This window comes from Geothrix sp. (genome assembly GCF_049292215.1).
Classification (GTDB): domain Bacteria; phylum Acidobacteriota; class Holophagae; order Holophagales; family Holophagaceae; genus Geothrix.
Window position 1 is genome coordinate 57,672 of sequence record NZ_JBATQW010000071.1, and the last position, 114,539, is coordinate 172,210.

Here is a 114,539-nt window from a genome sequence, read left to right on the forward strand (position 1 = left end):
GCACTTTCAGCTGTTCGATCTGCTTCTGGAGGTCTGCATTGGACTGGGCGCTCAGCGCCACGGGGGCCATGAGGGCAACCAGGGCGAGCATGACTCGGGAGTTCATGGGGTGTTCTCCGGGGGTGGGATTCAGGGAAGGGGGAGGTGTCTCTAGAACGATCAGCCGCCGCAGGTTTCGGGCTGCGGGGAATCGGAGGCGTGATTCACCAGGAAGGTCTGCACGTCCTTGACCTGCTCGGGCTTCAGGACGGTGTCGAGCTTCTCGGTACCCTTCTTGTGCTTGCCGGCAGCGAAGTAGGCCTTCCACTGGGCCTGGGTCTTGGAGAGGGGGGTGACCTCCTTGGCTGTGCCATTGGGGGCGTGGCAGGACTTGCAGGTCTTCTTGAAGAAGAACTTGCCTTTGGTGTCGCTGCCGCCTTCGGCGGCCAGGGGCGCCACGAGGGCGGCGAGGAGGGCGAGGAGGGCGAGGAGCCTGAGGGTGTTCCGCATGGAGCACATCCTTTCTGGGGAAAATGGGAGGCAGGGCAACGCCATCCCGGGCCGGGGAGGCGCTGGGTTCGTTCAATCCGCGGAGGGCTTGCGAGAAGTCCACGCGGGTGGGGCTCGACATTGATGATGAAGAGGTGGATAGCATGGTCAAGTCGTTCGTGACTATGATCACTATTAATTAAATAACCACAAAGTAATTTGATTCCGCAACCGCTGGTTGGCACGGAACTGGAGGCCTTTCCGCGGGGTGAGCAGGCGGCTGTTATGGTGGGGTCCCAAGGATGCCGCCATGACCCCCGATGCCTCCCTCCCCACGCCTGAGCAGGATGCCGCCGTCACACCGGTGATGGGCCCCTCGCTGCGGCGACAGGTCCTGGTGTGCACGTCCAAGAGCTGTTCGGCGAATGGCTCCGAGGCTGTGCTGGAGGCCTTCAAGGCCCAGCTCATCGAGGAACAGCTGCTCTTCTACAAGCACAACCGGGAGGGCGAGATCCAGTGCATCCAGTGCGGATCCGTGGGCTTCTGCGCCATCGGACCCGCCGTGCTGGTCTACCCTGACGGCATCTGGTACGCCCATGTGACTCCGGCGGACGTGCCCGAGATCATCGAGAGCCACCTGAAGGGCGGCGTGCCTGTGGAGCGGCTGGTGCGGAAGCGGCTGGGTTAAGACAGCTCGCGTTCCCAGACCTGCCGCTCCCCCGGCGTATCCACGTCCAGCCACTCGGCGCCGTCACTCTGTATGGCTAGGTGGGGCAGGCGAGAGGCCAGGGCGTGCAGGGATCGTTCGGTGCTGGCGGCAAGTTGGGGGCGGAAACCGTCCGGCAGCCAGCCACCCAGCGGCTGGAGGTGGCCGCCGTGCAGGGCCATGACCCAGAAGGAGCTCCTGGGGTCTGAGGCTTCGCCGACCCTCGCCCAGGCCCTGAGCCGCTGCGGGGTCCAGCGCACCTGATCGCAGGCGACGATCCACCAGTGGTCCACCTGGGCGGGGCTCTCAAGCCCCGCCCAGGTGCGAAGGGCCACGGCGGGGCCTTCGCGGGGATCTTCGAGACACGGCAGGTCCGGATGGTCCGGCAGGGGGTCGCCGAGCACCTGCACCGGCCCATTGGGAAACACTGTGGCGAAGACCCGCACCAGGTGCCCCCCCCAGGAGCCACCCCCGGGATGGGCCAGGGCGTGCTTCGGGGCACCCATGCGGGTCCCGCTGCCGCCGCTCAGGAGCAGCAGCCCGGCTTTCATCCGCCGACCTGCCACATGCCCTGGGCGAACCTGGGTTGATCGCCCCGGCGCATGGGGTGGCAGTCCAGCTTCTCGGTCAGGGCCTGCCGGATGAGGCGGACGAGGTCGTCGTGCGTGGCGTGGTGGCGGAGCGGTTCGAGCAGATCCACGGGCTGGTTGCCGAACAGGCAGGCCTTCAGGGCGCCCTGGCTGGTCAGGCGGACCCGGTTGCAGCGATCGCAGAAATCCGCGCTGAGGGTGGAGATGACGCCGACCTTCCCGGTGCTGCCGGGGATCCGGAACAGTCGGGCGGGGCCCTCCTCAAGGCCGAGCACGGGCTCTTCCTCCAGCTCGGCGCCAAGGCCCTCCTGGATGGTGCGGAGGATCTCCGCCGCGGGCATGAACTGCTCCTGTCCCCAGCCGTTACCCTGGTAGGGCATGAACTCGATGAAGCGCACCTGGAAGCCCCCCGCCTGGGCGAGGCGGGTGAGCGGCAGGATCTGATCCTCGTTCCATCCGCGGAGCACCACGGCATTCAGCTTGGTCTTCAGCCCCACGGACCGCGCGGCTTCCAGTCCCGCGAGGACCCTGCCCAACGCGTTCTTCCCGGTGAGCCGGGCGAAGGAGGCCGGGTCCGCCGCATCGAGGCTGACATTGACCCCGGCGAGGCCCGCGTCGCGCAGGGCCCGGGCCTTCCGGGCTAGGTGGAGGCCGTTGGTGGTGAGGTGCACGCGCCCTTCCACCTCGGGACTGATGCCCGCGATGATCGTCTCCAGGTCGCGCCGCAGGAGGGGCTCCCCGCCGGTGAGGCGGACCTTCCGGATACCCAGGCTGGTGAACACCTTCACCAGCTGGACCACCTCGTTGCGGCTCATGGCCGGAGGCTGCCGGCGCTCGGCCACTCCGGTCCGCGGCTTGCAATAGACGCAGGCGAGGTTGCACTGCTCGGTGACGGACACCCGCAGGTAGGTGATGTCACGGCCCAGGCCGTCCTTCAGGCCATCCTTCACGCGGAGCATGCGCGGCAGGTGGTTCTCGGGCGGGGTGGCAAAGAGGGGGGACACATCGGCTCCTGGCACCCATCAGGATGCAGGCATCGCCGCGCTCCGGCCCGTGATCGTGCCCAAGGTCACAGCCAGCAGGGTGCTGGGAACCTGGCCCCGCTCTGCGCCCACCCGCGTTCGTGGGACCATGGGGCCATGCTCGTGGACGCGCACTGCCATCTGACTGGTTCCTACCTGGCCGAAGACCAGGTGGAGGCCACCCTGTCGCGGGCCAGATCCCATGGGGTGACCGGCTTCATCGCCGTGGGCACGGACCTTGAGGATTCCAGGGTGGTGCTGGCGCTCGCCACCCGCACTCCCGGCGTCCAGGCCAGCCTCGGCGTCCACCCGCACGAAGCGAAGAGCTGGTGTCCGGAGGTGGAGACAGGTCTGGGCGAGCTGCTGCAGGACTCCGCCGTGCGCTTTGTCGGAGAGACCGGGCTCGACTGGCACTACGACCTGAGCCCGAGGGATGAGCAGGAAGCCGCCTTCCGCGCCCAGATCCGCCTGGCGAAGGCCCTTCGCAAGCCGCTGATGATCCACACCCGCTCGGCCCCCGAGGCCACCCTGCGCATCCTCGAGGAGGAGGGTGCCGACGCCGTGCGGGGCATCATCCACTGCTTCAGCGAGGACCGGGCCTTTGCCCAGCGGGCCCTGGACCTGGGTTTCTACCTGAGCTTCTCAGGGATCACCACCTTCAAGAAGGCCGAGGCGGTGCGCGATGTGGCCACCTGGGCCCCAGCCGATCGCATCCTGGTGGAGACCGACGCGCCCTTCCTGGCCCCCGTGCCCTACCGCGGGAAGCCCAACGAGCCGGGCTTCGTCCGGTACACGGCCGAGGCCGTGGCCGAGCTGCGGGGCATCTCCACCGTGAAACTCGCCGAGCTGACCACCCGGAATCTGGAGGCCCTGTGCGGCTGGGCGCCCGCCTCCTGACCCTCGCGGCCCTGGCCGCACCGACCCTGGGGGCCCAGGGTCGGCAGCCCCTTCCATGGGAAGGGCTCCAGCCCGTGGACTGGCAGTCGAGTGGTGGCACTGCGTCCAGGGTGCCCTACGATTCGACGCCCTCGTCCGGCCCCGTGGAAGCCCGGCTCACGGTGGACGGGACCCTCAGCATCAAGAACGCCCGGGGCATCATCCTGTTGCAGACCGGCCTTCCGGGGCGCCCACTCAAGGCCTGGCGAGATGGGGGCATTCCCCTGCCGGCACCCACCGGCGCCTGGCCCTTCCCCACGGACTCGCCCCTGAGCCAGGGACTGGGCGGGCTGCTCTGGGGAGCGGCGGACTTCCGCCCCTTCCTGCGGGGTCTGCTGTGGGTCATCGAGGACGGGGAGGCCTTCCTCACGGTGGTGAACCCGGCCACGGCCCAGGTCATCCACCTACCCCTGCCGCCTGGGCGGGACCTCCACCTGGGCTTTCTTCCGGATCGGCTGGAGGTGAGCGCCGGGGAGGTGGACAAGGGGGCCCCGCGGCGCTGGTCCATCCCTTGGATGGGACTCCTTCCCCGCCTGGCGGGCTTGGGCCCGCGGCCGGGTCCCGCCAAGACCGGTTCGGCCTTGGCCCCCTTCCCGAAGGACTGATCCCAGGGCCGTTTGCCAGTTGGCACGACCCTGGCAGTCTCCATCCTGGGAACCGATCCTTTGGGAGCCGGCATCCAACCCGCGGAGGGACCATGCACTCGACCTTCTCCTACTCCCGACTTGCCGCCCTGCTTCTGCCCGCCGCGATTCTCGTGGCCGGGCCGCAGGCACCCATGCCCGACGAAGATGAGACCTACCAAGGCGAAGCCCCTGAGCGCTACGCCATGGTGCGGGCCCTGGAAGGCGAGGTCCGCATCCGCAAGGGTGACCTGGACGAGACTCTGACCCGGGGCACCCCCGTTGCTGAGGGCGATGTAGTGGAAAGCCGCGGTCGTGGCGTTCTGCAACTGGGCGACGGCACCCGCGTGGCCTTCGGTGGCGCGACCCGGTTCACCGTGGCCGCCCTCTTCACCGACCGCAAGGGCGAGAAGCAGGTGCTGCTCCGCCTGGACTACGGCCGGGTCCGCATCCTCCTGGGCGGCCAGTCCGACCTGCGCTTCCGGGTGGACACGCCCTCGGGTACGGCCACCTGCTTCGACAAGGGCGGCTTCACGCTCGAGGCTGAGCGCGACAAGGTGGTGCGCCTGAAGGTCCACAGTGGCCGCGTCACCTTCACCAACGAGAGGGATGAGACCCGCGTCACCGCCGGGGAGCGGCTGACCGTATACAGCCCTCAGGATGGCTTGGACCGCGTCCGTGGTTTCAACACCTACGACGGCGACGAGTTCGACCGCTGGAGCGACCGGGCGGTCATCGTCCAGCGCGGCGAGAGCTGGGACCGGGTCCCCTCGGAGATCCGCTACTACGCCGATGAGCTCGACAACCATGGCCGCTGGGTGCAGTCCGAGGAGTTCGGCTGGGTCTGGCAGCCCAATGGCGTCGCCGAGGACTGGCGGCCCTATTACCAGGGCCGCTGGGCCCCCTATGCCGGCGGCATGACCTGGGTGTCCGATGAACCCTGGGCCTACGTGGCCTACCACCACGGGCGCTGGCACTGGGGCGCGGGCCTTGGCTGGTGCTGGATCCCCGGCATCCACTACAGCCCCGCCTGGGTGGCCTGGAACCACACCCCCGGCTACTACGGATGGGCCCCCCTCGGCTACTACAACACGCCTTGCCACTGGGGCTACGGCGCCTGGCGCGGGGGATACGCCTGGAACGTGGTGGCCGTGGTCAACATCAACGTGGGCCATGTCCACCGTCACCTCCACAACGATGTCACCGTGCTTCGCAACTTCAACGGCGGCAGCGGAGGAACCGCTTGGACGGGCGGCGGCCGCGACCTGCGCCCCCCCTGGCGGCGCGCGCCCCTCATCGTTTCGCATGCCGAGTTCCGGAATCCCGGCCAGATCCAGGTCGCCTTCCAGCGGGAGGTGCACCGGGAACGGATGGTGACCTACGAACGGCAGGCGCGGGAAACCACGGGGCGCGTGGTCATCCGCCGCGACCTCCGGCCCGCAGGCCCGGTCGATGCCCGCCCCGGCACCCCGTCCACCCCTCCAGCCCGCACACCCTTCGAGGATCGCAGCCGGGCCGGTTCAGGCGAACGCACGCTGCCCCGGGAACGCCCGGTGGAGCCGAGGCCCCGCACCGAGGAGAAGCGCCCCGGCCAGGTGCCCCGCGAGCGGCCCATGGAACCTCGCCCCCAGGCCGAAGGGCCCCGGGAGCGTCCCGTGGAACCCAGGCCGCGGGTGGACGAGCGGCGCCCCGAGTCCGCGCCGAAGGAGCGTTCGTTCGAGCCGCGGCCCCGCCCCGAGGAACGCCGTCCGGAGCCCAGGCCCCTCCCCGAAAAATCGGTGGAACCCGCACCGCGGGAGCGCCCATCCGAACAGCGCCCCCGGTTTGATCGTGAGGACCGGCCTCGCATCATAGAAGAACGGCGATCGGAGCCGGCCCCACGTGAACGCAGCCCGGAGCCCCGCCCCCGTGAGGAGCGTCGCCCGGACCCCCCCAAGGCCGCCGAGCGCGAAAGCCGACCCGCCCCCAAGCCGGAAAAGCCCCGCGAGGAGCGCAAGAGCGAGGGACCGCGCGAGTTCCGTCGCTGAATGAACCTAGAGCAAGAAGAAGGGCCCCGAACGGGGCCCTTCTTCTTGCGTCGGCGCGAGGCGCCTACGATCAGGCCACCTCGATCGGGTAGATCCCTTTCTGGATAAGCTCGCTGGCGATGCGTCCTCGCAGGCGGGCGCTGCTGGTGGGGTGGAACTCGGTGAAGGCCTTCACTCCGGCCAGGGCATGACGGAGGGCTTCGCCTTCGACCACGTCCGCGCAGAGCATGCGGGCGTCGCCATGCACCTTGTGCCAGCTCTCGTTCACGTAGAGCTCGGTCATGTCGCGGGCGATCTGGGCCCAGCGATGGCCGCCCTCAAGCATCCGCTCGGCCCGCACCACAGCGCTCTCCATGGCGTAGATCTCCATGAGCATGTTGCTCATGCGGGCCATGACCTCCTGGTTGTCCACCAGCTTCTGACCCAGGACCTGCACGGCGAGGCCGGCAGCCAGCATGCACTGGCGCTTGCTCAGTTCGACTCCGTGCTTGAGACGGGCCAAGGGGCCCGTGAAGGCATCAGCCTTGATCGGGTTGGCGATCTCCTTGGCCACCTGCTGGCCGAACTGCATGAGGGGGAGCTCGCCCTTCATGGCGCGCTTGAGGAGGGTGCCCGCGATGAGCAGGCGGTTGATCTCGTTGGTGCCTTCGAAGATGCGGTTGATGCGGCAGTCGCGGAGGGCCTTCTCGGGCGGGTACTCGGCGCTGAATCCATATCCGCCGTAGGCCTGAACGGCCTCGTCCGCCACGAAGAAGAGGGCCTCGCTGCCCCAGACCTTGGAGATGCTGCACTCGATGGCGTATTCGTCGATGGCGGCCATCTTGTCGGCGCCGGCGGTGGGGCTGTCCCAGCTGGTGGCGTGCAGGGCCTCATCGATGTAGCCGATGGTGCGGAAGTTCAGGGCCTCGAGGACGAAGATCTTGGTGGCCATGTCCGCCAGCTTCTGCTGGATCATGCCGAACGAGTTGATGGACTTGCCGAACTGCTGGCGCTCCGTGGTGTACCGGATGGCGTACTCGAGGATCCGCTTCATGCCGCCCTGGCTGCCCAGGCCCAGCTTGAAGCGGCCGATGTTGAGGATCCCGAAGGCGATCTTGTGGCCCTTGCCGATCTCGCCCAGGAGCCGGTCCTTGGGGATGCGGCAGTTCTCGAGAATCACGGTGCGGGTGGAGCTGCCCTTGATGCCGAGCTTCTTCTCCTCGGCGCCGGTGCTGATGCCGGGATCGCTCTTCTCGACGATGAAGGCGCTGAAGTGCTGGCCGTCCACCTTGGCGAAGATGATGAAGACATCGGCGAACCCGGCGTTGGTGATCCACATCTTGGTGCCGTTCAGCACCCAGTGGTCGCCGTCGAGCACCGCGGTGGCCTTGGCGCTCAGGGCGTCGGAGCCGCTGCCGGCCTCGGTGAGGGCATAGGCTGCGAGCCACTCGCCGGTGCCCAGCTTGGGCAGGTAGGCCCGCTTCTGGGCCTCGGTGCCGAAGTACACGATGGGCAGGGTGCCGATGCCGGTGTTGGCGCTGTAGGTTACGGCAAAGCTACCCTGCTTGCTCATCTCCTCCAGCACGAGCATGGCGGTGCGCTTGTCCACGTCCATGCCGTCATAGGCCTCGGGGATCTCCAGGCCGAGCAGACCCAGCTCACCCGCCTTCTTCATGAGGGCGACGGTCAGCGGCAGGTCCAGCTTGTCGATGGCCTCGTCCTGGGGCAGGACTTCGCCCTGCATGAAGTCCCGGGCGGCCCGGGCGAATTCCTTGGCGTCTTCGCCGAATTCCTCGGGCGTGAACTGGGGCATCGCCCCGATGGGGGTCAGCAGGAAGCTGCCTCCCTTGACCTGCTCTGCAGCAGCGTGGCTCATCTCGGTCCTCCGGATTGGGTTGGGTTCAAGATGGAAGGCCGGAGGCCGCTTGCCTAGCCTCTACCTTCGGTCAACGGCGTGGATACTTCGGGTAGGAGCGGTCTCTGCTTCAATGGAGAGACCATGGAGGTTGGATGCCGGAAGGCAGGCAAGTGCAGCAGATGTTCTCGGCCATCGCCGGGAGGTACGACCTCCTGAATCACGTCCTGTCAGGCGGGGCGGATTTCTGGTGGTGGTGGCGCATGGCCCGGGCCAGCGGCGCTGCCCCTGGGAAACGGTTCCTGGACGTGGCGGCGGGCACAGGGGACTCGAGCCTGGCGCTCGCCCGGCGCGGGGCGGAAGTGGTCAGCACGGACTTCACCCATGCCATGCTGCGCCTGGGGCCGGCCAAGTTTGCGCAGAAGGGTTTCGCCAAGCTGATCTGGGCCTCCAGCGATGCCGATGCCCAGCGCCTTCCCTTCCGGGAGGCCACCTTCGATGGCGTGACCATCTGCTATGGCATCCGGAATGTAGAGAACCGCAGCTTGGCCTACGCCGAGTTCCTGCGGGTGCTGCGCCCCGGCGGGCAGCTGACGATCCTGGAGTTCAGCGCCCCGGTCCTGCCCGGCCTCAAGGCCCTCTATGACTGGTACAGCCTGCGCATCCTGCCGCGCATCGGGGGGTGGATCAGCGGGGACGCCTCGGCCTACAGCTACCTGCCGGAGAGCATCCGGACCTTTCCCGATCAGCTGGCCTTGGCTGCGGAGCTGGAGGTCGCGGGCTTCCGCGAGGTCCGTTGGACGAACCTCACGGGGGGCATCGTGGCCCTGCATACCGGGGTGAAATAGTCAGATGGCGCGGTGCCGCTCGTCGACCATGCGGTCGAGGACCTGGACCACTTCCTCGCTGGCCCGCTCGGCCGCCTCGTAGTGCCCGTAGATGCGGTTCTGGACCTCGGGATCGGTCTCCCACCCGGTGGCCAGCAGGCCGACGGCCTCCTGGACATGCTGGTGGACGCGGGCGTGGGGGGCTTCGAGCCGGTTGTAGGAGGGGACATGGGAGAACATCTCGGCGCCCTGGCCCTCGTAGTACCAGGTTCCCAGGCGGCATCCCCGGTGATCGGTCTGGATGGCACGGGATTCGGCGGAGTGGGCGCCCTGATGGATCACCCGGTAGCCGTTCTGCTTGAAGAGGAAGTGGTCCACCTTGACCAGGGACGCGAAGCTGAAGTCCTGCGCCTTGTTGATCTGCACGAGGGAGGTCTTTGCGGAGTCGGCGAACTTGAGCACCTGGGACCGGAACTCCGTGACCGCGTTCCGACTGCCCTCGGCGATGTCCTTCACCTGTTCGGAATCCTTGATCATCCGGCTGGTGGCTTCGCTGAAGGATTCGATCGTGGCAGCGATGGAAGCGGCGGCATCCTTGGTGTTCTCCGAGAGGGTGCGCACCTCCTCGGCGACGACGGCGAAGCCCTTGCCGATCTCGCCGGCGTGGGCGGCCTCGATGGCCGCATTCAAGGCCAGCAGGTTGGTGCGATCGGCTACATCGGTGATCACCTGGACGATCTGGTTGATCTCCTCGCCCTTCTCGTGGAGCAGGGTGGTCTGGGCGTTGGTGCGGGAGATCATCTCGGCCACCTGGTTGAGGTTCGCCACCAGGTCCTCGATGGTGGCGCGGCTGCCTTCGGCGTCCCGGGCCGTCTCGTTCGAGATCTGGCCCACGATGCTGAGCTCCTGCGTCATGTCCATCAGGTATTCCTGGATGGACTTCAGGTTCGAGATGAGGTTCCCGGAGTTCAGATCGGTGATCCGTGCGATCAGCTTCTCCTTGATGGCCATCTGCTGCACCTGGCCAAGGCTTTCCACGGACACGTTCACGCGGACCATGGCGTCCTTGAAGGACCCGTGCAACCCCTGGTCCATGGCCAGCCGGTAGGTCTGCCCGCGGGTGGCGTGATCGAAGGCCGAGAGGACTTCCCGGAAGTAGGCCTCCTGCTGGTCCAGCAGATCATTCACGGCCCAGGCCAACTCGCCAGTGGCCGCGCCCCGCTTGATGCCGGTGACCCGCGGGTCGAGGTTGCCCCGGGCGGCCTCTCTGACGAGTGTGGTCAGGCCGGCGATGGCCTTCTGGATGCGGTGGATCGAATAGAGGGCAAGGGCGAGCAGGAGGGCCGTGGCGACGAAGTCGGCCCATGCCCAAGGCGTCAGCCGACTGGCCCCGGTGGCCAGGTGTCCGAAGAGCAGGAACAGCCCCAGGGAGAGGGCGATGATGTAGTGGAGCCTAGAGCCCAAAGACAAATTCTTCATAGCTCACGCCCTTCTGTTCGAGAAGCTGATGGAGGATGGCCGTGGAGGCCTTCATGCCGGCCTGGCCGTCTCCGGCCCTGCGCTCGGCCTCGAGCATGGTGCGGTAGAGGCCATCGACGGCCTGGATGGCCTCGGACCTCGGCTTCCGACGCACCGAGTAGTAGCCGATGAGGTTGCCATGGGTGTCGAAGGAGGGCGTCACGTTGGCGAAGACCCAGTAAAAGCTGCCGTCCTTGGCGAGGTTCTTCACGTAGGCTGAGATCTCCTGCTTCGACTGGATGGTGTCCCAGAGGAGCTTGAACACGGCCCGGGGCATGTCGGGATGCCGCAGGATGCTGTGCGGGGCGCCCAGGAGTTCCCGCTCGGAATAGCCCGAGATCTCGATGAAGATGCGGTTCCCGTAGGTGATGACGCCCTTCAGGTCGGTTTTGGACACGATGAAGTCGTCCTCGCCCAGGACCTTCTCGTGCTGAGTGGGTTGGGGCCTAGCGCTCATTTGGGGGATCTCCACCCTCCCGTTATCGGGCGGTGAACCCCCTGACCCTGAGTTTTGGGGATCCCGGCGGACTAGACCGCGGAGATCGGATACCTGCCCTGGTCCACCATGGCCTGGGCGATGCGCTGACGCACCGCAGACAGGGCCACGGGGGCGGGGGCCTGCATGGCGAGGAGATCCGCCACCAGCGTGTCGAGCACTGTGTCCGAGGCCAGCTCCGCGGCCAGCATGCGCGCTTCGGCCTGGACGCGGTTCCAGGCCTCCTGGGCGTAGGCCATGGCCAGATCCAGAGCCAGGTTGGACCAGCGGTGGCCGATGGCGGCCATCTTCTGGGCGCGGACCACGGCGGCTTCCATGGCGTAGATCTCCAGCAGCATGTTGGCGATGCGGGCCGCAGCCTCCTGGTTGTCGAGGATCTTCGGTCCATGCAGGCCCTGGGCCAGGGCGATGACCTTCAGGGCCCGGGCCTTGGACAGGGCCACGGTGCGGAGCAGAGCATCCTTGGGCAGGTCGAGGTGGCCCGAGGCGGCTGTGGCCAGGGGCAGGCCATCAAGGCCGCTGCAGCGCTTGAGGAAGGTCTGGGCGATGAGCAGACGGTTGATCTCGTTGGTGCCCTCGAAGATGCGGTTGATCCGGCAGTCCCGGTAGATCTTCTCAGGGGGGTACTCGGCGCTGAAGCCCGCGCCGCCGAAGGACTGCACGGCGTCGTCCGCCGTGGCGAAGAGGGCCTCGCTGCCCCAGACCTTGGACATGGAGGCTTCCATGGCGTACTCGTCGATGGCCTTCATCTTGTCGGCGCCGCCGGTCTCGCTCTCCCAGCTCGTGAGGGCCAGGGCCTCGTCCAGGTAGCCGATGGTACGGAAGCTCATGCTCTCGCCCACGAAGATCCGCATGGCCATGTTGGCCAGCTTCTGCTGGATGAGGCCGAAGGCGTTGAGGGGTTTGCCGAACTGGGTGCGTTCGCCGGCGTACTTGAGGGTGTATTCCAGCACCCGCTTGCCGGCGCCCACGGAGCTGGCGCCCAGCTTGAAGCGGCCCACGTTCAGGATGCCCAGGGCGATGCGGGCGCCCTTGCCCTTGCCGCCCAGCAGCCGGTCCTCGGGGATGCGGCAGTTCTCCAGGATGACGGTACGGGTGGAGCTGCCCTTGATGCCCATCTTCTTTTCCTCGGCCCCGGTGCTGATGCCGGGGTCGGTCTTCTCGACGATGAAGGCGCTGAGGTGGCTGCCGTTGATCTTGGCAAAAATGACGAAGATATCGGCGAAACCGGCGTTGGTGATCCAGGCCTTGGTGCCGTTCAGCACCCAGTGACCGTCCTGCAGCACGGCGGTGGCCTTGGCCCCCAGGGCGTCGGAGCCGCTGCCGGCCTCGGTCAGCGCGTAGGCCGCGCACCACTCGCCTGTGGCCAGCTTGGGGAGGTACTTGGCTTTCTGCTCGGGGCTTCCGAAGTAGACGATGGGCATGGTGCCGATGCTGGTGTGCGCGGTGTAGCTGGTGGAGAAGCTGGCTTGCTTGGCCATCTGCTCCAGCACCAGGAGGGCGGTCTTCTTGTCCAGGTCCAGGCCACCGTAATCCTCGGGGATCTCCATCCCCAGAAAGCCCAGGTCCCCAGCCTTGGCCAGCAGGTCGCGCGTGAGCTCCAGGTCCAGGTGGTCGATCTCCTCGTCCCGGGGTAGGATCTCGCCGTTCACGAAATCGCGGGCGGCCTCGGCGATGGCCAGGGCCTCCTCGCTGTTCTCCTCCGGCGTGGCCTGGGGCAGGGTGCCGGCGGGGTGGAACATGAAACTGCCGCCGCGTACCAGCTGGGTCTCTTCCTGAGCCATGGGAGCCTCCAATCCAACCATGATCTACCCGGAGTCAGGACCCCTCCAGCCCTATTGCCGAGAACTGCATCACAAACGAAGGACCAACACGTCAGATAAGCCGCTTCTGGCCCTTGGGATGGTTCAGAACGACCTGCTTGACCCGCTCAATCCAGGTGGAGCGGGCGCCCGGTTCCAGGCGCTCGTGGGGCAGGGACCGCTCCTCCAGCAGCCTGTCCACCAACTGGTCCACAGCCTGGGCGAAGAACGCATCCGTGTCCCGCACGCCATCCGCGGCGAGTTGCCCGCTGAAGGGCACCTTGAAGAGCAGGTCGTAGCTCTTCATCCAGTGGTGCATGAACCGCTCGATGGGCAGCTGGCGGCCGGAGGCCAGCATCATGTAGGCGTAGTTGTCCAAGACGCTGCGGTCGCAGACCAGGACATCATGCTGGCTGCCCGAGCGGATCTCCTCGGCCATCTGGGTGAGGAAGATCCAGGTCTGCGCCTCCAGGGAGGTCTTCTGGTTGATGGGCAGGGGCGACAGCCGTGCCACCTCCTTCACGATGTCCACGTGGACGCCCTCCCGCTTGAGGGCTGCTGCCAGCTCGTAGCAGAGGGTGGTCTTGCCGACCCCGTGGGTGCCAATGAATGCGACTTTCATCCACCCAGTATCCAGGGGATGACCCTGAGGACGGGTGTGCCCTTGGTCACCCTTGCAAGCCAATCAGCTCTGGTCCGGCGCGGCGCGTCGGGCCAGCATCTCCCTTCGAAGGTCCTGGGCGCAATCCGGGCATACACCGTGGGTAAACGTGGCTTCGGTATGTTCGGAGATGTAGGTCTCCATCTGGTTCCAGTAGCCCTGGTCATCTCGGATCTTCTTGCAGTGGCCACAAATGGGCAGCAGGCCCTTGAGGTTCTTTACCTCAGTCAGGGCCTGGGTCAGATCCTGGATCAGATGATCGCGCTCAGCTTGAGAGTCCATCTGCTTCCGCCAGGTGGAGCGGGCCATCCAGGCCAGGACCAGGGAGAGGGACACCAGCCCCAGCGCCGCCGAACCCGAGAGTAGCGCCTCCCGATACCAGGTCTGGAGATACTCCGACTCGGCGAGCCCGACCAGGATGTAGAAAGGCGGATTCGACATCCTTCGGAAGGTGTAGGTTCGGATCTGCCGATCCAACACCGAGCTGGTGCTGAAATGGCTGACCTGCCTCGCCGACTTGACCGCTTCCAGATAGTCACCGGAAATCCGGGTATCTCCAATGAGCTTGTCCTGGTCGTTGGTGGTGGGATACCTAGCCAATAGCTCCAGGTCCTTGCCCCTAAGGGAGATGGACCCATGCTTCCCAATGTTCACCTGGGCCAGCTCCCGAGTCAGCTGTTCAAGGGTGACCGTGGCGAAGATGACCCCCCGGAAGACACCGGCCGGGCGCTCCATCCGACGGGCCAGGGTGATAACCCAGGCGCCGCCAGCTCCGTCTCTGGAGGGATGGGAGATGTACAGGCTCGCCTGAGGTGTCTGCTCCAGATGTTTGAAGAAGGACCTCTGGGAGAGGTCCACCTGGGCGTGGTTGTCGCTGCCGTCGAGTGGCACCAGCCGGCCCCTGGCGTCCGTGGTGCGCAGGGAATCCAGCAAGGCCATCCTGGAGAATTGGGATTTCAGGTGGGCTTCGATTCCGGCTGCGTTCGGAGGCAGGTCGGTCCGCTCCGCTTCATCCTTGACGGACATCAGCACGAGGTCGATCTGGCGGATGGAGGCCAGCAGATACTGTTCCAGAACCTGGGCCAGGTTGTCCGTGGTCTCTCCCGCGTGGACTACGTATTGACGCCGGCTGTTGGCCAGGGTCCAGCCGGCCAGACCCATGACCAGCAAGTCGAAGACCAGCAGCGCGAGGAGCAGTGGTCGCAGTTGGAAGCGCGAGGCTCCTGTGGGGGGGTGGTCAGTCATCAGGCTTCCATCGGTTGGGGTGGGTCCTGGGTTCCCATCGACTGAGGTCGGCCACGAGGTGAGTCCCGAGGCTCAGAGCAGGCTGGTGCCGTCCATGGCGTTGGGCTGATCCAGCCCGAACAGCTTCAGGAGCGTGGGAGCCACATCGCTGAGGGCTCCACCGCTGCGGAGCTGACCGGCCTCGAACCCTTTGGCGACCAGCACCGCGGGAACGGGGTTCAGGGTGTGGGCCGTATGGGGGTTGCCGTCCTCGGCCCGCATGCACTCGCAGTTGCCGTGGTCCGCCGTGATGAACAGGGCGCCCCCCATGGCCAGGGTGGCCGCCGCGATTCGTCCCACGGCGGTGTCCACGGCCTCGCAGGCGGTGATGGCGGCCGCCAGATCGCCCGTATGGCCGATCATGTCGGGATTGGCCAGGTTGCAGACCAATAGGCGGTAGTCGCCGGATCGGATGGCCGCTTCCAGGCCCTGACTGACCTCGGCGAGGCTCATCTCGGGCTGCAGGTCATAGGTGGCCACCTTGGGGGAGGGAACCAGGCGCCGCTCCTCTCCCTCGAAGGGCTCCTCCCGTCCGCCGTTAAAGAAATAAGTGACGTGGGCGTATTTCTCGGTCTCGGCCGTGCGGAACTGCTTCCAGCCCCGGGCGCTGACCAGTTCCCCGAGGATGAGGTCGAGGCTCTGGGGCGGGTAGGCCACCGAGACGAATGGATCCAGCTCCACGTCGTAGGCCGTGAAGGTGACCAGCTTCACGGCGGGGCGGCGCTTCGGGGCGAACCCGGAGAAGGCCGGATGCACCAGGGCGTGGCACAGCTGCCGGGCCCGGTCCGCCCGGAAGTTGAAGAAGAGGACGCCATCGCCATCGGCGAAGGGATGGAAGGCGTCCAGGCGGGTGGGGGCGATGAACTCGTCGGTCTCGCCCCGGCCGTAGGCGGCGGTGATGGCCGCCAGGGCGTCCTGGGCGGAGTGGGCCGCCTCGCCGTCCACGTAGAGCTTCCAGGCCTGCTCGGTGCGCTCCCAGCGCTTGTCGCGGTCCATGGCGGTGTAGCGACCACAGACCGAGCCGATGGTCACGAGCGGCGTATCCCGGAGCTGGAAGCCGAGCCACTGGAGGAAGCCGTCAGCACTCTTCTGGCCCGTGTCGCGGCCGTCCGTGATGGCGTGGATGGTGGTGGGAATACCTTCCGCCTGGGCCCATTGGGCCAGGGCCACCAGGTGGTTCTGGTGGCTGTGGACGCCGCCATCGCTCACCAGCCCCAGCAGGTGCAGACGCTTGCCGGTGGCCTTGAGCTCCGCCAGGAGGCTGCCGATGGGGGCATTCTCGCGGAAGCCGCCCCGCCGGATGGCGGCATCGATGCGGGTGAGCTCCTGCCAGACCACGCGGCCGGCCCCAAGGTTCATGTGGCCCACCTCGGAGTTGCCGAACTGGCCCTCGGGCAGGCCCACGGCTTCGCCACTGGTCTGCAACTGGGTGGTGGCGTAGGTCTTTCGCAGGGCGTTGAATCGGGGCATGGCGGCCATGAAGGTCGCATCGAAGGCGTTGCGGGGGCCGTCGCCGAAGCCGTCGAGGATGAGCAGGGTGACGGGGCCTTGGATCATGGGCTGGCTCATCGCTTTCTCGCGGTCCGCTGTTTGGCTTTCAGCCCCTTGGGAAGATCCTCCGGCACGAACCCGATGGGGCGCTCGGCCTGGGCCTCCTCCCCCTCGCCTTGGATGGACTTGAGGACGAGGTCGAGTTTCTGCTCCAGGGCGGAGACCCGGGCGGACAGCTCGGCCTGGGAGGTGAGTACGTGCCGGGCTTCCGCGAAAGCGGGCAGTAGGGCCAAGAGGGCGGGCTCCTTCTCCGGCAGCAGACCCGTCAGGAGGGCGGCGCCCGCTTCGGTGAAAGCCAGGACCGGGGCATCCGGGATCCTCTCTCGCTCCTTGGCTGTGAGGGGGAAGACCAGGGACTCGTGGAATCGCTGTGGATGAGACTGGACCAGGGCCGTGAGGGACTTGGCGTCCAGGCCGATCTGTTCGGCCAGAACCCGGTCCGGCAGGGCGGCGGTGTCGCGGATCCAGAGCAGACGGGACAGAACCTCGACGGGAGCGCTCACGGCACCTGTTCCCCGTGAGGGTGGGACAGCAGGTAGAGCACGGCCATGCGGACCGGCACGCCATTGGTGACCTGGTCGAGGATGAGGTTGTTCGGCCCGTCGGCCACGTCGCTGGTGATCTCCAGGCCCCGGTTGATGGGGCCGGGGTGCAGCACCGCCACGTCCTTCTTGGCCCGCTTCATCCGGGCGGGGTTCAGCTGGAAGAAGCGGCTGTACTCCCCCTGACCTGGGATGTAGGCGCCGGTGCCCCGCTCGAACTGTGCTCGCAGCATCATGATGGCGTCCTGACCCGGGATGACCGCATCGAAGTCGTGGCAGATCTCGATGGAGGGCCAGGTGGCCTTCATCTCCTGGGGCACCAGGGTGGGCGGGCCCACCAGGGTGACCCTGGCGCCCATGCGGGTCAGCAGCCAGAGGTTGGAGCGGACCACACGGCTGTTGCGGATGTCGCCCACGATGGCCACCTTAAGGCCTTCCAGCCTCCCGAAGCGCTTTCGCAGGGTGTAGGCGTCCAGCAGCGCCTGGGTGGGGTGTTCGTGGGCCCCGTCCCCGGCGTTCACGATGCTGGCCTTCATGTGCCTGGAGAGCAGCGTGTGCGCCCCGGGCGCGCTGTGGCGCATGACGATGAGGTCCGGGTGCATGGCCTCCAGGTTCATGGCTGTGTCGATGAGGGTCTCACCCTTGTTCAGGCTGCTGGTGTCCGCATCAAAATTGATGATCTCGGCGGACAGCCGCTTCTCGGCGATCTCGAAACTGTTCCGGGTGCGGGTACTGTTCTCGAAGAAGAGGTTCACCACCAGCTTCTTGCGCAAGGCCGGGACGATCTTGATGCTGGGGCGCTCGCAGACCTCCTCGAAGGCCTGGGCCTGGTCAAGCAGGGCGGTGATGTCCCGGGGGCTGAGGGGCTCGATCCCGAGCAGGTGCTTGTGGGGGAAGACGTAGCGCTCGGAGGTCATCAGCAGGCCTCCACGGTCACGCCATCTTCGCCGTCGATCTCCTTGACCCGGACCGCCACCCGGTGGCCCGGGGGCACTTCGACCCGCAGGCAGGCCAGGTCGGCCTGGATGGGGAATTCCCGGCCACCCCGATCGGCGAGGACCAGCAGCATGACCCGGCGGGGGCGACCGTGATCCAGGAGGGCATCCAGGGCGGCCCGGACGGTCCGCCCGGTGTAGAGGACGTCGTCCACCAGGACGACGGTGCGCTCCTTGAGCGTGAAGGGGATCTCCGTGGGGCGGACGATGGGGCTGCCCACCATCTCGGTCAGGTCATCGCGGTAGAGGGTAATGTCCAGGGAGCCCACGGGGACGGCCGACCCCGTATGGGCTCGCAGGAGGCTGGCGAGCCGTTCGGCCAGGGGGAGCCCCCGGGATCGGATCCCCAGGAGGACGAGCTCCTCCTCTGGACCCACCTGGGCCATCAAATCGGCCGCCAGCTGCTGGAGCGCGACCTCCATCTGGCCGGGGTCCATGGGACAGGGGGCAGCGGGCATGGAACCTCCGGGGTGCGCCCCCTCGGGGCGCGCGCACGGTTTCAAGTCTATCCCAGCCCTGACGGACACCGCACCCTCGGGGCAGGTTTTGCAGGATTCAAGTCGGAATCCCCCCCCTCCGATGCCCCATGTGAGGACGCCCATGAGCAAGGAACGCCGACAGTACCAACGGATTCCCCTGGAAGCCAGCCTGAGCTTCCAGGAACTGAGCTTCCACAAAGGGGATATCCCGGCCACGAGCAGCTATAAGGATGTGTCGGGTGGCGGGTTGCTGGTGGATTCCCCCCGGGCCTACCCCCTGGGCACCCTGCTCAAGCTGGAGCTTCGCGTTCCGGGCTGGGGCCGATACCAGAATCACTTCGGCCCGGTCCAGGACGCCGATGTCCGCCCCCTGGTCGCCCTCGGCATGGTCGTGCGCGTCGAGCAGATGGACGCCGGCGGCTTTGAACTGGGCGTCAAGTTTCAGAACGTCTACCCCGATGACCTTGAAGCCCTCGTGAAGTTCCTGGAGGCCACCGTGCCTCCCCCCTCCCTCTGACCCCAGTCTCACCACCCATTCCAGGAGGCCCCCGTGAAGATCCTCATCGTGGACGATTCCTCGACGATGCGGCGCATCATCATCAACACCCTGTCCCGCATCGGATACACCGATGTGGTCGAGGGTGAGAACGGCAAGAGCGGGCTCGAGAAGCTCGGCCAGGGCGGGGTGGAAATGATCATCACCGACTGGAACATGCCGGAGATGGATGGCCTCGAGTTCGTGAAGACCGTGCGTGGCCAGAATTCGGCCATTCCGATCCTCATGGTGACGACCAATGCTGCCAAGGAGGACATTGTGGAAGCCCTCCAGGCCGGCGTGAACAACTACGTGGTGAAGCCATTCACCCCGGAGACCCTCAAGGAAAAGATCGAGTCCCTCCTCGGGTAGGGAGCAGGCCATGGACCAGTCCGAAATCGACGCCCTCCTCGCCGGAGGCGGAAAAGCCCCCAAGAAGCCGAAGGTGGCCGCGAAAGCGACCCCCCTCGCAGAGCCTGTCCCGGCGCCAGCCTCCTCTGCCTCTGCCGAACCCCACAAGGACGGCGCAGGCCATGTGATCTCCGAGCTGGATACGGTCACCTCGGTCACTGAGCGCGAGTCCAACAAGGTCATGGACCAGCTGGACCAGATCAGCCGGCTCGTGGCCCGCCAGCAGCAGCTCGTCACGGACATGATGCGCCACGAGGGAGCCCAGTCCCCGGGTGTCCAGAAGGCCATCCACGAGGTCATGAGCGCCAGCAAGGAAATCCAGGACAAGGTCTTCGAGGCCATGGACCTGATGCAGTTCCAGGACATCACCCGGCAGAAGCTTGAGCGGATCGTCCACCACCTGCGCCAGATCCACGACTACATCGTGGACCTGCTCGGCACCGGCCTTAAGAGCGACTCGGAGCGGCCCTCGATCAGCCACACCATCGCCCAGACCGGCACCACGCCCGATGAAAACAAGGCCCACGCAGACGCGGTGATCGAGGCCTTCAAGTCTCAGAAGAAGGGGTAAGCCATGGCCGCCCAGTCCACCCAGGCCCACCTCGCCACGGAGCTGGTGCCGTCGGGCCAGCTGGTGACCTTCACCCTGGATGGCGTGGAGTTCGGACTGGACATCGACCGGGTCCAGGAGATCACCCATCGCAGCGACGTGACACCGGTACCCGGAAGCCCCAGCTTCATCCTGGGCGTCATCAACCTCCGCGGCCTCATCATCCCCGTCATCGACAGCCGCATCCGGTTCCACCTGGCCCCCCAGGAACCCACCTCGAAGACCCGCATCATCGTGCTGCGCCTGGCCAGTGGACCGACCGGTCTCCAGGTTGATTCCGTGGCCGAGGTGGTGCGCCTGGAGGATCACACGATCCGCGAGACCCCCCCCCTGGTGGCGGGCATCCGCGCCGAGTACCTGGCCGGCATGGTCACCGTGGGCACACGCCTGATCACCCTGATCCACCTCGAAAAGCTCCTGGAGAGCTCGGAGCTCACCCGACGGGCGGACTTCGATGATCTCGGCATGGCCGGGACCTTCTCGGGGGCCGGGGACGAAGCCGGCGAGACCATCGAGGAGGATGGCCGTCCCTTCGTCACCTTCCGCCTGGGTTCGGAGTCCTTTGGCATCGCCCTCCACGAGGTCGAGGAGATCGTCGAACTGCCGCCCGTCACCAAGGTGCCCGACGCGCCTGACTACGTGCTGGGGGTGATCTGCCTCCGGGACCAAGTGATGCCCCTCGTGGACCTGTCCGAGATCCTCTCCATCCAGCAGGGCGCCCTGGAGCGCAAGCGGGACATGGTGGTGCTGCTCTCCTTCGGGACCGCGAAGATCGGTGTCGTGGTCGATGAGATCCTGGAGATCCTCCGGGTGCAGGATGAACAGGTCCTGCCACCGCCGCAGACCCTTTCCGAGGCCGAGCGGGAGCACCTGGAAGGCATCCTCCTGTTGCCCGGCCGCATGGTGAGCCTCATCAACGTGCTGAAAATCATCACGGGCGACGACCAGGAGAAGATTGCCGCCATGGGCCAAGGCCTCGGCCTGGCCGACACCCGAGTGCAGGAGACCGAACCCAACCTGGAGCTGGTGGTCTTCCGCCTTGGACCGGAAAGCTATGGCCTCCGCCTCCACGAGGTCCGCGAGATCATCATGGTGGGCCAGATCACCCCGGTCCCGCGTGCCCCCCACTTTGTGGATGGTGTGTTGAACCTCCGCGGCGAGGTGATGCCCGTGGTGGACCTGCGCACCCGCTTCGGCCTGGACCGGGTCGAGGCGACCTCCATCTCCAGGATTCTCATCACCAGCATCGGCGGCGTCTTCACCGGCTTGGTGGTGGACGCGGTGGACGAAGTCCGCCCCGTGGACCTGCACCGGTTCGGGCCTCCGCCCTCCGTCACGGCCGTGGGCGCCAACCGGTACATCGAGAAGGTGGCCCGCCTGGACAACGGCATGATCTTCCTGCTTGAGCTCCAGCAGCTGCTGACCGATGCCGAAACCGAGCAGCTCCAGGGCCTGCAGGGCCGGCGGGGTGCGACCAACAGGACGGGTGAGCCATGAGTGATTTCGCCCTTGACGATCCCAGCTTCTACGAGGACTTCCTTGTCGAGGCGCAGGAGCACTTCGAACAGATCGAGACCAACTTCCTGGCCCTTGAGGAGGCGCCGGGCGACCTGGACCTGCTGAACGCCATCTTCCGCAGCGTCCACACGATCAAGGGTGCCGCCGGTTTCCTGGGGCTCCAGAAGGTCCTGGCCCTCGCCCACATTGGCGAGAACGTGCTGGACGACCTGCGCAAATCCAGGATGGAACTCAGCGACCTGGTCATGGAGCTGCTGTTCGAGACCGTGGACATGCTCAAGGTGCTGGTCGATGACGTGCGGGTCCAGGTCAGGAAGCAGGGTGAGGCCGAAGACCCGGATCCCAGCGACCTGATCCGTCGGCTCGAATCCCTGAAGACCGGTGCCGCCCCTCAGGTGGCCGCCAAGTCCGCCGCCCCCAAGGGCGATCTACACCTTCCCAAAAGCCTGGCCGGCGTGAATGCCGCAGGCCGCACGGCGGCCACCGAAGCCCTTGCCGAAGGGAAGGTGGTTCTGGGCATCCACGTTGAGCTGGCCGGGGCGATCTTTGGCACCGCCTTCAATCCCTTCTCCATGTTCCAGATGGTGGAACTGGTGGGCCGTCTGCTCCATCGGCAGATGATTCCCCGGGAGCCCCAGGTGGACCTGGAGTCCTTCGATCCCAAGGTTTTCCACCTGGATCTCGTGATGCTCATCGAGGCCACGGAGCCCATCGAGGAGGTCCGCAAGGTGTTCGGGGCCGTGACAAACGCGGCGATCACCTTCCATCCCCTGAGTCTCAGTGGCGGGCCGGAAGTCGAGTCCGCTGCTGCCGAGGGCGTACCCGCGGCCGAGGACCGGCGCAAGTCGGGTCGACGGAACTCCGACGACAAGGGCACCTCCGACACCATCCGGGTGAGCCAGGCCAAGCTCGAGCAGTTCATGAACATCGTGGCCGAGCTGATCATCAGCAAGACCATGATCAGCCACCTGGTCGAAAGACTGGTGCCCATGGTCAACGGACATCCCGCCTCGGCCGTGGCCAAGGAACTCGCCCACGCCTCTGTGTACCTCGACCACGTCAGCAAGGAGATCCAGGCTTCGGTGCTGGGCATCCGCATGGTCCCCGTGAAGACCATCTTCTCGAAGTTCCCCCGGATGCTCCGCGACCTGGCCAAGAACAGCGGCAAGAAGATCGAGCTCCAGGTGGTGGGCGAGGATACGGAAATCGACAAGAGCATCATCGAGGAACTCGGCGATCCGATGATCCACCTCATCCGCAACAGCGCCGACCACGGCATCGAAACCCCCGAAGCCCGTGTGAAGTCCGGCAAGTCCGAGGTGGGCACCGTGATCCTACGGGCCCGGCACGAGGGCGACAGTGTGGTGGTGGAGATCGAGGATGACGGCAAGGGCATCGACCCGAAGGTCATCCGGGCCAAGGCCGTGGAGAAGGGCCTCATGTCCCAGGAGCGCGCAGATGCGATGCCCGACGATGAGGTGATCGAGCTCATCTTCGCCCCGGGGTTCAGCACCGCGGCCACGGTGACTGACATCTCTGGCCGGGGCGTGGGCATGGACGTGGTCCGTTCCAACGTCCGGAAGCTCAACGGCCGCGTCGGGGTGCGCTCCACCGTGGGCAAAGGCTCCATCTTCACCATCAAGCTGCCCCTCACCCTGGCCATCATCGACGCTCTGCTGGTGAAGAGCGGCAACCAGGTCTTCGCCCTCCCCGGCACTGCCGTGGAGGAGACCCTCATCGTCCCACCGGAAAGCGTGTCCCACCTCACGAGCCGCCAGGCCATCAACCTCCGCGGTGAAGTGCTCGGCGTCTGCCGGCTGAAGCACCTGCTCAAGTCGGCCTCACCCGACAGCGCGGATGAGGCGGACGGCCTCTCCGTGGTGGTGGTGTCGGCCGCCGGCCGGCGCATGGGCATCATCGTGGATACCTTCGTGCGCCGTCAGGAAGTGGTCATCAAGCCCTTGGCCCCCTACCTCGCCAGCCTGCCGGGCATCAGCGGCGCCTCCATCATGGGTGACGGCGGCGTGGTGCTGATCCTGGATCCTGCCGAGTTGCTGCAACTCGCCGTCCAGGAGGCGGTGTGAACCTCGGCTCTGCCCCCGCGCCCCAGGCCCGCGCCCAGGGCCGGGAGGTTGTCCAGCACCGGTTCATGACCTTCTTCCTCAATGACCGGGCCTACGGGCTTCCCCTGGAACACGTGGCTGAGATCACGCCCTTCCGGGAACTGAACAAGCTGCCGCACATGCCACGGTCCGTTGAGGGCATTCTGGACCTCCGGGGCCGGGTGGTGCCCGTGGTGAACCTGCGGGTGCGGATGTCCCTGCCGCCGCTCGATCCATCGAGGACGGGGACCATCCTGGTCTTGGACCTAGCCGGCACGGCCACGGGTCTGCTGGTGGATGCGGTGGACGCGGTGGTGAGCATTCCGGACTCGGATCTGGTCCCGGCCAGCCCACTGCTGGCGGGGCTGGATGGCGCCTGGGTCGAGGGCTTCATCGTCCAGGGAGAGCGGGTGGTGACCCTGCTTGACGCCGCGCTGATCGCCAACCATGGTGCAGGCCGGACCCAGGGCAAGGAGGTGCTGGCCACCCTCAGTCTTGAAGAGCGGCTCGACGATGGCCTGCGGCGCCTCATTGAGATGGCGCCCCCCAAGGAACAGGGCGAGCACCGCGTCATGCCCCAGATCGAATCCTCCATCTCCTATACGGAGCAGGAGATGGCCAAGGTCCTGGAGCGGGTGGAAGCCATGCTGGCTAGCACCGACCGGGTCTTCCAGGGGCTCGGCTACCTCAAGCAGGAGGCCGGGCTGGGGAAGCTCAAGGGTCATGAGCGGGATGTCGCCGAACTGGAACGGTTGAATCAGGAGATGCAGGACATGGTCTTCGCGCTGATTCAGCAGATGCAGTTCCAGGACATCGCCAGGCAGAAGCTGGAACGGGTAATGTCCCACCTCAAGGGTATGCAGGTGGCCATCTCAGGGAAGTTCCGGGCAGCCAAGTAGGGTGGGGGGGCACGTCCCCGAGACTGGAGCCTGTCCCCTTCCCCGGGCACAATGGAGGATTAGCCATTGGAGTCCCCGTGAGCAGCCAGCCCTTCACCGAAGTCCGATTCCTCGCCGGCCTGGTCGGCGAGACCGTCCGGCTGCGGGGCTGGGTGCGCAATGCCCGCACCAGCAAGACCCGGTTCATCGAACTGCGCGATGGCTCGGGCTTTGTCCAGTGCGTGGTGGGTGCCGCTGAGGCCGACCCGGAGAGCTACGAACTGGCGGGAAAGCTCACCCAGGAGGCGGCCATCACGGTGACCGGACTGGTGCAGCAGCACCCCAAGACCGGGCAGCCCGAGTTGCTGGTGAAGGCCCTGGAGCTCATCGGTGGCAGCACGGATTTCCCCATCACTCCCAAGGAGCACGGCACCGAGTTCCTCATGGAGAACCGCCACTTGTGGCTGCGCAGCAAACGCCAATGGGCCATCCTGCGCATCCGCCACACCCTGGTGAAGGGCATCCGCGACTTCTTCGACAGCGATGGCTTCACCCTGCTGGACGCCCCCATCCTCACGCCCAGCGCCTGCGAAGGCACCAGCACGCTCTTCGGGACCGAGTACTTCCACGAGGGCATGGCCTTCCTGAGCCAGTCGGGACAGCTCTACCAGGAGCCCGGCATCGCGGCGTTTGGCAAGACCTACTGCTTCGGCCCCACGTTCCGCGCCGAGAAGAGCAAGACCCGGCGCCACCTCACGGAGTTCTGGATGGTGGAGCCCGAAGTGGCCTTCGCCCACCTCGACGACGTGATGATCCTGGGCGAGCGCATGACCAAGTTCCTCATCCAGCGCGTGCTGGAGGGCCGCCAGGAGGAGCTGAAGATCCTTGAGCGTGACCAGGCGCCGCTGGAGATCGCCCTGAACAACACCTTTGACCGCATGACCTACACCGAGGCGGTGGACAAGCTGAAAACACTTGGCAGCGACATCAACTGGGGCGAGGACTTCGGGAACGACGACGAGACCATCCTCATGAACGCCACCGACAAGCCGCTGTGGGTGCACCGCTTCCCCAAGGCCTTCAAAGCCTTCTACATGGAACCCGATCCCCTGGATGCCCGTCTGGCCCTGGGCGCCGACCTGCTGGCCCCGGAAGGCTATGGCGAGGTCATCGGCGGCGGTGAGCGCGCCTCCAGCCTGCAGTACCTCCTGGAGCAGATCGTCGTACATGAACTGAATCGGGCGGATTACGAGTGGTATCTGGATGTCCGCAAGTACGGCAGTGTCCCCCACGCCGGCTTCGGCATGGGCCTGGAGCGCGCCGTGGCCTGGATCTGCCGGCTGCCGCATGTCCGGGAAACCATTCCCTACCCGCGAATGATGGGCACCCTCAGGCCCTAGTTCCTCAGAGCTGCATCACCACGCCCGGCAGCTTCTGGATGGCCTCCCGCAGCGGCGTCTCGGCCTGGTCGTCGGGCAGGGTCACCCAGAAGGTGTAGCTGATGAAAGCGCCCTTGCAATTGGCTGAGTGCTGCTCGTCGCCATCGGCCTGGGGTCCCAGGTGGGCGATGATGAGGTCCATGACCATGTCGGGGCGCAGCTCCTCCTGCCGCCCGATGATCTTCATGGGGACGCGGCAGGGGTAGGTGATCTCAGGACGACGACAGGCTTCTTCCATCCCGTCATTGTCCACGTCTTTCCTCAATCGCTCAACGCATCGCGTTGAGCGCAGGCATCAGCCGACCTCGATCTCCCGGAGATCCTTCCCCGGCTTGAAGCGGATGCTCTTGCCCTTGGGGATCTGGACGCTGGCGCCGGTCTTGATGTTCCGGCCCATGCCCCGCTTGCGGGGGCGGGGCTCGAAGACGCCGAAGCCACGGATTTCGATGCGATGCCCGTTGAGGAGGGCATCCTTCAGCCGCTCGGTCAGCAGATCCACCACCTGGAGGGCGGTGGCGCGGGAGCAGGGGTGAACCTTCATCAACGAATTGGCGATGTCGATCTTGATCATCAGCAACCTCGGGCCATGGGGTGGGAGAGCCAGAATAGGGGAAGGACGATCAGCGTGCCAGGGTGATTTTCACGTCCGTGGTCGGGGGCATGGCCATGGGCATACCCGGAACCTGGGATTGGACAGTTGGCGCAGAGGGGCCGCCGGACTCCCGGCCCCCGCCCTGGGCGATGGACATGCCGCGCTCCATGTTGGCCTTGGCCAGGTCGGAAGTGGCCATGACGCCTTCCAGGCGGAGCTTGAACTCGCCCACGTTGGTGGCGCGCAGGAGGGCCTCCTCTTCGGTGATGAGTCCCTGCTTGAGCAGGAAGTAGAGGCTCTGGTCGAAGGTCTGCATGCCGTACTGGGCGGTGCCGGAGGAGATGACGTCCTTCAGCATCTTGGTCTTGTCCTTGTCCTCGATGCATGTGCGGACGGACTCGGTGGCCACCATGACCTCCACGGCCGGGACGCGGCCCTGGCCATCGGACCGGGGCACCAGGCGCTGGGAGATGACGCCCTTGAGCACGGCGGCCAGCTGGAGGCGGATCTGCTTCTGATGGTGGGGCGGGAAGACCGAGATGATGCGGTTGATGGTCTCAGTGGCGTCGAGGGTATGGAGGGTGCTGAAGACCAGATGCCCGGTCTCGGCGGCGTGGAGGGCCGTCTCGATGGTCTCCAGGTCGCGCATTTCGCCCACCAGAATGACGTCAGGATCCTGGCGGAGCGCGGCGCGCAGGGCCGAGGAGAAGGTCTTGCAGTCGGCCTCCACCTCGCGCTGGTTCACGATGCTGAGGTTGTCCCGATGCAGGTACTCGATGGGATCCTCGATGGTGAGGATGTGCTCGGTCCGGGTGGCGTTGATGAGGTCGATCATGGCCGCCAGGGTGGTGGACTTGCCGGAGCCCGTGGTGCCGGTCACCAGCACCAGGCCGCGCTGCTCCTGGCAGATGGTCTTCAGTACCTTGGGGAGCATCAGGTCATCGATGGTGTAGATCTTCCGGGGGATGACGCGGAGCACCAGGCCCACGGTCCCCCGCTGGTTGAAGATGTTGCAGCGGAAGCGCCCCAGGCTCGGCACCGAATAGGCGATGTCGATGTCGAAGTTCTCCTTGAACTTCCCCTTCTGCTTGTCGCTGGCCATGATCGCGTAGGCCATGGCGATGGTGTCTTCCTGCACCATCCGCTTGAACTGGGTCATGGGCGTCAGCTTGCCCCGGATGCGGGCGATGGGATGATTGCCGACCTTGAGGTGAAGGTCGCTGGCGCCCTGCTCGCAGACCACGGTGAGCAGTTCGTTGATGTGCATGGTCAACTCCCGGGGGGGTCCGCTTATCTTAGACCCCTCCTGTGACAATGGAAGAGGGTGCGAATAGATCTCGGATATCGTCGCCCGCTCTGGTAAAATCGAGGGTTCTGCCCGGCCTTTGCTTGGCCCCCGTCGCTGTTCCCAAACCCCCCGTCCCCTGAACCTGGAGGACGACATGAGGGGCCGTAACGAAATCACCAGGCAAGCACTGGTGATTTCAAAACGCCCCCTAACCAGGAAGTCTGATGACCCCTCTCGAAAAGATCCGCAACCTTGCCATCATCGCGCACGTCGATCATGGCAAGACCACCCTCGTGGACGCCCTCTTCAAGGGGGCCCACATGTTCCGGGACAACCAGCGGGTCCAGGAGCGGGCCATGGACAGCAATGACCAGGAGCGGGAACGCGGCATCACCATCCTGGCCAAGACGACGTCCCTGCACTGGGGCGGGTACCGGTTCAACATCGTGGATACCCCTGGTCACGCCGACTTCGGCGGCGAGGTGGAGCGCGTCCTGAGCATGGTGGACTCGGTGCTGCTGGTGGTGGATGCCTTCGACGGCCCCATGCCCCAGACCAAGTTCGTCACCCGCAAGGCGCTGGCCCTGGGGCTGCGGCCCATCGTGGTCATCAACAAGGTGGACCGTCCCGGGGCCCGCCCTGTCTGGTCCCAGGATCAGGTGTTCGATCTGCTGATCGAGCTTGGCGCCACCGAGGAGCAGCTGGACTTCCCCTGTGTCTTCGCCAGCGCCAAGATGGGCTACGCCATGCTGGACATGAATGACGCCAGCGAGACCCTGGACCCCCTCTTCGACACCATCGTCAAGCACTGTCCCCACCCCACGGGCAGCCCCGATGCGCCCCTCCAGATGCTCGTGACCCTCATGGACTGGAGTGATTTCGTCGGCCAGATCGGCATCGGCCGCATCGTGAACGGCCGCATCCATGTGGGCGACAGCGTGGCCCTCATCAAGCGTGACGGCACCGTGCAGCAGCAGAAGATCACCCAGCTCTACGGCTTCGAAGGACTCACCCGCATCCAGCTCCAGGAAGGCAGCGCCGGGGAGATCGTGGCCATCGCCGGCATCGAGGACATCCGCGTGGGCGAGACCATCGCCGATGCCACTGATCCAAGGGCGCTGGAATACGTGGACATCGACGAACCCACGATCTCCATGATGTTCATGGTGAACGCGGGGCCCTTCGCTGGCCAGGACGGCAAGTACATCCAGAGCCGCCGCATCCGCGAGCGCCTCCAGAAGGAGCTGCAGCACAACGTGGCCCTGCGGGTGGAGGACACGGACAGCCCCGATTCCTTCAAGGTCAGCGGCCGCGGCGAGCTGCACCTCTCCGTGCTCATCGAGACCATGCGCCGCGAGGGTTTCGAGCTCTGCGTGAGCCGTCCCGAGGTCATCCTCCACACTGACCCGGTGACCGGCGAGAAGCTCGAACCCTACGAGGATGTCACCATCGACATCCCCGAGGCCTACATGGGCGTGACCATGGAGCACATGGGCAACCGCAAGGCCGAGATGCAGGACATGGGCAACGAGGGCGGACGGCTCCGCCTCCACTTCAAGATCCCCAGCCGCGGCCTCATCGGCTTCCGCAACGAGTTCATGACCGACACCCGGGGCGAGGGCATCATCCACAGCCTCTTCAGCCACTACGGCCCCCACAAGGGCGAGCTCACCAGCCGCAAGAACGGTGTGCTGATCAGCATGGACACCTGCGAGGCCGTGGGCTTCGCCCTGATGAATTTGGAAGAGCGCGGCGTCATCTTCATCCAGCCGGGCACCCGGTGCTATGAGGGCATGGTCGTGGGCGAGCACGCCCGGGAGAACGATCTCGTGGTGAACGTGGCCAAGGCCAAGAAGCTCTCGAACATGCGCTCCAGCGGCAGCGACGAGGCTACCCGCATCACCCCGCCCCGGGAGCACACCCTGGAGCAGGCCCTGGAATACATCGAGCCCGACGAGCTGGTGGAGGTCACCCCGAACTTCATCCGCATGCGCAAGCGGGTGCTGGACACCAACGAGCGGAAGAAATCGGAAAAGCGCGCGGACGCTTGACCTCCAGGCTCATGACCCAGCCCTACCACGCCCCGCCCCGCGCCAGCTTCCTCCAGAAGCTTGGCCCGGGTGGGGTGGCTTCGCTGGGGCTCGCGATCCTGACGACCCTGGGGCTGGCGGGCCTGCCCTGGCTGTTCCGGCTCCGGCAGGTCCTCCTGGCCGTTCCCGGTGACGAGCCCAGAGAAACCGACGCCATCCTGGTGCTCGGGCGGCAGCTGGAGCAGGATCGCCTGACCCCCGTCTTCGAGGCCCGCCTGTCCCAGGCCGAGTCCCTGTGGCGGGAAGGGCTCGCCCCCCGGGTGCTTGTGGCCGGTGGGACCACGGGCAATGCCTCCCGCAGCGAGGCCGCAGCGGCCCGAGAGTGGTTGCTGGCCAGAGGGCTTCCAGACGCGGCCGTCCATCTGGAGGAGCGGAGCCAGCACACCCTGGAGAACCTGTTCAATGTCCGCTGCCACATGCAGGCAGAGGGTTGGCAGACCCTGGTGGTGGTCTCCGACCCACTCCACCTCGCCCGGGCCAAGGCCACGGCCCACGGGCTCCAGCTGAAGGTGTGGTGTTGCCCGGCGGCGGAAGCCCCGCCGACGCGCGGCTCCCTCGGCTGGTGGGGGAGGGCAGCCCTGGAGGGCTTCCTCCTGCACTGGTATCACACCGGGATGCTCTACAGCCGGCTGATTGGAAGCCGAAGCCAACTTGAACGAGTGACTTAGCCAGAGGCCTCCGGAGTTCATCCCGGGGTCCAACCAGGCCGAAAGAGCATTGTCAGGGCCCCGGGGGACCGCTTGCCGGATCATCGACTGCTGAAGCGCTACGCGAGACGGTTCATGCCGCAGGTGACCGCCCTCAACGGCCTTGCGGAGGCCATCCATGCCCTCCTGCACGGAGGGGGAGGCGGAGATCCCTTCTTCCTCTCCAAGAGCCTGGAGATGCTCTCGGGCCACCTCGGGGCCACTCAGACCACCCTGGTGATGGTGTCGGGGGGCACCGCCGAGACCCGCTGGTGGCACCCGGAGGCGGAAGACGAAGAGCCGCCGGAGGCGATCCCCTCCTTCTGTGAATGGCTGCTGGAACATCCGGAACGCACCCTCGTCGTGCGGGATATGGCGGAAGGTCCCCACGCCCGGAACCTCCCCGAACCTGGGGCTGTCCCCTACCGGGCCGCCCTCGGCTGTGCCTTGCGGCAGAAGGAGGCGGTCAGGGGGCTGCTGTTCGCCTTCTTCGACCAGCCCCGGGGCTTCTCCAGGGCCGACTTCGCCCTGCTGGAGGCGGTGGCGGGATTCATCGGCCGGGTGCTCGAGATCGAGGATCTCAAGCAGTCGCTGAACCGCCTGGAGGACGCCCTGGCCATCACTAGGGCCGTAATGGAGGACAGCTCCATCCGGGATGCCGAAACGGACCTGCCCAACCTGCGCTACCTCGAGATCTGGCAGAAGGCCCTGCTGGACTCTGAGCACCGCCCGGAGAGCCTCGTGGTGGCCGAGTGCCACGTCACCCTGAAGAACAAGAAGGACGTGGCCCGGATTCTCAAGGCCGCCGAGGGGGTCAGGGCCGGGGACCTGGTGGTGCGGGCGGCCCCTGGGCGCTTCATGATCATCTTCCGGCATACGCCCCGGAGCGTGGCGCACATCATGCTCCTCCGCCTGCGGACCCAGCTCAATGGCGCGCCCATGGGGGCCACGCTCTGGGTCCCCGGTACCGAGGGCCTGGGCCTTGACTCCTGTCAGCCAAGGCTGGAGTCGGCTGTGGCAGAGAGCAGCGCCATGGCCCAGCCCTCCCTGGTCTGGCATCTCCCGGAGGGATTCAAGGACAAGCCGCTCCCCAGGAAGGCGACCGCGCCCAAGTCCTCCGTCCCCCAGCGGTGGGAGCCTCCCACCCTCCGGAAGGTGTGACGGGGCCGGTCCTGCCAGACTGGATGGATCATGACTGGACATCTCATCCTCGTTCCCACCCCCATTGGCAACCTAGGCGACCTCACGGATCGCGCGAAGGAGGCCTTGGCCGGGGCCGACCTGGTGGCTTGCGAAGATACCCGGCGTACCGGCGGCCTGCTGAAGCACCTGGAGATCGAGAAGCCCCTGCTGCGCTTCGATGACCATGCGAGCGCAGCCGCTTTCGAGCGCCTAGGCCTGGAACTGGGCTCAGGCCGCACCGTGGCCTATTGCAGCGACGCGGGCATGCCCGGCATCAACGATCCCGGCTTCGAGATCGCCCGGGTGGCGCGCGCCGCGGGCGCCAAGGTCACGGTCTTGCCCGGCGCCTCGGCCGTGCTGCTGGCCGTGGTGGCCTCGGGTCTGCCCTGCCATGCGTTCAGCTTCTGGGGCTACCTGCCCAACCGCAGCGAACCCAGGCGCACCATGCTGAAGAAGCTGGGTGCCGAGGAGGAGACGGTGGTGGTCTTCGAGACGCCCCACCGCATCCACGAGACGTTGTCGGACCTGGAGGAGCTGTTGCCGGGCCGGGAGATGGCCCTGGGCCGGGAGCTCACCAAGCTGCATGAGACCTGGTACCGGGGCACCCCTACCCAGGTGAAAACACAGCTGGGCAGGGAAGATCGGGGTGAGATGGTGTTGGTACTGGCGGGCGCCAGCGCCAAGCGGCTGGTGACGGAAGGGGTGCCAGCCTTTGACGGGGCCGCCCTGCCGGATTGGGTTCAGACCTACCTTGGCGCCGCCCGTGAAGGGGGCATGACCCTGCGCGAGGCCGTGAAGCCGCTGGCCAAGCACCTGGGCGTGTCCGCATCCGAGCTGTACCGGCTGGCCGCGGACCTCTGACGAGGCCCATCCCGCCTCGCCCGGGCCACCTCCTGGATGCACCCGGCCACCATGGCCGCGGGGTTTGTCCCGGTGGCGGCCTTCTGCGGTGTCCTCCTGGCCATGTCCTGCCGAGTGCTCAGGGCGCGGGTGGAGAACTCGTGCTGAAGGGCTGCTTGGCGCCGCGCCAAGGCGGGACAGTGATGAGCAAGATGAGTGCACGGCTGACGCGCCGGATCCTTGGCCCGGGCTTCCAGATCCGTCCTAGGCTCGGCTACTTGCCTGCCGGGCCGGCCTGACCGACCAGATCCTCGGAGGCACGGGCGAGGTAACTGTCCAGCAGGGTTGGGATCTGCCCGGGTGTGAGCGGACCGTGGACCTCGTCGCCGATCATCACCACTGGCGCGAGGCCGCAGGTCCCCACGCAACGGGTGCTCTCGAGGCTGAATATCCCGTCCTTGCTGGTCTCCCCGATGCGGATGCCCAGTTCATCCTGGAGTTTCTGGACAACCTTCTCCGCGCCTTTCACGTAGCAGGCCGTCCCCATGCAGACGTTGATGAGGTACCGGCCCCGCGGCTGGAGGCGGAAGTAGTGGTAGAAGGTCGCGACGCCAGTGACCTTGGCCAGGGGGATCTGCATGAGCTGGGCCACGGCCTCCAGGTGGCCGGGACCGAGATGTCCATAGTGGGCCTGCACCATGTGGAGGGTGGCGATGAGCATGCTCTCGCTGTGCTCCCTGTGCCGGTTCTCCTCGATGAAGGCGAGGATATCCGCCGGGAGCATGGCCCGGTAGCCTCGCTCGAGTTCGGCCCAGTTGTCGGTGCAGGAACAGCAGGCGCTCATCGGATCCCCCTCGGCGTGCGGGCGGTGTAGTGCGTGTGCAGGAGTTCGTGGGCCTTGTGGCTGAGCGGCTCGCGCAGAAATTCGGCGTAGAGCCGTTGGACGTCGGGGTTGTCGTGGCTGCAGCGGATGGTCTTGGCTGCGTCGATGTTGTAGAGGGCCTTGGAGCGGGCCTTGGACAAGTCGCGATTAAGGGTGTAGGTGCCCATGGGCGGATAGGGTTGGCCACCGCCGGCGATGCACCCGCCGGGGCAGGCCATGATCTCGATGAGGTGGTAGATCTTCTCGCCCCGCTTGACCGCGTCCAGGAGGATCTTGGCGTTCTGCAATCCGTCGGCCACGGCCACATTGATGGTTTTTCCGGCGAGGTTGATGGAGGCTTCCCGGATGGAGCCGTCGGCACTGCGGACCATGGTGAGATCCAGGTTCCCGAGATTCTGCCCCGTGAGCTTGAAGGCGGCCGTGCGGAGCGCCGCTTCCATCACACCGCCGGTGGCGCCGAAGATGTCCCCCGCGCCGGAAGATGAGCCCAGAGGATGGTCGAAATCAGAGTCCGGAAGCCGGTGGAAGTCGATGCCGTAGGACTTGATCATGACGGCCAACTCCCGGGTGGTGATGACGGCGTCAGTCGTGGGGTGGCCGTCCATGACATGCTCAGGCCGCCCCGCTTCGAATTTCTTGGCCACACAAGGCATGACGGAGACGACGTAGATGTCCTTGGGGTCGATGCCCTTCTGCTGGGCATAGTAGGTCTTGATGAGGGTCGACTGCATCTGCATGGGGCTCTTGCAGCTCGACATGTGCGGAATCATCTCCGGATAGAACTTCTCCAGGAAGCTGACCCAGCCGGGGCTGCAGGAGGTGAGCAGGGGCAGGGGGCCGCCGTCCTCCATGCGCCGCAGCAGCTCGTGGGCCTCCTCCATGATGGTGAGGTCCGCGCTGAAGTTTACGTCGAAGACGGCATCGAAGCCCATGCGGCGCAGGGCCGTGACCATCTTGCCCGTGACCGGCGTGCCGATGGGCAGGCCAAAGGCCTCGCCCAGGGCGGCGCGGATGGCGGGGGCGGTGGTGACCACCACGTGCTTCTCTGAACGCCGGTGGCCCAGGGCCTTCCAGACGCGTTCGGTGTGATCCTGCTCGATGAAGGCGGCCGTGGGGCAGACACTCACGCATTGGCCGCACTGGATGCAGGCGCTCTCGTCCATGGGGGCCAGGTTGGCTGGCCCCACCACGGTGTGGAACCCGCGGCCGTGCTGGCTGAGGTTGAACACGCCCTGGACCTCGCCGCAGACGCGGATGCAGCGGCCGCAGAGGATGCACTTCTCGGCGTTGCGCACCACGGAGGCCCCGGCGTCATCGATGGGGAACTGCTTGCGCTTCCCCTCGAAGAGCCGTTCCCGCACGCCCATGCGGTAGGAGAGGTTCTGCAGCTCGCAGTGGCCGTCGCGGTCGCAGGTCTGGCAGTCCTTGGGGTGGTTGTCCAGCAGCAGCTCGACAATGTCGCGCCTGGCCTGCCGGATCATGGGGCTGTTGGTCTGGACCTCCATGCCTTCCCAGGCCTTGGTGGCGCAGGAGGCGAGCCCGTGGTCGAAGCCTTCCACGGCCACCACGCAGACGCGGCAGTTGCCCTCCAGGCTGAGGTTGGGGTGGTAGCAGAGGCGGGGGATGTGGATGCCGATCTGCTCCGCGGCATCCATCACCGTCGTGCCTTCGGTTACCAGGATGGACTCCCCGTCGATCTTGAGATTGATCATCTGGGACATGACGAACTCCTAAACCCGGTCGATGGCGGCGAACTTGCACACATCGAAGCAGTTGCCGCACTTGATGCAGGCGGCCTGATCGATCAGGTGGGCCTCCTTGCGGGTGCCCGAGATGCACTCCACGGGGCAGTTCCGGAAACAGATGGTGCAGCCGATGCACTTATCGGGGTTGATCTCATAGCGGATCAGGGCGACACACTTCTTCGCGGGGCAGTGCTTGTCCTGGATGTGGACGAGGTACTCCTCGCGGAAGTGCTTGATGCTTGACAGAACCGGGTTCGGGGCGGCGCGACCCAGGCCGCACAGGCTGGTGCGCTGGCACAGGCGCGACAACCGGTGGAGCTTGTCCATGTCGGAGAGTTCGCCCTTGCCCTGGGTGATGCGCTCGAGGATTTCCAGGATGCGGGTCGTACCTTCCCGGCAGGGGGTGCACTTCCCGCAGCTCTCCTCTTGGCTGAAGGTCATGTAGAACTTGGCGATGTCGACCATACAGTCGTCTTCGCTGAGGACGATCATGCCACCCGAACCCATGATGGATCCGGCCTTCTGCAGGGGCTCGAAATCCACTTCCATGTCCTGCATGGAGGCAGGGATGAAGCCACCCGCAGGACCGCCGGTCTGGATGGCCTTCAGCTGCCTGCCGCCCGAAACCCCACCACCGATGTCATTCACCACCCTGGAGAGGGTCGTGCCAAGCGGAACCTCGACCAGGCCCGTGTGCTTGACCTTGCCCGCCAGGGCGAACACCTTGGTGCCCCCGCTCTTCTCGGTGCCGATGCGGGCATACCAGTCCCCACTGAACCGAAGGATGGCCGGGATGTTGGCGAAGGTTTCCACGTTGTTGATGCAGGTGGGGTGGCCCCAGAGCCCGCGGTCCGTGGGGTAGGGGGGGCGCACCTTCGGCTGGCCCCGTTCACCTTCGATGGAACGGATGAGGGCGGTTTCCTCTCCGCAGACGAAGGCCCCGGCGCCCAGGCGAATCTCCAGGTCGAAGTGGAAGCCGGAGCCCATGATGTCCTGCCCCAGAAGGCCCTGGGTCCGGCAGATGTCGATGGCATTCTGGATGCGCTTGATGGCGAGGGGGTACTCGGCACGGATGTAGAAGAAGCCCTTCTGCGCGCCGATGGAATGGCCGCCGATGATCATGCCCTCGACGATGTTGAAGGGATCGCTTTCCAGCATGGAGCGGTCCATGAACGCGCCCGGATCGCCTTCGTCTCCGTTGCAGATGATGAAGCGGGTGGTGTCCGCCTGTTGGCGGGCCAGCCCCCACTTGACGCCGGTCGCGAACCCACCACCGCCACGGCCGCGGAGCCGGGCCTTGGTCAGCTCGGAGATGACCCAGTCTGGATCCTGGCGCTGCAGCACGTCGGCCAGGGCCTTGAAGCCGCCGAAGCCGACGTATTCCTCAAGGCTCTCGGGGTCCACCACGCCGGCGTTCCGCAAGGCGATGCGATTCTGGCGATTGAAGAAGGAGACATCACCGTACCGCTCAAGGAATTCAAGGGCGATGGGTTCTTCCTTGGCCTTCAGCCGCTCCACCACGCGGCCGGCGAGGATGTGTCCTTCGATGAGTTCTGCCAGATCCTCGTCGCTGTTCACGCTGTAGAGAACCTTCTCAGGGCGGGCCAGGACGAAATTGGCAGGACTGCAGCCGGAGATGCCACAGGCGCCGAAGCAGCTGGCAGCTGCCACGTGCACTTTGCCGGAGTCGATATCGCGCTCCTGCAGCATGGTGCGGAATCGCTCCTTCAGGCTGGGGTTGCTCTGATGGCACCGCCCGCCCTCGCAGAACAGGAACTCGCGGTCGGCCAGCGGCTCGCCATTGTGGTCGAGGATGTGCTTCAGAACGGGGGAAGCGCTCTGGATGTGCTCGGTGAAGATTCGGTGCACCAGATCCCGGTTCACCCGCTCGTATTTCACGGGGAGGAGGCCGGGCAACTGGATCCCCACGATGGGTTCCCGGGAGCAGCGACCCGTGCAGCCGGTCCGGTGGATGACGATGTCCTTGCGACCGGAAGCGCGGATGTGCCGGGTGAACTCCTCGGCCACCGCCTGCGACCCGGCGGCGTGTTCACAGGTGGCAGAGCCAACCTGGATGATGACCTTGGACCCAAGGTCACGCCCGGCGAGGTCTGCCCCGATGCGGTCCGCCATGGACCGGTAGAATTCGCTCACGGATTGGGACATGGGAACTCCTTCCAGCCGGCGGTGTCCGGGTGGAGTCATGGGTACCGGCAGGGCGGACTCGGTGGGTTCGAGTCGCCGCACACCGGCAATGGATCGCACAAGGATTGTGCTTATTGATGACCATAAGGTCAGTGATCGAAATCACACACATTCAAATCTTTACACTCTGTTCGAACTCGTCCTCCAGGTCCCTTCCCGACCTTTCTTCCCAACCTCTGGATTCGACCCTCAAGACATTCCTGGCAGGCGACGGCGGTCTCATTCACGCAGGCCTTGCCTGGGTAGATTTCGTATCGCGCCCGGTAATGCGGAGGCGTCACATTGGGCATGACCACGTTGGCGCCCCTCATGAGCGCCAGTTCCCGCCCCTGGGCTCGATCCAGGGTGGCAAGGGCCGTGGTGCTGGGGATGTTCGCGTCGGGGCAGAGGAGGCGGGCCAATGCCAGGGCCTTCAAGGTGGTGAGTTCGTCGTTGGGCACCTGTTCCTGGGGAGGTGCAGTCCAGGTCGCCGCCTGGGGACCACCCAGGGGTGTGCGCGGGCTGGGAAGGAAGGGGCCAATACCGATCATGTCCATGTCGAGATCCCGGAAGCGCAGGAGGTCCTTCGCGAGGGTGTCCCAGGTCTGACCTGGGATGCCCACCATGACTCCCGTGCCGATCTCATAGCCCATGCTCCGCATCCTGGCGAGTTGGGCAAGGCGGTCGCTGACCAGGCCCGGTAGGTTGGGGTGGATGCGCCGGTAGAGTAGCGGGTCGCTGGTCTCGAAGCGCAGGAGGTAGCGATCAGCGCCGGCATCGCGCCAAGCCAGCAGGTCCTCGTCACTGCGCTCCCCCAGGGAGAGGGTGACGGCCAGCGGGGTATGTCGCTTGATGGCACGGACTGCCTCGGCAATGAACGCCCGGGTTAGCCCTGGATCCTCACCCGCCTGGATCACCACGCTGCCGTAGCCGAGCCGCGCGGCTTCCTGGGCACATGTCAGGATCTCCGCACCGTCCATGCGATACCGCTCAAGGCCTTCGCTGGGGGCCCGCAGGCCGCAGTAGAGGCAGTGCCGGATGCAGTGGCTGGAGGCCTCGATGAGGCCGCGGAGATGGACTTCGTCGCCCATGTGCAGGCTTCGAGTCTGGTCGGCCTCGGCCCACAACGTCTCCAAGACCGTCGGATCCGTCTCCCGCAGCCAGGCCCTCACACAGGCATGGTCGAGGCAGAGGGCAGGCCGAGCCTCAGGCACGGACGGCATGGAGGCACTCCTGGATTTCCGGGAAGGGGCGCAGGGCCCGATCGAAGATGCCGAACGAGTAGGCGATGGCCAATCCGTAGTTCGTGATGGGCACACCCGCCGCCGTGCAGCGGTGGATGCGAGACAGCATCTCGCGGCGGTTGCCCATGCAGTTGCCGCAGTGGACCACCAGCTTGTAGGGGGAGACGTCCATGGGAAAGCTCCGACCCTGAATGGTGTCGAAGACGAGGGCTCCGTCCACCTTTTGGTTCAGCCACTTGGGCAGTTTCACTCGGCCGATGTCTTCCTCGGTGGGATGGTGGGTGCACCCTTCGGCCACCAGCACGCGGTCCCCGGGGCGGAGGTTCTCGATGGCGTAGGTGCCTCGCACCTGCATGGCCAGATCCCCCTGGAAGCGGCTCATGAGAATGCTGAAGGAGGTCATGGGTACGGCATCCGGAACGTCCCGGGCCACGGACTGGAAGGCCTGGGAATCGGTCACCACCAGGGCGGGGTTTCCCTTCAGCGAGGACAGGGCCCGGGGCAACTCCCGAGCTTGAACCACCAGGGCCAGTCCGGCGCCATCCAGCACATCCCGCACGGCCATGACCTGGGGAAGGATGAGGCGTCCCTTCGGAGCGGAGGCATCGATGGGCATTACCAGGACGGCGACCTCGCCCGGGGGCACCAGGTCGGACAGCAGGTGGTGGGATTCGAAGTGGTGCGCGGGCGCGGCAGCGAACAGCGCCTCGCGGAGGGCTTCGAGACCGTGACCATCGAGGGCCGACAGGGCCACCACGGCGGTGCCATCCAGCTGCGGCAGGTCACGCTCAGGAGCAAGGTCATGTTTGTTGAAGGCCACCACCGTGGGGATATTCCTACCCTTCAACTCTGCGAGCAGCGCCGCTTCGAAAGGCTCCCAGGCGCCTCGTTCTGCCACGAGGATGGCGAGGTCCACGCGGTCGATGACGGCTCGGGAACGACCTGTGCGGGCCTCGCCCAGGGCGCCTACATCATCGAGACCCGCTGTGTCCACGAAGAGCACTGGCCCCAGGGGCAGCAGCTCCATGGGCTTTTCCACGGGATCCGTGGTGGTGCCTGCCTGGGCCGACACGATGGAGACCTGCTGCCGTGTCAGGGCGTTCAACAGGGAGGACTTCCCCACGTTGCGCCGACCGAACAGGCCGATGTGCAGGCGCATGTTCCTCGGTGCAGGCTGCATCTCAGCAGAACACATCGCGCTCTCCTTCCTTCACGCGGGCCACCATGTGCTCCGCCCGGGCGCGGGCGCCGGGCTCCATCTCCTCCAGGCTCCCGGCCAGGAGGCGCTCCGCCGCCAGCCGGGTTGCCGGGCTGGCGTGATCCTCCACGAATTCCTGCAAGGTGGAGAGGGCATTGGGATGGCAGTGGGCCTTGATCTCGCCGGGCTTGGCCATGTCCATGAAATCGGAGCCCGTGCGCCCCATGCGGTAGCAGCTGGTGCAGAAACTCGGGATGAAACCGGTCTGGGCCAGGTCGCAGACCACCTCGTCCAGGGTGCGGTGGTCACCCAGGGAGAACTGGGCACCCCCTTCGAAGGCGTCGTCTTCATAGCCACCAGGGTTCGTCCGGCTGCCCGCGCTGATCTGGCTGATGCCCAGCCGGAGGGCTTCCTTGCGGATCTCGGGACGTTCCCGGGTGCTGAGGATGAGGCCCGTGTAGGGGACGGCCAGCCGCAGGATGGCGATGAGTTTGCGGAAATCCTGGTCGGTGACGGCATGGGGTGGGTGCTCGCTGGTGGCCGAGCCCTCGGCAGGTTCGATGCGCGGCACGCTGATGGTGTGGGGCCCGCAACCGAATCGGTCCTCCAGGTGGCGGGCGTGCTGCATGATGGCCAGCAACTCGAAGCGCCAGTCATAGAGACCGAAGAGGGCGCCGATGCCCACATCGTCGATGCCCGCCAGCATGGCGCGGTCCATGCAGCCGAGGCGCCAGTCGTAGTCGGCCTTGAGGCCCCGGGGGTGCATCCGAGCGTAGGTCGCCCGGTGGTAGGTCTCCTGGAAGAGCTGGTAGGTGCCGATCTCCACTTCCTTCAGGCGGCGGAAGTCTGGCACGTCCAGCGGTGCAATGTTCACATTCACTCGGCGCATGCATTCCTCGCCCCGGCGCACCCCATACACCGTTCGGATCGCGTCAAGGATGTAGTCCAGGCCTTCCTTCGGATAGGCCTCGCCTGCCACCAACACCACGCGCTTATGACCCTGGCCCAGGAGATGTCCCACCTCGGCGGCAATCTCATCCCGGCCAAGCGCCCGCCGGGGCAGGTCACGGTTCGAGGCGCGGAAGGCGCAGTAGAGGCATTCGTTGGCGCAGAGGTTCGACACGTAGAGCGGGGCGAACAGCACGATGCGGTTGCCGTAGAGCTGGTCCTTAACCCAGCGGGCTGTGTCGAACAGCTCGTGCAGCAGATCCGGGTCCTGGATCGCCATGAGCTGGGGCAGGTCCTCGTCCTCCAGGCCCTTCATGTCATGGGCCTTGGCAAGGATGTCGGCGACGCGGGCGGGGTCGTCTGCCACGGGCCGGCCCAGGACCGACTGAATGGAAGCTTCATCCAAGGGGAAGGCTTCGGACAGGCCGCGCATGAAAAGATCCTCCGCGGGAACACCGCAGGGGAAAGATAACCCTAAGGTAATTTAAACTCCACCCCAGGAACGTGGACCTTGGTCACAACCGGCCGACCCTCCGGTCCGGACCGAGGGTGTACCAGCCGATGGTGCCGAGGATCACCAGCCCGCCAACCAGGGCCCAGGGGGAGGGCCGCTCGCCGATGCCGAGGAACACCCACACCGGATTGAGCACTGCCTCCAGCGTGCCCGTCACGACGGCCACGGTGGCCGAGAGACGCTTCATGCCGGCGCTGAAGAGGAGGTAGGCAAGGCCGATCTGGAAGACGCCCAGGTAGAGCAGGATGCCCAGCTGTGGCGGCGAAGGATGGAAGTCCCGCAGCGCCAGGGGCGCGCAGACCAGCGCCACCAGGAGGTTGCCGAGGATGATGGCTGTTACGGGGTCAGCCTTTGGATGGCTGCTCTTCTGCAGCTTCAGGGTGAGGGAGAAGAGGGCCAGGCAGACGCCGGAAGCGACGCCAAGGAGGTTGCCGGCCAGCGTTCCCGCGCCGAGCCGCCCCACGAAGAAGAGCCCCATGGCGGAAAAGCAGACCAGCACCGCCACCAAGTCCCGCCTCTGCAGGGGCCTTCTGGTCACCCAAGGCTCCAGGAACACCAGGTAGATGGGCGCAGAGAACTGCAGGAAGATCGCGTTGGCCGCCGTGGTGAGCTTGGTGGCGGCCACGAAGAGGATCAAGAGGCCGGCGTAGGCCAGGGCACAGCCGAAGGCCAGCGCGTCCGGCCGGGGGAAGGGCTGGCCTCCCCTGAAGCGCACCACGGCGGCGATGGTGAGGGCCGCCACGAGGCTGCGGGCAAAGGCGATCTGCAGGGCGCCCAGGGGCAGCACCTTGATGAAGAGGCCGCTGGAACTCCATAGCAGGGCGGCCAGGGCCACCAAGGCCACGCCTCGGGTCGTCTCGGCGGTTCGGTTCATGGTTCCATTGGAGCATGGCGCGATGGCGCCTTAAGTGCCGCCGGATCCTGATCTAGACCCCCAGCCGCGAGAGGCATCAGCGCGGGGTGGGCACCGATGAACGGCTCGCGAACCACTCCGCCACGCCTCGCCAGCCCTTGAACTGCACGGGCCGCTCGAGGGCGATCAGGGCCCAGCACTCGCAGCCGGGGTCTGCTGTCGGGCCATGCAGATGGCCTGAACCGTGGGTGATCCAGTCCCCCGCCCGCAGGTGGGCAGGTCCATCCTGCAGGGCGCCACAGAGCACCAGGGCGCGTTCGGTGCCGGTATGGGAATGGAAGGGTGTGGTGCGGCCACCGGGAAGGCAGGCCAGGTTCAGGCTCGCGCCGGTCGCCGGGTCCTCCTGCAGGATCGCCACCCGGGCACCGCCCAGGCCGTGGCGGACCCACCGCCACTGGGTGTCCGGGGGCAGGTGGGGACGCAGGGCCTCCACCGGATCCTGGGCAAGCGGAATGGCCAGTCCTTCACCGGGATGGTCGGCAAGGCAGGCGGCACAGTGGCCGAGGTGGACCCGCAGCAGGATCGCCAACAGCGGATCACCCCCCGGCTCCAGGGCGGACCAGGCTTCCGGTTCGGGATGATGCTGAGGGCCCTGGGGAGCACGTCCTTCCCGGAGGGCGGCAAGCGCCCCGGACAGGGCCAGTTCCGCGGCGGTTCCCGCGTCGCCACTCCAGGCCCGGCTGAGCAGGAGTGGGGTCCGCTCGAAGGAATCGAGGAAGGTCTGGCAGGGGGGACAAAGGGCTAGGTGGAGCTTCAAACCGAGCCAATCCAGAGGGCCCAGGGCGCCTTCCTCGTAGGCGGTGAGCAGGCTAGTGACCCGCTCGCAGGAGGGGAGGAGGAAGGTCATCGGCCCTCCCGGGAGGGCGAGAACTCGGGCAGCATGGCCCGCAGGGCCAGGCGGGCCCGGTGGACGCGCTGCCGGACCAACTCGCGGGTGATGCCCAGATGCCGGGCAATCTCGTCGGTGTTCCAACCCTCGAGGTCGCGGAGGACGAAGACCGCGCGCTGATCGTCGGATAGGCGGTCCAGGCCCGACCGGACCCTGGCCTTCAACTCGTCTTGCTCCACCTTCATCAGCGCCTCCGCGTCCTCGCTCCAGTCCAGGATGGTGTCGATGTTCATGTGATGCCCCTCGTCCCCGAAACGTGGCATCAGATCCTCGATGGCATCCTCGCGGCGGCGGACGCGCTTCCGGCGGGCCATGAGCGCCTGGTTGACGCAGATCCGGTAGGCCCAGGTGCTGAACTTGCTGGCTCCCTGGAAGCCCGGCAGCTCGCGGTGGATGGTAAGCAGGGCGTCCTGAAGGGCGTCCTGGCTCTCGGCCTCGTTCCCCAGGATTCGGTCGATCACCCGGAAGAGCATGCCGAGGTGGGGACGCACCAGGGGCTCGAAAGCCAGGGGATCCCCCTGGGCGGCGGCCTGGACCAGGCCCGCCTCGGGGCGGACCTCTCGGGCTGGATCGGGCTCAGACATCCGGGGACCTCGGAATGCGGGGCAGGCGGAGCGTGAAGGCCGAGCCGAGGCCGTGCCCGCGGCTGGAGGCGCGCACATCGCCCCCGTGGCGCGTGACGATCTCCTGGACGAGGAAGAGCCCCAGGCCCGTGCCGGCCACCTGCCGAGTCAGTTCGTCGCCCACCCGGAAGAAGCGGTGGAAGACCCGGGGCAGGTCCTTGGGCGCGATGCCCTGGCCGAGGTCGCTGACCACGATCAGGGCATCGTCCCCGTCCCCATCCAGGGTGACCGTCGTCTGGCGGGGCTCAGCCGCGTATTTGTAGGCGTTGGACAGCAGGTTCTCGATCACGGTCCCCAGGGCCTTGGGGTCGGCGTTGGCCCAGAGCGGCTCCGAGGCGAATTCGAGCTTGAGCCCCAGGGCGCCAGCCCCCAGGCGCAGGTCCATGGCCTCGCAGACGTTGCGCAGCCAGGGTGCCAGCTCCAGCGGGGCCAGGTTCAGGACGAGGCTGCCCGACTCCGCTCGGGCCACGTCCAGGAGGTTGCCCACCAGCTCGTTCAGCCGCTCGATGTCCTTCTCCATGAGGCCCCGGATCCGCTGCTTCTGTTCGTCGGGCAGGGTGCGGGTGAAGAGGGTCTCGGTCCACACCCGAAGCGAGGCGATGGGGGTCTTCAGCTCGTGGGTCACCGCCGAGGTGAAGTTCCGCTGGCGCAGCTTGAGATCGAGCTCCTCGGCCAGCTTCCGGTAGAGAAACACGAAGCCCAGGAGGACGGCCACCACCATGAAGGCGCCCTCGGAGGCGGCCCGGAAGACCGAGTGCCAGCGCTGGTTCTCCAGCTCGATCATGGGCTCGGGCCGCAGGGCCAGGAAGGCCGAGCCGTCCAGCAGGGCGGGATCGTCGGGCGAGAGCCGTGAGGGCACGACCGCCACGTGGGGGAAGTGCCGCTGGATGGCCTCCCGGCGCTGCTCCAGGCTGGGCAGTGCGGGCAGGCGACCCTCCACGGTCCCGGTGCGGGAGGACGGGTCGGGTCGCGCATGGATGAAGGCCAGGATGCTGAGGCTGTCCATCTGCCAGGCTTCGGCCCGGCTGGCGTTGAGCGCCTGGGCGCGGGCCTGCAGGAGGCGTCCAGATTCCCGGATCTGCACGTTGATCCACCACCCCACCTGGATGCAGAGCACCAGCGAGACGGTCAGGAAGATGATCCGCTGGAGCGAGAAGGTGGGGGCGCGGTTCGCCATGTCCCCATCTTGGGGCAAACCGTGCCGCTTGGGCCAGGCGACAGGCCCCTTGGCAGCGCGGCCAGGGAGGGCCATCCTGGAGGTCCATGTCCAGTTCGAACCAGTCTTCAGGCCCCAAGCCGATCCCCCCCGCCACGAAAGCCAGCTCCGGCCCCAAGCCGGTGGCCGGCGCCCAGCCCGCTCGGCCCCAGGGGGCCGAAATGCTGGTGGAGCTCATGCAGGCCCAGCGGCAGCTCACGCAGGCCATGCAGGAGACGCGGGAGCTGAAGGCCAAGCTGGGCCGCCGGTCCCACCAGATGCAGGTGCTCCAGCAGGTGTCTGAGATCCTGGCCGCGACCTCCAAGGGCGGGCAGGTGGTCAGCGTGGTCCTCGACGTGCTGGCCCAGGAGTTCCACTGCCAGCGGGCCGTGGTCTGGACGCTTGAGGACGGCGGCGTAGGCTACGTCCCCAAGGACGGTAACGGCCTGGCGAGACCGGACTGGTCGGCCCTGTCGCTTCCGGCTCCCAACCCCTTTCCCGGGACACCGCTGGTGCTCTTCCAGAGCCAGTGGCTGGATTCCACCTGCGGCGCCGATTCCCTGGGTGCCCTGCGGGGAACCGATGGCGCCCAGCTCTTCTTCATCCCCTTCGAGCACCAGCTCCTGCTCCTGGGCTTCGCCATTCTGGCCCTGCCGGCCGACCGCCACTGGGAGGAGGAGGACCTCGACTCCATCACGATCCTCCAGCGCCAGGCGGCCATCTCCCTCTACAACGCCTGGCTATTCCGGGATCTCTCCGAGCAGCGGGATGCGCTGCAGCGTCAGGCCTTGGAGCTCGAGCGCGTGAACGATGCCCTCAGGGAGGCCGATCTGCTGAAGAGCGAGTTCCTGGCCCTCACCAGCCACGAGCTCCGCACGCCACTCACCGGCATCCTCGGGTTCACCCGCCTGGTAATGGACGGCCTCTATGACGACGCCGAGGAGATGCGGTCCATGCTCCAGGACAGCTACACCTCCGGCCAGCACCTGCTGGGCCTGCTGAACGACATCCTGGACCTGGCCAAGATCGAATCCGGCAAGCTCGAAGTCCACCCCGAGCCCTTCAGCCTCGCCATCCTGCTGGAGGAGGTGAAGCCTATCGCGGAGGCCTATCCCCGCCGCCCCAATGTCGAGCTGTTCTGGCCCGACCTGGGGGATTTCCCCGAGGTGCAGGTGGATCCGAACCGCCTGAAGCAGGTGCTGCTCAACCTGCTTTCGAATGCCCTCAAGTTCACCAAGGAGGGCAGCGTCGCCGTGCAGGTGGAGCGCCATCCCGGGCACCTCACGCTGTTGGTGGTGGATACCGGCATCGGCGTGAGCGCGGAGGCCCAGGCCAGGCTCTTCCAGAAGTTCGCGCAGGCCGAGGGTGGTCACAGCCGCGAGTTTGGCGGCACCGGGCTCGGCCTCGTGATCTGCAAGCACCTGCTGGAGATGATGGGCGGCACCATCGGCCTGAGCAGCGAGGGCCTCGGCAAGGGCAGCACCCTGCGCATCACCATGCCCATCGCCTGACAGGTCGTTCCGGGGCTGGTGGTCTGTGCTCGATCACGGAGCATCGCTCCGCGATATGTGAAAATGATGGTTCGTGTTCGGAGCTCCCATGTCCTACCAGCGTCGCCAGGACTTCCTTCCCTTCACCCGCCCCATGGTGGGTGAGGAGGAGATCGCCGAAATCATCGACTCGATCCACAGCGGCTGGATCACCACCGGACCCAAGTCGGCGGCCTTCGAGGAGAAGCTGAAGGTCTACAACGGCGTGCCCCACTGCCTGGCCATGAACAGCGCCACCACGGCCCAGGAGATCACCATGCAGGTGCTGAACCTGCAGCCCGGGGACGAGGTGATCACCACCTCGCTGACCTGGGTGAGCACGCTGAGCACGGTGGTGCTGCAGGGGGGCGTGCCCGTGCTCGTGGACATCGACCCGGTGACGCTGAACCTCGATCCCGCCAAGCTTGAAGCGGCCATCACCCCCCGCACCAAGGGCATCATCCCCGTCCACCTCACGGGCCTGCCCTGTCCCATGGACGCGATCTGGGCCATCGCCGAGAAACACGGTCTCTGGGTCATCGAGGATGCGGCCCAGGCCATGGGCGCCCACTACAAGGGCACCAAGATCGGCGGCAATCCGCGCTCGATCATGAGCGTCTACAGCTTCCACCCTAACAAGAACATGACCACGGGCGAGGGCGGCGCCATCGCCTTCTTCAACGGCGACTACGAAAGCCGGATCAAGCGCCTACGCTTCCACGGCATCGACCGCGACGCGTGGAAGCGGTTCGCCAAAGAGGGCAGCCCCCATACCGAAGTCTACGAACCCGCCCGCAAGGCCAACTTCATGGACCTGCAGGCCGCCATGGGCCTGCACCAGATCGACAAGCTGGACGGCTTCAACGCCCGGCGCGGCGTGCTCTTCCACCGCTACCTCGGCCTGATGAAGGACCTTGAGGAGGTGATGCTGCCCTGGCCCGGGGATTCTGACCACGGCCACTGTTTCCACCTCTTCGTGCTTCGCATCCACCCCGAGAAGCTGGGCCTGGACCGGGACGCCTTCGTGGCCGCACTCAAGGAGGAGAACATCGGCACGGGGATCCACTACCGCCCGGCCCACGTGCATCCCTGGTACCGGGACTTCTACGCGGCCAACCCGCAGCACCTGCCCAAGGAGGGCCTGCCCCACAGCGAGTGGAGCGGCGAGCGCCTCCTGAGCCTGCCCCTCTGGCCGGGGCTCAGCGAAGCCGACCAGGATCAGACCGTGGCGGCGATCAAGCAGGTGATCGCCCAGGCGAAAGCCAGGGTCCAGATCCAGCTTTGACCGGGATTTGACCAGCCAGGCCCTGGTGCCGATAGGTCGCACAAGGAGAGGTCCGTTTGATCAACCTCCTGGTCATCCTCCTGTCGGTGCTGCTGCAGATCGCGGCGGCCGGGTTGGCCATACGGCTCAACCGGATCGCCGGTCGACGCCTGGTCGGGCTGATGCTGTCAACCGCCCTCATCCTGATGGCGCTCCGGCGACTGATGGCGCTCCAGGAACTGCTACACACGGGGTTGCCGGGCCACATTCTGGCCTACGAGGTGGTGGGGCTGGTGATCTCCGGTCTGCTGTTCGCCGGAATGCTTCTTCTCCAGGGTACCTTCCGCACGAAGGCCCTTGAAGCGTCCCGGTTGGAAGAGGCCCGGTTCCTGGCAAGGGCCGAGGCCGACAAGCTGACCTCCATTGTGGCGGCGACGCCCATTCCCGTCTGGATCTCCGAGGATCCCCTCTGCCAACTCGTCCATGCGAACCCGGCGGCCGCGAGGCTCCATCGCATGGGGACCCGGTCGGCCCAGGTCTCGGGTCCGGACGGCCAGCCCACAGGCTTCACCTTGCAGCAGGATGGTCGGGAACTGCCCCTCGATGAGCTGCCCCTCCAGCGGGCGGCCTTGGCCGGCGAGCAGATCCATGACCTGCCATTGGACCTGGTCTCTACAGGCGGGGAGGTCCATCGGCTGGTGTTCTACGCGACGCCCCTGCGGGACGAGGAAGGCCGCATCCATGGTGCCGTCTGCTGTGCCGTGGACATCACGGACACCCGCCGCACGGAAGCGGCCCTCTCGAAGGCGCAGAAGATGGAGAGCCTCGGCATGCTCTCCGGCGGGATCGCCCACGACTTCAACAACATCTTCCAGTCCATGACCGCGAACCTGGAGATGGCCCAGGCCGCCGTGCCGGAGGAGTCGAAGTCGCAGGGCTACCTACTCCGGCTGAAGGCTGGCCTGGACCGGGCCACACGCCTCAGCCGCGACATCCTCTACAGCTCAGGCGGGGACCTGCGCCGGCCGGAGTCCATGAGCCTCAGCCCCGTCGTGGCCGAGGCGCTGGATCGGATGGGGCTGCCGGCGCAGCGCGACCTGGCCGGGAACCTCCCAGCGATCCTGGCGGATCCTCTGTTGGTGGGCCGGGTGGTGGAAGGGCTGGTGACGAACGCCCTGGAGGCCAACTCCTCCCTCGGAACCGTACGCGTCCGGACCTACGCCCGCGCAGTCACGGCCACGGAGCTGACCGCCGGTCACTGGCCGGAGCCCATCGAACCCGGCATCTACGCGGTGCTGGAGGTCTCCGACCAGGGCCATGGCATCGATGGCCCGACCTTGGCAAAGATCTTCGACCCCTTCTTCTCCACCCGGGACCTGGGCCGGGGCCTGGGCCTCGCGGCTGCGCTGGGCATAGTCCGCGGGCACCGCGGTGGCATCCAGGTGGAGAGCATTCCAGGCGTGGGCAGCGTCTTCCGGGTCCATTTCCCGTCGCCCGAAGGTCAGGTCCCCACCGCGCGGCCCCCCGTGGAGGAGCTCCGATCCCGGAACGTGATCCTGCTGGCTGATGACGAGGCGGACCTGCGGGAGGTCATGGCCGAGATGATGCAGGACTGGTTTGGCCTGGAGGTGGTCGCTGCCGCGGACGGCCAGGAGGCCCTGGAGGTGTTCACCCAGCGGCCCGAGGCCTTCGACTTGGTCATCCTGGACGCCACGATGCCCCGCCTGGGCGGGGTGGACGCCTTCCGCGCCATGCAGGCCATCCGCCCGGGTCTGCCTGGGATCCTCTGCAGCGGCTACGCCCTGCCCGTGTCCCGGGACCAGGCCATCGCCCAGGGGTTCGCGGACTTCCTCAAGAAGCCTTTCACCAGCGCTGAGCTGGAGGTCCTTCTGGACCGTGTGCTGGGCGCGCGCCTCAAGTAGCCGCCAGGGGGTTCCTTCACATCCGCCGCTCATGGGGTAGGGTGGGGAGGGGCCCGTAGACCGTGGCCAGGGGGTCGTAGGCGTAGAGATTGCCGACCTTGCCGATGTAGGCGCAGGCGAACTGCTGGATCTGGTCGGCGAAGCGGGTCAGCTCGTCCCGGTCCCGGAACATGGGGCCCCACATGGGGTTGAAGGCGGCCTCCACCGAGCGGGTGAGCTCCTCCAGCTCGAGGTGTAGTGCCTCCGCGCGGCGCTGCAGGACCTCGGTGCTGGCGGCCAGCTGAGTGGCTTCATGATCCAGGGCCTGCATGGCCTCGGCACTGAGGCGCTGACCCAGGACATGGCGGCGCGCCCGGTTCCGCTGCCACTGGTCGTGCAGCACCGAGGCCCGCCGCAGGGTGCGCCGCCTGGCGGTCTCCAGTCGGTACCGCTCCCGCAGGTCCGCGGCCTTGGCCTCCAGCAGGCGCAGCTCCCGCTCCAGTTCCGGCACCAGCAGCAGGGTGCGCCAGGAGGCGTTCTTCTTGGAGCGCAGCACATCCCCGTAGATGTGGTCGCCCACGTAGAGGACCTCCTCGCCCTGGGCGCCCAGCTTCGCCTCCAGCCAGGCGGCATGGCCGCCACTGAAGCAGTGGGGGTGGTCCGCCAGTGGCTTCGGCTCCGGCGTCTCCAGGAAGAAGGCGGGCTTGCGGCTGCTCACTACCACCAGGTCGAAGTAGTCCACCCAGCGGGGGCGGGCCTCGTCCAGGCTGTCGAGCAGGTGGCCCAGCACGCCATCCGTGAAGCTCCACTCGCTGTTGGTGAGCAGGAAGAGCTTCTTGCCCGAGCGCTTGAGGCGGTCCAGGGCCAGGGCCAACTGAGGATCCCTGGGGATGAAGAAGTCCCGGTGCTCCAGGATCTCGGCTTTCATCTCGCCGTTGCGGTGGGCGGTGTCGATGGCCCAGCGCACGTCCTGGAAGAGCTGGAGGTAGTTCTCGGCCTTCAGGTGGCCGCCATCGAGGCCGTCCACCATCCGCGCGTAGAGGTGGCTCTCGGGGATCTCGAAGAGGGTGTCGATGTTGCGGAAGCCCTTGGCCGCAGTGGATAGGCGGCGCCGCCCGTAGATGGCCTCCAGCTCAGGGCGCGCCAGGGCCCGGCTGCCGTGACAGGCCCGCACCACCTGCCGTTCCCGGTTGAGCTTCAGTAGGTTCCCGCGCAGGCCATCTAGCACCAGCCCGCGCACCGCGAAGTCCGGATCGTAGTCGCGCTCCAGCAGCCAGGGCGAATAGCCCCGGTCCCGCACCAGCAGGCGGGCGGACTTCTTGAAGGCCAGCTCGTCGATCTCCGGGCTGCGGTAGCGGGCCAGGGTGTGGTCCATGTCGAAGCCGATGGCCCGGATCTCCCCCATGGGCAGCGTGCGTAGGGCATACAGCTTGTGCGCCGGCGGCAAGCGGTCCTCGGCCTCCGTCAAGGGCGGGGCGGCGAGAAAGGCGGAATCCCAGGCGGTCATGGCAGGAGTGTACTTCAGCCTCAAGCACCCGGGTGCCAAGTCGGGGCCTGGTCTGGGTCGAGGGGCGGGTCTGGCCACAGATTTAGGCCGGGGTAAGGATGAAATACATTTTTAACCACCGATGGACACCGATGAACACCGATCTAAAGCTGATAAGGACAGACGGAGTCTGATGCTGGAAGACGCTGATGCGCCGCTTCACAACAATGCGATCACGGTCCCATGAGCCCAAACGGCCACTTGGTGCAGTTGATTCTTTCTCATGGTTTTTTCGGTGTTCATCGGTGGTTCAACTGCTTATTGTTTTCAGTCATGCAGTCATCGGTGGCGCAGAAGGACAGCGCAATTCCATGCGGCCAGCCCAGCAGAGTGGCATCCCTCTGTAGGCTCAGTCCGCTTCTGTCCCGATGCCGTGGGTGATGCTCTGGTGCCCGAACACTTCGAAGGCGAGCCGCCGGAACTGCTCGCCGTGCCCCCAGTTCTTCTCCCCATCCGCCCACAGCTTGTAGTGGATGAGTTCGTGCTCGAGGATGCGCCGCTGCACGGCCTCTGGATCGTGGCAGTTCATCCCGCATACCTGCTGCGGCCAGGGCCAGTCCCGGCGGCGGAGCAGGGGGATACTGAGGCGGATCTCCGGGTGCCACTTCCCCCGCGCATCCTTCTCGATCACGAAGAGTCCCGCGCACCGCGCCATGCGCGGCGACCAGACGACGGGCGGCGGTGCCAAATTCCAGCCAGCCTCGCGGAGGATGGCCTGTGCCCGGTGGCGGAGGGTGAGGGTCATGGTCCCGGTTACTTGCGGCCCTTATCGATGACCTTGCTGTGCTTGAAAGATCCCAATAGCAGGTTCGGGCCCTGGTCGGGGATGCCGGCTTCGAGGGTCTCGGCGCCGAGGAAGAACTGGCGGGCCTGGTAGGAGAAGGGGACTGGGCCCAGCTCGGGGAGGGCGCGGACGACGGCGAAGACCAGGTGGACCAGGGCGTCGATGGTCTGGAGCTGGACGGTGACCTCGCGGTCCAGCAGCAGGTTGTCCTCATGCTTGTTCAGAGCCCTGGAGTAGAAGATCACCTTGCCGTCGAAGGAGATGTGGGCGCCGTCGGTGGCGATGGCGCAGACCTTGCCCTTGTCCGTGATGTCGAAGGTGAAGGCCGTGCCTTTCTTGAGGGCGGTCATCAGGCTCTGGAACTTGGGGTGGCTGAGGTAGGCGCCGCCGTAGTTGACCTTCTTGGCGGCGGGTCGCAGCTCGCCGGCCGTGGGGCCGTACATCATGTGGTTGTACCGCATGGCCTCCTGGCGTTCCGCCGGCGTCTGCCGCTTCTCTTTGACCTTCTTGGGGGGCTTTCCGGGCGTGGTCATGGGGTTCCTTGCGGCAATTGGGGATCAGAACTCGAAGGTGGGTCCGCTCAGGGTCTGGGCATCCAGGATCTGGCCCTGGCCGTCGAGGGTGACGAGGCCCTGGGTCTGGCGGGGGGTCATCTGGCTGATCTGCTGCAGCGCCTGTCCCCGCAGCTCGGCATTGCCGCCTTCGGCGCTCTCGAAGAACACGGCACCCACCCGGTAGGTCTGCTTCGTGTCCTGCAGCAGGTGCAGGTCGCGCAGCTGCCTCTCGTCCACGGGGCTGGGGGCATCGGTCATGAGGCAGCGGGCCTGGGCGGTCTTGGGGAAGGCGATGACCTCGCGGATGTTGTCCTCGCCCGCCAGCAGCATCACGAGGCGGTCCAGGCCCAGGGCCAGGCCGCCGTGGGGCGGCGCGCCGAAGGCCAGGGCATCCAGGAGGTAGCCGAACTTCGCCCGGGCCTCCGCTTCGCTGATGCCGATGGTCCGGAACATGAGGCTCTGGGTCTCGGCGTCGTGGATGCGGATGCTGCCGCCGCCAAGCTCGTAGCCATTGAGCACCAGGTCGTAGGCCACGGCCCGGCAGGCGCCGGGGTTGGACTGAAGCAGGTCGAGGTCGTCCGGATGGGGGCTGGTGAAGGGGTGGTGGCAGGCCACGAAGCGCTGGTCATCCTCGTCCCACTGGAGGAGGGGGAAGTCCACCACCCACAGGAACTCGAAGGCGGACTGATCCGTGAGGCCGAGGGCCCTGGCCAACCGCAGGCGAAGGTCGCCCAGCACCCGGGAGGTCTGGTCATCGGTGCCCACCGCGAAGATGGCCAGGCCCTCGCCACTCACGCCCAAGGCCGCCTTGAGCGACGCTTCCAGCTCAGGACTGATGAACTTCTTGAAGCTGGAGGCCAGGCCGTCCTTGCCCCACTTAGTGTAAGGGAGGCCGCCGGCGCCGAGCTGCTTGGCGGTCTCCTGCAGTTCGTCGAGCTGTTTGCGGCTGGTGGCCCCGGCGGCCTCGCCGGGCAGGAACAGGCCGCGCACCCGGCGCTGACCCTGGGAGTCGGCGGCGGCGCGGAAGAGGTTGAACTCGCTGCCGGCGAAGAGGCCCGTCAGGTCCTGGATCTTGAGCTTGCAGCGGAGGTCGGGCTTGTCGGAGCCGTACCACTCCATGGCATCCCGGTAGGTCAGACGCGGGAAGGGGGCCACGGCCTGCTGGCCCACCAGGGGGCAGAGCTCCACCATCAGGCCCTCGATGAGCGCCTGGATGTCCTCCTGCCGCACGAAGCTCATCTCCACGTCCACCTGGGTGAACTCGGGCTGGCGGTCGGCGCGCAGGTCCTCGTCCCGGAAGCAGCGGCAGATCTGCACGTAGCGCTCGAAGCCCGAGACCTGGAGCATCTGCTTGTAGAGCTGGGGGCTCTGGGGCAGGGCGAAGAACTCGCCCGCGTGCACACGGCTGGGCACCAGGTAGTCCCGGGCGCCTTCGGGTGTGGACTTGCCGAGGATGGGCGTCTCGAACTCGACGAAGTCGTTTTTCCGGAAATAGTTGCGGATGAGGTTGGAGGTTTCGCTGCGGAGGATCATGTTGCGCTGCAGCTGCTCCCGGCGCAGGTCCAGGAAGCGGTAGGTGAGGCGCAGGTCCTCGCCCACGCCCTCGTCCTCCAGGGGGAAGGGCAGGGTCGCGGCGGTGTTGAGGATGCGCAGCCCCGTGAGGCGGATCTCAACCTCACCCGTGGCCATGTTGGGGTTCTTGCTCTCGCGCTCGGCCACCACGCCTTCGGCCGCCAGCACGAACTCACTGCGCACGGCCTTGAGCTTGGCCAGCAGCTCGGGATCGGCGGTCTCCTCATTGGCCACCAGCTGCACCAGGCCCCAGCGATCCCGCAGATCCAGGAACACCAGCGAGCCGAGGTTGCGCACCCGGCGGCACCAACCGAGCAGGCGCACGGTCTGGCCCGCGTGGTCGAGGCGCAGGTCGCCGTTGCGGTGGGTGCGTTGGAAGTCGCCGAGCCGATCGAGTTTCATAGCCTTCCAGGATCGCATCCAGGGCCCCCAGGCTCAAGCGGCGGGACTGGTGAGGCTGGCGTCAGGGGCCCCGGCGAGCGGGGTCCCGTTTCCGGACCCTCCTGGTGGGGGTGAACTCCAGGCGGAGGAGGCCCTCCCCGGGCACTTTCTCGAGAAGGACGTCCTGCCTCACCTCGAACGTGGCCCAAGTGCCGCCGGAACCCTGCAGGGAAGCCCGGAATCCGTTGGGCCCGGCGACGCATTCGTATCGGTCGGCCCTTGGCGGCAGGTCCGGTAAGCTGGCGAACTGGGCACGGTGGGCCTGCACGTGTTCGAGGAAGGCCGCCTCGTCGCGGTAGGCCCCGGCCAGGGCGGGATTGGCCCGGTAGAGCCGCCGAGTCTCCTCGTCGGTCTGTAGCCGCAGGGCGATCTTACAGATCACGGACCAGGCCCGGGCCTCGACCGCCTTCGACTGGCCCGATAGGAACAGCAGCAGCGCGAAGGGGAGGGCCAGGATTCCAAGCCCCACCTTCAGGAGCAGCGACCCCCGGCGGCGAGGCGGCCGGAGCACCTCCCTGGTCAAGTCGCTCGGTGCCATGGTGGCCTCACTCCTCGGAGAGGAGATCCAGGACGCGTCGGGAGGCCCGGAACCGCGCCCACCGCAGCTGGGCCCGGTCCATGTAGAGGTAGACGACGGGCGTGGTGTAGAGGGTCAGCAGCTGGCTGAACAGCAGCCCGCCCACGATGGCGATGCCCAGGGGCTGCCTCAGCTCGGAGCCGGTGCCCATGCCGATGGCCAGAGGCAGCCCGCCCAGCATGGCGGCCAGGGTGGTCATAGTGATAGGGCGGAAGCGCAGTAGGCAGGCCTGGAAGATGGCCTTCTCAGGAGTGAGGCCTTCGCGGCGCTCGACCTCAATGGCGAAATCGATCATGAGGATGGCGTTCTTCTTCACGATGCCGATGAGCAGGATGATGCCGATGAAGGCTATGACGCTCAGCTCCGTGCGAACGGCCAGCAGCGCCAGCAGGGCGCCAACGCCGGCGGAGGGCAGGGTGGACAGGATCGTCAGCGGGTGGATGAGGCTCTCGTAGAGCATCCCCAGCACGATGTAGACCACCAGCAGCGCGGCCACCACCAGGAGGGGCTGGTTGGCGAGGGAGGCCTTGAACGCCTGGGCGGTGCCCATGTAGCTGCCCCGCAGGGTCCCCGGCAGGTGGATCTCCTCCTGGGCCTTGTCAATGGCGGCGACGGCGTCGCCCAGGGCCACGCCCACGGGCAAGTTGAACGAGAGGGTCACGGAGGGCAGCTGGCCCTGGTGGTTCACGGACAGGGCGGTGTTGCGCCTTTCCACCCGGGTGAAGGCGCTGAGGGGCACCAGCTTGCCCGAGGTCGAGCGCACGTAGGTGTGGCGCAGGCCGTCGGGCGTGCGCAGGAAGGGGGTATCCACCTCCATGACCACGTGGTACTGGTTCAGGGCCGTGTAGATGGTAGAGACGAAGCGCTGGCCGAAGGCGTCGTAGAGGGTGCTGTCGAGAGCCTGGGGAGTGACGCCCAAGCGGGAGGCCGTGGCGCGGTCGATGACCAGGGAGGCCTCCAGGCCCTTGTTCTGCAGGTCGGAGTTCACATCCGTCACCTGGGGGACGGTGCGGAGCTTCTGGAGCACCTTCGGCGCCCACTCGAACAGCTCCCTGGCGTCGTCTCCTTGGAGGGTGTATTGGTACTGGGCACTGGACGGTCGCCCACCGAGGCGCAGATCCTGGATCGGCTGCATGAAGAGGGTGCCCCCGGCGATGTGGGCGGTGCGGCCGCGCAGACGGGCGATGATCTGGTCCGCCGTGTCTTTGCGCTGGTTGTTGGGCTTCAGGGAGGCGAACATGCGCCCCGTGTTGCCCCCGCCCACGAAGGCTGTGACGTTTTCGATGGCGGGATCGGCCTGGACGATGGCCACGTATTCGGTCATCAGCTTTTCCATGCCCCCGAAGGAGATGTCCTGGGCCGCCTGAATCGAGCCGGTGATGCGCCCCGAGTCCTGCTGGGGGAAGAAGCCCTTGGGGATGACGATGTAGAGAGCCACGGTGGCCACCGCGGTGCCGATGGCCACGGCCAGCGTGAAGCGCTGGTGGCGCAGCACCCAGGCCAGGGAGGTCTCGTAGTGGCCCATGATCCAGAGGAAGGCCCGCTCGCTGGCCTGGAAGACTCGGCCGTGCCGCTCCTCCGACTTGGGGCGGAGCAGCAGCGAACACATCATTGGCGTAGTCGTGAGGGAGACGAACATCGAGATCACGATGGCCACTGAGAGGGTGACGGCAAACTCCCGGAAGAGGCGCCCCACGATGCCGCCCATGAGCAGGATGGGAATGAAGACCGCGATCAGGGAGATGCTGATGGAGATCACGGTGAAGCCGATCTCCTTTGCCCCGTGCAGGGCCGCCTCCATGGGGGTCATGCCGTTCTCGAGGTGCCGGGTGATGTTCTCCACCACCACGATGGCGTCGTCCACCACGAAACCCGTGGCCACGGTGAGGGCCATCAGGGACAGGTTGTCGATGGTGTAGCCCAGGAGGTACATGGCCCCGAAGGTCCCGATCAGGGAGATGGGCACGGCCACGCTGGGGATCAGGGTAGACCGCACGCTGCGCAGGAACACGAAGACGACGAGGATCACCAGGGCGATGGAGATGGCCATGGCCAGCTGCACGTCCTTCACCGAGGCCCGGATGGTGCGGGTGGCGTCGATGAGGACCTTCAGCTCCATCGCGGGTGGGAGCGAGGACTGGAGCTGCGGGAGAATGGCGCGGACCCGGTCCACGGTCTCGATGATGTTGGCGTCCGGCTGGCGGAAGATCGGCACGATGATGGCGGGGACGCCGTTGGACAGGGCGGCGTTGCGGACGTTCTCCACCGAGTCGGTGACCTCGGCCACGTCGGACAGCCGGGTGGCACTGCCCTGCCGGTAGCGGAGGATCAGACCCTGGTAGTCCGCCGCCTTCATCAGCTGGTCGGTGGTGGTGATGGACCAGCTGGTCCCACCGCTGGAGAGGTCGCCCTTGGGCCGGTTGAGGTTGGCGGCTGCGATGGCCAGGCGTACGTCTTCCAGGGCCAGCCCCTGGGCGTTCAGCAGGGCGGGGTTCACATCCACGCGCACGGCGGGGAGGGCACCGCCCCAGACGAATACCTGGCCCACACCCTGGATCTGGGACAGCTTCTGCTGGAGCACCGAGGAGGCCACGTCGTACATCTGCTCCCGGGGGATCAGGGTCGAGGTGAGGGCCAGTAGCATGATGGGGGAATCGGCGGGATTCACCTTCCGGTAGGAGGGGTTGTTCGGCAGGTTCGCGGGGAGGTCGCCCCGGGCCGCGTTGATGGCCGCCTGCACGTCGCGTCCGGCGGCGTCGATGTTGCGCCCAAGGTCGAACTGGAGGGTTATCTCCGTGCTGCCCAGGCGGGAGGCCGAGGTCATCTCGGTAATGCCGGCGATGCGGCCGAACTGACGTTCCAGCGGGGTCGCCACCGAGGAGGCCATGGTCTCCGGGCTGGCCCCGGGCAGGCCCGTCTGCACCTGGATGGTGGGGAACTCCACCTGGGGCAGGGGCGACACCGGCAGGAACTGGTAGGCGATGCCGCCCAGGAGGGCCAGCGCCACCGTCAGCAGCGTGGTGGCCACCGGTCGGCGGATGAAGGGAGTACTGATGCTCATTCGGGTGCGCCAGACTCCATGCGCGCCGCCCGGAGATGGGCTGTGCAGGCGCAGGCGCAGCGCGAAAGGAGGGAATTGAGTGACTGGATCATGATTCCGGCGCCGCCGGCGACGCCCTTCGCACCCCGCGCATGCGGCGTGCGAGGCGATCAAACGCCAGGTAGATCACCGGCGTCGTGTAGAGGGTCAGCACCTGGCTGAAGATGAGCCCGCCCACGATCACAATGCCGAGGGGCCGGCGCAGCTCGGCGCCCACGCCGCTGCCCAGGGCCAGGGGCACGCCGCCCAGCATGGCCGCCATGGTGGTCATGATGATGGGCCGGAAGCGCAGCAGGGAGGCCTGGTAGATGGCCTCCTCCGGGGGCAGGCCTTCCTTACGTTCGGCCTCCAGCGCGAAGTCGATCATCATGATGGCGTTCTTCTCGACGATGCCGATGAGCAGGATGATGCCGATGAGCGCGATGACGCTGAAGTCCGTGCGGCAGAGCATGAGCGAGAGCAGGGCGCCCACGCCCGCCGAAGGCAGGGTGGAGAGGATCGTGATGGGGTGGATGTAGCTTTCGTACAGCACGCCCAGCAGGATGTAGACCGTCAGCACGGCGGCCAGGATGAGCAGGGGGGTGTTCGTCAGCGAGGCCCCGAAGGCCTGGGCCGTGCCCTGGAAGCCGGCCTTGATGCTGGGGGGCAGGTCCAATTCCTGGCGGGCCTGGTTGACCGCCTTCACCGCGTCGCCCAGGGAGACGCCGGGGGCGAGGTTGAAGGACACGGTGGCCGTGGGGAACTGGCCCTGATGGTTGATGGCTAGGGGTGCGGTCACGGTCTCGAAGCGGGTGAAGGCGCTGAGGGGTACGGAGCCTCCCGATGCTGAGCGCACAAAGATGTTCTGCAGGTCCTCGGGGCGCTGGTACTGGCCGGGCCGGGCCTCCAGCACCACGCGGTACTGGTTCAGCTGGGTGAACATGGTGGAGATCTGGCGCTGGCCGAAGGCATCGTAGAGGGCATCGTCCAGCATCTGGGGTGTGATGCCCAGGCGGGAAGCCGTGGTGCGGTCGAGGGTGACCCGCACCTGGAGGCCCGCATTCTGCTGATCGCTGGCCACGTCCCGCAGCTCGGGCAGGGTCGAGAGCCGCGCCACGAAGCGGGGCACCCACTCGCCCAGCTCCTTCGCGTCCGCGTCCTCCAGCGTGTATTGGTACTGGGTGCGGCTGACGCGATCCTCCACCGTGAGGTCCTGCACGGGCTGGAGGTAGAGCCGGATGCCCTCCACTTTGGCCAGCCGGGGCTGGAGCCGGTGGATGACCTCGCTGGCGCTGAGTCCGCGCTCCTCCAGTGGCTTCAGGTTGATCTGGATGCGGCCGCTGTTGAGGGTGGTGTTGGTGCCGTCGATGCCGATGAAGGAGGAGAGGCTCGCCACGGCTGGGTCCTGGAGGATCTCGCTGGCGAGGGCCTGCTGGCGTTCGGCCATGGCCGGAAAGGAAACCGTCTGGGGCCCCTCGGAGATCCCGAGGATGACGCCCGTGTCCTGCACGGGGAAGAAACCCTTGGGGACGGCGATGTAGAGCAAGACCGTGGAGGCCAGGGTGGCCACGGCCACGATCAGGGTGCCGGTCTGGTGCTGGAGCACCCATGTGAGGGTCCGTCCGTAGAAGGCGATGATCCGCTGGAAGATGCGCTCCGAGGACTGGTAGAACCGCCCCTGTTCCTCGGGGGGCGTGTGCTTGAGCAGCTTGGCGCACATCATGGGGGTCAGCGTCAGGGAGACCACGGCGGAGACCAGGATGGTGACGCTGAGGGTGACGGCGAACTCGCGGAAGAGGCGGCCCACGATGTCACCCATGAAGAGCAGGGGGATGAGCACGGCGATGAGGGAGACCGTGAGCGACAGGATGGTGAAGCCGATCTGCTCCGAGCCCTTCAGCGCCGCCTGTAGGGGGGACTCGCCTTCCTCGATGTAGCGCATGATGTTCTCGATCATCACGATGGCGTCGTCCACCACGAAGCCCGTGGAGATGGTGAGCGCCATGAGCGTGAGGTTGTTCAGGCTGTAGCCCAGCAGGTACATCACGCCGAAGGTGCCTACCAGGGATAGCGGCACAGCCACGCTGGGGATGATGGTGGCGGCCAGGGTCCGCAGGAAGAGGAAGATGACCATCACCACCAGGGCGATGGTGAGCATCAGCTCGAACTCCACGTCATGGACGCTGGCGCGAATGGTGACCGTGCGGTCCGTGAGGATGGTCAGCTCGACGGCGGCCGGCAGCGAGGTCCGGAGCTGGGGCAGCAGGTCCTTCACCCGATCCACCACGGCGATGATGTTGGCGCCGGGCTGCCGCTGAATGTTGAGGATGACGGCGGGTGTGGTGTTCTTCCAGGCGGCCAGGCGGACGTTCTCCACGTCGTCCGCCACCAGGGCGACCTCGGAGAGGATCACGGGGGCGCCGTTCTTGTAGGCCACCACGAGGGGGCGGTAATCCTCGCTAGACAGCAGCTGGTCATTGGCGCCGATGGCGTAGGCCTGGCGCAGGCCGTCAATGCTGCCCTTGGCCTGGTTCACGTTGCTCTGGGCCACAGCCACGCGGATGTCGCCCAGGGTGAGGCCCTTGGCGGCCAGGGCCGCAGGATTGGCCTGGATGCGCACGGCGGGCTTCTGGCCGCCGCTGATGCTGACGAGCCCCACGCCCGGCAGCTGCGAGATCTTCTGGGCCAGGCGGGTATCGGCGAAATCCTGGACCTTGGAGAGGGGTAGGGTCTTCGATGTGAGCGCCAGGGTGAGGATGGGCGAGTCGGCTGGGTTGATCTTGCTGTAGATGGGCGGATTGGGGAGGTCCCGGGGCAGGTAGGTGCCGGCGGCGTTTACCGCGGCCTGCACCTGCTGTTCCGCCACATCGATGTTCAGGTCCAGCACGAACTGCAGGGTGATGACGGAGCTCCCGCCCGAGCTGGTGGAGGACATGCGGTTCAGGCCCGGTAGTTGGCCGAACTGGCGCTCCAGGGGCGCTGTGATGGCCGAGGCCATGACGTCCGGGCTGGCGCCGGGGTAGAAGGTGACCACCTGGATAGTGGGGTAGTCCACCTGGGGCAGGGCGGAGACCGGCAGCTGGCGGAAGGCCAGCAGGCCCACCAGTAGCAGCCCCACCATCAGCAGCGAGGTGGCGATGGGCCGGAGGATGAAGGGCTTTGAAGGATTCAAAGGATCAGCCCTTGGCGCCGGGCGCCTTGGGCAGGGCAACCTTGCTGCCGGGGCGCAGCTTCTCGAGGCCGTCGATGACGATGGTCTCGCCGCCAGAGAGCCCCTTGACCACGGCGGACTCGTCGCCATCGGTGCCCTGCACCTCGATGATGCGCAGGTCCGCGGTGCTGTCCGGTTTCACGGCGTAGAGAAAGGCTCCCTGGGGGCCGCGCTGGATGGCGGCCGTGGGGACGATGACCACGCCGCGTAGCGTGTCCACCAGGAGCCTGGCGTTCACGAACTGGTTGGGGAAGAGGAGGCGGTCCTCGTTGGCGAAGAGGGCCTTGAGGCGGACGGTGCCCGTGGCCGTGTCCACCTGGTTGTCGATGGCCGATAGCGATCCCAGGGCCAGGCGGGATTTCAGGTCGCGGTCCCAGGCTTCCACGGGCAACTTCCCGGCCTTGGCATTCTGCCTGAGCACCTGCTGGATGCTGTCGGCGGGCACTGCGAAGACCACGTTGATGGGCTGGACGGGGGCGATGGTGGCGAGGCCGTTGGCGTCCGAGGCGCGCACCATGTTGCCGGCATCCACCAGCCGCAGACCCACTCGGCCCGCGATGGGCGCCGTGATGCGGCTGTAGACGAGGTTGAGCTTGGCGCTCTCTACCTGGGCCTGATCCGATTTTAGGGCGGCTTCGTACTGGGCCACGGCGCTGTTCTGGGTGTCCAACTGCTGCCGCGAGATGATGCCCTGCTGGACGAGGCCCTGCAGGCGCCTCAGGTCCGCGCTGGCGTTCAGGAAGGCGGCCTGGTCCTTGGCGTACTGGCCTTCCGCCTGCATGAGCTGAACCTGGAAGGGCCGGGGATCGATCTCGGCCAGGAGGTCGCCTTCGCGGACCATCTGGCCTTCGGTGAAGGCGATGCGGAGCAGCTGGCCGTCCACCCGGCTCTTCACGGTGACGCTGTTTATGGCCGTGACGGTGCCGAGGCCCGTGAGGTGAACTGCCATGTCGCCCTTCCGGGCCACCGCCACGGCCACGGGGACGGGCCGGCCGGCCGCATTCGCGGCAGGATCCTTCTGGCCCCCGCGGCCGAAGAGGAACCAGCCGCCCAGCAGGATGGCCCCACCGATGGCCCAGGGGCGCCAGCCGCGCAGGAGGGCCGGTCGGTCGGCGGCCTGGTCGGTGGAAGTGGCTTCAGGCGTGTTCATGGGAGGTCCGGGCAGTCGAGCGGGGTTCAGGGACGGGCGACGCGGCCGGGGCCCTTGCCCGAGGCCACGGTGAAGAGGGTCTCCCAGGTGACGAAGTCCGCCCGGGGTTTCCACTCTGGCCAAGCGGTCCCGTCGAAGGAGGCGGCCAGCGCGGCAGGGTCCTTGGCGGGGTTGGCTTTGACGTGGGCCTGCACGGACTGGAGGAAGTCGCGGTAGCGGAGCAGCTCCTTCCGGCCGCAGACGGGACCGTGGCCGGGGATGATGCGGGCGCCCTCAGGCAGCCAGGAGGCCACCGAGGCGATCTGGGCCACCAGGCCGTCGAAGCTGCCGCCACTCTCCACATCGATGTAGGGGAGCATGCCCAGGAAGAAGAGATCGCCCATGTGCATGACGAGCACCGAGGGAATCCCCACGATGACGTCGCCGTCCGTGTGGCCTGGTCCCAGGTGCAGCAGGTGAATCTCCGCGTCATCCAGGTGGAGGTTCAGGCGGGCCCGCTCCTTGGCATCCTCGGAGCCCAGGGCCAGCTCCGGCAGGCCGCCGCGCTTGATTGGCTCGAGCTTTGCCTGGGAGAGCACCATCCGCTTGCGGACGTTGGCATGCGCGATGATGGCCGACACCTGCTTCTCCAGCACCACATTGCCTCCCACGTGATCGGGGTGGCCGTGGGTGTTGACGAGGTACTTGATGGGCTTGTCTGTGACGGTGCGCACTGCCTCGAGCAGGCCGGGCACCAGCCGCTCGAACTGGTCATCGATGAGGACGGCGTGCTTCGCGGTGACGATGAGGCCGATGTTCCCGCCCTGGCCGAAGATGCAGTAGACGTTCTCGGCGAGCTTCTCCACCTTGTGGACCTTGGGGACCACCGCCGGGGCGGCCTGATGCCTGGCATGGGCGGCCAGCGGTGCGGCCAGGAGCATCAGAAGGCCAAGGGCGACTGGGACACGCATGGCACCTCCGGAACTGGGCAGTGGGAAAGGACGGCTGGGAACCGGATCAAGAGGCGGCAGCGGCATCGCCGGAGGGGGCTGAGGGGACCCCGGCTTGCATCCCATCCAGGTTGTTGATCATCGCGAGCAGGCCCTGGCGCAGCAACGACTGCTGGTCCGGGTCGAGCCCCGATACCAGGCCGGCCTTGATGTCAGCCGCCAAGCCCAGGAGCTCTTGGGCCAGGGGCTGGGCCTCGGGCGTGAGGCTGATGACAATGCGGCGGCCGTGCCTGGGATCCGGCTGGGTGCGAAGGAGGCCCCGGGTGACCATGCCCTTCACCACGCGGCTGGCCGTGGGATCGTCCATCCACACCTGCTGGGCCAGCGGGTGGAGGGAGGACGGCCCCTGCTCCAGCAGGACCAGCATCACCCAGAACTGTTGGATCGTGAGGTCATAGGGGACGAGGCGGGCGCTTACCACATGCTTCAGCCGTCGGCGCACGGCGGCCGCGAGGGTGCCGAGGCCGGCCTGGGTCAGGGTGTCGGGCATGGGTTCTTGCATAAGCAAGAATCCTGATGTCTTCCAGGCCTCGCGTCAAGTGGTATAGAGGTCCGACCTATTTCCCCCTGGCCCCGGGGCGGGAAGGATGGCGACCTCGCTCACCGCGAGGCGCGGGGGCTGAGCTACTCCGGGCGGGGCGGGCCGGTCCGCGGCCGCGGCCACCACCGCCCTGCCGACCCGTCTGGATGGGCTCGGCGGGAATGCTGGGGTCCGGGGCGTAGCCGGTGATGACGTCCTTGGGCAGCTCCTTGCGCAGCAGCTTCTCGATGTCCCGGAGGAGCGAGTGCTCGTCCACGCAGACCAGGGAGAGGGCTTCGCCTTCACTTCCGGCCCGGCCCGTGCGGCCGATGCGGTGGATGTAGTCCTCGGGCACCTGGGGCAGCTCGAAGTTCACCACGTGGGGAAGCATGTCGATGTCCAGGCCTCGGGCCGCGATGTCCGTGGCCACGAGCACGCGCACGGCGCCCTTCTTGAAATCCTCCAGGGCCTTGATGCGCTGGGGCTGGCTCTTGTTTCCGTGGATGGCCATGGAGCTGATGCCGTCCTTATCGAGCTGTTCAGAGAGGCGGTTGGCGCCATGCTTGGTGCGGGTGAAGACCAGCACCTGCTCCAGCTTGCGGCTGGTGATCAGGTGGGCCAGAAGGTGGCGCTTGCGCTCCCGGTCCACGGGATGCACGACCTGGCGCACCAGCTCGGCGGCGGTGTTCTGGGGCGTGATCTGCACCGTGGCGGGGCTCTTCAGGAACTGCGCCGCCAGCTGCTTGATCTCGTCCGTGAAGGTGGCCGAGAAGAGGAGGGTCTGCCGGCTCTTGGGCAGGAGCGCAATGATCTTCTGGATGTCGCGGATGAAACCCATGTCGAGCATGCGGTCCGCTTCATCCAGGACCAGGACTTCGAGCTGGCTGAAGTTCAGGTTGCCTTGGCCCTGGTGGTCCAGGAGACGGCCCGGCGTGGCCACCAGGATCTCGACGCCAGCGCGGAGCGCCTTGGTCTGCGGGTTGATGTTCACGCCGCCGAAGATGGTGGTGGAGCGCAGGGGAATGTACTTCCCATAGGTGCGGACGCTCTCCTCCACCTGCATGGCCAGCTCGCGGGTGGGCGTGAGGATGAGGGCGCGGATGGGGTGGCGCGCGGGTGAGGCCGAGGAACTGGCGTGGGGTGCCAAGCGCTGCAGCAAGGGCAGGGTGAAACCGGCGGTCTTGCCGGTGCCGGTCTGCGCGCGACCCATGAGGTCGCGGCCCTCCAGCACCAGGGGGATCGCCTGGGACTGGATGGGGGTGGGATGTTCGTAGCCCTGCTCGCGTACGGCGCGCAGAAGCTCGGGCAGCAGCCCGAGGGTATCGAAGGACATGGTCGCTCCTGAGATGGCCCGCCCACGGAAGTTCCGGGGGCCCGGTCAGGGCGAAAAGTGGGGTTATTCGGATTGAAAAGAGGCGGAGACCGGGGGTCGCCTGCGATCACGAAGGCTTTACCTTACCACGGCGGTCAGGATTTGACGAGGGCCCTGGATCGTCCCACCCGGGAACCTGAACCGGCTGCCCTCCAGAGGAGCGCTGGGCTCGCGGGATTTCGTCATGAAAGTGTCACAAAATGTTTTAAATCAACAAGTTCTGGACAGGATGGGCCACTTTTGGGTGAACTATGGCTGATCTCCTCATGGTCTTTTGATTTGACTGGTTCTGCCCTTCACCAGGCGCTGGGGCCCATCTTGGTCCACCGCTGTTCCTGGCAGCCCCCGCCTCGACTGAGGTGGCAACCCCCCTCCACTCCAGGTCCAACTCACCCTTCTGTTGCGAGCCAACATGCGACGACCATCCACCCTTCCTGCGATTTTGTCCGGTCTGGCCCTGCTGGTCGCCGGTGCTCCACATCTCGCCGCCGGCCCCGAGCCCCAGCAGGCGGAGTCGGCTCCCAAGAAGGCCCCAGAAAAAGCCACCAAGCCCAAGAAGGAGGACATCCCCTCCGCAGTGGTCGTCGTGTCTGCCACCCGCACCGAGCGGGTGGAAAAGGAGACGACCACCACCGTGACCGTCACCACGGAAAAGGAAATTGAGCGGAATCTGGTCACCAACATCATCGACCTCACCCGGAATGAACCAGGCGTAGAGGTGAGCAACCAGCCAGACCGCAAGGGCGCCTCCAGCTTCAGCATCCGTGGCATCGGCGGTAACCGGGTGCTCATCCTAGTGGACGGGGTGAACCTCCCCGATGGTGCCGAGGCCTCCCGGGGGTTGAGCCGCGACTATGTGGACCTGGACTCCCTCAAGCGCGTGGAGATCCTCCGCGGCTCCGGTTCGGCCCTCTACGGGAGCGATGCACTTGCCGGTGTCGTGACCTATACCACTCTGGATGCCTCTGACCTGCTCAGCGAGAAAGGCACCTTCGCCGGCCGGTTCAAGACCGGCTATGCGAGCGTCAACAACCAGAAATCGGCCACCGCCACCGTGGCGGGCCGTCTGGGTGCCTGGGATGGCATCCTGGTCGCGACCCGCCGCCAGGGCAATGAGACGACTCCGGCCTTCGGCACCCCCAATCCCCTGTCCGCCTCCTCCTCCAGTGTCCTCGCCAAGCTGGGCTGGCAGCCCGCCGCACACCATCAGGTGCGCTTCGGCTACCAGGGCTTCGAGCGTCAGGAGAAGGTCTTCCTCCAAGGCCTGCTGGGCCCAGCCTTCGGCGCCCCCGGCACCTACATCGTCGACGACCGTGGTGACGACCGGAACCGGCGCAATCAGTTCAGCCTGGAGCATGTATTCGAGGACGATGCCGCCTTCCTGCAGCGCATCGAGTGGCGGATCTTCTACCAGACCGCCTATAGCCTCGAGCACACGGACGAGTACCGCCAGACCCGCACCGTCACTCCCTACATCGAGCGTGTCCGGATGACGGACTACACCTTCGACCAGAAGATCTGGGGCCTGCGCTCCCAGGCGGAGCGCCGATTCACCGTCGGCGGGTGGGCCCACCGCCTGCTCTTCGGCCTGGACCTGAATCGGACCCAGACCTCCGAGCCCTACGACCGCACCCAGATCACCTTCAACACAGGGGCTGTCACCAAGACCGTGGCCGGGCAGCTCTATCCCATCAAGCTCATCCCGGACTCCACCACCACCACTACGGGCCTCTTTGTCCAGGAGGAGATCCTCAGCCCCAGTGGGACCTGGTCCTTCGTGCCGGGGCTCCGCTTCGACCGCTACGACCTGAACCCCAAGACCGACGCCATCTTCCAGGCCGGCAACACCCTGAACACTCCCGTGGCTGCCATCAAGAACTCCGCCGTGAGCCCGAAGCTCGGCATCGTCGGCAAGCTCAACGACACTTGGTCGGCCTATACCCAGTACGCGCAGGGCTTCCGCAATCCGCCCTACGACTACACCAACATGACCATGACGTCCTTCGTCCAGGACTACCGGATCATACCGAACCCTAACCTGAAGCCCGAGCGCAGCCGCTCCTATGAGCTGGGCATCCGGGGCGACGGCAGCACCTGGAACCTCGGGTTCGCACTGTTCCAGAACCGCTACACGGACTTCATCACCGATGTGAACCTCGGCCCGGATCCCGTCTCCGGCGTGAGCATGACCTTCCAGTACCAGAACATCCAGGACGTGAAGATCGAGGGTGCCGAGCTGCGGACCGGCTGCGTCTTCCTCAGTGGTTGGCGCTCCAATTTCTCTGTTGCCTACTCCAAGGGCGAGGACGGCCGCACCCATGCCCCGATCAACTCGGTGGCTCCGCTGCGCTCAACCCTGGGCCTCGGCTACCACAGGGGCGACGCCTGGGGCGCGGATGCCACCCTCACGGTCGTATCCGCCAAGCGTCCGGCCGACGTGGCCCTCGATCCAAGCAACGGCTACACCGATCCTTTCCTCACCCCCGGCTACGCCAAGCTGGATCTGCTCGGTTTCGGCACCTTCCACTGGAGGGGCGAGTGGAGGCTCCAGGGCGGCCTCTTCAACGCCCTGGACAAGGGCTACTGGCGCTGGGAGGATGTGCGCGGCTTCCCCAATGGCGACTCCTACATTCCCCGCTACTCCCAGCCTGGGCGACACTTCGGAGTGAGCCTCACCTACAGCTGGAAGTAGCCTCGGACCCAAGCTCCACGGGCAGGCTCAGAGGGCGGCCAAGCGTGCCGCCACGTCACCCATGGCCCAGATTTCCTGATGGCCAGTGGCCATGTGCTTCACGGTCACGGTACCACCGTCGAGCTCGCCATCGCCGAGGATGAGCACGGTCTGGATGCCCAGGCGGTTGGCGGAGGCCATGGCCTTCTTCAGGGCGCCGCCACGGGTCTCCAGCTGCAGGGCGACGCCGGCATTCCACAGGGTTCGCGCCAGCTTCAGGGCCTCCGTGGTCGCGCGTTCGCCCAGAGGGATGAGCATGGCCGGCGCCGAGGCCGGGGCCTCACCCTTCACCTGCTGCAGCACCATGGCCAGACGGTCCAGGCCGATGGCCCAGCCGAAGGCGGGCACGTCGGGGCCGCCCAGGTGCTTGACCAGCAGGTCGTAGCGCCCACCGCCCAGGAGCGCGCTCTGGGCGCCGAGATCGGAGCTGAGCACCTCGAAGGCCGTACGGGTGTAGTAGTCCAGGCCGCGAACCAGACGGGGGTTCTCCTCGAAGGGGATGCCCAGCTCCGTGAGCAGCACCTTGAGTCGGGCGTGGTGCTTCGCAGAGGCCTCGTCCAGGTGGTCGGTGATGACCGGGTGACCCTCCAGGGCCGCCTGGCAGCGCTCGTTCTTGCAGTCCAGGACCCGCAGGGGATTGGTCTCGATGCGCCGGTGGCAGTCCTCACAGAACTGGTTCGCCCGCTCGGCGAAGAAGGCCCGGAAGGCGGCGTGAAACGCGGGCCGTGAATCGGGCGTACCCACGCTGTTGATGGAGAACACCAGCGACTTGAGGCCCAGCTCCGTGAGAAAGCTGTGGAGCATGAGCAGGGACTCGGCCTCGCTCTCGGGCGTGGCGACGCCGAAGCTCTCGGCGCCGATCTGCCAGAACTGGCGGTAGCGGCCCGTCTGCATGCGCTCGTAGCGGAACTGCTGGCCGATGTAGTAGAACAGCACGGGGTCGTTGTTCAGCAGAAGCTTGTGCTGGATGGCGGCCCGCACCACGCCGGCGGTGTTCTCCGGGCGCATCACGACCTCGCGGCCGCCCTTGTCCGTGAACTGGTACATCTCCTTGTTCACGATGTCGGAACTCTCGCCTACGCTGCGCTTGAAGACGTCCAGTTCCTCGAGGATCGGGGTGCGGATCTCGCCATAGCCGTGCCGGCCGAACACGCGGCGGGCGGTTTCCTCGATATGCTGGAACCAGCGCAGCTCCGCCCCGAAAAGATCCCGCATACCTTTCACCGACTGGGCCATGATCCGACTCCCGAGCATTCTGCTTGCCACCTTCAGCCTACTGGCTTGGGGCCAGAGTCCCAAACCCGCCGCCCCAGCGGCGCAACCCCCGCGCCTGAAGGTGATGGTGGACCCCGGCCATGGGGGCGATGATGGCGGCGCCAGGGGACCCAAGGGGCTCAAGGAGAAGACCGCCGCCCTGGAGATCGGCAAGGCCGTGGCCGCCCGACTGGAATCCGCAGGGTTCCAGGCCGTGCTCACCCGGGATGACGACACCTTTATCCCCCTCTGGGACCGGGCCAGGGTGGCCAACGCCCAGGGGGCCGACCTCTTCATCAGCCTCCACCTGAACGCCGCCCGGGCCAAGGCCGCCCGGGGCTCGGAGGTCTTCTTCCTGAGCCTGGGGAAGGGCGATGATGAAGACGTGGTGGCAGTGGAGAACGCAGGCGCCGGAGCGGGACCAGGCAGCGCTGACAGTGTGGTGGCCAGCATTCTGGACGACCTGGCGCAGAAGGCCTTTCTCCAGGACTCCGAGCGGCTGGCGGTGGCCGTCCAGACGCAGCTCAACCGGCTGGCCGGCATCAAGGAGCGGGGCGTCAAGCAGGCGCCCTTCATTGTCCTGCGCGGGGCCGCCATGCCCGCGGTGCTGGTCGAGGTCGCCTTCATCTCCAACCCGAAGGAGGAGGAGAAGCTGAAGGACCCTGTCTTCCGCGCCAAGGTCGCCGAGGCCATCACCCTGGGCGTCCGCCGCTACTTCGCCGAGACCAACGGCTCCGTGAGGCGGCGGATGGTGGGGGCACCGGGCTGAGGACCATTAGCTTCCGAAGCCGAGCGCTTTCTTCGCTGAAGCGGAAGCCATGTCCGGAAGCCGACCTTGAACCGAAGCCCGTTCGAAGCCATGATGGAAGGCCGCAGTACCCGTAGCTCAGTTGGATAGAGCGTTGGCCTCCGAAGCCAAAGGTCGCTGGTTCGATTCCAGTCGGGTGCACCAACAAAGCCAGGGGGGCCGCATGGCCCCCCTGGCTTTGTTGAGGTTCTGGGATCGAACCAGCGAGTGCATCGCCCGAGACGCGCACCACCACTTAGGCTGTCCCGATCCCGCGAAGGCCGTGACCGTCCTGTGAATTTCTGAACAGAGCCGGGTCGGGCTTTCTTCCTGGGCTACCCTGGAGTCCTGCCCCGGGAAGGTCCATGCGCAAGCCCTTTGCAGTGACGGTCACCTCAGTTTCGTTCGTGCTGCTGCATCTGGCCTGCCTGGCCGCGATCTGGCTGGCCTTCTCGTGGAAGCTGGTGGCGCTCTGCGCAGGGCTCTACCTGATCCGCATGTTCGCGGTGACGGCGGGTTACCACCGCTACTTCAGCCACCGCACCTACAAGCTGGGCCGGGTCCCCCAGTTCCTGCTGGCTTTCGTGGCCCAGACTTCGGCGCAGAAGGGCGTGCTCTGGTGGGCGGCCCACCACCGCCACCACCATCGCTTCTCTGATACCGCGCAGGACCTGCATTCGCCCGTGACCGACGGGTTCTGGTGGTCTCACGTGGGGTGGATCCTGTCGGACGCCCACGACCACTACGACACCCGGAGCATCGAGGACTTCGGCCGCTTTCCCGAGCTGCGCTTCCTCGATACCTACCACTGGCTCTGTCCCTGGCTGCTGGGCACGGCCACCTTCGCCTTCGGCGCCTGGACGGGCATAGGCGCCTGGGAGTCCCTGGTGTGGGGATTCGTCATCTCCACCGTGCTCCTCTGGCATGGGACCTTCTGCATCAACTCGCTCACCCACGTTTGGGGCACCCGACGGTTTGAGACCGGCGACCAGAGCCGCAACAACTTCGTGCTGGCCCTCATCACCCTGGGCGAGGGTTGGCACAACAACCACCACCACTACCAGGCCAGCTGCCGGCAGGGCATCCGTTGGTGGGAGTTCGATCCCACCTACTACGCGCTGAAAGTCCTGAGCTGGCTGCGCATTGTTCGTGACATCCGCCCTTTTCCCGCCTCGGCCATGGTGGTCCCCAAGCCATGAGCCGGATTGCGATCATCGGCTCCGGCATCGCCGGGCTTTCCTGCGCATGGCTCCTCAGTCGGGAACACGAGGTCTGGGTCTTCGAGAAGGAGGACCGGATCGGCGGCCACACCCACACGGTGACGTTGGCGACACCGGACGGCCCTGTTCCCGTGGACACTGGTTTCATCGTCCACAATCAGGTCAACTACCCGACCTTCCTCCGGCTCATGGCCGAACTCCATGTGGAGACCTGCCCCAGCGACATGAGCTTCGCTGCCAGCGGGAATGCCTTCCCCTGGTGCAGTCGTGGTCTCAACGGGCTCTTCACGGAACGACGGCATCTCTTGGACCCATCGTTCTACGGGCTCTGGCTGGAGGTGCTCCGCTTCAACCGAGTTGCCAAGGGCCTGCTTCAAGTCCCAGAGGCTGGGGGGCCGACCCTGGGCGAATACCTGGCCCACCATGGGTTCTCGGAGCGGTTCAAGGCGCAGTACCTCTATCCCATGGCCGGGGCCGTCTGGTCGACGACGCTGCTGGACATGGAGGCCTTCCCCGCCACCACCCTGGTGCGATTCTTCCACAACCATGGCTTCCTGGGTGTGACCACCCACCACCCCTGGCGCACCATCCCCGGCGGCACCTCCCGGTATCTTGAGCCTCTGACCAGGCCCTACCGGGACCGCATCGTGACCGGAGCGCGGATCATCAGCCTGCGGCGCACGGTAACCGGCGTCCACCTCCACCGGGAGGGCGAGGAGACCCAGGTCTTCGACCAGGTTGTCCTGGCCTGCCACGGAGACCAGGTGCTACCCCTCCTCGCGGATCCAAGTCCCGCTGAGCGGGAGATTTTCGGGGCCTTCACGAGCAATCGCACACCCACGGTGCTGCATCGGGACGCCTCCCTGCTGCCCTCCAAGCGGCGTGGCTGGGCCTCCTGGAACTTCCGCGAGCACGGCGACTCCGGTCGGCTGGTGCTGTCCTACCACATGAACCGTCTCCAACCCCTGGCCACCAGGCAGGACTGGTTCGTGAGCCTGCACGCGGAGGACCTGCTCGACCCTTCCACCATCGCCGGTCGCTATGCCTACGAGCACCCCCGCTTCACCCGGGAGGCCATCCGCGCCCAGGCACGCTGGGCCGAGGTGAGCGGACCGGGCTCGGTCCAGGGCCGAACCCACTACGCCGGGGCCTACTGGAGCTACGGCTTTCATGAGGACGGCGTCCGTTCCGGAGTCAGGGTTGCGCGTGACCTGGGTGTCGCATGGTGAACCACGACCCCACTGCGGGAGGTCTTGCGTATCCGCAGAGCGGATACCAAGTGGACGGCGTCCGTTCCGGAGTCAGGGTTGCGCGTGACCTGGGTCTTCCATGGTGAGCCTCCCCGAACCCGCCCTCTATGTGGGCCAGGTGCGGCACCGTCGGCAGAAGCCGAAGGTCCACGCCTTCACCTACCCGCTGTTCATGGCCTTCATGGATGTGGACCGCATTCCCGAGCTGTGCAGGATCTCCCCATTCCTCAGCTACGGCCGCTGGAACTGGGCGGCCTATCACGAGGAGGATCAGTTTGGGGATCCCGCGCTGCCCCTGCGGGAGCGGCTCCGCCTGGATTCCGAGGCCAAGGGCCATCAACTGCCGGGTGGCCCCATCTACCTGCTGACCCACCTCCGCTACCTTGGCATCTGCTTCAACCCCGTGAGCTACTTCTACTGCTACAACCCGGAGGGGCACCTGGCCCTGATCATGGCCCAGGTGAGCAATACGCCCTGGCGGGAGCGCCACACCTACTGGATGCCCGTCGCCGAGGGGCATCAGGGACCCGGCGGGGTCAGCTTCGACGTGGCCAAGACTTTCCATGTGAGCCCCTTCATGCCCATGGACTGCCGCTACCGCTGGGCTTTTACTCCCCCCGGGGACACCTTGAAGGTGACCATCGTTGAATTTGAACGTCTAGATTTGTTTTTTGACGTTTCCCTCGAGCTGAAGAAACAATTCTGGACAGCCAGCATCCTATTGAAAACGCTCATCCAGTTCCCCTGGATGACGCTCAAGGTGCTCACGGCCATTCATTGGGAGGCTTTCTGGCTATGGATCAAGCGCGTGCCGGTGTTCACCCATCCCGGTCCTTCCCGACCTCAAGCCCCGCCTCCCCCTTCGCCCAGCGCCTCCTCCTGAAGGCCTTGGCCCGCATCCGGGCCGGGCGGCTGGATCTCGAGGTGGACGGACAGGTCCATGTCTTCGGCGATCCCGAGGCCACGCTGCGGGCCCGGGTCCGCATCCGCGATAACCGGGTCTTCCGGACCGGGCTGCTGCACGGCGAGGTAGGGCTGGGCGAGGCCTACATGGCGGGCTGGTGGGAGGCGGAAGATCTCGTCGCCGTGGTCCGCATCGCCGTGCGCAACATGGCCGCCTTCGACCACGGCGGGGGCTTCCTGGCCACCCTGGGCAAGGCCGCCAACCGCCTGCTGCACCGGCGGCGCCGCAACCACGTGGAGGGGTCCCGCCGGAACATTGGCCACCACTATGACCTGGGCAACAACTTCTACCGGCTGTGGCTGGATCCGACCCTGGCCTACTCCTGCGCGGTCTTCGAGTCGACGGACCAGAGCCTGGAGGATGCCCAGCGGGCCAAGTTCGAGCTCATCTGCCGCAAGCTCCAGCTGGGGCCCGGCGACCATCTGCTGGAGATCGGCACCGGCTGGGGCGGGTTTGCCGTCCATGCGGCCAGGACCCGGGGCTGCCGGATCACCACCACCACCATCAGCCAGCAGCAGTTCGACTACGCCCGGGAGCTGTTCAGGCGGGAAGGGGTGGCGGATCGCATCGAGCTCCGCCTGGAGGACTACCGACACCTCTCGGGACAATACGACAAGGCCGTGAGCATCGAGATGTTCGAGGCCGTGGGGCTGGAGTATTACGACACCTACTTCGGCACCGTGGACCGCCTGCTGAAGCCCGGCGGACGCTTCCTGCTCCAGACCATCACCATGAACGAGCGGCAGTTTTCCGCCTACATCCGCCAGAGTGACTGGATCCAGAAGCACGTCTTCCCCGGCGCCGAGCTGGCTTCCCTCTCCCGGATCCTGGCCTCTGTCGGGCGCTGCACGACCATGAACCTGCACCACCTGGAAGACATCGGCCTACACTACGCCCACACCCTGGGGGCCTGGCGAGCGGCCTTCCTGGCACGGCGGGACGAGGTGCGGGCCCAGGGGTTCGATGAGACCTTCATCCGGATGTGGGACTACTACCTGGCCTACTGCGAGGGCGCCTTTGCGGAGCGCTACATCGGGGATGCCCAGCTGCTGCTGGCCAAGGCCGATGGCGGTGCCGCCCTCTTCAACGAGCCCTGGTGATGCGGGGCCTCTGGATCTTCGCCATCGCCGTGTTTGCCGCCATGGTGGCCGTCACCACCTGGGCAAGCCTTGAGGCCAACGTCCTCGTGGGCTTCCAGCGCATGCTGGCGGATCGCTGGGGCGTGGCCACGCTTTTTGACGCCTACCTGGGCTTCCTCTGGTTCTGGCTCTGGATCGCCTACAAGGAAGCCTCCCTTGGGTGGAGCCTCCTCTGGCTGCTCCTGCTCCTCGCCATGGGCAACCTTGCCATGGCGGCCTACGTGATGATCCAGCTGGCCCGGCTGAAGCCCGGCGCCGGCTTCGAGGCCCTGCTGCTGAGGAAGCCTTGATGGGCTGGTTGCGGCGCCGGCTCTGGGAGCCGCTGCTGGCCCAGCTCCGGCAGGGCCTCAGCCCCGAGCGCATGGCCTGGAGCCTGGCCCTGGGCCTGGGTGCGGGCGTCTCGCCCCTGGTGGGCTCCTCCACCGGGCTCTGCATCCTGCTCGCCCTGACCTTCCGGCTGAACCAGGTGGTCATGCAAGTGGCCAACTACCTGGCCTACCCCCTGCAGCTGGCCCTGCTCATCCCCTTCATCCGCCTGGGCGAAAAGCTCTTCGATGCGCCGCGCCTGCCCCTGTCCATCGAGGTCCTCTCCCAGGCCATCCGCGCCGATGCCTGGGGGGCCCTGCACACCTTCTGGACCAGCCTCTGGCATGCCGGGGTGGCCTGGTTGCTGACGGCGCCGTTGGGTTCGGCCTTGCTGGCGCTTCTTTTGACGCCGCTCTTCCGGGCCACGGCCCGTCGCTTCAGACAGGTGTCAGCATGATGGCTACAGCACTCTGGGGGGCCGGAATCCTGGGCCTCATGCAATTGGGCTTCTGGCTCTGGCAGGTCCGTACCCGCAATGCCGGCTGGGTGGATGTGGGCTGGGCCCTGGGTCTGGCCGTCATGGCCCTGCTGGCGGCGGCCCTGGGCCCCGCGCCGCTGGAGCGGCGACTCCTGGTGGGGTTCATGGGCGGGCTCCACGGCCTGCGGCTGGGTCTGCACCTTTGGCGCCGGGTGGCCACGGACGCCCACGAGGACGGTCGCTACCAGGCCATCCGGGCCGCCTGGAAGACCGGCACCAACGCCAAGTTCTTCGTCTTCTTCCAAGCCCAGGCCCTGCTGGATGTTGTGCTGGGCCTGCCCTTCCTGCTCGCCGCCTGGAACCCCCGACCCGGGCTCCATCCCCTGGAGTGGGTCGCAGCCGTCCTCTGGCTAGGCGCTTGGGTCGGCGAATCCACCGCCGACCGTCAGCTCCGCCGCTTCAAGGCCCGGCCCGAGGCGGCGGGCAGGACGTGCCGCGAGGGCCTGTGGCGCTTCTCCCGTCACCCCAACTACTTCTTCGAGTGGCTGGTCTGGGTGGCCTACCTCCTGCTGGCCCTGTCCGCGCCCTGGGGCTGGACGGCGGTCCTCTGCCCGGCCCTGATGCTCTACTTCCTGCTGCGGGTGACGGGCATCCCCTATACCGAGGCCCAGAGCCTCCGCAGCCGTCCCGAGGACTATGCTCGCTACCAGCGGGAGACCTCGGCCTTCATCCCCTGGTTTCCGAGGACCGGCGCATGATCGACACGCTTCTCACCGCCGGCCTCGTGCCCGATGCCGTAACCCGCCTCGGTATCCGGAGGCTGCTGCGTCAGCGTCTCCGGGAGGAATCCGAAGGAGGGCTCGAAGCTGCGCACGAGCGGTTCCGCCGCCACCTGGAAGCCTGGTCCGCTGGCCCCATCGCCGTGCATACCCAGGCCGCCAATGACCAGCACTACGAAGTGCCACCGCGCTTCTTTGAGCTGGTGCTCGGTCCTCACCTCAAATACAGCTCCGCTCTGTTCCAGCAGGGAACCACGGACCTCGGGCGGGCCGAAGAAGCCATGCTGGCCCTGACTTGCGAGCGGGCCCTGCTGGCGGACGGGCAGGACATCCTCGAGCTGGGGTGTGGCTGGGGCAGCCTCACCCTGTGGATGGCAGAGCATTTTCCCGGCAGCCGGATCACAGGCGTGTCGAACTCGAAGGACCAGCGGGCCTTCATCCTCGCCCGGGCGGCCGAGCGGGGGCTCGCCAACCTGACGATCCTGACGGCGGACATGAACCTCTTCGAGGCCCCAGGCTCCTACGACCGCGTGGTCAGCGTGGAGATGTTCGAGCACATGCGCAACCACAGGGAGCTGATGGCCCGCATCGCCAGGTGGCTGCGGCCCGGCGGCGCGCTGTTCGTCCACATCTTCACCCATCGGGACTTCACCTACCCCTTCGAGGTCCGCGACGATTCGGACTGGATGGCGAAACACTTCTTCACGGGCGGCATCATGCCGTCGGATGCCTACCTGGCGCGCTTCCAGGATCACCTGAGGCTGGAGGACCACTGGAGGGTCAGCGGCACGCACTACCAGGCCACGGCCGAGGCCTGGCTGCGGAACCAGGACCACCATCGGCAGGAGATCCTCGGACTGTTTGGGACCGTCTACGGTTCCGAGGCGGCCTGGCGCTTCGCCCAGTGGCGCATCTTCTTCATGGCCTGCGCCGAGCTGTGGGGCTTCCGGGGAGGTTCGGAGTGGCTGGTCAGCCACTACCGCTTCCACCGCCCCTGATCCCCGGATAGCCTGTCATTACCTGGATATTTGGAGCCTCGAGCATGAGCGAGTCGCGCGACCGCAAACCCTCCGTGATCAAGAAACGGTTCCCTTGGGGCTGGGTGGTGCTCGGGCTGCTTGGCGTGGGGGCCCTCGTGGCCATGATGGCTGCCCGGGGTGGCCCCGTGGCGGTCTCTGTCTCGTCCCCGACGGTCTTCAAGGCGGGGGAGCGCAACCCGCTGGTGACCGCCTCGGGCTATCTGGTGGCACGCACCCGGGCCACCCTCTCGAGCAAGGTGCTGGGCCGCGTCAGCTGGCTGGGTGTCCAGGAAGGCAGCCACGTCACCAAGGGGCAGATCCTGGCCCGACTGGAGTCACCGGACCTGGCGGCCAGCCGGGACCAGGTGCAGGCCCAGCTGGATCAGGCCCGGGTGGACCTGGACCGGGCGGAGAAGCTGCGCACCCTGGGCATCCAGGACGCAGCCACCGTGGACCGGCTGCGGAGTCAGAAGCTCACCCTGGAGGCCCAGCTGGCCTACCAGAATGCCCTGCTCGACAGCATGGCCCTGAAGGCGCCCTTCAGTGGCGTGGTCACCCAGAAACTGTCCGAGGTCGGCGAGACCGTGGCGCCCGGCAGCGCGGGCGGCGCCAACGCCATCAACGCCATCCTGGTCATGGCGGACTTCGACACGCTCGAGGTGGAAGTCGAGGTGAACGAGGCTTCCATCGCCAAGCTCAAGCGGGGCATGCCCGCGGAAATCCGGGTGGATGCCCTGGACGGGCAGGGCGGCCGGGCCAACCTGAAGGGCCGGCTCCGCGAGATCTACCCCAGCTCCAACCGCCAGAAGGCCGTGGTCATCGTGCGTGTGGCCTTCGTCGAGAAGGACGCCCTGCTGGTGCCGGACATGGGTGCCAAGGTCACCTTCCTCGGCGAGGCCTACCCGCAGGATGTGGTGGTGCTGGGCCGGGAGCAGGTCAAGAAGCAGGACGGCAAGCCCTTCGTATGGGTGGTGGAAAATGGCCTGGCGATGCGCAAGGTCGTGACCGTCAAGGCGGAGAACCCCATCGGCCTGGAGGTGGATGGCCTGGCCAAGGACGCGCAGCTCATCGTGGCGCCGCCCGAATCGCTGAAGCCCGGGGCCAAGGTGAGGGTGAAGCAGGGATGACCAGCGATCGCTTCGACCTGGGCGGGGGCGAGCCCATCATCACCCTGCGCGACATCGCCAAGAGCTACTGGCGGGAGGAGTTGGAGATCCCGGTGCTCCAGGGCATCGACCTGGAGATTCCGGCTGGCGCCTACATCGCCCTGATGGGTCCTTCCGGCAGCGGCAAGACCACGCTGCTCAACCTCATCGCGGGCATCGATCGGCCCACGGGCGGTTCCCTGGAAGTCTGCGAGCACGAGCTGAACGACCTGGACGATGATCAGCTGGCCTCCTGGCGCAATGCCCATGTGGGTTTCATCTTCCAGAACTACAACCTGGTGCCCGTGCTGAACGCCTTCGAGAATGTCGAGCTGCCCCTCCTGGTGTCTCGTGCGGGCCGGGGCGAGCGGCGGGACCGCGTGGAGCAGGCGCTGACCCTTGTGAACCTGACGGACAAGATGCGGAACTATCCCCGGCAGCTCAGCGGCGGCCAGGAGCAGCGCGTGGCCATCGCCCGGGCCATCGTCACGAACCCCGACCTGCTGGTCGCCGACGAGCCCACCGGGGCCCTGGATGCCAAGAATGCCGAGGAGGTCCTGGGCCTCATGGAGCGCCTCAACTCGGAGCTCGGCAAGACCATCGTGATGGTCACCCATGATCCCAAGGCTGCCCATCATGCAAAGCATCAGATACACCTGGAGAAGGGCGTGCTGGACAAGGCCGTCGAGGTGAACCGGTGACCGGCGAGGTCCCCTGATGCGCTGGCTGGCGCTCATCTGGAAGAGCCTCATGCGCTCCAAGCGACGCACCCTGCTCATCGTGGGCAGCCTCGTGCTGTCGGTGTTCACGGTGGCCGTGCTCCAGAGCCTGCTCACCACCCTGGACGCCGTCACCAACAACCCCAACTCCAGCAACCGGCTGGTGGTCCGGCACAAGAGCGGCTTGACCCAGATGCTGCCCCGCAGCTACGAGGCGTATCTTCGCCAGCAGCCGGAAGTGGAGACCGTCTGTGCCCTCCAGTGGTTCGGCGGGTACTACCAGGACCCCCGCAACTTTTTCGCGAACTTCGCCAGTGACGAGACGACCTTGTTTCAGACCTTCAAGGAAGAGTTCGGGGTGGCAGGCATTACCGAGGCCCAGATGAAGGACTACATCCGGGATGGCGCCGGTTGCATCGTCGGCGAGAGCCTGGCCAGGAAGAACGGCTGGAAGGTCGGGGATGTGGTGCCGCTTACGGGCACCATCTTTCCCATCAATCCCCGGCTCACCATCCGGCTGATCTTCCGGAGCCCCAAGCCCTCGGACGAGAATGTCCTCCACTTCCACTACAAGCTCCTGGAGGAAGGCGTCCCTCGGATGAAGGGCCTGGTGGGTTCCTTCTGGCTGCGCGCCCATCGGCCCGAGGACATCCCCCGCCTGGTGGAGCGCGTGGACCGCCACTACGCCAACAGCGCCTACGAGACCCTTACGGAGACGGAGAACGCCTTCAACCTCAGCTTCGTGAAGATGCTCGGCAACATCGGCGCCATCATCCAGGGCATCACGGCCGCCGTGGTGGTGGCCATCCTCATCGTCACGGGCAACACCATGGCCACGGCCATCCGGGAACGCACCACCGAAATCGCCGTGTTCCGGGCCATGGGCTTCTCCACGGGCCGGGTGCTGGCCCTGCTGCTGGCCGAGGGCGTGCTACTGGTGGGCGCGGGCGGCGCCCTCGGCGTGCTGCTGGCCAACCTGGCCGCTGGCGGCGTCCGCAGCTCACTGGGCATGGCCATGCCCTTCTTCGCGGACTTCGCCATCCTCCCCGATACCATCCTGGCCTGCCTGGCCGGAGCCCTGGCCATTGGTGTCTTGGCCACCTTCATTCCGGCCTACTCAGCCACCCGGCGCCCCATCACCGATGGGTTGAAGGCCATTGGTTGATGATTGGCCTCCTGTTCGCCCTTCCTTTCGTGGCCTACCTGGCCTGGCTGGTGTGGGCCCTGGTGGCCTATCCCATTCCCTTGGGCTACAACCTGCGTTCCCTTTGGCAGCGCAAACTGTCGAGTCTCAGCACGGCGGCAGCCATCGCCCTGGTGGTGGGCATCTTCGTGGTTGTGCTCAGCCTGGCCCAGGGACTCTCCGTGGCCTTCGTCAGCAGCGGCCGGCCAGACCAGGCCCTCGTGTTGCGGCCCAACGCCCGGTTCGAGCTGAACAGCTCCATTGAGCGGGACCGCATGCGCATCCTGAAGGTACATCCCCTGCTCAAGCGGGATGCGGCGGGACCCATGGCCAGCGCCGAGGTCGTGGTAGTGAAGCTCTTCCCCATGGCGGACGGCACCGACACCAACGTGACGGTGCGCGGGCTGGAGGGCAGGGGCATCACCCTGCGCCCCCAGGTCCAATTGGTTCAGGGGCGCTGGTTCCGGCCGGGTCTCAGCGAAGTGGTGGTGCCCCGCAAGATGCAGGGACGGTTCCCGACCTTGGAACTTGGCCGCAACCTGCGCATGGGCGGTCGGGATTGGCTGATCGTGGGCACCTTCGATGCCGGTGGTGCCAGTTACGAGAGCGAGGTCTGGTCCGACGTGAACGACGTGATGCAGGCCTTCCGACGCGAATCCTACTCGGCCATGGTGGCCCGCCTAGAGAGCCCGGAGCGGGTCGACGGTTTCATGAAGGCCGTGGAGGATGACAAGCGGCTGAAGTTGGAAGTGATCCGGGAGACGGACTACTTCAAGGAACTCACCAAGGCGGGCGACCCCATCAAGATCCTGGGCAACCTCATCACCCTGATCCTCACCGGCGCAGCCATCTTTGCGGCCATGAACACCATGTACGCCGCCGTGGCCGGACGCACCAAGGAGATCGGCACCCTGCGGGCCCTGGGTTTCCGCCAGCGGGAGATCCTGGCCAGCTTCCAGTGGGAGAGCATCTTCCTGTGCCTGACAGGCGGCATCCTGGGATCAGGTCTGGCCCTCTTCGCCAACGGCATCCAGACCGGCACGACCAGCTTTGAGACCTTCAGCGACGTGAGCTTCGCCTTCACCATCACTCCGGGCCTCATGGCCCAAGGGGTGGCATTCAGCCTGGTGATGGGGCTGCTGGGGGGGATTCTGCCGGCCTGGCGGGCCAGCCGCATCCCGCTGACTGAGGCGATGAAGGGGGGTTGAGGCGGCTGCGCCTGCAGCGCACCTGCCCTGGAGGTCAATTGGAGCCGATCTTGACAACCATCGTTTTGCGAGGCAGATTGAGAGGGCTTACTTCTCCTGAGCTGGAGGGCCTCGTGGACCGTGAATTGCTGAAGGGCAGCACCCCGTTGCTGCTATTGTCCCTGCTCTGCGAGGGGCCGATGTATGGCTACCAGATCATCGAGACGGTCCGCCAGCGGACGGGGGGCACTTATACGCTGAAAGAGGGGGCCTTGTACCCCGCTCTCCACAAACTCGAGGCCACCGAGTTCATCGCCTCCTACTGGGAAACCCAGGAAAACGGCCGGGAGCGGCGCTACTACGCCATCCAGCCGGCCGGTCTGGCTTTCCTGACGGCCAAGAAGAAGGAATGGAACCAGTTCGTGGACATGGTCCAGGCCTTCGTGGGGCCCAGGGCCTAGCGGTTTCCCGTGTCCAGGGCGCTCGAAGCCTATCTCGTCCAGGTGGGGTCAGGCCTCAAGGGCCTGTCGCGGCGGCGTCGCCTGACGGTGATCCGCGAACTGGAAGCACACTTGCTGGACGAGGCGGAGGCCCGGGGCATCGAGTCCGAATCCGGCATGGCGGCCATGCTCTCCGAGAAGGAGCACCCCAGCCTGTTGGCGGAAGAACTCGCGGCCGGAGAGGGCCAGGATGCCAACCACCGGGGAGGCACCGCCCTCGCCGCGGGCATGATCATCGGGCTCGCCACCGGGGGGCACATGTGGTTCGAGGGCTGGCGCTGGTACATCGCCCTGGCCTTCGCTGCGGCGCAGGGCCTGGCCGTGGGGGCCGGTTATTTCTGGGTCCGCCGCCACTGGCTGCGGCTGGATCCCTGGGCCCGCACCCTGGTGGCCGTGCTCATCACGGCCCTGCTGTCCATCCCCCTGGGCTTCACCACGCACCACGGCTTCAAGCCGACCCGCCTCCTCTATGGCGCCTTCACAGGGTTCCTGCTGGAGCGCCACAGCCAGGAACGCCCCCTCTGGCAGACGCTGCTGGAGCCGGTGGTGTTCACGGCCCTCATGTTCATCCTCGAGGCGGGGGTGCTGGGGCGGATCCAGTTCCAGTGGTGGAAGGTGCCCCTGGAGCTCAGCTTCAATGCCACCATCCTGCTGAGCGTGATGCTGGCCACCCGGTTCAAGCGCCTGCTGGCAGAGCGCCGGGTGCTCACCCCCCAGGAACAACAAGGATGAGGCCTCTTGAGGGAATCCCCCTTGAGTCAAAAGGGTTCGGGCGGTAGACTGGTCGTCTTGCGTGGACAAGCCGCGTGCACAAACCCCGCTTGTGGGGGCATCCGGTCGGTCCCAGGAGGAAAGCCATGAAAGAGAAGATGCACCCCGAACTGCACGACGTGAAAGTCCACTGCGCCTGCGGCAACGAGTTCATGACGCGCTCCACGAAGAAGGAGCTGCGCGTGGAAATCTGCTCGAACTGCCACCCGTTCTTCACGGGCAAGCAGCGCCTGATGGACACCGAAGGCCGGGTGGACAAGTTCAACAAGAAATACGCCAAGAAGGCTGCCCCCGCGGGCGCCGAGGCGGCTCCTGTCGAGACCGCTCCGGTCACCCCCGAAGCCTAGCTGATTCGTTCCAAAGGACGGGCCGAGCGATCGGCCCGTCCTTTTTCGTAGGCGCGAAAGGGAGGGATCATGCTCGACCAGCTTGAAGCCGTGGCGGCCCGCTTCCAGGAAGTGGAGGCGCAGCTCCAGGATCCGGCCGTGGTGTCGGATCCCAAGCGTCTGCGGGAGCTGTCGAAGCTCCGGGCAGAGCTGGAGCCGGTGGTGCAGGCCTTCCAGACCCAACGCAACCTGATCAAGCAGCTCGACGAGGCCGAGTCCATCCTGGGCGACAAGTCCATGGACGCCGAGCTGCGCGAGATGGCCGAGCTGGAGATCCCTGATCTGAAAAAGGCCATCGCCGAAGGTGACGCGGAGATCAAGCGGCTGCTCATCCCCAAGGATCCTGCCGACGCCAAGAACGTGATCCTCGAAGTCCGCGCTGGCACCGGCGGTGAGGAAGCGGCGCTCTTCGCCGCGGAGATCTTCCGCATGTACATCCGCTTCGCCGAGCGACGCGGCTTCAAGGTCTCCGTACTGGACGAGAGCGATGCCGACGCGGGCGGATTGAAAGATGCCACGGCCGAAATCCAGGGTGATGGCGCCTACAGCCTCTTCCGCTTCGAGAGCGGCGTCCACCGGGTGCAGCGGGTGCCCAAGACCGAGACCCAGGGCCGCATCCACACGTCGGCGTGCACCGTGGCCGTCATGCCCGAGGCTGAGGAAGTCGATATCGAGATCCACCAGAAGGACCTGCGGGTCGATACCTTCTGCTCCGGTGGCAAGGGTGGGCAGAGTGTCAACACCACCTATTCCGCCGTGCGCCTCACCCATCTGCCCACCAACACCGTGGTGCAGTGCCAGGACGAGCGCAGCCAGATCAAGAACATGGCCAAGGCTATGACCGTGCTGCGCAGCCGCCTGCTCCAGAAGGCCCAGGACGAGGCCGACGCCATCCACTCCGCCATGCGCAAATCGCAGGTGGGCAGCGGCGACCGCAGCGAGAAGATCCGCACCTACAACTTCCCCCAGGGCCGGGTCACCGACCACCGCATCGGCGTCACCATCCACCAGATCGACAGCTTCATGGGTGGTCAGATCGAGCCCATCATCGAGCCTTTGCGTGCCGCATTCGAAGCGGAGCGACTGCAGGCGCTGGAAGCCTGATCAGTCTGGAGGTATGGCCTTCGGCCGTGAGACTAGTGACCGGAGGCACTGCTTTCTGGTGCGGGGCTGTGCGCCGCGTCAGCTCTTGAGGTTTGGCGCCGACCCACCCGATGGGCCTCGCCCAAAGGCGCCGCCGCAGGCGGCCTCAGGGATCTGCACCACCAGCCTCCAGTCTGGCGGCTACTGGTCGTACCTCTAGACTGAGGACTTACTTCTTCAGCGTCACCCGCTCCGCCGCCGTCAGGCTGAAGGCGACGGGTTTCCCGGAGGGAATGCGTATCACGGTGTCAGCGGTTCCTGCCGCGACGGCCGTGCCGGCGGCGGCACCCAGGGCGGCCCCGCCCAGGGCATGGTCGTTCTTGTTCTTCTTGTCGGAGAGGATGCCGATGAGGGCGCCCAGGGCGGCGCCACCGCCGATGTACTTGGCGTTCCGTTCACCGCGGGCCGTGGCGACCACGACATGCGTATCTGTATCGATGCCCACGCCGACGATCTCGGTGAGGCGGATGCCCAGGGCCCCCTGGCCGTTGCTCAGGCGGCCAGCGGCGGCACTCTGGGTGATGACCCCCCGGGCCGGGCTGCCAGCGCTCCAGACCAGTTTGCCGTCCTGCACGACATCCGAAGCCAGGGTGCCCTCCCAGGCATCACCGGCCAGGTCCTTCTCGGTGGTCAGTTCCCGGGTCAGGCTGATCTCGAGCTTGGTGCCAACGGGGACCTCCACCACCACGGGTTTCGGGGCTTCCTTCGGGGCAGGGGCCTGGGCCTGGGTGAGGGCTTCCTGCTTCTTGACCTCGGCCCGCTTCTTGGCATCGGAGACCTGCCGTTCCAGGGCCTTCACCTGGGACCGGGTGAGCTGCTGCACGGTCTCGGCGTCGTCGCCGGTGGCCTTGCCGGATTTGGCCTCAGCCAGCTGCTGCTCCAACTGGGCGACCTTGGCTTCGGCGGCCTTGGCCGCTTCTTCAGCCAGGATGGCGGCCTGGCTCTTCTGGTTACAGGCCAGGGTGAAAGTTAGGGCCGCTGCGAGGGCAATCTGGGGGATGACGGGGCGCATGGGATCTCCGCAGAGGGGGTGCCGTATAGTATGACATCCCGACAGGGACCCTCCGATGGCCCAACCCAACCTCAACTCCCGCGGTGAATCCGTCCTGCGCACCCTCATCGAGACCTACCTCGAGGCGGGGGAGCCCGTGGGTTCACGCCTGCTGGCTAAGCGGTACCCTGAAGCCCTGTCCAGTGCCACGATCCGTAACGTGCTCTCGGATCTGGAAGACGAGTCCATGGTGGCCCAGCCGCACACGTCTGCGGGCCGGATTCCCACGGAACGGGCCTACCGTTACTACGTCGACCGCTGGCTGAAGTCCCTGCCCCCGGGGCCAGATGTCGAAGGTCGCTTGTCCAGCACCCTGGATGGCTTGGACCTGGATCCGGAAGCCTGGGCCCGCCATGCCAGCCGCACGCTGTCGGAGGTGATGGGGGGGGTCTGCGTGGCCCTGCCGCTGCCGCTCTCCCAGAGTCGGCTCGTGCGCCTAGAGTTCGTACCCGTGGGTCCGAACCGGCTGGTGGCCGTCTGGGTGGGCAGCCTGGGGGAGGTTGAACACCGGCTCATGGAGAATCCCTGGCAGCACCCGGAGTCCGTGCTGACCGAGCTCGGCAACTACGCCACGGCGCATTATTCGGGGCTCACCCTGCTGGAGATGCGCTCGAAGCTGCTGGAGGCCCTCCGGGTTGGCGCCCAGGAGGGCGAGTCCCTCCGGCGCAGGCTCCAGGAACTGGCCGCAGAGTGGCCCGAGGATCCTGGGGCGATGGACCCTCCTGTGCTCGTCTCGGGTCTTGGACGGCTGGGTGGGCTGCCCGAGTTCGAGGATGTCTCCCGGTTCCGGGACCTGGTCGCCGCCTTCGAAGAGCGAGGACGGCTGGCCCGGCTCCTGAACGCCTTCGCCGGCAGGGCTTCCGAAGACGTCCAGCTGTTGCTGGGCACCGAGAATCCCTACTTCGAGACCTGGCCCCTGGCCACGGCGGTTCGCACCGTGGCGCTCGGGCCAGCGGGCTTCGTCACCTTCGCCCTGGTGGGTCCACTGAGGATGGATTACGGCCGGGTCCTCGGCGGATTGCGCTGGTGGTCCCGGCAGGTCCAGAGTCGGCGGGACCGCGCCTAAAGCATTTCCGAGTGTTGCCAGGAGTGCTTATACTTCTGCGATGCCTACCGATATCCCCCATCAGCCAGATGCCCGGCCCGCCGTCCCTCAACTGGAATCCGAGGACTTGGTTGACCTCAATCTGGACGAAGGCCTGGAGGGCGACCTCCAGTCTGTCGCCGATGAAGTGGCCTCCGAGTACCGGACCCAGATGGTTCCGGAGATGGAGCTTCCGGATCTCCCCCAGCCCACCTCCGAGCCTGAAGTCCGGGTGGATTTGGAATCGGCCCTGACCGAGGCTGAGCACCAGATGGAGGACATGCTCCGCCGCGAGGCGGAGCTCATGGACCAGCAGCGGCGGCTGGCGGCGGATTTCAACAATTTCCGGAACCGCGCCCAGCGCGACATCGCCCTGGCAGTGGAGCAGGCGGAGCGCAAGATCCTGCTGGAGATCCTGCCCGTCCTCGACAATTTCGAGCGGGGACTCGGGGCCTCCTACCAGGATGTGGAATCCTTCCGTGCTGGCGTCGAGCTCATCCGCAAGCAGTTCCTCGAGTCCCTGCGCCGGCTGAACGTCGAGCAACTGCCCATTCAGGTGGGGGAGCCCTTCGATGCCCTGACTTCCGAAGCCCTGACCACCTTCAGCGATCCCAACCTTCCCGACGGGGCGGTGGCCGCCATCTATGAGCAGGGGTTCAACCTGAAGGGACAGCTCCTGCGAGCCTCCCGGGTGGTGGTGAACCGCCTTCAAGAACCTGGAAAGTCCTAGTCCGGTCCATGCTTCTGCTGGATCCGCCAGCGAGAAGTCGAATACGATAATTGACGCGACCCCACGGAGTTCCACTCATGGCAGGCAAACTGATCGGCATCGATTTGGGCACGACCAACAGTTGCGTCTGTGTGATGGAGGGGGGCGATGCCAGGGTCATTCCCAACCGTGAGGGCAGCCGCACCACGCCCTCTGTGGTGGCCTTCACGGACAAGGGCGATGTCCTGGTGGGGCACATCGCCAAGCGCCAGGCCGTGACCAATCCCCAGCGGACCCTGTTCGCCGTGAAGCGGCTCATCGGGCAGCGCTTCCAGTCTCCCCGGGTCCAGGAGGCGGTCGGTCGCCTCCCCTTCCCAGTGGTGGCCGCGCCCAATGGGGATGCCTGGCTGCGGGTGGGCGAGCGCGACTACGCTCCGCCCGAAGTGTCTGCCATCGTGCTCAGGGCCCTTAAACAGTCTGCCGAGGCCTTCCTCCATGAAGAAGTCTCCGATGTGGTCATCACGGTCCCGGCCTATTTCGACGACGCGCAGCGCCAGGCCACCAAGGATGCTGGCAAGATCGCAGGCCTGAATGTCCAGCGCATCATCAACGAGCCGACGGCCGCGGCCCTGGCCTACGGCTTCAACAAGACGGGGTTGAAACAGATCCTCGGCATCTACGACTTCGGCGGCGGCACGATCGACTTCACCCTCATGGAGATGAACGACGGTGTCTTCGAGGTGCTGGCCACCAGCGGCGACACCTTCCTGGGCGGTGAGGACATCGACCAGATCATCCAGAACTGGCTGGTCCTCCACTTCCGCGAGAAGACGGGCATCGACCTCACCAGCGACCGCATGGCCCTCCAGCGCCTGAAGGAGGCCAGCGAAAAAGCCAAATGCGAGCTGTCCACCCTGGACCGCGTCGAGATCAGGCTGCCATTTATCGCCCAGGGTCCCAGCGGGCCGCAGCATCTGGAGGCGGCGCTCACTCGCGAGCAGCTAGAGGAGATGGTCCGCGAGCTTGTCGACCTCACCCTCGTCCCCATCAAGGACGCCCTGGAACAGGGCGGCAAGACGCCGAAGCAGGTCGACGAGATCATCCTCGTGGGCGGCCAGACCCGCATGCCCCTCGTGCAGCGGCTGGTGCGCGACTTCTTCGGCAAGGAACCCAACCGCAGCATCAACCCCGATGAGGTGGTGGCCGTGGGCGCCTCCATCCAGGGCGCCGTGCTCAAGGGCGACATCAAGGATCTGGTGCTGCTCGATGTGACCCCCCTCAGCCTGGGCATCGAGACCCAGGGCGGCGGCTTCGTGAAGATCATCCAGCGCAACGCCACCATCCCCACCCGGGACGCCCGCACCTTCACCACGGTCACGGACAACCAGAGCCGCGTGGAGATCCACGTGCTGCAGGGCGAGCGGGAACTCTCCGAGCACAACAAGAGCCTGGGCCGCTTCGACCTCATCAACCTGCCCCCCCTGCCCAAGGGGGTGCCGCAGATCGAGGTCGCCTTCGACATCGACTCCAATGGCATCGTCAAGGTCTCGGCCCGCGACCTCATGACCGGGCTCGAGCAGAGCATGAGCATCCGGCCCAGCTCCGGACTCTCCGAACTGGAGATCCAGCGCATGATCCGCGAGGCCCTGGCCAATGCCGAGGGTGACGTGAAGAAGCGCGACGCCATGAAGTACATCGCCTCGGCGGAGGGCCTGATCTTCTCCTGCGACAAGAGCTTTATCGAATGCGGCAAGTATCTGACCGACGAGCAGCAGTCCCTGGTTCGAGACGTGCTCTCGAAGGCCCGGCAGGCCGTGGCCTCCCAGGATTCCGAGGCTCTCCGCGGCTGCGAAACCCAGCTCCTGGAAGCCCAGAACCTGCTGACGGACGCGGTCCTGGCCGCCAGCGAGGCCATGATGGCCTCCCTCGACGGCGACGGCGAAGGCGCGGCTCCGCCCAATTAGGCCGCCCGTTCATCGGCTATCCTGGAGCGTCAGGATGGGACGATGAAGCGCGACTACTACGACGTACTGGGTGTCACCAAAGAGGCTGGCGCGGATGAGCTGAAGAAGGCCTACCGCAAGCTGGCCATGGAACTGCATCCCGACCGCAATCCGGGCAACAAGGAGGCGGAGGAGAAGTTCAAGGAGGCCGCCGAGGCCTACAGCGTGCTGTCTGACGCCGAAAAACGGAAGGCCTACGACCAGTTCGGCCACGCGGGGCTGGGCGGCGCCGGCGGGGGTGGCCAGCAGTTCCAGTTCGACCCGAGCCAGTTCGCAGATTTCGAGGACATCCTGGGCAGCTTCTTTGGCGGCGGGCTCTTCGGGGACCTCTTCGGTGGCGGTGGCCGACGCCGCGCCACGGGCGAGGAGCGCGGATCTGACCTGCAATACAACCTCAAGCTCAGCTTCCAGGACGCCATCTTCGGGAAGGAGGCCGTGGAGCTTTCCATCCCCCGCCTCGAGGCCTGCGACACTTGCCACGGCTCGGGGTGCGAGACCGGCACGCGGGCCGAGACCTGCCCCCAGTGCCGCGGCGCGGGGCAGGTGGCGGTGCGCCAGGGCTTCTTCCAGATGCTGGCCCCCTGTCCCCGGTGCGAGGGGCGTGGGCGGATCATCCCCAAACCCTGCCGCACCTGCCACGGCGAGGGCCGCGTCCACCGGAAGTCCAAGGTCAGCTTCAAGGTCCCCGCTGGCGTGGACCGGGGTACCAGGCTCCGGCTCCAGAATCAGGGCGAGTCGGGACGGTTCGGGGGCCGCACCGGCGACCTCTACGTGGTCTTCGACGTGGAACCGGATGCACGCTACGAACGCGATGGCAGCGACCTGCACCGGCGGCTCGAGATTCACTGGCCTCTGCTGGTCACAGGGGGGACGCTCGAGGTGGAGACGCCCTACGGCCCCGACAAGGTCAAGCTGGCTGCGGGCACCCCGGCCGACCATGTGGTGAAGCTGGTGAACGCGGGGGTTCCTCGTCTACAGGGCAGCGGCCGAGGGGATCTCTACCTACACCTCCGGGTGGCCGTGCCGAAGTCCTTGACGGCCGAACAGCGGCAGCTGGTCGAGCAGCTCCGCCGCAGCCTTGAGGGCGAGACCGAAGCGGGTGAGGAGGAGGGATTCCTCGCCAAGGTGTTCGGCTCGGAGAAGGGCGGCAAGAAGAAGCGCAAGTAGCAGCTCCTACTGCCGCGCCACCATCACGCGCCCCTTGCCCTCCTGCTTGGCCCGCAACAGGGCGTGGTCCGCTTGTTCGATCAGTCGGCCGGCCCCATCGGCGTGCTCGGGGTAGGCGGCCACGCCTGCACTGAGGGACACGGCGAGCTGGTCGCGGCCCAGGTCCAGCGGATGTTCCTGGAGGACTTGGAGCAGGCGTTCCCCCAGCTTCCGGGCACCCTGGGCGGTGGTGCCGGGCATGAGGATGCAGAACTCGTCTCCGCCGTAGCGGTAGAGGCGATCATGAGCGCGACAGAGGCGCTGGGCGGTGATGGCCACGGACTCCAGCAGGAGGCTGCCCACCGGATGGCCGTGGGTGGTGTTCACGCGCTTGAGGTCATCGACGTCGAGGAAGAGCAGGGCCAGGGGCTCCGCCTTGGCGGCGGCCGAGCGCACCGCCTGGGGCAGCTCTGCCTCCAGGCAGCGCCGGTTCTGGGCCACCGTGAGGTCGTCCTTGAAGGAGAGGGCGCGGCTCTCTTCGAGCTGCCAGGCGCTGAGTAGCAGGGGCTCCATGTCGTCGAAGCCTCGGAGGAACCGATCAGGCCGCTCTTTCGGACCCGCCAGCCGCAGGATGCCAAGCTGCTCGGAAGGGCCCAGGAGAAAGGCTTCGCCTCTGCGGACGAGTTCGGCGGCCTCGTGGCGGGGCAGGGGGGCCTCTGTGAAGGTGCTGTCGCCCACCCGTTGGTAGAAGGTGTCGTCCCGCCGGAGCCAGATAGCGCCCCCTTCGGCGCCTGATAGGCGGATGGCCCGGGCCAGGGCCAGACGGAGGAGTTCGTCCAGGGAGGCCAGGTGGATCATCTGGCGCAGCCACCCCTCGCTGCCCAGGTCCCGCTGGCACAGGTGGTGCAGGGCCTCCCGGGCGGCTTCCAGCGGGCGGTTCTGGAGCAGCACCCAGCCCGGGCGGAGGTTCAGCACCGCGCTCACTTCCTCAGGATCCGCCTGCTCCACCCACCAGAGGATCTCGGTGCCCTCGGGAGGGATCAGGCGGGCATCCGGGTGCTCGGCCACCAGCACCAGGGAGCCAGGTCCTGGGCCATCCTGCACCTCGTCCCCCCAGGCCTTGAAGGCCGCACGAAGCGCATTCCCCGCCGCGGAGGGATGGACTTCCAACCAGTGGATGCGGGGCATGGGACTCCCAGATGACCAACTCTTCGACCGGGGAGCTGGTCCGGATAAGACTGCTCAGCCGAGCGCGGCCTCGAGGCGAAGGGCCAGCTGTCGCAAATGGGCCGCCAACTGGTCCAGAGCCAGAGGCGAGGCCTCGCGCTGGCTCCGCTCGGCCCTGACCCAGCGCTTGAGCAGGGCCAGGCACTGCGAGTCCCGCACACCCAGCCGCTTGGAGGTCTGGATGAGCTTGTGGGAGAGTCGGGTCCGATCTGTGCCGGAAGGACTCTCCCGCAGCTCCGTGATGAGATCGAGGGCCTCCTGGGCCACGTCCAGGTCCTGGCGGATGAGGGGAACCCGGGCGTTGATGCGGAGGAGGAAGAGCTCCAGGAACCGCAACAGCTCGCCCAGCAGGTCCATGCCGTCCCGGAGGGCCTGGGGAACATCCCGGGGCGACTCGAGCAGGGCACCGAGCTCTTGGATCAGGCGCTCAGCCTCCTCCCGGTCGGGGCGCCGCATGAGGGGGAACTCGGGGCTGCGCCGGAAGGCCAGCAGGTGGCGGTAGGTATGGGACAGACCCAGGGCCAGCCGGGGCCAGTCCTGGAGTTCCAGGTGGAGCTGCAGCTGGCCGTGGAGGGGGGGCACCTGTTCCCAGAGCCGCTGGATGCGCAGGCGGAGCCGCTCGCCTTCCTCCATCATGCTGGGCGATTCCGGGAAGAGGCGGTGCTGCACATCGGGGGAGAAGATTCCCACCAGCTCACCCATGAGCTGCTTCTGGTGGTTGATGAGGAGGCCCCTCAGGTTGTCGAGGGTCTGGGCGAGCTGGTCCGCATCCTGCCCGGTCAGCGCCTGCTGGAGGAGGCTGCGGAGGGTGCCCTGGTCCTGCTGGAGGCTGAGCACGGCCTGCCGGAGGAAGGCGCGCAGGCGGTGCGTCTCAGGACGGGAGGGATCCAGCAGCTCACCCCGGGCGGGCTCATAGGACCGTTCCGCCAGGCGTCCCAGCTCCGATTCCAGCACCAGGAAGGTGGGGACCGCCGCGTAGCGTTCGCGCAGGCCGGCACTGGTGGCGGATTCGAGGGACTCGAGGAGGCCCAGCAGCGAGATGTGGCTGGCCAGGGCGCGGGCCACCACGGAGAAGGCCGGGCGGTCGCTCCGCCGGATCTGCTGGAGGAGGCGGCGCAGCTCGGGCGGCATGCTGTCCCGGAACAGTTCCGCGTCCATGCGCGGGAGGGACCAGCCCAGGTGGTCCCAGAGCCAGCGCAGGCTGCCCCGGACCTGCTCCACGGCCGGCCAGTGGATGCCCCGGTCCAGCGGGCGCACCAGGCTGAGGCGAAGGTTCGACACCACATGCTCGAGCAGCAGCAGGGGCTCCACCCGCGCGTGGATCTCGGCGGGAATGCAGGCCTCCAACTGCTCGGCCAGGCGGCTGAGGGATTCCTCCAGGCGGCCCTGGCCCTGGATGGCCCGGTTGACGGCCTTCATCTGGGTGTTGAGCCGGGAGACCGCGGCGGGGCCCGGCTCGACCTTCTGGAGCGCGGCCAGGATGTCGCGGAAGGCGTCCCGGTGCCCGGCCAGGAAGGAGGACCACATCTGGCGGAGGTTCCCATCGTCTTCGGAGGGAGCCAGGGACATGGCCCGCAATGAGGCGAGCAGGTCCAGCAGCTGGGTGACCCACTCGGGTTGCAGCTGCTCGACCATCAGCTCGCGGTGGGCGGCTTCGGCTTGGTCACCCAGGCGGCCGAGGCTGTGCAGCATGACCAGGCCCATGGCATTCCTGGCCTCCCCCAGGCGGCGGGGCGAGAAGGTGTGCAGGAAGGCCAGGAAGTAGCCCAGGCTGCGGCGGAGGGCGGCCTGGGCCGGCGACTCCTCGCTGCTCGCGGCCCGCTGGGGGGCCGCTTCGACCAGGGGTTCCAGGTCCCTGGCCCCTTCCCGGAGGATGTCCTCCAGTAGGGTCAGATCGCTTCTGGACAGACCCTTGTCCCGGATCAGCTGCCGGGCCAGCAGCAGTCGCTGGGGCTGGGTACCTGGGGATGACATGGCAAAAGCATACAATGGTTAGGATTTCGGAACCTGCTGGTGGTGATACCATCGCTTCACCCCAATCTGGAGGCAGCCAGTGGTCAGCAAGCTCGGGGAAATGCTCGTCAAGGCCCAGCTCATCACGGACACCCAGCTGGATGAGGTCATGAAAATCCAGCGCCGGGAGGGCGGGAAGCTCGGGAGCATCGTCGTCCGCTCCGGCTTCTGCTCAGATCAGGACATCGTGAGTTTCCTGGGCATGCAATACGGCGTCCCCGCTGCGGACTTGGAGCAGTGGCCACCCATCGATGCCAGCGTGATCGCCCTGATCCCAAGGGACCTGGCCATGCGCCACAAGGTGCTGCCGCTGCAACGCACGGGGAACGTGCTGACCCTGGCCATGTCGGATCCGACCGACATCTTTGCCATGGACGATGTGCGGTTCCACACCGGGTACAACGTGGATCCGGTTGTGTCCAGCGAGATGGGCCTCGCCCGGGCCGTGGAGAAATACTACGGGGGCAACAGCGCCGTGCGCCTGGCGGACGGCACGAAGGCCCGCAGCACGTCGAGCGGCAGTGGTCCCCTGGGTAGCGGCCCCACCGAGACCGAAGCGGCCCAGTCCTTCAGTGAAGAGGAGGAACATTTCGACCTGTCGGAGCTGGAGCAGGAACTCGATGCCGATGCCGAGTTCGATGCGGCCGAGGATGACGGGGACAGCGTCAACGTCAACAGCCTGAAGCGGGGCAGCGAGGATGCGCCGGTTGTTAAGCTCGTCAACATGGTGCTCATCGACGCCATCAAGCGGGGCGCTTCCGACATCCACATCGAGCCCTATGAGAAGACCTACCGGATCAGGTTCCGCATTGACGGCATTCTGATGGAGGTGATGCGGCCTAACCTCAAGCTGAAGGATCCGCTGACATCCCGCGTGAAGATTCTGGCCAAGCTAAACATCGCCGAGAGGCGCCTGCCCCAGGACGGCCGCATCAAGCTGCGCGTCAACATGCAGGGGCGGCAGAAGGTCATCGACTACCGCGTAAGCATCCTGCCGACCCTGTTCGGCGAAAAGATCGTGCTGCGGTTGCTGGACAGTGACAAGCTCATGCTGGACCTCACCAAGCTGGGCTTCGAGCCGGAGAGCCTCGTGGCCTGGGATCGCCAGATCTCCAAACCCTATGGCATGGTGCTAGTGACCGGACCCACGGGCTCGGGCAAGACCAACACCCTGTACTCCTCCATCGCCAAGCTGAACACCGTCGATACGAACATCATGACGGCCGAGGATCCGGTCGAGTTCAACTTCCCGGGCATTAACCAGGTGCAGATGAAGGAGCAAATCGGCCTGAACTTCGCGGCCGCCCTGCGCTCCTTCCTCCGGCAGGACCCCAACATCATCCTGGTGGGCGAGATCCGGGACTTCGAGACGGCCGAGATCGCAATCAAGGCGAGCCTTACGGGGCACCTGGTACTCTCCACCCTGCACACGAACGATGCCCCGAGCACCATCAACCGCCTCATGAACATGGGGGTGGAGCCCTTCCTCGTGGCCACCTCTGTGAACATCATCTGCGCCCAGCGCCTGGTGCGCCGGCTCTGCGCCAACTGCAAGGTGGTGGACACCCACCACCAGCCCGAAGAGGCCCTCTACAAAGTGGGCTTCACGCCAGAGGAAGTGCAGAAGGGCATCACCTTTTACAAGCCTGTGGGCTGCGAGACCTGCAACAAGCGAGGCTACAAGGGACGCGTGGGCCTCTATGAGGTCCTGGAGATGTCCGAGACCCTTAAGGACATGATCCTCACGGGGGCCTCGGCCATCGAGATCCGGGAACAGGGGCAGAAGGAGGGCATGATCACCCTCCGCCGCTCGGGCTGCCGAAAAGTCCTCGACGGTGTCACCACCATCGAAGAGATCATCCGAGAAACCGTGCTTTAAGCGAGGTGGATCATGAGTGAAGTTGGCGCCAACTACGTGGCTCCCCTACAGCAGTTGCTGAAGACGATGGTGGAATACGGGGGCACGGATCTCCATATCACGACGGAGTCGGCCCCCCAGATCCGCATTGACGGCCGCATGGTTCCGCTCAAGCTTCCCCCCATGGATGCCTCCCAGACCCGCTGGCTGTGCTATGGCGTGATGACGGACCAGCAGAAGCACCGCCTCGAGGAGGACTACGAGGTGGACTTCTCCTTCGGCCTTCAGGGGGTTGCACGCTTCCGCGCCAACGTGTTCAATCAGCGGGGTGCCACCGCCGGCGTGTTCCGAACCATCCCCGAGCAGATCCGCAGCTTCGACCAGCTGGGCCTGCCCCCTTCCATCCAGGCGTTGTGCAGCAAACCCCGGGGCCTGGTGCTGGTGACCGGCGTGACTGGCTCCGGCAAGTCCACCACCCTGGCCGCCATGGTGGACAAGATTAACACCGAGGAGCCCCTCCACATCCTCACCATCGAGGACCCGGTCGAATACGTTCATAAGCACAAGCGGGCCCTGGTGAACCAGCGCGAGATCCACGCCGACACCCACAGCTTCAAGAAGGCCCTCCGCTCAGCCCTGCGCCAGGATCCCGATGTGGTGCTGGTGGGTGAAATGCGCGACTTGGAGACCATCGAGTCGGCCCTGACCATCGCCGAAACGGGCCACCTGACCTTCGGCACCCTGCACACCAGCAGCACGGTCCAGACCATCAACCGCATCATTGACGTGTTCCCCAGCCACCAGCAGCCCCAGATCCGCGCCCAGCTCTCCCTGGTTCTCGAAGGCGTCATCTGCCAGAGCCTCATCCCCAAGGCCAGCGGCAAGGGGCGGGCCTTGGCCCTTGAGATCATGATCCCCAACTCCGCCATCCGGAACCTCATTCGTGAGGACAAGATCCATCAGGTCTATGGGGTCATGCAGGCCGGTCAGGGCAAGTCCGGCATGCAGACCTTCAACCAGAGTCTGTCCGACCTGGTGATCCGCAAGGAGATCAGCCAGGAGCAGGCCTTCGACTATTCCTCTAACACCGACGAGCTGCGCGAGCTCATCAACCGGGGTGTGGGCGTGGATGCCGCCGGCGGCCGGAGGGCGGCCGCCCCCGCCCAGCCTGCCAGCCCGGCCCTGGGGGGGCGTAATCCCAACATCAAGTACACCTAAGACTTCTCTGCAGGTGCTTTCCTGCCTATGCTGAAAGCACCACCGTTCACAGCCGCTCTCCGAGGTCCGCATGCCCGCTTATGCTTGGAAAGGCAAGAACCGAATGGGAGAAGTCCAGGAAGGTGTCCTGGTCTCCGATTCCCGTGATGCTGCCGCCACCACCTTGAAGCGCAATGGCATCGAAGTCATGAACATCCGCGTCATGGCTGCCGAGGGTGGCAAGTCCTTCGGGAAGGTCCCACCCAAGGCCTTGGCCATCTTCACGCGGCAGTTTAGTGTGATGATCGACGCCGGCCTGCCCCTGGTGCAGTGCCTTGAGATTCTGGGGGCCCAGCAAGATCACAAGGGCTTTCAGCGCATCATCGAGTCCGTTCGGGACGATGTGGAGAAGGGCTCCACCCTCCAGGCGGCCCTGTCCAAGCACCCCAAGGCTTTCAACGACCTCTTTGTGAACATGGTGGGCGCTGGCGAGAGCGGCGGCATCCTGGACATCATCCTCCAGCGATTGTCGGGCTATATCGAGAAATCCGTGAAGCTCACTGCCAAGGTCAAGAGCGCCATGACCTACCCCATTGCCGTCATCAGCATCGCCATCATCGTGGTGATCGTGATCATGGTGAAGGTCATCCCCGTGTTCTCGGCCATGTATGCGGGTCTGGGCAGCAAGCTACCCTATGCCACCACGGTTTGCATTGCCATCTCGGATGCGATCATTAATTACTGGTGGCTCCTCATCGGGGCAACCATTCTGATCGTGGTGGGGATACGGCAGTTCTACCAAACCTCCGTTGGGCACCTGCAGATTGACACTTTATTGCTGCATTTGCCTATTTTGGGAGATGTACTCCGGAAGGTGGCGGTGGCCCGATTCTGCCGCACATTGGGCACCCTCATCAGCTCCGGCGTGCCCATCCTGGAGGGCATGGACATCACAGCCAAGACCGCGGGCAACTTGGTGATCCAGAACGCCATCCTCAAATCCAAGGATGCCGTGGAGCAGGGGCGCAACATCTCGACTCCCCTGGCCGAGACCAAGGTCTTCCCCCCCATGGTGGTGCAGATGGTGGGGGTCGGCGAAGCCACGGGCGCTCTGGATGCCATGCTGGCCAAGGTGGCCGACTTCTACGAGGACGAGGTGGACAATGCCGTGGCCTCGCTGACCAGTCTGATGGAGCCCGTCATGATCGCCCTGTTGGGCGGCATCGTGGGCTTCATCGTGGTGGCCATGTACATGCCGATCTTTGGCCTCGCGGCGGCCTTCGACAAGAGCTGAAGGCCCCTTGGCCGGGGAATTGCATCCCTTTGGGGTTTGGGAGGACACCATGCGACGAACGACGCAAGGCTTCAGCTTCATCGAGATCCTCCTGGTCGTGCTCATCATCGGAATTCTCGGTGCCATCGCAATCCCCTCCTACCTCGGGCAGAAGAAGAGCGCCGAGTTGGTGGGCGACGCCCAGCAGAACACCAAGTCCCTGCAAATGATGCTGGAGACCCGAAAAGCGGACACCGGCCTCTACGGACCCGCCGGGGCTGTCACGGTCTGGAACCCTGATGGCACCGTCAGCGGCACCAACTTGGCGCCCCTCTTCGGCCCCAAGGGCTCCACCATCATGACCTACACCCTGACGGTAGACGGCACAGGCTTGGCCTACGACCTGACCATCAATGACAACCGCCCCGGGAAGGGTAACGCCAAGATCTTCCAGACAAATCAGACCGGGCAGCAACTCTACCCTTGATGGATCGGCTAATCCGAGGTGCCCGGGACCTGAATCCCGGGCATGGCCCTGCCTGAATGCGTCGCCTGCAGGGCGGAGCGCGTCATGGGCGCCCAGGGGCTGGAGCAACCGAGGGCACCCAGGGCTGCAGCAACCGAGGGTAGGCGTCTATCCACCCAACTCTGAGGACCAACACTGAGCGCCCTTTCGGGGCTCACGGCCGGGCCCCCTGATTCCCGAGGGTGTCCCCGTGGCTGGGTGGTGCGAGGGGTCTGCTGATCCTGTGGTCGGGCTCTCCTGATCGTCGCACTGGCGGTCGTACGCAGAACCCCCCGCCAGGGCGGGGGGTTCTGGTTCTGCCGGTGGGGATGGCTATTCGACGGGTACCTGGGCGAGCTGGGTGACCGCTCCGTTTCCAAGAGCCCCAGATTTCAGGTGCTTGTAGGTCACGATGACCACATTGTGCGGGTCGCCATTGATGTCGTTCTGGGTGGCGGCCAGCATGCCGACATCGCCGTCAGCGGCCGCATTACCCGCCACCAGGGCCGTGGCGGTGTTTGAGTAGGCGTTCTTGCAGTTGGGGAAGGTGAAGTTCGGCAGGGCGGTGACATAGGCGATGACAGCGGCCGGGGTGGGGTTGTTCATGAGCTTGGCCGAGGAGGCGATCTCGGAGGCAACCGCCTGCGCCGTGGCTTCCGTGGCCTTCTGCTTCGCCTTGTCGCGCTGGCCGAGAAGGGCAGGGACGGCGATGGCGGAGATGATGCCGATAATTGCAAGCACGAGCAGCAGCTCGATGAGGGTGAAACCGGATTGACGCTTCATGGATCCTCCAGGATGAGTTCGCCTTCGCGAGACAAGGAAATGGAGCAACAGCCATGCCGGAATTTTTGAAAGTGCAGGCTCAAAAAAGCCCCCGGGAGTGAACCGGGGGCCTTTTGAATTCGGCTGGGTTCTAGTCCAGAGCCACGACCTTCTTGGGGTAGACCGCAGAGCCAGCGCTCAGATACCGGCCGGTGATGACGACGGCCTGGTAGGTCTTGGCCGGGTTGGCAGGATCGGCGTAGGAAGCAACCGCTTCAAGATTGACGAGGCCGTCCGTGGCGGGGTTACCTGCAGCGGAAACGTAGGCGTCGTTCGAACCACCGTAGGGATTCTTGGCGGCAGGATAGGTGTAATTGGAAAGCGTGAGCACGGCTGCGACAACTGCGGTAGCCGTAGGGGCCGTGCCGGTGGTCTCACGCAGGTCATCATTTACGCGGGAGAGTTCTGAGGCAACATTTGCTACCAAGCTCTGAACGGCCTTGGCCTTGGCCTTCTCGCGCTGACCGAGCAGGGCGGGAATGGCGATGGCGGCGATGATGCCGATGATCGCAAGAACGAGCAAGAGCTCGATGAGGGTGAAGCCTGACTGCTTCTTCATGGGCGTCTCCTTAGGAAAAAGGCCAAAGACCTTACTTCAAGTCTCGTGCCAAGGTGTGAGGTGGGTTCATGATGGTTGAAAGCCTATGGAGAAGCAAGCCAAGTCCTGTTTATTGAGGCACTGGGGGCTGCTGTTCAGAGGATGCACTGACCTGCTGCGTCACTTTGGCCGATCGGGTGGACGAGATCCGTCAAGACCGAATCGGGTTCTCAGATTCTCCCGAGTCAATGAATCGAACACGGGACCAAGGGCTGCCGGAAGTGGGCCCAGGTCTGAGAACCCAGGGAAGGTGGCGAACCGTCCCAGCCGGGCAATGTTGATCCGATCATGAGGTTCGCGGCTCAGGTTGTAGCGGGGGGTCGCGTATTCCAGGTAGCGGTTGGTGTCCGTATTGAGGGGGAAGACCTCCCTGGTCAGGAGGTGGTCCACCTCCTGGGCTGTGAGCAGGCGACCGGCCAGCAGGCCTGCGAACCGGACCGGCAGGGTGGTCGGCTCCGGATCATTCCAGGGATTGCGCTCGAGGACCCGTTTGAAGGCCGCAGGTTGAAGGGTCAGCGCGGCTTCGCTGGCGATGAGGATGCCCTGGCCGCCCACGATCCAGAACTCGACAAATGGAAAAACATCATGAAGGGTGTTCAGCACGGAGCCGAGCTCTTCGCTGCCGATATGGTGGATCTGAATCCACTGCTGGAAGACCCCCCCAGGTTTGAGTCGGGCCTTGGCGAGCCGGTAGAACTCGCGGGAGTAGAGGCTGGTGGAGCCGGCGAACCAGACGCTGCTGATCTCCATGGTGATCAAGTCGTACTGGCGCCGCGTCAGGAGCAGATGGTTCCGGCCGTCCTCCAGAATGAGATTCACATTGGCCTGTTCCAGCACCCGGCCATTGATGTGGGGGAACATGACCCGGGCCGCATCGACGATGCCTGGCGCAATCTCCGCAATATCCACCCGACTGAAGCCCATGCGGTGAATGACCTCAGCAGAATGGCCCGACCCCAGGCCAATGACCAGGGCATCGTCGAAGGTGCGGGTATGAAGGAAGGGCACCATGGCGAATCCGGTCTGAGCATGGACTTCGCCCGAATCGTTGGCCTGGAACTTTCCGTTGGTCAGCAGAGTCCGGGTGCTGGGGCCTTTGGGGTCGGGGGAATTTGGAGTGCTTATGACCGTGGTGATGCCGCCGAGCGTGTCTTCGTCGAAGTAGAGCAATCGTGATTGCGGCGTGACATGACCCGGCTGGAAGTAGACATGTCCCCCGGAGGTGAGCAATAGCCGATTCCAGGCAGGCTGATTGCCCCACATTCCACCGAGAAGGATGCCAGACGCGAGCAGCACCCAGCGGACCCCACCTTGGGCATACACAAGGCTCAGCACCAGCGAGGCGACGACGCTCATGAAACCGAAGGCCATCATGCTGCCTTCACTGCCCAGGGTAGGAATCAGGTAGAAGCCTGAAATAAGGGCGCCGAGAACGCATCCGATGGAATTGGCGGCTCCGACCCGGGAAGCCAGCACGGCTCGGCCGCCGCCTGAGAAAAGATCTAGTCGGAATAAGGCTGGGTAGACCATGCCGAACACGACCGCAGGGGGCAGCAGCAACCTGCCGGCCTGAACCCATCGCAACAACTCGCCCTGTCTGAAGGAAGTCAGGTTTGAACCCCAGACGATGAATTCGATGGGGACTTCCGACCACTGCCGGTGTTGCCAGGCCAAGGCAAGGCCCCCAACGAGCAAGAGCAGCGCCAGCGAAGAACCGGAGGCGGGCCGGCGGTCCTTGAACAGGAGGGTAGAGAGGACGCCACCGATGCCCAGGCCGATGAGCACCAGGGCCAGCATGGCGGCGAAGGCATAGATGCTGTTGCCGAGCACCGCGGAGATCAGGTGGGTCCAGACCACTTCGAGCCCGAAGAACAGGAAGCCGGAGGCGAATGCGATCCCAAGAAGCGCCCAGTGAGGCTCTGATCTGGAGGGCTCTGTTTGGTCGCTGAGCGTGTTCTGTTCAGCCTTCTCGCGGAGGGTGGAGCGGATCTGGCTCAAGCCCCAGGCCGCCATGGCCACGAGCGCATCGAGCAGGAAGGTCAATCCCAGGGCGCCTGTGAGCCCCCAGTTCTGGAAAATGAAATAGGGGCCGGCCAGGGCTCCAAGTATCGCTCCCGTCAGGTTGAGAGTATAGAACCGCGACATGGCCCGCCTGGGCTGGGGAACCCGAAGCAGGTGAAGGGCCTCGACCATGGCGGGGAATGTGGCGCCCATGGCCAGCGTCGGGGGAAGGATCCAGATGCAGGCCACCAACCCTCGCAGGAACTGGAGCACCCAGAAATGCCCGACTCCCAGACGAAGCAGGGGCACAAACGCCGCCACCAGCAGGTCGGATCCGAGCAGAAGCAACAGGGACCACAGGGCGATCGCGAGTTCCAGTGCCGCATACAGTCGCAATGGATTGCCGACGCGGGAAGTCATCCTGGGATAGAGCATCGCCCCGAGGGTGAGCCCCAGGAAATAGACGGCGAGCACCACGGCTGCGGCGGGGGTGCTGGCCCCGAGAAGGCTGGAGAGGAGCTTCTCGAAGCTCTGCTCGGCCAGCAATCCCGTAAAGCCGGTGGTGATGAAAAGGAGCCCAAGCACCTGAAGAGCCCGTTTCAGTCGGGCATGGCGAAACAGGAGTTCGATCCTGGAAAGCAGGTGGGCCATGACCTATTCCTTTGGCGGGTCGGGCAATTGATGGGCTTTCTCGAAGGCTGCCGTATCCCGGTCCATCTGCTCACGACTGGATTTCCAGCGCCCCGTCCGCTCATAGCCCTTCCAGTCCTCGCGGTAGTACACGCCCTCATCCTCGGGGTTGTAGGTGATGATGTGATTCCCGCGGACCAGAGCCGTGGAGAGAGGAAGCCTCTTCTCTGTCTCCTTGGATGTGTCCTCGCAGAACCAGATGCCGCTGGGGAGAAAGGTGGTCGAGGAAAGAATGTCCTTTGGGTTGATGCCGGCTTTCCCGGGTTGTGCGGGCGGGGCGAGCGAGACAGCTGAACCAGCAGATTTGGCCTCTTCTGCCCGCTTGGCGCTCAGTGCTTCCTGACGCTGGCGCTCCAAGTGGATGGCCCTGATGGTGGGCATCTGGATGACCCGACCTTCTTGGGTGGGAGCAAGCTTCAAGGGGGCCTCGCTCATCAACCAGGCCTGGATGTTGTCCCTGAGGTCCAGCCAGGAATAGACGGATTCGGGCTGGAAGGACCAGGTGGTTCGGCCGAACCCATGGATGGGGATGATGATGCCTTCAGGTTCGAGCGTGAAACCATGTATTCCCGTGAAGGTGGACAGCAACTCGTTCTTCTCGTTCACGATTCCGGGGAAGGTCTCTCCATGGTCGGATGTCACCAGCCCAGACAGTTCCGGGTAATCACGGCCCCAGGTCTCGAGGAACGGCTTCAGGCGCTGGAGCAGGAACTTCGATCGGGCCTCGAAGTGGCGCTGGGCATTCGCTCGAGGACCGACTCGGGCACCCTGATCCCGCCGAAGCTCCGAGTCTGATGAATAGGGCTTGTAGGAATAGGAGCTTCGCCACAGCCACTTCCAGCCCGACAGGGCCCTGATCTCCTCGAAGCGGAGAATGATGGGGGCGTGAAGTTCGCAGTTGTGCGAGGACACCCAGTTGTGATTCTTTAACTGCCGACCAATGTCCCGGTAGTAGGCGTTCGTGTCACTCCAGGTGTTGCTTGTCTCCACGGGAGAAAGGTAGTTCTGGGCCCAGGAATACACGGGCCAGCAGGTTCCGAATCCGAGGGTGAACCAGTATTTCCATCCCCCTTCGGGCTCCAGGACGGTGGTGAACAGGTTGGGCTGCAGGCCGAAGGCCGGCGTCAAGGAATCATCGATAACGAATGCGGTCCTGATTCCCCTGAGCTCGGCCGTCCGGAGGAGCGTCAAATCATCGGGTTGCTGGAATTCACGCCAGGAGGGCATGACCTTCGAGAAGCGCATTCGTTCGACGGGTGCGCCGAAGAGAACGTTCCAGGTCATGCGGGTCGCAGGCAGGGCACACACCGAGGTCACGCCCTCGGAAAGCTTCCATTCCGGCATGGCGCGTTCAAAGGTGTCCCGCCGGAGGGCATCGAAGGAGACGAGCATCAGCCGCCGCTTTTGAGTCGGAAGGTCCGGGGGGCCGGGCATGAACCGCCGGAAAACATCGTGTGGCACCAGGATGAGAAGTACGAGTGCTGCCAGGATTCCGAATAGTCTCGGCCAGCGAAGGTTGCGTGAGGCGGTCCACACGGCTCGGGCCATGAGACCTGCACCGGCACCCAGGAAGATCAAAATAGCGAGTGCCATGGGCATGTGTTTGATCCAAGGCAGCGTGGCCAGGGCTCCAGGAACCAGGCAATAGAGCACGCCGTGAAACCAGAAGAGTGTGGCCGCTCCAATCAGGCATCCCTTTCTGAATGAAACATGCGAAGGATCCTGCTCACCGATGCCGACGAGTGAAATGAATCCTGTGATCAGTCCGATGACAAGGCTCACCACCAGGGCGGTCAAAGCCCATACGAGAACTGCATTGAGCATGACTCCGGTGAGTTTCACGCCATCCAGGAATGGGTGCGGCTGATCCTTGATGATGACTGCCGCCCGGGTTCCCAGCAGCGCCCATGCCAGGCCCCAGACCAGAAGGACACCTAGCATCCACAGCACTTTCTGGGTGGTATTCGCCTTCATTCAGAACCTCGTAGGTGCTTGACGGACAACATGAAAGGGCAAGTGATCATCCTATCCGCACCAGGCATTTTGCCCAGCAACACCCGTGCCGGGCCCGCCACAGGTGATTGCCAGGGAGCCAAGCCTGGGCCTCCCTGCACGACCGTAGGGTGGTGAGGGAACCTACAGACTTCCCAACAACTCCCTCGCCCCCCGATGCCTCGGATCCAACTTGAGGGCCTCCTGGGCTGCCCCCCGGGCTTCGTCCTTCCGACCCAGTCCCAGGAGGATCTGCCCTTTCCGCCAGCAGGCGCTGGGGTAGCCGCCGGAGCCGCCTTCGAGGGGTTCGCGCAGGGCCTGGTCCAGGGCCAGCAGGCCTTCGGGCCGGTGCAGGCCGCTGATGGCGGCGACCTTGCCGAGTTGCAGGCGGAGCAGGCTGGGGGCGTCCACTAGGCCGAGGTGGTCATGCACGACCTTCCAGGCGGTCTCGGGCTGGCCGGCGTGGAGGTAGGCGTCGCTGACTGCGATGACGCCGCGGGCGCGGGTGCGCACACCTGGCAGCAGGCGCGGGGCCTCGGCCAGCAGGCGGGCATTCTTCCCGGCTTCGCCCAGGGTCTGCTTGGCGGGCTTGCGGTCCAGGGCGTCCAGCCACTGGCCCACCACTTCGGGATCCTGGGGGGCCTTGGCGAGGGCGCGGCCGAACCATGGCTCGGCCTCGCGCCACTTGCCCTCCTCCACCAGGATGAGGGCCTGCAGCAGGTCCCCCCGGGCTGGGGCGATGGCGCGCAGGCGCTCAGCGCACCGCAGGGCCTTGCGGGTGGACCCGCCGAGCAGGCCGGGCAGCAGCTCGTAGGCGAGGCCCAGGCTGGTCCAGGCCGGCACCAAGGTGGGGTCGGCCACCGTGGCGGCCCGCAGGTCGTCCATGGCGTCCAGGGCGCTGCGGAGCGCGCCGAGGTCGCGCTGCTTGATGGCCTCGCCGGCCCGCGCCAGGCCCCGCGCCAGGAGGGCATCCGCCAGATCAGGCTTCAGGGCCACCGCGCGTTCAGCCGCTGGGAGCGCCTCCCCGAATCGCAGGAAGCTCGAGAGCGCCTGGGACTTGGCGGCCCAGGCCGGTGCGTCGTTCGGGTGCTCGCGAAGGCGCTGGTCGGATTCGGCCAGCACCTTGAGGTAGCGGCCCGCCTCCAGGTCGGCGCGGAAGGCCGGGGCCTGGGCCTGGAGGACAGAAAAGAGAACGACAGGCGCGATGCGGATCACGGGGCCCCTGAGTGAGCATGCCAGGACAGGATTAACAGAGATGACAGGTGGGGTGAACAGGAATCGAGACTGGGCCTCCCCGACCCCCGATCTGGTGGATTCCCTTGGCTTTGGTGTATCCTGAGTGATTGTTCGGACATGACTCTGGAGGAGCTCGCATGGCGACCAAGGGTGGACTGCTGGAAGGGAAGCGCGGCCTGATCATCGGCGTGGCCAACAAGCGGTCCATTGCCTGGGGTATTGCCCAGAAGGTCTCGGAAGCCGGGGCCCAGCTCTGCCTGACCTACCAGAACGAAAGGCTGGGTGACAATGTCCGGGAGCTAGGAGCCGAGCTCAAGAACCCGCTGATGCTGATGATGGACGTGGGCAGCGACAGCCAGATCGTCATGGCCTTCGACGAGATCCGCAAGAAGTGGGGCCGGCTCGACTTCCTGGTCCATGCCGTGGCCTATGCCCCGAGGAGCGCCCTGGAGACCAGCTTCGTGGAGACCAGTCGTGAGGACTTCCGCGTGGCGCACGACATCAGTTCCTATTCCCTGGCGGCTGTCAGCCATGCCGCCCAGCCCCTCATGCCCGACGGCGGCTCCATCGTCACCATCAGCTACCTGGGCAGCACCCGGGTGGTGCCTGGCTACAACGTCATGGGCGTGGCCAAGGCCAGCCTGGAGGCGAGCGTGCGATACCTCGCCGCAGACCTGGGGCCCCAGGGCATCCGGGTGAACGCCATCTCTGCCGGGCCCATCAAGACGCTCGCCGCCTCCGCCATTCCCGGCATCGGCTCCAAGCTCAAGCACCACCGCTCCCATACGCCCATGCAGCGGGACACGGATCAGCTCGAAGTGGGCGATGCCGGCGTGTTCCTGCTCAGCGACATGGGGCGCGGCGTCACGGGCCAGGTGCTCTACGTGGACGGTGGCTTCAGCATCATGGCGGGGTGATTCTGTCAGGGGTTCCACGCTGCGCGCACACCCCCGGCCCCCCGCCCTCTCAGCCAGGCGAAGCGGTGCTTCGCTGGAAGCATTAACACATCGAGATCCCCCGCTTAGGTTTTCTGCAGGGTCGCCAGCACCTCGATCACCTCGGCCACATGCCCCTTCACGCTGACCTTGGGCCAGACGTGGCGGATGATGCCCTTGGGGTCGAGAAGGAAGGTGCTGCGGATGATGCCCTCGACCTCCTTGCCGTACATCATCTTCTTGCCAAAGGCGCCGAGGGGCTTGAGCAGCGCCAGTTCGGGATCCGAGAGCAGGCGGAAGGGGAGGTTCTGCTTGGAGATGAAGTTCTGGTGGCTCTTCAGGCTGTCGCGGCTGACACCGTAGACCTGGGCGCCCAGGGACAGTACCCGGGCAAGGTTGTCGCGGAAGTCGCAGGCCTCGGTGGTGCAGCCGGGGGTGCTGTCCTTGGGGTAGGCGTAGAGCACCGTCCAGCGGACCTTAAAGTCCTTGGCCGTGACCGTGGCGCCCTGGTCATCCTGCAGGGAGAAGGGGGGGATGGGGTGTCCAACGAGTGCACTCATGGGGCCAGGGTAACGCAGAGAGTGTGACGGCCGGCGGGGGCGATTCCCGACAAAATGGGGGGTGAGGGCCACCATGAACCTGACTGACTACCTGGCTGCTGAATGGAGACCCGCCCTGGGTTGCACGGAGCCCGCCGCCGTAGCCTACGCGGCCTGTGTCGCGGCCGGGCAGGGGCAGGGCGAGCCACGGATGGTCCGGCTGGTGCTCGATGCCCGCACCTATAAGAACTGCCACGCCGTGGGCATCCCCAACAGCGGGCAGAAGACAGGCGTCCTCTGGGCGTTGGCCCTCGGTGCCGTCCTCACGGATCCGTCCCCGGCCTTGCAGATCTTCCAAACCCTCACGCCGGAGGCACTCGCCCGCGCCGCGCGCCTGCTCGACCGTGGCGCCGTCCACGTGGAGGTGGACGCCTCCCGCACGGAGCTCTTCATCGACTGCACCGTGGCCTGCGAAGGGGGTGTGGGACGGGCACTCCTGGAACGGGAACACACCCGGCTCACCCGCCTGGAGATCGACGGCGTTGCCCAGCCGTTGCTGATACCGGAGGCGAACCCGGGCGGAACGAACTCCATCCGGGAGCAGGTGGGAAACCTGGCGCTGGCGGACCTGCTGGCCTTGGCTGGCACCCTCACGGAGGCGGATCGAACCCGGCTGAGGGAGGGCGTGTCCCTGAACCTGGCCATGGCCGAGCACTGCGTGGGGCTCCTGCCGCCGGGCTTCGTACCAGGTGCTGACGCGGATCCTTGGCTGCGCATCCCCAGGCTGGTGAGCGCCGGCGTGCTGGGCCGCATGTCCGGTGTGCCGCTCACGGTCATGTCCCTGGCGGGTTCGGGGAACAAGGGCATCACGGTCGCCGTGGCCATGGCCTTGTGGGGCCGGCAGGCCGGGCACCCGGAGGCGCGCATCGAAGAGAGCCTGGCCCTGGCCTGCCTGCTCACCACGGCCACCACCTACCGGCTGGGCACCCTGTCGGCCATTTGCGGCGCCTCCAATGCCGCGGGCATTGGCATCGCCGCGGGGCTGGTCAAGCTCGGTGGCGGGACAGCAGCCCAGATGGACCTAGCCATCCACAACATGGTGGGCAACCTGGCCGGGCTCATCTGCGACGGGGCCAAGATCGGTTGCGCCATGAAGGCGATGACGGGTGTGGAGGCCGCCTTCCGGGCCGCGGACCTCGCCCTGGCGGGCTTCGGCATTCCGGCCTCCGATGGCATTGTCGGCGCGAGTGGTGAGGCCTCCCTGGTCAACCTGGGTCGACTCGCCCAGCGGGGGATGGGCGGGACCGACACGGAGATCCTCGACATCATGCAGGCCAAGCTGGGATCGGCCTAATCAGGCCGGGAGACGGGATCGGCCGCTTGGGTCAGAACTCCATGCCAGTCCCAGCACCACCGCGAGGACTGCGCAGCCCAGGCAGTAGATCAGACAGAGGGCCAGGAGCAAGGGCCGCATGGCGTATCCAGGTGCTTCCTCCAGGATGCGCCGGGCGGCGGCATCGAGAAAGATACATCCTGGCGCCAAGGGTAGATGGGTGTTGCTACTCTGATTGCCTGGAGGCCCGCTTGGCGGATCTTTCGAAATCCAAGCTCTGGTGGTGGTGGCCCCTGATGGCCCGCCATCGGCGGACCCTCTACTGGGGGCTGGCGGCCACGGTTTGGTGCAGCGTGGCGGCATCCGTGGTGCCCTACTGGTCCGGCCGGGCCGTGAATGCCCTGGAGCACGGCGACTGGCATGGCTCCAGGGTCTTCCTGGCCTGGATGCTGGGCTTCACGGCCGTGGCGGGGCTCGGCCGCTACCTCATGCGGAACACCCTCATCGGCCTCAGCCGGGTAGTGGAGCGGGAACAGCGGGAATCACTCTACAGTTTCCTGCTGGCTCGGCCCTTCGCCTTCTACGAACGCCAGCGGGTCGGCGACCTCATGTCGCGGGTCGGCGATGATGTGGGCACCGTACGCATGGCCACTGGGCCTGGGCTCATGAGCTTCCTCCAAGTGCTGTCCATCCTGCCGGTGACCCTGGCCCTGATGTTCCACACCAGCTGGCGGCTCACCTTGGCGGTGATGCTGCCCTTTTCCTTCCTGGCTCTGGGCTTCTACGTCATCGGGAAGTGGAGCCACATGGTGCAGCAGAAGCTGCAGCTGGCCTTCTCGGCTCTCTCAACATTCAGCCACGAGACCATCAGCGGTGAGCGGGTGGTGCAGGCCTTTGGGCTGGAGGAGGCGCGGGTGGCGCAGTTTGGGGCTCTCAGCCGCCGCCACGCCATGCTCAGCATGAAGCAGTCGGTGATCTTCAGTGCCTATGCGCCGCTCTCCGCCTTCATCGGGGGTGTGTCGGCCCTGATCCTGGTGGCCTACGGGGGCAGCCTAGTGGTACGGGGGGCCCTGACGCTGGGGGACCTCACGGCCTTCACCGGCTTCCTGGTGGCCCTGGCCTGGCCCATGATGAGCCTGGGCTGGTCGGCGAACTTGTTCCAGCGTGCCAAGGCCGGTCAGGATCGGCTGGATCAGCTACTCCAGAGCCCGGAGGCGTCCCTCCCGCGGGCCGAAGTGATCACCTTGCCAGAGGTTCCGGCGGCACTGAAGCTCGAGGCGGTGACCCACCGCTTTGAGACTGGACGTGGCCTCGGCCCCCTCGATCTCGCCCTGGCCCCCGGTGACAGCCTGGCGGTGGTGGGCAGCATCGGCTCGGGCAAGACCCTGCTGCTCCAGGTGCTGGCCGGGCTGCGGGAGCCTCAGGCTGGGCAGATGCTCGTGGATGGGGAGCCCCTCTCCGACCGGACCCTGCGCCGCCACTGGGCGGGCCTAGGCTGGGTGCCCCAGGAGGCCTTCCTGTTCTCGGACACCCTGCGGATGAATCTGGCCATGGGCCGACCGGACGCCTCGGATGAGGAGATCTGGGAGATCGCCCGGGTGGTGGCCATGGACGACCTGATCCGCCGCCTCCCCGAAGGCCTCGATACGGTCGTGGGTGAGCGGGGCGTGATCCTCAGTGGAGGCGAGCGACAGCGCACAGCCCTGGCCCGGGCCCTCCTCCGCCGCCCGCGTCTGCTGTTGCTGGACGATGCGCTCTCCGCGGTGGACGCCGAAACGGAGAGCCGGATCCTGGAGAACCTGAGGAGCTTCCTGGGTACCTCAACGCTGGTCCTCGCCACGCACCGGGTGTTCGTGGCCGAGACCTGCGCCCGGGTCCTGGTGCTCGAGGAGGGAAGGGCGATCCAGTTCAGTGAGCCCGACACGCTGGCGGCCCAGCCGGGTCTGTTTTCCCGGCTCAAGCGACTGCAGAGCCTGGAGCGGGAATTGGTGCGGGGAGCCTAGGCACCTTTCAGGAACGTCACCTTGTTGATCTCGGCGAGGTAGGCCCCGCTCCATTGAGAGCTCCCCTGCGGGATCGAAACGGTGATGACCCGACTCGATGTAGGGTCCGTTCGCGGGTGGGACTATGCCCCTTCTCTGAAAGTCACCTTGTTGATCTCGGCGAAGGTCGTGATCCCCATCCTGACCTTCTCGATGGCGCTCTCCCGGAGGAACTGCATGCCGCCCCTCCGGGCGGCGGCCTTCACTTCCCGCACCGGGGCCCGCTGGATGAGCAGCTCACGGATCTCGTCATTGAGGCCCATGAACTCGATGATGGCCTGGCGGCCGCGGAAGCCGGTGCCATGGCAGTCCACACAGCCCACCCGATCGAAGAGGGTGGCGCTGCGCAGCCAGGCCTCGTCCACACCGTTCTCCTCGAGCTCTTGCGGGGTCGGGATGGGGGCGGGGCGCTTGCACTTCGGGCAGAGGACACGGATGAGGCGCTGGGCCAGGATGCAGTTGAGGGAGGACACGAAGTTGTAGACCTCGACGCCCATGTGCTGGAACCGGCCAAGCACGTCCAGGACGTTGTTGGCGTGGACGGTGGTGAAGACCAGGTGGCCCGTGAGGGCTGACTGGATGGCAATCTGGGCGGTCTCGGGATCGCGGATCTCGCCCACGAGGATCTTGTCGGGGTCATGGCGCAGGATGGAGCGCAGGCCCAGGGCGAAGGTGAGGCCCTTCTTCTCGTTCACGGGGATCTGGGTGACGCCCTCGAGCTGGTATTCGACCGGGTCTTCGATGGTGATGATCTTGTCCTCGGGCGATTTGATCTCGCTGAGCACGGCATAGAGGGTGGTGGTCTTGCCGGAGCCCGTGGGGCCGGTCACCAGGAACATGCCGTAGGGCTCGCGAGAGAAGCGGCGCAGGCGCTTCAGCTCGTTTTCGGAAAAGCCGAGGATCTCCAGCGAGAGGGACTGGAACTCCTCGGTGAGGTTCTCCTTGTCCAGGATGCGGATGACCGCGTCCTCGCCGTGGATGGTGGGCATGATGCTCACGCGGAAGTCGATGGCGCGGCCCCGCACCTTGAGCTTGAAGCGCCCGTCCTGGGGCTTGCGCTTCTCGGCGATGTCAAGCTCGGACATCACCTTCACGCGGCTGATGATGGGCGAGGCGAAGCGCCGGTCGATGGGGTCGGCCGCGGGGTAGAGGCTGCCGTCGATGCGGTACTTGATCTGGAAGCCTGTGGACATGGTCTCCAGGTGGATGTCGGAGGCGCGGCGCTGGAGGGCGTTGAAGATGGTGGTGTCCACCAGCCGGACGATGGGGGCCTCATCCTTGTCAGTCAGCCGCTCCAGGTCAAGGACCTCGTCGTCCCAGTCCTCCTCATGGAGCACCTGGACCTTGAGCGCTTCGCCAGCCTCATCCATGACCTTCTGGCCGCTCTCGGACTTCTTGAGCACTTCTTGGATCTGGGCCAGGGGGGCACCGGCGAACCGGAGGGGGCGCTTGAGGCTCAGCCGGAGCATGTCCTGGGTGGGGATGTCCAGAGGATCGGCCATGGCCAGCCAGAGGACGCCTTCCCGCTCCTGCACCGGCACGAAGTGGTGCTTGAACATGAGGTCGAGCGGAAGGGCCTGGAACAGGGCGAAATCCACAGGTTCCCGCGTGAGGTCCAGGGTCGGATAGAGCTCCTTGGCGGGCCTGAAGTCGGTGATGGCCTGATCGCCAGTGGCGGCGGCATCCGAAGGAACCGGGGGGTTTGATGTGGACATGGAAGCATCCTAGCGGAACGAGCCGGGGCCCGAGTGGCCAGAATCGGACATGGGTCACAAAGGACGCGAGGATCGGCTTCCAGCGTTGACCTGCGCGGGATCGGCACTCCACAATGACCTGTCCTGGAGGCTCCATGCGCGGGTACGCGTCCATCCTGCTGCTGATCCTGGTAGCAGTGGCCCTGCCGATCATCATCTGGAATCTGTCGTGGCTGCTGCGCCCCAGCTGGCCCAGCGCCGCGAAGTACTCGTCCTACGAGTGCGGAATCACCACCACCAGCGAGGCGCGGGAGAAGTTCTCCGTTCGCTATTATCTGGTGGCCGTGATGTTCCTCGTCTTCGATGTGGAGACGGTGTTCCTGATGCCCTGGGCCATCCAGATGAAGGAACTGGCCGTGTTCGGTGCCATCGAGCTGGGCCTGTTCCTCTTCCTGCTGCTGTTCGGGTATGGCTACATCTGGTCCAAGGGAGCCCTCACATGGGAGTAAGCCTCAATCAACCCTCCACCCTTGAGCAGATCCTCATCACCACCAAGGTCGAGAAGGTCATGAACTGGTCCCGCGCCACCAGTGTGTGGCCCGTGACCTTCGGCCTGGCCTGCTGCGCCATCGAGATGATGGCCGCCGGCGCCAGCCGCTTCGACTTCGACCGCTTCGGCGCCGGCATCTTCCGCGCCACGCCCCGCCAGGCCGACCTGATGATCATCGCGGGCACGGTCACCTACAAGATGGCACCGGTCATCAAGACCCTCTACGACCAGATGCCTGAGCCCAAGTGGGTCATCGCCATGGGCTCCTGCGCCACCGCCGGTGGGCCCTTCGACTCGTACCACACCATCCAGGGCGTGGACAAGATCATCCCGGTGGACGTCTTCATCCCTGGCTGTCCGCCCCGGCCTGAATCCCTCATCTACGGCTTCATGAAGCTGCAGGACAAGATCATGACCAGCAGCCTGGCCGACCGGTACAAGGACATCTTCGAGGAGGTGGGCTGATGTCCGACGAAACCCTCCCCCAGCCCTCCGAGGCTCCGGAAGCGCCGGCCGGTCCCTATGTCTACGACTATGCTGCTTCCCCCCAGCGCCAGGTCGTCATGCCGAAGACTGTGCCCCTGCCCAGCCTGAGGACCTACGAGGCTGAAGTGAAGGCGGCGGCGGCGGCTGACGAGGCCAAGTGGCAGAAGATGCTGGCCGATTTCGAAACCGCCAAGGCCAAGGCCGAGGCGGAAGGCAAGGAGGCTCCCAAGCCCCCCGTCCGCCCGGTGCCCCGCAAGGATGACCACGACCTGAAGACCCCCTGGCCCCAGGAGGCCAAGGATGATGACCTGCACCGCCTCCAGGAGCGTCTGGTGGGCAAGGTCGAGGAAATCTTCGAACAGGCGGGGGAACTCACCTGCCAGGTTTCCAAGGAAGCGATCCTCGAGGCCCTCCAGCTCTGCCGGCAGGACATCGCGCTGAACTACGAGATGCTCGCCGACCAGACTGCCACGCACTACCCCGCGGCTACCGGCTTCGCCTTCAGCGTGGTCTACCACCTGACTAGCATCAGCCGCCGGAAGCGCCTCCGCCTCCGCATCCTGGTGCCCGAGGGCTTCAGCCCCGAGAGCGCCTGCGCCGTCTATCCGAGCGCGAACTGGATGGAGCGCGAGATCTACGACATGCTCGGCATCCGCTTCGCGAATCACCCCGACATGACCCGCATCCTCTGCCCCGAGGACTGGGAAGGCCATCCCCTCCGAAAGGACTACCCCGTGGTGGGCTGGGGCCAGCGTGACATCGCCTTCCGTGAGGATCGCGGCGGCAGGCTCGAGCGCATTGCCCTCCAGAAGGCCGGCCAGCTGGGCATCAACCTGAAGCAGCCCAAGGCGGAGTGATCCATGTTCAAGAACGAGGAAATGGAGATCAACCTGGGGCCGCAGCACCCGTCCACGCACGGTGTGCTCCGGGTGAAGCTGCGGCTGGATGGTGAGACCATCACTCACTGCCGGCCCATGATCGGCTACCTGCACCGGGGCGTGGAGAAGATCTGCGAGAACCAGACCTTCTTCCAGGGCCAGGTCTGGACCGACCGCATGGACTATTGCTCCGCCGTGGCCAACAACCTGGGCTGGGCGGAAGCCAACGAAAAGCTCTTCGGCATCACGGTGCCGCGGCGCGCCCAATACATCCGCACGATGCTGAACGAGTTCAACCGCCTGGCCTCCCACCTCATCTGGCTGGCGACCCACGCCCTGGACATCGGGGCCATGACGGT

101 protein-coding genes and 1 tRNA gene (2 of these 102 cut by a window edge) are annotated in these 114,539 nt (G+C 66.1%); 53 read left to right on the plus strand and 49 right to left on the minus strand.

Annotated features, from left to right (window positions below; genetic code table 11):
• Together WAS25_RS12500 and WAS25_RS12505 are read right to left on the minus strand one after the other, a co-directional pair.
• Window positions 1-106: the start of a DUF3373 family protein gene (locus WAS25_RS12500; protein ID WP_422312573.1), read on the minus strand. The gene continues 1,622 nt to the left of window position 1, outside the view; 106 of the gene's 1,728 nt are visible here — the first part of the coding sequence; the start codon lies at window positions 104-106; the stop codon falls past the left edge of the window.
• Window positions 107-159: 53 nt separating this feature from the next.
• Window positions 160-489 (minus strand): c-type cytochrome, encoded by a 330-nt coding sequence (locus WAS25_RS12505; protein ID WP_422312575.1) that lies wholly within the window; start codon window positions 487-489, stop codon window positions 160-162.
• Window positions 490-778: 289 nt separating this feature from the next.
• Between WAS25_RS12505 and WAS25_RS12510 the strand changes: the two genes are divergently transcribed.
• Window positions 779-1,156 (plus strand): (2Fe-2S) ferredoxin domain-containing protein, encoded by a 378-nt coding sequence (locus WAS25_RS12510; RefSeq protein ID WP_422312577.1) that lies wholly within the window; start codon window positions 779-781, stop codon window positions 1,154-1,156.
• Here WAS25_RS12510 and mobA read toward each other — a convergent pair.
• Both mobA and moaA read right to left on the minus strand, forming a co-directional pair.
• Window positions 1,153-1,725 (minus strand): molybdenum cofactor guanylyltransferase, encoded by a 573-nt coding sequence (gene mobA, locus WAS25_RS12515; RefSeq protein WP_422312579.1) that lies wholly within the window; start codon window positions 1,723-1,725, stop codon window positions 1,153-1,155. The two genes, WAS25_RS12510 and mobA, sit on opposite strands and share 4 nt — an antisense overlap.
• Window positions 1,722-2,768, minus strand: a complete 1,047-nt coding sequence (moaA, locus tag WAS25_RS12520) for a GTP 3',8-cyclase MoaA (protein ID WP_422312581.1) — start codon at window positions 2,766-2,768, stop codon at window positions 1,722-1,724. Before moaA ends, mobA begins: the two co-directional genes overlap by 4 nt.
• A gap of 135 nt (window positions 2,769-2,903) precedes the next feature.
• Between moaA and WAS25_RS12525 the strand changes: the two genes are divergently transcribed.
• From WAS25_RS12525 to WAS25_RS12535, 3 genes are all read left to right on the plus strand, one after another.
• Window positions 2,904-3,683 carry a TatD family hydrolase gene (locus WAS25_RS12525; RefSeq protein WP_422312583.1) on the plus strand — a complete coding sequence of 260 codons (780 nt, stop codon included), beginning with the start codon at window positions 2,904-2,906 and terminating at the stop codon, window positions 3,681-3,683.
• On the plus strand, window positions 3,659-4,327 hold the full coding sequence (locus WAS25_RS12530) for a hypothetical protein (protein WP_422312585.1): 669 nt from the start codon (window positions 3,659-3,661) through the stop codon (window positions 4,325-4,327). The genes WAS25_RS12525 and WAS25_RS12530 overlap by 25 nt, the downstream gene beginning before the upstream one ends.
• Before the next feature lie 92 nt (window positions 4,328-4,419).
• A complete protein-coding gene (locus WAS25_RS12535; RefSeq protein ID WP_422312587.1) occupies window positions 4,420-6,372 on the plus strand; it encodes a DUF6600 domain-containing protein in 1,953 nt (650 codons plus the stop codon).
• A gap of 70 nt (window positions 6,373-6,442) precedes the next feature.
• Here WAS25_RS12535 and WAS25_RS12540 read toward each other — a convergent pair whose 3' ends face one another.
• Window positions 6,443-8,227: an acyl-CoA dehydrogenase family protein gene (locus tag WAS25_RS12540; protein ID WP_422312589.1), complete on the minus strand. Its 1,785-nt coding sequence runs from the start codon at window positions 8,225-8,227 to the stop codon at window positions 6,443-6,445.
• 134 nt (window positions 8,228-8,361) lie between these two features.
• Between WAS25_RS12540 and WAS25_RS12545 the strand changes: the two genes are divergently transcribed.
• Entirely contained in the window at window positions 8,362-9,054 is a 693-nt protein-coding gene (locus tag WAS25_RS12545; protein WP_422312591.1) for a class I SAM-dependent methyltransferase, read from the plus strand.
• Here the strand turns inward: WAS25_RS12545 and WAS25_RS12550 are convergent, their stop codons facing one another.
• The 9 genes from WAS25_RS12550 to pyrR all read right to left on the minus strand — a co-directional run bounded on the left by WAS25_RS12550 (window position 9,055) and on the right by pyrR (window position 18,340).
• Complete coding sequence (locus WAS25_RS12550) at window positions 9,055-10,512, minus strand: methyl-accepting chemotaxis protein (protein ID WP_422312593.1); 1,458 nt, start codon at window positions 10,510-10,512, stop codon at window positions 9,055-9,057. It abuts the gene before it with no gap.
• Window positions 10,487-11,008, minus strand: coding sequence for a PAS domain-containing protein (locus tag WAS25_RS12555; RefSeq protein WP_422312595.1), 522 nt, complete (start codon window positions 11,006-11,008; stop codon window positions 10,487-10,489). Before WAS25_RS12555 ends, WAS25_RS12550 begins: the two co-directional genes overlap by 26 nt.
• A 71-nt stretch (window positions 11,009-11,079) precedes the next feature.
• Entirely contained in the window at window positions 11,080-12,831 is a 1,752-nt protein-coding gene (locus WAS25_RS12560; protein ID WP_422312598.1) for an acyl-CoA dehydrogenase family protein, read from the minus strand.
• Between the two features lie 91 nt (window positions 12,832-12,922).
• Window positions 12,923-13,471, minus strand: coding sequence for an AAA family ATPase (locus tag WAS25_RS12565; protein WP_422312600.1), 549 nt, complete (start codon window positions 13,469-13,471; stop codon window positions 12,923-12,925).
• 63 nt (window positions 13,472-13,534) lie between these two features.
• On the minus strand, window positions 13,535-14,755 hold the full coding sequence (locus WAS25_RS12570) for a hypothetical protein (RefSeq protein WP_422312602.1): 1,221 nt from the start codon (window positions 14,753-14,755) through the stop codon (window positions 13,535-13,537).
• A gap of 72 nt (window positions 14,756-14,827) precedes the next feature.
• Window positions 14,828-16,351 carry a 2,3-bisphosphoglycerate-independent phosphoglycerate mutase gene (gene gpmI, locus WAS25_RS12575; RefSeq protein WP_422312604.1) on the minus strand — a complete coding sequence of 508 codons (1,524 nt, stop codon included), beginning with the start codon at window positions 16,349-16,351 and terminating at the stop codon, window positions 14,828-14,830.
• 8 nt (window positions 16,352-16,359) lie between these two features.
• The gene (locus WAS25_RS12580) at window positions 16,360-16,848 is read right to left on the minus strand and encodes a hypothetical protein (protein WP_422312606.1); all 489 of its coding nucleotides are present in this window, start codon (window positions 16,846-16,848) and stop codon (window positions 16,360-16,362) included.
• Window positions 16,845-17,804: an aspartate carbamoyltransferase catalytic subunit gene (locus WAS25_RS12585; RefSeq protein WP_422312608.1), complete on the minus strand. Its 960-nt coding sequence runs from the start codon at window positions 17,802-17,804 to the stop codon at window positions 16,845-16,847. The genes WAS25_RS12580 and WAS25_RS12585 overlap by 4 nt, the downstream gene beginning before the upstream one ends.
• Window positions 17,804-18,340: a bifunctional pyr operon transcriptional regulator/uracil phosphoribosyltransferase PyrR gene (gene pyrR / locus WAS25_RS12590; RefSeq protein ID WP_422312610.1), complete on the minus strand. Its 537-nt coding sequence runs from the start codon at window positions 18,338-18,340 to the stop codon at window positions 17,804-17,806. Before pyrR ends, WAS25_RS12585 begins: the two co-directional genes overlap by 1 nt.
• 142 nt (window positions 18,341-18,482) lie before the next feature.
• Between pyrR and WAS25_RS12595 the strand changes: the two genes are divergently transcribed.
• The 7 genes from WAS25_RS12595 to asnS all read left to right on the plus strand — a co-directional run bounded on the left by WAS25_RS12595 (window position 18,483) and on the right by asnS (window position 25,815).
• On the plus strand, window positions 18,483-18,878 hold the full coding sequence (locus WAS25_RS12595; protein ID WP_422312612.1) for a PilZ domain-containing protein: 396 nt from the start codon (window positions 18,483-18,485) through the stop codon (window positions 18,876-18,878).
• Between the two features lie 33 nt (window positions 18,879-18,911).
• Window positions 18,912-19,268, plus strand: coding sequence for a response regulator (locus tag WAS25_RS12600; protein ID WP_422312614.1), 357 nt, complete (start codon window positions 18,912-18,914; stop codon window positions 19,266-19,268).
• 10 nt (window positions 19,269-19,278) lie between these two features.
• Window positions 19,279-19,878 carry a hypothetical protein gene (locus WAS25_RS12605; protein WP_422312616.1) on the plus strand — a complete coding sequence of 200 codons (600 nt, stop codon included), beginning with the start codon at window positions 19,279-19,281 and terminating at the stop codon, window positions 19,876-19,878.
• Between the two features lie 3 nt (window positions 19,879-19,881).
• Window positions 19,882-21,414, plus strand: coding sequence for a chemotaxis protein CheW (locus tag WAS25_RS12610; RefSeq protein ID WP_422312618.1), 1,533 nt, complete (start codon window positions 19,882-19,884; stop codon window positions 21,412-21,414).
• Window positions 21,411-23,519 (plus strand): chemotaxis protein CheA, encoded by a 2,109-nt coding sequence (locus WAS25_RS12615; RefSeq protein WP_422312620.1) that lies wholly within the window; start codon window positions 21,411-21,413, stop codon window positions 23,517-23,519. Before WAS25_RS12610 ends, WAS25_RS12615 begins: the two co-directional genes overlap by 4 nt.
• Window positions 23,516-24,436: a chemotaxis protein CheW gene (locus WAS25_RS12620; RefSeq protein ID WP_422312622.1), complete on the plus strand. Its 921-nt coding sequence runs from the start codon at window positions 23,516-23,518 to the stop codon at window positions 24,434-24,436. Before WAS25_RS12615 ends, WAS25_RS12620 begins: the two co-directional genes overlap by 4 nt.
• A gap of 77 nt (window positions 24,437-24,513) precedes the next feature.
• A complete protein-coding gene (gene asnS, locus WAS25_RS12625; protein WP_422312624.1) occupies window positions 24,514-25,815 on the plus strand; it encodes an asparagine--tRNA ligase in 1,302 nt (433 codons plus the stop codon).
• A gap of 4 nt (window positions 25,816-25,819) precedes the next feature.
• Here asnS and WAS25_RS12630 read toward each other — a convergent pair whose 3' ends face one another.
• The 3 genes from WAS25_RS12630 to WAS25_RS12640 are packed head-to-tail and all read right to left on the minus strand — an operon-like array spanning window position 25,820 to window position 27,713.
• Window positions 25,820-26,092, minus strand: coding sequence for a DUF493 family protein (locus WAS25_RS12630; RefSeq protein WP_422312626.1), 273 nt, complete (start codon window positions 26,090-26,092; stop codon window positions 25,820-25,822).
• Between the two features lie 57 nt (window positions 26,093-26,149).
• Complete coding sequence (locus WAS25_RS12635) at window positions 26,150-26,425, minus strand: HU family DNA-binding protein (protein WP_243286548.1); 276 nt, start codon at window positions 26,423-26,425, stop codon at window positions 26,150-26,152.
• 49 nt (window positions 26,426-26,474) lie between these two features.
• Window positions 26,475-27,713: a type IV pilus twitching motility protein PilT gene (locus tag WAS25_RS12640; protein WP_422312629.1), complete on the minus strand. Its 1,239-nt coding sequence runs from the start codon at window positions 27,711-27,713 to the stop codon at window positions 26,475-26,477.
• A gap of 245 nt (window positions 27,714-27,958) precedes the next feature.
• On the opposite strand from WAS25_RS12640, the gene typA reads away from it, so the two are divergent.
• The 4 genes from typA (at window position 27,959) to rsmI (ending at window position 32,553) form a co-directional block, all read left to right on the plus strand.
• The gene (gene typA / locus WAS25_RS12645) at window positions 27,959-29,785 is read left to right on the plus strand and encodes a translational GTPase TypA (RefSeq protein ID WP_422312631.1); all 1,827 of its coding nucleotides are present in this window, start codon (window positions 27,959-27,961) and stop codon (window positions 29,783-29,785) included.
• Window positions 29,782-30,492, plus strand: a complete 711-nt coding sequence (locus WAS25_RS12650) for a YdcF family protein (protein ID WP_422312632.1) — start codon at window positions 29,782-29,784, stop codon at window positions 30,490-30,492. The genes typA and WAS25_RS12650 overlap by 4 nt, the downstream gene beginning before the upstream one ends.
• Window positions 30,493-30,564: 72 nt before the next feature.
• A complete protein-coding gene (locus WAS25_RS12655) occupies window positions 30,565-31,671 on the plus strand; it encodes a sensor domain-containing diguanylate cyclase (protein WP_422312634.1) in 1,107 nt (368 codons plus the stop codon).
• Window positions 31,672-31,701: 30 nt separating this feature from the next.
• On the plus strand, window positions 31,702-32,553 hold the full coding sequence (rsmI, locus tag WAS25_RS12660) for a 16S rRNA (cytidine(1402)-2'-O)-methyltransferase (RefSeq protein ID WP_422312636.1): 852 nt from the start codon (window positions 31,702-31,704) through the stop codon (window positions 32,551-32,553).
• A gap of 253 nt (window positions 32,554-32,806) precedes the next feature.
• Here rsmI and nuoE read toward each other — a convergent pair whose 3' ends face one another.
• The 10 genes from nuoE to WAS25_RS12710 all read right to left on the minus strand — a co-directional run bounded on the left by nuoE (window position 32,807) and on the right by WAS25_RS12710 (window position 44,850).
• Window positions 32,807-33,376, minus strand: a complete 570-nt coding sequence (nuoE, locus tag WAS25_RS12665) for an NADH-quinone oxidoreductase subunit NuoE (protein WP_422312638.1) — start codon at window positions 33,374-33,376, stop codon at window positions 32,807-32,809.
• Window positions 33,373-35,136, minus strand: coding sequence for an NADH-dependent [FeFe] hydrogenase, group A6 (locus WAS25_RS12670; RefSeq protein WP_422312640.1), 1,764 nt, complete (start codon window positions 35,134-35,136; stop codon window positions 33,373-33,375). Before WAS25_RS12670 ends, nuoE begins: the two co-directional genes overlap by 4 nt.
• 9 nt (window positions 35,137-35,145) lie before the next feature.
• Window positions 35,146-37,326 (minus strand): NADH-ubiquinone oxidoreductase-F iron-sulfur binding region domain-containing protein, encoded by a 2,181-nt coding sequence (locus WAS25_RS12675; RefSeq protein ID WP_422312642.1) that lies wholly within the window; start codon window positions 37,324-37,326, stop codon window positions 35,146-35,148.
• Between the two features lie 128 nt (window positions 37,327-37,454).
• Window positions 37,455-38,567: a [FeFe] hydrogenase H-cluster radical SAM maturase HydE gene (gene hydE, locus WAS25_RS12680; protein WP_422312644.1), complete on the minus strand. Its 1,113-nt coding sequence runs from the start codon at window positions 38,565-38,567 to the stop codon at window positions 37,455-37,457.
• Window positions 38,551-39,768 carry a [FeFe] hydrogenase H-cluster maturation GTPase HydF gene (hydF, locus tag WAS25_RS12685; protein WP_422312836.1) on the minus strand — a complete coding sequence of 406 codons (1,218 nt, stop codon included), beginning with the start codon at window positions 39,766-39,768 and terminating at the stop codon, window positions 38,551-38,553. The genes hydE and hydF overlap by 17 nt, the downstream gene beginning before the upstream one ends.
• Window position 39,769: 1 nt before the next feature.
• Window positions 39,770-41,167, minus strand: a complete 1,398-nt coding sequence (gene hydG, locus WAS25_RS12690; protein ID WP_422312646.1) for a [FeFe] hydrogenase H-cluster radical SAM maturase HydG — start codon at window positions 41,165-41,167, stop codon at window positions 39,770-39,772.
• An 82-nt stretch (window positions 41,168-41,249) separates the two neighbouring features.
• On the minus strand, window positions 41,250-42,122 hold the full coding sequence (locus WAS25_RS12695) for a DMT family transporter (protein ID WP_422312648.1): 873 nt from the start codon (window positions 42,120-42,122) through the stop codon (window positions 41,250-41,252).
• 76 nt (window positions 42,123-42,198) lie between these two features.
• Complete coding sequence (locus WAS25_RS12700) at window positions 42,199-43,008, minus strand: cupin domain-containing protein (RefSeq protein WP_422312650.1); 810 nt, start codon at window positions 43,006-43,008, stop codon at window positions 42,199-42,201.
• Entirely contained in the window at window positions 43,005-43,634 is a 630-nt protein-coding gene (locus tag WAS25_RS12705; protein WP_422312652.1) for an RNA polymerase sigma factor, read from the minus strand. The genes WAS25_RS12700 and WAS25_RS12705 overlap by 4 nt, the downstream gene beginning before the upstream one ends.
• A complete protein-coding gene (locus WAS25_RS12710) occupies window positions 43,627-44,850 on the minus strand; it encodes a sensor histidine kinase (RefSeq protein WP_422312654.1) in 1,224 nt (407 codons plus the stop codon). The genes WAS25_RS12705 and WAS25_RS12710 overlap by 8 nt, the downstream gene beginning before the upstream one ends.
• An 86-nt stretch (window positions 44,851-44,936) precedes the next feature.
• Between WAS25_RS12710 and WAS25_RS12715 the strand changes: the two genes are divergently transcribed.
• The 3 genes from WAS25_RS12715 (at window position 44,937) to WAS25_RS12725 (ending at window position 49,583) form a co-directional block, all read left to right on the plus strand.
• Entirely contained in the window at window positions 44,937-46,379 is a 1,443-nt protein-coding gene (locus WAS25_RS12715; RefSeq protein ID WP_422312656.1) for a sensor histidine kinase, read from the plus strand.
• An 88-nt stretch (window positions 46,380-46,467) separates the two neighbouring features.
• A complete protein-coding gene (locus WAS25_RS12720) occupies window positions 46,468-47,682 on the plus strand; it encodes a DegT/DnrJ/EryC1/StrS family aminotransferase (RefSeq protein WP_422312658.1) in 1,215 nt (404 codons plus the stop codon).
• 56 nt (window positions 47,683-47,738) lie between these two features.
• On the plus strand, window positions 47,739-49,583 hold the full coding sequence (locus WAS25_RS12725; RefSeq protein ID WP_422312660.1) for a hybrid sensor histidine kinase/response regulator: 1,845 nt from the start codon (window positions 47,739-47,741) through the stop codon (window positions 49,581-49,583).
• A gap of 16 nt (window positions 49,584-49,599) precedes the next feature.
• Here the strand turns inward: WAS25_RS12725 and WAS25_RS12730 are convergent, their stop codons facing one another.
• From WAS25_RS12730 to WAS25_RS12780, 11 genes are all read right to left on the minus strand, one after another.
• Window positions 49,600-51,069, minus strand: a complete 1,470-nt coding sequence (locus WAS25_RS12730; RefSeq protein ID WP_422312662.1) for an HAD-IG family 5'-nucleotidase — start codon at window positions 51,067-51,069, stop codon at window positions 49,600-49,602.
• A gap of 388 nt (window positions 51,070-51,457) precedes the next feature.
• Window positions 51,458-51,853 carry a hypothetical protein gene (locus WAS25_RS12735; RefSeq protein ID WP_422312664.1) on the minus strand — a complete coding sequence of 132 codons (396 nt, stop codon included), beginning with the start codon at window positions 51,851-51,853 and terminating at the stop codon, window positions 51,458-51,460.
• An 8-nt stretch (window positions 51,854-51,861) separates the two neighbouring features.
• The gene (locus WAS25_RS12740) at window positions 51,862-52,425 is read right to left on the minus strand and encodes a hypothetical protein (RefSeq protein ID WP_422312666.1); all 564 of its coding nucleotides are present in this window, start codon (window positions 52,423-52,425) and stop codon (window positions 51,862-51,864) included.
• Window positions 52,426-52,449: 24 nt separating this feature from the next.
• On the minus strand, window positions 52,450-54,420 hold the full coding sequence (aspS, locus tag WAS25_RS12745) for an aspartate--tRNA ligase (RefSeq protein ID WP_422312668.1): 1,971 nt from the start codon (window positions 54,418-54,420) through the stop codon (window positions 52,450-52,452).
• A 61-nt stretch (window positions 54,421-54,481) separates the two neighbouring features.
• Window positions 54,482-54,997 carry a hypothetical protein gene (locus WAS25_RS12750; RefSeq protein ID WP_422312670.1) on the minus strand — a complete coding sequence of 172 codons (516 nt, stop codon included), beginning with the start codon at window positions 54,995-54,997 and terminating at the stop codon, window positions 54,482-54,484.
• A 7-nt stretch (window positions 54,998-55,004) separates the two neighbouring features.
• Window positions 55,005-58,097, minus strand: a complete 3,093-nt coding sequence (locus WAS25_RS12755) for a multidrug efflux RND transporter permease subunit (protein ID WP_422312672.1) — start codon at window positions 58,095-58,097, stop codon at window positions 55,005-55,007.
• A gap of 88 nt (window positions 58,098-58,185) precedes the next feature.
• The gene (locus WAS25_RS12760) at window positions 58,186-61,287 is read right to left on the minus strand and encodes an MdtB/MuxB family multidrug efflux RND transporter permease subunit (protein WP_422312674.1); all 3,102 of its coding nucleotides are present in this window, start codon (window positions 61,285-61,287) and stop codon (window positions 58,186-58,188) included.
• A gap of 4 nt (window positions 61,288-61,291) precedes the next feature.
• Window positions 61,292-62,476, minus strand: coding sequence for an MdtA/MuxA family multidrug efflux RND transporter periplasmic adaptor subunit (locus WAS25_RS12765; RefSeq protein ID WP_422312676.1), 1,185 nt, complete (start codon window positions 62,474-62,476; stop codon window positions 61,292-61,294).
• A gap of 26 nt (window positions 62,477-62,502) precedes the next feature.
• Window positions 62,503-63,426, minus strand: coding sequence for an MBL fold metallo-hydrolase (locus WAS25_RS12770; protein ID WP_422312678.1), 924 nt, complete (start codon window positions 63,424-63,426; stop codon window positions 62,503-62,505).
• A gap of 46 nt (window positions 63,427-63,472) precedes the next feature.
• Window positions 63,473-63,955 (minus strand): MarR family winged helix-turn-helix transcriptional regulator, encoded by a 483-nt coding sequence (locus WAS25_RS12775; RefSeq protein WP_422312680.1) that lies wholly within the window; start codon window positions 63,953-63,955, stop codon window positions 63,473-63,475.
• Between the two features lie 67 nt (window positions 63,956-64,022).
• Window positions 64,023-65,318, minus strand: coding sequence for a DEAD/DEAH box helicase (locus WAS25_RS12780; RefSeq protein ID WP_422312682.1), 1,296 nt, complete (start codon window positions 65,316-65,318; stop codon window positions 64,023-64,025).
• Window positions 65,319-65,769: 451 nt separating this feature from the next.
• On the opposite strand from WAS25_RS12780, the gene WAS25_RS12785 reads away from it, so the two are divergent.
• Window positions 65,770-68,049, plus strand: a complete 2,280-nt coding sequence (locus WAS25_RS12785; RefSeq protein ID WP_422312684.1) for a TonB-dependent hemoglobin/transferrin/lactoferrin family receptor — start codon at window positions 65,770-65,772, stop codon at window positions 68,047-68,049.
• A 27-nt stretch (window positions 68,050-68,076) separates the two neighbouring features.
• Here WAS25_RS12785 and hisS read toward each other — a convergent pair whose 3' ends face one another.
• A complete protein-coding gene (gene hisS, locus WAS25_RS12790; RefSeq protein WP_422312686.1) occupies window positions 68,077-69,342 on the minus strand; it encodes a histidine--tRNA ligase in 1,266 nt (421 codons plus the stop codon).
• On the opposite strand from hisS, the gene WAS25_RS12795 reads away from it, so the two are divergent.
• The 18 genes from WAS25_RS12795 to prfA all read left to right on the plus strand — a co-directional run bounded on the left by WAS25_RS12795 (window position 69,323) and on the right by prfA (window position 84,279).
• Window positions 69,323-70,111 (plus strand): N-acetylmuramoyl-L-alanine amidase family protein, encoded by a 789-nt coding sequence (locus WAS25_RS12795; protein WP_422312688.1) that lies wholly within the window; start codon window positions 69,323-69,325, stop codon window positions 70,109-70,111. The genes hisS and WAS25_RS12795 overlap by 20 nt on opposite strands.
• Window positions 70,112-70,217: 106 nt before the next feature.
• A tRNA-Arg gene (locus WAS25_RS12800) sits at window positions 70,218-70,294 on the plus strand.
• 200 nt (window positions 70,295-70,494) lie between these two features.
• Window positions 70,495-71,328: an acyl-CoA desaturase gene (locus WAS25_RS12805; RefSeq protein WP_422312690.1), complete on the plus strand. Its 834-nt coding sequence runs from the start codon at window positions 70,495-70,497 to the stop codon at window positions 71,326-71,328.
• Window positions 71,325-72,578, plus strand: coding sequence for an NAD(P)/FAD-dependent oxidoreductase (locus WAS25_RS12810; RefSeq protein ID WP_422312692.1), 1,254 nt, complete (start codon window positions 71,325-71,327; stop codon window positions 72,576-72,578). Before WAS25_RS12805 ends, WAS25_RS12810 begins: the two co-directional genes overlap by 4 nt.
• Window positions 72,579-72,678: 100 nt before the next feature.
• Window positions 72,679-73,482 (plus strand): DUF1365 domain-containing protein, encoded by an 804-nt coding sequence (locus WAS25_RS12815; protein WP_422312694.1) that lies wholly within the window; start codon window positions 72,679-72,681, stop codon window positions 73,480-73,482.
• 5 nt (window positions 73,483-73,487) lie between these two features.
• Window positions 73,488-74,663, plus strand: coding sequence for a class I SAM-dependent methyltransferase (locus tag WAS25_RS12820; protein ID WP_422312696.1), 1,176 nt, complete (start codon window positions 73,488-73,490; stop codon window positions 74,661-74,663).
• Window positions 74,663-74,992 carry a DUF1475 family protein gene (locus WAS25_RS12825; RefSeq protein ID WP_422312698.1) on the plus strand — a complete coding sequence of 110 codons (330 nt, stop codon included), beginning with the start codon at window positions 74,663-74,665 and terminating at the stop codon, window positions 74,990-74,992. The genes WAS25_RS12820 and WAS25_RS12825 overlap by 1 nt, the downstream gene beginning before the upstream one ends.
• Window positions 74,992-75,465 (plus strand): DUF2062 domain-containing protein, encoded by a 474-nt coding sequence (locus tag WAS25_RS12830; protein ID WP_422312700.1) that lies wholly within the window; start codon window positions 74,992-74,994, stop codon window positions 75,463-75,465. Before WAS25_RS12825 ends, WAS25_RS12830 begins: the two co-directional genes overlap by 1 nt.
• Window positions 75,465-76,244, plus strand: a complete 780-nt coding sequence (locus WAS25_RS12835) for a DUF1295 domain-containing protein (RefSeq protein WP_422312702.1) — start codon at window positions 75,465-75,467, stop codon at window positions 76,242-76,244. The genes WAS25_RS12830 and WAS25_RS12835 overlap by 1 nt, the downstream gene beginning before the upstream one ends.
• Window positions 76,241-77,263 carry an SAM-dependent methyltransferase gene (locus tag WAS25_RS12840; protein ID WP_422312704.1) on the plus strand — a complete coding sequence of 341 codons (1,023 nt, stop codon included), beginning with the start codon at window positions 76,241-76,243 and terminating at the stop codon, window positions 77,261-77,263. Before WAS25_RS12835 ends, WAS25_RS12840 begins: the two co-directional genes overlap by 4 nt.
• Before the next feature lie 44 nt (window positions 77,264-77,307).
• A complete protein-coding gene (locus tag WAS25_RS12845) occupies window positions 77,308-78,411 on the plus strand; it encodes an efflux RND transporter periplasmic adaptor subunit (protein ID WP_422312706.1) in 1,104 nt (367 codons plus the stop codon).
• The gene (locus tag WAS25_RS12850; protein ID WP_422312708.1) at window positions 78,408-79,130 is read left to right on the plus strand and encodes an ABC transporter ATP-binding protein; all 723 of its coding nucleotides are present in this window, start codon (window positions 78,408-78,410) and stop codon (window positions 79,128-79,130) included. Before WAS25_RS12845 ends, WAS25_RS12850 begins: the two co-directional genes overlap by 4 nt.
• A 16-nt stretch (window positions 79,131-79,146) precedes the next feature.
• Complete coding sequence (locus tag WAS25_RS12855; RefSeq protein ID WP_422312710.1) at window positions 79,147-80,313, plus strand: ABC transporter permease; 1,167 nt, start codon at window positions 79,147-79,149, stop codon at window positions 80,311-80,313.
• The gene (locus tag WAS25_RS12860) at window positions 80,313-81,539 is read left to right on the plus strand and encodes an ABC transporter permease (protein ID WP_422312712.1); all 1,227 of its coding nucleotides are present in this window, start codon (window positions 80,313-80,315) and stop codon (window positions 81,537-81,539) included. The genes WAS25_RS12855 and WAS25_RS12860 overlap by 1 nt, the downstream gene beginning before the upstream one ends.
• 113 nt (window positions 81,540-81,652) lie before the next feature.
• Window positions 81,653-81,979, plus strand: a complete 327-nt coding sequence (locus WAS25_RS12865) for a PadR family transcriptional regulator (protein ID WP_285568689.1) — start codon at window positions 81,653-81,655, stop codon at window positions 81,977-81,979.
• Window positions 81,980-81,988: 9 nt separating this feature from the next.
• Window positions 81,989-82,750 (plus strand): hypothetical protein, encoded by a 762-nt coding sequence (locus tag WAS25_RS12870; RefSeq protein WP_422312716.1) that lies wholly within the window; start codon window positions 81,989-81,991, stop codon window positions 82,748-82,750.
• A 125-nt stretch (window positions 82,751-82,875) separates the two neighbouring features.
• A complete protein-coding gene (gene rpmE, locus WAS25_RS12875) occupies window positions 82,876-83,136 on the plus strand; it encodes a 50S ribosomal protein L31 (protein ID WP_422312718.1) in 261 nt (86 codons plus the stop codon).
• Window positions 83,137-83,205: 69 nt separating this feature from the next.
• Complete coding sequence (gene prfA / locus WAS25_RS12880) at window positions 83,206-84,279, plus strand: peptide chain release factor 1 (protein ID WP_422312720.1); 1,074 nt, start codon at window positions 83,206-83,208, stop codon at window positions 84,277-84,279.
• A 208-nt stretch (window positions 84,280-84,487) separates the two neighbouring features.
• Here the strand turns inward: prfA and WAS25_RS12885 are convergent, their stop codons facing one another.
• A complete protein-coding gene (locus WAS25_RS12885; protein ID WP_422312722.1) occupies window positions 84,488-85,330 on the minus strand; it encodes a hypothetical protein in 843 nt (280 codons plus the stop codon).
• Between the two features lie 55 nt (window positions 85,331-85,385).
• Here WAS25_RS12885 and WAS25_RS12890 point away from each other — a divergent pair, with 55 nt between their 5' ends.
• The 4 genes from WAS25_RS12890 (at window position 85,386) to dnaJ (ending at window position 90,332) form a co-directional block, all read left to right on the plus strand.
• Window positions 85,386-86,435: an HrcA family transcriptional regulator gene (locus WAS25_RS12890; protein ID WP_422312724.1), complete on the plus strand. Its 1,050-nt coding sequence runs from the start codon at window positions 85,386-85,388 to the stop codon at window positions 86,433-86,435.
• Window positions 86,436-86,541: 106 nt separating this feature from the next.
• Entirely contained in the window at window positions 86,542-87,183 is a 642-nt protein-coding gene (locus WAS25_RS12895) for a nucleotide exchange factor GrpE (RefSeq protein WP_422312726.1), read from the plus strand.
• 77 nt (window positions 87,184-87,260) lie between these two features.
• Window positions 87,261-89,126 (plus strand): molecular chaperone DnaK, encoded by a 1,866-nt coding sequence (gene dnaK / locus WAS25_RS12900; RefSeq protein ID WP_422312729.1) that lies wholly within the window; start codon window positions 87,261-87,263, stop codon window positions 89,124-89,126.
• A 42-nt stretch (window positions 89,127-89,168) separates the two neighbouring features.
• Window positions 89,169-90,332, plus strand: coding sequence for a molecular chaperone DnaJ (gene dnaJ, locus WAS25_RS12905; protein WP_422312731.1), 1,164 nt, complete (start codon window positions 89,169-89,171; stop codon window positions 90,330-90,332).
• 6 nt (window positions 90,333-90,338) lie between these two features.
• Here dnaJ and WAS25_RS12910 read toward each other — a convergent pair whose 3' ends face one another.
• Entirely contained in the window at window positions 90,339-91,499 is a 1,161-nt protein-coding gene (locus WAS25_RS12910) for a GGDEF domain-containing protein (protein ID WP_422312733.1), read from the minus strand.
• A gap of 54 nt (window positions 91,500-91,553) precedes the next feature.
• Window positions 91,554-93,512, minus strand: a complete 1,959-nt coding sequence (locus WAS25_RS12915; RefSeq protein ID WP_422312735.1) for a hypothetical protein — start codon at window positions 93,510-93,512, stop codon at window positions 91,554-91,556.
• A 79-nt stretch (window positions 93,513-93,591) separates the two neighbouring features.
• Here WAS25_RS12915 and pilB point away from each other — a divergent pair, with 79 nt between their 5' ends.
• The 4 genes from pilB to WAS25_RS12935 all read left to right on the plus strand — a co-directional run bounded on the left by pilB (window position 93,592) and on the right by WAS25_RS12935 (window position 98,366).
• The gene (gene pilB / locus WAS25_RS12920) at window positions 93,592-95,430 is read left to right on the plus strand and encodes a type IV-A pilus assembly ATPase PilB (protein ID WP_422312737.1); all 1,839 of its coding nucleotides are present in this window, start codon (window positions 93,592-93,594) and stop codon (window positions 95,428-95,430) included.
• A 36-nt stretch (window positions 95,431-95,466) separates the two neighbouring features.
• Window positions 95,467-96,627, plus strand: coding sequence for a type IV pilus twitching motility protein PilT (locus WAS25_RS12925; protein ID WP_422312838.1), 1,161 nt, complete (start codon window positions 95,467-95,469; stop codon window positions 96,625-96,627).
• Between the two features lie 70 nt (window positions 96,628-96,697).
• Entirely contained in the window at window positions 96,698-97,900 is a 1,203-nt protein-coding gene (locus tag WAS25_RS12930) for a type II secretion system F family protein (protein WP_422312739.1), read from the plus strand.
• 49 nt (window positions 97,901-97,949) lie between these two features.
• Window positions 97,950-98,366, plus strand: coding sequence for a prepilin-type N-terminal cleavage/methylation domain-containing protein (locus WAS25_RS12935; protein ID WP_422312741.1), 417 nt, complete (start codon window positions 97,950-97,952; stop codon window positions 98,364-98,366).
• Between the two features lie 351 nt (window positions 98,367-98,717).
• Here WAS25_RS12935 and WAS25_RS12940 read toward each other — a convergent pair whose 3' ends face one another.
• From WAS25_RS12940 to WAS25_RS12960, 5 genes are all read right to left on the minus strand, one after another.
• Entirely contained in the window at window positions 98,718-99,167 is a 450-nt protein-coding gene (locus tag WAS25_RS12940) for a type II secretion system protein (RefSeq protein WP_422312743.1), read from the minus strand.
• A 130-nt stretch (window positions 99,168-99,297) separates the two neighbouring features.
• Window positions 99,298-99,765, minus strand: a complete 468-nt coding sequence (locus WAS25_RS12945) for a prepilin-type N-terminal cleavage/methylation domain-containing protein (protein ID WP_422312745.1) — start codon at window positions 99,763-99,765, stop codon at window positions 99,298-99,300.
• A gap of 159 nt (window positions 99,766-99,924) precedes the next feature.
• Window positions 99,925-102,456 carry a fused MFS/spermidine synthase gene (locus tag WAS25_RS12950; protein WP_422312747.1) on the minus strand — a complete coding sequence of 844 codons (2,532 nt, stop codon included), beginning with the start codon at window positions 102,454-102,456 and terminating at the stop codon, window positions 99,925-99,927.
• A gap of 3 nt (window positions 102,457-102,459) precedes the next feature.
• Complete coding sequence (locus WAS25_RS12955) at window positions 102,460-103,887, minus strand: hypothetical protein (protein ID WP_422312749.1); 1,428 nt, start codon at window positions 103,885-103,887, stop codon at window positions 102,460-102,462.
• Between the two features lie 744 nt (window positions 103,888-104,631).
• A complete protein-coding gene (locus WAS25_RS12960; protein WP_422312751.1) occupies window positions 104,632-105,702 on the minus strand; it encodes a tetratricopeptide repeat protein in 1,071 nt (356 codons plus the stop codon).
• Between the two features lie 158 nt (window positions 105,703-105,860).
• On the opposite strand from WAS25_RS12960, the gene WAS25_RS12965 reads away from it, so the two are divergent.
• On the plus strand, window positions 105,861-106,640 hold the full coding sequence (locus tag WAS25_RS12965) for an enoyl-ACP reductase FabI (protein WP_422312753.1): 780 nt from the start codon (window positions 105,861-105,863) through the stop codon (window positions 106,638-106,640).
• A gap of 104 nt (window positions 106,641-106,744) precedes the next feature.
• Here WAS25_RS12965 and WAS25_RS12970 read toward each other — a convergent pair whose 3' ends face one another.
• Complete coding sequence (locus WAS25_RS12970) at window positions 106,745-107,218, minus strand: peroxiredoxin (RefSeq protein WP_422312755.1); 474 nt, start codon at window positions 107,216-107,218, stop codon at window positions 106,745-106,747.
• 73 nt (window positions 107,219-107,291) lie between these two features.
• Between WAS25_RS12970 and WAS25_RS12975 the strand changes: the two genes are divergently transcribed.
• Both WAS25_RS12975 and WAS25_RS12980 read left to right on the plus strand, forming a co-directional pair.
• Window positions 107,292-108,551 (plus strand): L-serine ammonia-lyase, iron-sulfur-dependent, subunit alpha, encoded by a 1,260-nt coding sequence (locus tag WAS25_RS12975; RefSeq protein WP_422312757.1) that lies wholly within the window; start codon window positions 107,292-107,294, stop codon window positions 108,549-108,551.
• Window positions 108,552-108,781: 230 nt separating this feature from the next.
• Window positions 108,782-110,533 carry an ABC transporter ATP-binding protein gene (locus WAS25_RS12980; RefSeq protein WP_422312759.1) on the plus strand — a complete coding sequence of 584 codons (1,752 nt, stop codon included), beginning with the start codon at window positions 108,782-108,784 and terminating at the stop codon, window positions 110,531-110,533.
• A 122-nt stretch (window positions 110,534-110,655) separates the two neighbouring features.
• Here WAS25_RS12980 and WAS25_RS12985 read toward each other — a convergent pair whose 3' ends face one another.
• The gene (locus WAS25_RS12985; RefSeq protein WP_422312761.1) at window positions 110,656-112,287 is read right to left on the minus strand and encodes a GspE/PulE family protein; all 1,632 of its coding nucleotides are present in this window, start codon (window positions 112,285-112,287) and stop codon (window positions 110,656-110,658) included.
• A gap of 134 nt (window positions 112,288-112,421) precedes the next feature.
• On the opposite strand from WAS25_RS12985, the gene WAS25_RS12990 reads away from it, so the two are divergent.
• The 4 genes in view from WAS25_RS12990 to WAS25_RS13005 are tightly spaced (at most 3 nt apart) and all read left to right on the plus strand, a layout consistent with a single transcriptional unit that may run on beyond the window.
• Window positions 112,422-112,775 carry an NADH-quinone oxidoreductase subunit A gene (locus WAS25_RS12990; protein ID WP_422312763.1) on the plus strand — a complete coding sequence of 118 codons (354 nt, stop codon included), beginning with the start codon at window positions 112,422-112,424 and terminating at the stop codon, window positions 112,773-112,775.
• Window positions 112,766-113,281 carry an NADH-quinone oxidoreductase subunit B gene (locus tag WAS25_RS12995; protein ID WP_422312765.1) on the plus strand — a complete coding sequence of 172 codons (516 nt, stop codon included), beginning with the start codon at window positions 112,766-112,768 and terminating at the stop codon, window positions 113,279-113,281. Before WAS25_RS12990 ends, WAS25_RS12995 begins: the two co-directional genes overlap by 10 nt.
• A complete protein-coding gene (locus tag WAS25_RS13000; RefSeq protein WP_422312767.1) occupies window positions 113,281-114,159 on the plus strand; it encodes an NADH-quinone oxidoreductase subunit C in 879 nt (292 codons plus the stop codon). Before WAS25_RS12995 ends, WAS25_RS13000 begins: the two co-directional genes overlap by 1 nt.
• Before the next feature lie 3 nt (window positions 114,160-114,162).
• Window positions 114,163-114,539, plus strand: the 5' portion of a protein-coding gene (locus WAS25_RS13005) for an NADH-quinone oxidoreductase subunit D (RefSeq protein WP_422312769.1). The gene runs 724 nt beyond the window's last position; 377 of the gene's 1,101 nt are visible here — the first part of the coding sequence; it begins with the start codon at window positions 114,163-114,165; its stop codon lies off the right edge, out of view.

Coding starts and splice junctions, on each gene's coding strand:
- WAS25_RS12985 (WP_422312761.1), bottom strand. CDS start 112,287: ATGTCCACATCAAACCCCCCGGTTCCTTCGGATGCCGCCGCCACTGGC.
- WAS25_RS12750 (WP_422312670.1), bottom strand. CDS start 54,997: ATGGCACCGAGCGACTTGACCAGGGAGGTGCTCCGGCCGCCTCGCCGC.
- WAS25_RS12840 (WP_422312704.1), top strand. CDS start 76,241: ATGATCGACACGCTTCTCACCGCCGGCCTCGTGCCCGATGCCGTAACC.
- WAS25_RS12705 (WP_422312652.1), bottom strand. CDS start 43,634: ATGTCTGAGCCCGATCCAGCCCGAGAGGTCCGCCCCGAGGCGGGCCTG.
- WAS25_RS12535 (WP_422312587.1), top strand. CDS start 4,420: ATGCACTCGACCTTCTCCTACTCCCGACTTGCCGCCCTGCTTCTGCCC.
- WAS25_RS12670 (WP_422312640.1), bottom strand. CDS start 35,136: ATGTCCCAGATGATCAATCTCAAGATCGACGGGGAGTCCATCCTGGTA.
- WAS25_RS12525 (WP_422312583.1), top strand. CDS start 2,904: ATGCTCGTGGACGCGCACTGCCATCTGACTGGTTCCTACCTGGCCGAA.
- WAS25_RS12740 (WP_422312666.1), bottom strand. CDS start 52,425: ATGACCACGCCCGGAAAGCCCCCCAAGAAGGTCAAAGAGAAGCGGCAG.
- WAS25_RS12560 (WP_422312598.1), bottom strand. CDS start 12,831: ATGGCTCAGGAAGAGACCCAGCTGGTACGCGGCGGCAGTTTCATGTTC.
- WAS25_RS12955 (WP_422312749.1), bottom strand. CDS start 103,887: ATGCTCGTCTCCTTCGATGCCCTCCGGCGGGACACCTTTGAACGCGCC.
- WAS25_RS12735 (WP_422312664.1), bottom strand. CDS start 51,853: ATGACCCTCACCCTCCGCCACCGGGCACAGGCCATCCTCCGCGAGGCT.
- WAS25_RS12795 (WP_422312688.1), top strand. CDS start 69,323: ATGATCCGACTCCCGAGCATTCTGCTTGCCACCTTCAGCCTACTGGCT.
- rsmI (WP_422312636.1), top strand. CDS start 31,702: ATGACTGGACATCTCATCCTCGTTCCCACCCCCATTGGCAACCTAGGC.
- nuoE (WP_422312638.1), bottom strand. CDS start 33,376: ATGAGCGCCTGCTGTTCCTGCACCGACAACTGGGCCGAACTCGAGCGA.
- WAS25_RS12935 (WP_422312741.1), top strand. CDS start 97,950: ATGCGACGAACGACGCAAGGCTTCAGCTTCATCGAGATCCTCCTGGTC.
- WAS25_RS12930 (WP_422312739.1), top strand. CDS start 96,698: ATGCCCGCTTATGCTTGGAAAGGCAAGAACCGAATGGGAGAAGTCCAG.
- WAS25_RS12730 (WP_422312662.1), bottom strand. CDS start 51,069: ATGACCGCCTGGGATTCCGCCTTTCTCGCCGCCCCGCCCTTGACGGAG.
- WAS25_RS12675 (WP_422312642.1), bottom strand. CDS start 37,326: ATGTCCCAATCCGTGAGCGAATTCTACCGGTCCATGGCGGACCGCATC.
- hydG (WP_422312646.1), bottom strand. CDS start 41,167: ATGCGCGGCCTGTCCGAAGCCTTCCCCTTGGATGAAGCTTCCATTCAG.
- WAS25_RS12550 (WP_422312593.1), bottom strand. CDS start 10,512: ATGAAGAATTTGTCTTTGGGCTCTAGGCTCCACTACATCATCGCCCTC.
- WAS25_RS12970 (WP_422312755.1), bottom strand. CDS start 107,218: ATGAGTGCACTCGTTGGACACCCCATCCCCCCCTTCTCCCTGCAGGAT.
- dnaK (WP_422312729.1), top strand. CDS start 87,261: ATGGCAGGCAAACTGATCGGCATCGATTTGGGCACGACCAACAGTTGC.
- WAS25_RS12990 (WP_422312763.1), top strand. CDS start 112,422: ATGCGCGGGTACGCGTCCATCCTGCTGCTGATCCTGGTAGCAGTGGCC.
- hydE (WP_422312644.1), bottom strand. CDS start 38,567: ATGCCGTCCGTGCCTGAGGCTCGGCCTGCCCTCTGCCTCGACCATGCC.
- WAS25_RS12540 (WP_422312589.1), bottom strand. CDS start 8,227: ATGAGCCACGCTGCTGCAGAGCAGGTCAAGGGAGGCAGCTTCCTGCTG.
- WAS25_RS12845 (WP_422312706.1), top strand. CDS start 77,308: ATGAGCGAGTCGCGCGACCGCAAACCCTCCGTGATCAAGAAACGGTTC.
- WAS25_RS12640 (WP_422312629.1), bottom strand. CDS start 27,713: ATGCACATCAACGAACTGCTCACCGTGGTCTGCGAGCAGGGCGCCAGC.
- WAS25_RS12950 (WP_422312747.1), bottom strand. CDS start 102,456: ATGGCCCACCTGCTTTCCAGGATCGAACTCCTGTTTCGCCATGCCCGA.
- WAS25_RS12755 (WP_422312672.1), bottom strand. CDS start 58,097: ATGAGCATCAGTACTCCCTTCATCCGCCGACCGGTGGCCACCACGCTG.
- WAS25_RS12610 (WP_422312618.1), top strand. CDS start 19,882: ATGGCCGCCCAGTCCACCCAGGCCCACCTCGCCACGGAGCTGGTGCCG.
- WAS25_RS12830 (WP_422312700.1), top strand. CDS start 74,992: ATGGGCTGGTTGCGGCGCCGGCTCTGGGAGCCGCTGCTGGCCCAGCTC.
- WAS25_RS12505 (WP_422312575.1), bottom strand. CDS start 489: ATGCGGAACACCCTCAGGCTCCTCGCCCTCCTCGCCCTCCTCGCCGCC.
- WAS25_RS12995 (WP_422312765.1), top strand. CDS start 112,766: ATGGGAGTAAGCCTCAATCAACCCTCCACCCTTGAGCAGATCCTCATC.
- WAS25_RS12710 (WP_422312654.1), bottom strand. CDS start 44,850: ATGGCGAACCGCGCCCCCACCTTCTCGCTCCAGCGGATCATCTTCCTG.
- WAS25_RS12815 (WP_422312694.1), top strand. CDS start 72,679: ATGGTGAGCCTCCCCGAACCCGCCCTCTATGTGGGCCAGGTGCGGCAC.
- pyrR (WP_422312610.1), bottom strand. CDS start 18,340: ATGCCCGCTGCCCCCTGTCCCATGGACCCCGGCCAGATGGAGGTCGCG.
- WAS25_RS12765 (WP_422312676.1), bottom strand. CDS start 62,476: ATGAACACGCCTGAAGCCACTTCCACCGACCAGGCCGCCGACCGACCG.
- WAS25_RS12810 (WP_422312692.1), top strand. CDS start 71,325: ATGAGCCGGATTGCGATCATCGGCTCCGGCATCGCCGGGCTTTCCTGC.
- WAS25_RS12510 (WP_422312577.1), top strand. CDS start 779: ATGACCCCCGATGCCTCCCTCCCCACGCCTGAGCAGGATGCCGCCGTC.
- mobA (WP_422312579.1), bottom strand. CDS start 1,725: ATGAAAGCCGGGCTGCTGCTCCTGAGCGGCGGCAGCGGGACCCGCATG.
- WAS25_RS12700 (WP_422312650.1), bottom strand. CDS start 43,008: ATGACCTTCCTCCTCCCCTCCTGCGAGCGGGTCACTAGCCTGCTCACC.
- WAS25_RS12545 (WP_422312591.1), top strand. CDS start 8,362: ATGCCGGAAGGCAGGCAAGTGCAGCAGATGTTCTCGGCCATCGCCGGG.
- WAS25_RS12595 (WP_422312612.1), top strand. CDS start 18,483: ATGAGCAAGGAACGCCGACAGTACCAACGGATTCCCCTGGAAGCCAGC.
- WAS25_RS12965 (WP_422312753.1), top strand. CDS start 105,861: ATGGCGACCAAGGGTGGACTGCTGGAAGGGAAGCGCGGCCTGATCATC.
- WAS25_RS12585 (WP_422312608.1), bottom strand. CDS start 17,804: ATGACCTCCGAGCGCTACGTCTTCCCCCACAAGCACCTGCTCGGGATC.
- WAS25_RS12695 (WP_422312648.1), bottom strand. CDS start 42,122: ATGAACCGAACCGCCGAGACGACCCGAGGCGTGGCCTTGGTGGCCCTG.
- WAS25_RS13000 (WP_422312767.1), top strand. CDS start 113,281: ATGTCCGACGAAACCCTCCCCCAGCCCTCCGAGGCTCCGGAAGCGCCG.
- WAS25_RS12890 (WP_422312724.1), top strand. CDS start 85,386: ATGGCCCAACCCAACCTCAACTCCCGCGGTGAATCCGTCCTGCGCACC.
- WAS25_RS12605 (WP_422312616.1), top strand. CDS start 19,279: ATGGACCAGTCCGAAATCGACGCCCTCCTCGCCGGAGGCGGAAAAGCC.
- WAS25_RS12635 (WP_243286548.1), bottom strand. CDS start 26,425: ATGATCAAGATCGACATCGCCAATTCGTTGATGAAGGTTCACCCCTGC.
- hisS (WP_422312686.1), bottom strand. CDS start 69,342: ATGCTCGGGAGTCGGATCATGGCCCAGTCGGTGAAAGGTATGCGGGAT.
- rpmE (WP_422312718.1), top strand. CDS start 82,876: ATGAAAGAGAAGATGCACCCCGAACTGCACGACGTGAAAGTCCACTGC.
- WAS25_RS12720 (WP_422312658.1), top strand. CDS start 46,468: ATGTCCTACCAGCGTCGCCAGGACTTCCTTCCCTTCACCCGCCCCATG.
- prfA (WP_422312720.1), top strand. CDS start 83,206: ATGCTCGACCAGCTTGAAGCCGTGGCGGCCCGCTTCCAGGAAGTGGAG.
- typA (WP_422312631.1), top strand. CDS start 27,959: ATGACCCCTCTCGAAAAGATCCGCAACCTTGCCATCATCGCGCACGTC.
- WAS25_RS12565 (WP_422312600.1), bottom strand. CDS start 13,471: ATGAAAGTCGCATTCATTGGCACCCACGGGGTCGGCAAGACCACCCTC.
- WAS25_RS12975 (WP_422312757.1), top strand. CDS start 107,292: ATGAACCTGACTGACTACCTGGCTGCTGAATGGAGACCCGCCCTGGGT.
- aspS (WP_422312668.1), bottom strand. CDS start 54,420: ATGAAACTCGATCGGCTCGGCGACTTCCAACGCACCCACCGCAACGGC.
- WAS25_RS12715 (WP_422312656.1), top strand. CDS start 44,937: ATGTCCAGTTCGAACCAGTCTTCAGGCCCCAAGCCGATCCCCCCCGCC.
- WAS25_RS12910 (WP_422312733.1), bottom strand. CDS start 91,499: ATGCCCCGCATCCACTGGTTGGAAGTCCATCCCTCCGCGGCGGGGAAT.
- WAS25_RS12555 (WP_422312595.1), bottom strand. CDS start 11,008: ATGAGCGCTAGGCCCCAACCCACTCAGCACGAGAAGGTCCTGGGCGAG.
- WAS25_RS12915 (WP_422312735.1), bottom strand. CDS start 93,512: ATGTCATCCCCAGGTACCCAGCCCCAGCGACTGCTGCTGGCCCGGCAG.
- WAS25_RS12855 (WP_422312710.1), top strand. CDS start 79,147: ATGCGCTGGCTGGCGCTCATCTGGAAGAGCCTCATGCGCTCCAAGCGA.
- WAS25_RS12615 (WP_422312620.1), top strand. CDS start 21,411: ATGAGTGATTTCGCCCTTGACGATCCCAGCTTCTACGAGGACTTCCTT.
- WAS25_RS12945 (WP_422312745.1), bottom strand. CDS start 99,765: ATGAAGAAGCAGTCAGGCTTCACCCTCATCGAGCTCTTGCTCGTTCTT.
- WAS25_RS12780 (WP_422312682.1), bottom strand. CDS start 65,318: ATGTCCTTCGATACCCTCGGGCTGCTGCCCGAGCTTCTGCGCGCCGTA.
- hydF (WP_422312836.1), bottom strand. CDS start 39,768: ATGCAGCCTGCACCGAGGAACATGCGCCTGCACATCGGCCTGTTCGGT.
- WAS25_RS12860 (WP_422312712.1), top strand. CDS start 80,313: ATGATTGGCCTCCTGTTCGCCCTTCCTTTCGTGGCCTACCTGGCCTGG.
- WAS25_RS12940 (WP_422312743.1), bottom strand. CDS start 99,167: ATGAAGCGTCAATCCGGTTTCACCCTCATCGAGCTGCTGCTCGTGCTT.
- gpmI (WP_422312604.1), bottom strand. CDS start 16,351: ATGATCCAAGGCCCCGTCACCCTGCTCATCCTCGACGGCTTCGGCGAC.
- WAS25_RS12835 (WP_422312702.1), top strand. CDS start 75,465: ATGGCTACAGCACTCTGGGGGGCCGGAATCCTGGGCCTCATGCAATTG.
- WAS25_RS12785 (WP_422312684.1), top strand. CDS start 65,770: ATGCGACGACCATCCACCCTTCCTGCGATTTTGTCCGGTCTGGCCCTG.
- WAS25_RS12630 (WP_422312626.1), bottom strand. CDS start 26,092: ATGGAAGAAGCCTGTCGTCGTCCTGAGATCACCTACCCCTGCCGCGTC.
- WAS25_RS12570 (WP_422312602.1), bottom strand. CDS start 14,755: ATGACTGACCACCCCCCCACAGGAGCCTCGCGCTTCCAACTGCGACCA.
- WAS25_RS12805 (WP_422312690.1), top strand. CDS start 70,495: ATGCGCAAGCCCTTTGCAGTGACGGTCACCTCAGTTTCGTTCGTGCTG.
- WAS25_RS12825 (WP_422312698.1), top strand. CDS start 74,663: ATGCGGGGCCTCTGGATCTTCGCCATCGCCGTGTTTGCCGCCATGGTG.
- WAS25_RS12770 (WP_422312678.1), bottom strand. CDS start 63,426: ATGCGTGTCCCAGTCGCCCTTGGCCTTCTGATGCTCCTGGCCGCACCG.
- WAS25_RS12775 (WP_422312680.1), bottom strand. CDS start 63,955: ATGCCCGACACCCTGACCCAGGCCGGCCTCGGCACCCTCGCGGCCGCC.
- dnaJ (WP_422312731.1), top strand. CDS start 89,169: ATGAAGCGCGACTACTACGACGTACTGGGTGTCACCAAAGAGGCTGGC.
- WAS25_RS12885 (WP_422312722.1), bottom strand. CDS start 85,330: ATGCGCCCCGTCATCCCCCAGATTGCCCTCGCAGCGGCCCTAACTTTC.
- WAS25_RS12850 (WP_422312708.1), top strand. CDS start 78,408: ATGACCAGCGATCGCTTCGACCTGGGCGGGGGCGAGCCCATCATCACC.